This is a genomic window from Pseudomonas sp., assembly GCF_049653025.1.
GTDB lineage: Bacteria > Pseudomonadota > Gammaproteobacteria > Pseudomonadales > Pseudomonadaceae > Aquipseudomonas.
Window position 1 is genome coordinate 55,693 of the sequence record NZ_JBASFM010000025.1, and the last position, 107,383, is coordinate 163,075.

A 107,383-nucleotide genomic window follows, 5' to 3' on the forward strand; every position below is an offset into this window, starting at 1 on the left:
GCGTCTGGTCATGGAAGCCGGTAACGGCTCCACCGAAGACATCACCGGCCGCATTATCGACCTCTGCGCCCCGATCGGCAAAGGTCAGCGCGGCCTGATCGTGGCACCGCCGAAAGCCGGTAAGACGATCATGCTGCAGAACATCGCGGCCAACATCGCGCGTAACAACCCCGAGTGCCACCTGATCGTTCTGTTGATCGACGAGCGCCCGGAAGAAGTGACCGAAATGCAGCGCACCGTGCGCGGCGAAGTGGTCGCTTCCACCTTCGACGAGCCGCCAACCCGCCACGTGCAGGTTGCCGAAATGGTGATCGAGAAGGCCAAGCGCCTGGTCGAGCACAAGAAGGACGTGGTCATCCTGCTCGACTCCATCACCCGTCTGGCGCGCGCCTACAACACCGTGATCCCGAGTTCCGGCAAGGTCCTCACCGGTGGTGTCGACGCCCATGCCCTGGAGAAGCCGAAACGCTTCTTCGGTGCCGCGCGTAACATCGAAGAAGGCGGCTCGCTGACCATCATCGCCACCGCGCTGGTGGAAACCGGCTCGAAGATGGACGAAGTGATCTACGAAGAGTTCAAGGGTACCGGCAACATGGAGCTGCCCCTGGACCGTCGTATTGCCGAGAAGCGCGTTTTCCCTGCGATCAACATCAACCGTTCCGGCACCCGCCGCGAAGAGTTGCTGACCGCCGAAGACGAGCTGCAGCGCATGTGGATTCTGCGCAAGCTGCTGCACCCGATGGATGAGATTGCCGCCATCGAGTTCCTGATCGACAAGCTGAAAGCGACCAAGACCAACGACGAGTTCTTTATGTCGATGAAGCGTAAGTAAGAGGATCTACTGCGCTTCGGTGATGCTGCGTTAAAAACAGACTCAGAATGCTCATGTACAAAAGTACACTCCGCTTCTTCGCCTGTTTTTGCCTTGCCTGACCTTCGCTCGCTACGATCCTAAACTTATGTAATCAACGCAAAAGCCGGGGAAACCCGGCTTTTGTGCATCTGCGCGTTGTATCTACCTTCTGAAAGACCGACTTCGGCGCTAAACTTTGCGCCCCGATTGGCCCGGCTGAAACGAGGCTCGAACATGCAGTATCGCGACCTGCGCGACTTTATCCGCGGTCTGGAACAGCGCGGCGAACTCAAGCGCATCCAGACGCCGGTTTCCCCAGTGCTGGAAATGACCGAAATCTGCGACCGCACTCTGCGTAAGGGCGGTCCAGCGCTGCTGTTCGAGAACCCCACGGGTTTTGATATGCCGGTGCTTGGCAACCTGTTCGGCACGCCGCAGCGCGTGGCCCTGGGCATGGGCGCGGAGGCGGTCAGCGAGCTGCGCGAGATTGGCAAGCTGCTGGCCTTCCTCAAGGAACCTGAGCCGCCGAAAGGCCTGAAAGATGCCTGGTCGAAGCTGCCGATCTTCCGCAAGGTGCTGGCCATGGCACCCAAGGTGCTGAAAGACGCGCCGTGCCAGGAAGTGATCGAAGAAGGCGATGACGTCGACCTGAGCAAGCTGCCGGTGCAAACCTGCTGGCCGGGCGATGTTGGTCCGCTGATCACCTGGGGCCTGACCATCACCAAGGGGCCGAATAAAGAGCGGCAGAACCTCGGTATCTATCGTCAGCAGGTGATCGGTCGCAACAAGGTGATCATGCGCTGGCTCAGCCACCGTGGCGGCGCGCTGGATTTCCGTGACTGGTGCGAGAAGTTTCCCGGCAAGCCGTATCCGGTCTGTGTGGCCCTCGGTGCCGATCCGGCGACCATTCTCGGCGCGGTGACGCCGGTGCCGGACAGTCTGTCGGAATACGCCTTCGCCGGCCTGCTGCGCGGCCACCGTACTGAGCTGGTCAAGGCCCGTGGCAGTGATCTGCAGGTGCCAGCCAGCGCCGAAATCGTTCTCGAAGGAGTAATTCATCCGGGCGAGACCGCGCCGGAAGGCCCGTACGGCGATCACACCGGCTACTACAACGAGGTCGACACTTTCCCGGTGTTTACCGTCGAGCGCATTACCCGCCGGCAAAAGCCGATCTATCACAGCACCTACACCGGTCGTCCGCCGGATGAGCCGGCGATTCTCGGCGTGGCGCTGAATGAAGTGTTTGTGCCGATCCTGCAGAAGCAGTTTCCCGAGATCATCGACTTCTACCTGCCGCCGGAAGGCTGCTCGTATCGCATGGCGGTGGTCACCATCAAGAAGCAGTACCCAGGCCACGCCAAGCGCGTAATGCTCGGTGTGTGGTCGTTCCTGCGCCAGTTTATGTACACCAAGTTCGTTATCGTCACCGACGACGATATCAACGCCCGCGACTGGAACGACGTGATCTGGGCCATCACCACGCGCATGGACCCCAAGCGCGACACGGTGCTGATCGAGAACACGCCAATCGACTACCTCGACTTCGCCTCGCCGGTCTCCGGCCTGGGCTCGAAGATGGGCCTGGATGCGACTCACAAGTGGCCGGGCGAGACCACGCGCGAATGGGGGCGGGCTATCGTTCAGGATGAAGCGGTCAAGCAGCGCATCGATGCGCTCTGGTCTGAGTTGGGAATCGATTGATGAAAGTCACCCTGAATCCTTCAGGTGCAGTGCTTGAAGTACAGCCCCGTGAGCGCATTCTGGATGCCGCGCGGCGTCTGGGTTACGACTGCCCGCAGGCCTGTCGCAATGGCAATTGTCATATCTGTGCGGCGCTGCTGGTCGAGGGACGGGTGCAGCAAAGCGGCGTAGAACTGAGCCATGGCGAGCTGTTCACCTGCCTGGCCGAGCCGCTGGAAGACTGCGTGCTGCATTGGGATGGCGTGCTCGCGCCGGGTGAGTTGCCGGTACGCGAGCTGGCCTGCCAGGTGTTGGCGTGTGACGAGGTGGGCGGTGACGTGTATCGCCTGCGCCTGCGTACCCCGGCCGGCAAGGTGCCGCGTTACCACGCCGGGCAGTATCTGTTGCTGCGCCGCGACGATGATGACTATGCGGCGTTCTCCCTGGCTTCGGCTCCGCACGGCGGTCGTCAGCTGGAGTTGCATATTCTGGCGCGTGACGAGGTCACCATCGCCCTGGTCGCGCAACTGCAAGGCAATCCCATGGTGCGGGTGAAGCTGCCCTTCGGCGATACCCATCTGGCGGAGCTGCCGAATGGCCCGCTGGTGCTGATCGCCGCCGGCACCGGCATGGCGCAGATGCACAGCCTGATCGAGCATTGCCGCGCTGCCGGCTTTGCTCACCCGGTGCACCTGTACTGGGGGGCGCGTCGACCGGAAGATTTCTATGAACTGGAGCACTGGGCGCAGTGGCAGCAACTGCCCAACCTGTTCCTGCATAAGGTGGTCAGCGATCCATGCGCTTGGCAGGGCCGTTGCGGCTTGCTGCATGAAGCGGTGCGCGAGGACTTCCCCGACCTTAGCTCGCTGCATGTGTATGCCAGCGGTTCGCCGGCAATGGTCTATGCGACTCTGGATGCCCTGGTCGAGGCCGGCCTGGATGCGCATCAGATGCGCGCCGACGTGTTTGCCTACGCGCCGCGCGGCTGAATCCCGTGCATAAAAAAGGCCGCCTGATGGGCGGCCTTTTGCTGCGCGCTGGACTTAACGCACAGTGACGACGACTTTACCCACGGCTTTGCGCTGACCGAGGGTGTTGATTGCCTCTGCAGCCTGTTCCAGTGGGAAGGTCTGCGACACCAGCGGCTTGAGCTTGCCTTCGGCGTGCCAGGCGAACAGCTGCTGGAAGTTGGCGGCGTTGTCCTGCGGCTGGCGCTGGGCGAACGAGCCCCAGAACACCCCGACCACGGCTGCGCCCTTGAGCAGGGTGAGGTTGACCGGCAGCTCGGGGATGCGCCCGCTGGCGAAGCCCACTACCAGCAGGCGGCCGTTCCAGGCGATGCTGCGAATGGCCGCATCGAACAGGTCACCACCGACCGGGTCGTAGATCACGTCCGCGCCCTGGCCGCCGGTCAGGCGCTTCACTTCGTCCTTCAGATTGCTTTCGCTGTAGTTGATCAGCTCATCGGCACCGGCGGCCTTGGCCACTTCGAGCTTTTTCGCGCTGCTCGCCGCAGCGATCACCTTGGCACCCATGGCCTTGCCGATTTCCACCGCCGCCAGGCCGACGCCGCCGGAAGCGCCGAGCACCAGCAGGGTCTCGCCGGGTTGCAGGTTGGCGCGCTGCTTGAGGGCGTGCATCGAGGTGCCGTAGGTCATGCCGAAGGCGGCGGCGCTGGCAAAGTCCATGCTGGCTGGAATCGGCATCACGTTGTAGCCAGGCACCGCGACTTGCTCGGCGAAGCTGCCCCAGCCGGTCAGGGCCATCACCCGGTCGCCGACTTTCAGGTGGCTGACCTTCTCGCCCACCGCGCTGACCACACCAGCGGCTTCGCCACCTGGGGAGAACGGGAAGGGCGGTTTGAACTGGTATTTGCCTTCGATGATCAGGGTGTCGGGAAAGTTGACCCCGGCCGCATGCACGTCGAGCAGAATTTCGTTCTTCTTCGCTTCGGGGCTGGCGATTTCTTCCAGTACCAGGGTTTCGGCGGGGCCGAAGGCTTTGCACAGCACGGCTTTCATCGGGCTTTTCCTCTGCGGTTGATGGCCATGCAGTGTAGGTGCGGGCGGTGCTGGGTCAACGAGCATGCCTGTGCCTGATGGTCATGCATAAGCTTGGGGCTTGGGCCGTTGCGCGACTGTGGCTATGCTAGGGCCTGAACTCTTGAGGAATACCGCCTGTGAAAGTCTGGATCGCATTGCTGTTGGCCCTGTCCTTGCCTTTGATTGCGCAGGCTTCGAGCGACGAAGAAGCCGAGGAAGGTAAAGAAGGGGCCGCTCCGGTGGTGTCTTACGTCACCCTGGTACCGGCGCTGGTGGGTAATTTCGGCGAGGGGCCAAAACTCAAGTTCTTCAAGGCCGATCTGTCCCTGCGGGTGACTGGGGCGGACGTCGAAGCCAAGGTCAAACACCATGAGCCGCTGATCCGCAATCAGCTGGTGATGCTGTTCTCCCAGCAGACCGAGGAGGCTATGGCCGCTGCGGGTGCGCGGGAAACCTTGCGCGCCGAGGCGCTCAAGCAGGTGCAGGGCGTGCTGACCCAGGAAGAGGGCAAGCCGCTGGTGGAAGACCTGCTGTTCAACAACCTGATCATTCAGTAAGGGTGTCGCCTGGCGCTGCGCCATTTCAGCGCAGCGCGAGTATCGCCGCCCACTCCTCGGCACCGACCGGCATCACCGACAGGCGGCTGCCCTTCTGTACCAGGGGCAATTCCAGCAGCGCGCTCTGCGCTTTCAGCTGCGTCAGCGGAATAACCCGTTTGAAGGCTTCGACAAAGGCCACGTCGAGGGCGCTCCAGGGGTTCTTCTCGGTACTGGCCTTGGCATCGAAGTAGTGGCTGTCGGGCTCCAGCGCGGTGGGGTCGGGGTAGACCGCCGAGGCAATACGGCCGATCCCGGCGATGCCCGGTTCCGGGCAGCTGGAGTGATAAAAGAAGAAGAGGTCCCCCGGCTGCATGCTGCGCAGGAAGTTGCGCGCCTGGTAGTTGCGCACGCCATCCCAGCGCGCCTGCTCCAGGCGCTGCAGGTCGCGGATCGAGAGTTCGTCGGGTTCCGACTTCATTAGCCAATAAGGCATGAACTTTGCTCCTGTAATTAAGTCCGTTAGCGGGTAGGCGCTGTTTACCTGGTGGTGCCCGGCGTGTTGCAGTTTTGCAGCCGGTGCGTGTGGATGGCAGCCGCTGTCGGACCTATAAAAATAATCGCCGCGAATACAGCGTGCGCTATGCCTTTAAGGGGGAGGCATTCGATGAAACGTAAACCCGATGTGTTGTTGATTTTGGTAATACTGTTCAGCCTGGGTGTGGTAACTACCGGTTATACCCAGAGTTTGTGGGATCGCCAGGCTGATGCGCCGGTCAGTCAGTCGCAAGCGGCTGGTTGAACCTGGTATGTACCGCAGGGAGTGCGGTACAGCCTTTAACGACAGCCCGAATCAATACCACGCCTTATCCGTCACTGTGCCTTGCAGTGGCACATCCCAGCTGGCCATGGCCAGTCGATCCACCTGCTGACACTCGTGCGCCAGACCCAGCAATGTCGGTTTGTGCCAATTTTTGCGCATTGCCCGATACGCCAGGCTGCGATCATAAAAACCGCCGCCCATACCCAGGCGCGCGCCGTGGCGGTCGAAACCGACCAGCGGCAAGAGCAGCAGATCCAAAGTCCAGACCTTGCGTTGCTGAGCGCGGTTGCGCCGTGGCTCATAAATACCGAAACGATTCTTCAGTAGAGGTTCGCCGGCGCGAATGCGTTGAAACACCATCTTGCTGCGCGGCCAGGGGCTGAGCACCGGCAAATAAGTCGCTTTGCCTCGTTGCTGTGCGGCACGCAGCAGGGGGCGCGGGTCGATCTCGCCGTCATTGGGCAGGTACAGGGCAATCTGTTTGGCGCGGCGAAACAGCGGGTGCTGCGCCAACTGTTTATACAAACCGTGGGCGGCCTGGCGTTGGGCGTGACGACTGAGAGCGCGGCGCTGTAGGCGCAGATGGCGGCGCAGTTGCGCGCGGCTTAGTGCAGAGGTGTCGAGCATGGTGTGTGGCAGTAGCGGTCGTCGCGAAGGGGCAACCGGCTGGAAAGAGTGACTCCCCGACGTGCCGCTGTCGGCTTAGCCCTTGAACCCGAAAGTTCAAGGTGGAGGTTGCAGGAGGCGTTAAGGCTTTCCGTCAAGCGGACATGCACACCGGCTTCAACGTGCAACCTCCGGGGTTGTGCGAATCGGCTCAGGGACATCACCAACTGGCGCACACTCCAGGGAGCGGCGGTCAGTATACCCGAATCTGCCTGAGCGCAATCAGCTGCCTTGCTCATCGGCATCCCGAGCCAGAGCGCTGTCGACCCGGTTGAGCAGGCTGCGCACCTGATCGCGGTTGGCACCGGCCTGTTGGTCGAGGTGCTGCTGCTTGTGCAGCAGGTCGTGGGTGATGTTCAGCGCGGCCATCACGGCCACGCGGTCGGCACCGATGACTTTGCCGCTTGAGCGGATCTCCCGCATCTTGCCATCCAGGTAGCGCGCGGCGCTTTCCAGATTGCTGCGTTCATCGCTCGGGCAGGCGATGCAATATTCTTTGTCCAGAATCTGAACGGTCAAGGTATTCGACTGGGTCATTAATCCTGCTCCAGGGCTTTGAGGCGCGAAATCATGGATTCGACCTTATGCCGGGCCATTTCGTTCTTTTCAATTAGATGGGCGCGTTCCTCGCGCCAGGCTTTTTCGCTCGCCAGAAGCTGTCGGTTCTGCGACTTGAGCTGCTCGACGCGCTGGATCAGCAAGTCCAGCTTGGTCGTGAGGGCATGCAGATCGGCGTCTTCCATTGATTCTCTACTCGTGGCTATGGGAGCGGGGCTGACAGTCGAAAAATAGCGTCTTTCAGTCGTCTTCGACAGTATCAGATGCGCTGTTGAAGCGTTTTCGGGTTAACCATTCAAGCCGCAAGGCCTGTACGTGCAGGACCTTGCGCAAGCCTTTTTGCACGCGGCGCTGGCTGATGATCATCGCCAGCCGTGAAATCGTCTGGGTGCGGCGGGCGATGCGCATGTCCGGGTGCTCGCGAATCGCGCGCACGGCATCCGAGACGATGATGCCGCTGAAGCTTTCCGGCACCTCTACTGCGACTTTGGCTGCCGGCGGCTCTTTTTCGTTAAGGATTGCGCCGAACTTGGAGGTGGCGATGGCCTGGCTGTAGACCTGCTGCTCCAGCGCGTCGAGCAGCTCCTTGGCCTGGGCGTCATTGGCACTGCGGGTTTCCAGCTGCGGCAGCGGGTAGACCACGATGCGGTAGACCTCGAAGGGGTCGAGAACGCTCATCGCCACCGCGTCGGTGCGCTGGTTGGTCAGATGCCGACGAATACGCGTGCGCAGCGACTCTTTGGTCTGGCCGACATAAATCGGTTCGCCGTCGTAGTCATAGAAGGCGTAAACGCCCCAGCGGTAGTTACCGAGTTTGCCGAGGCTCTGGTCCAGCGGATTGCGCACTTCGCGGTTGAGAAAATCGTCGAGCAGGCGGCGCAGCTCGCGGGTTTCCAGCGGCAGCTCGGCGGTGGCGATGGCGCTGCCGGGCTCTTGCGGCAGGTCCAGGAGGCTTTGGCTGAGCAGGCTCATAGCGCCTGCGCCAGGGGTTGTTGCTGGGCACGTTGCAGCGGCAGCAGCAGGTGCTGGTTGAGGTGGGCGACCACTGCGACCACCACGCCGTCGCCGAGCAGGTGATAGGCCTCGTTGTAGCGTTCGGGCAGCCGATAGCTGTCGGCCAGGCCCATCAGGCGCGCGGCCTCGCGTGGAGAGATCAGCCGTGAGCGGATCGACTGGCCGTCGACGGTCATGATGGTCTGCCGGCTCGAACCGCCGGACGGTGTGCGCAGGCAGCCGGCAATGCCGTCGAAGCGCACTTCGGCGCGCTGCACGTTATTGCGGGTGCGTTTGTAGATGGTGCCGACCTGCAGTCGCCCGAGTTGCTGCGCGGCGATGACCTTCTGTCGGTTCAGTGGGCTCATCATTTCCAGCAGCGTCTGCGTCTGCGCGGCGCTGTGCCAGCTGACGCCGCTGGGTTCGGTTTCGATGATGTCATCCAGGGTGTGCATCGGCGTGGCCGGCTCGGCCAGTTTCCACCAGCGCCACTGCCGCTGAGTCTGCTTGGTCAAATTGTTATGGCAGGCAATCAGCTTTTCCGGGTGCCAGGCCGGCGACGGGCGCTGGCCTACCAGCTCGGCGGGAATCTGCCAGTTCTGGTCGACGCAGAGGATAAACAGCCGTGGGCGCGACTGCGGAACGAACTGCACGGCATCGATCACCAGTGCGCCGAATAGGTAGCCGGCGGCGGCCAGGGCGTTGGCGATGGCCTCGAAATCCTTGCCTTCATGGGAGGTGAGGGTGCCGTAGACGTTTTCGATTACCAGCATGCCCGGCTTGCGCCCGCTCTCGGCCAGCTCGCCGATCAGCTGCATAAAGCCCCAGAACGAGCCCGAGCGGCGGCCCTGCAAACCCGCGCCATTGCCTGCCAGCGACAGGTCCTGGCAGGGGAACGAGGCCCACGCCAGGTCGGCCTGCCCAGGCAGTTGCGTGCTGCTCAGGCTGTTGATGTCGGCCACGTGCAGGTGCTCGCCGCCCCAGTTGGCGATATAGGCTTCGGCCTTCTTCGCCGAGAAGTCATTGGCGAAGCTGCAGGTCCAGTCTTCGCCAAGGCCTGCGCGGGCCATGCCACCACCGGCAAAGAATTCGTAGAAAAACGGCATGTGACGCTTACCTTGTGCGCAGGCGGGTATCGGGATGCGGTGGGCTGGGGCTGATCCGTCGAGCACCTTGAATAGTCTTGGCGGGCTTGCCGGTGCTAGGATACAAGGCCTCTATTCTAGTCATTGCGCAGTCTTGCGCCTAGCTCATATGCCCACTCAGAATTCGCCGTACTCCGCTTTTGCCGCCCTGCTTGCCAGCAGTGGCTACACCATTTCCCCTGCCGAGCTGCATGGCCAGCTGCTCGGTCGCAGCTGCGCCGGTGCCGGCTTCGAGATCGACTCCTGGCTGGTCGATGCCGCCGAACTGCTCGGCGCAGCCCCGGAAGACAGCGTTCGTCAGGCGCTGATCGGCCTGCAGGAAATGGTCAAGAATGAACTGTCGAGCAACGACGTCACCGTGGTGCTGCTGTTGCCCAACGACGATGCCCCGCTGGGCGAGCGCGCCGTGGCGCTGGGCCAGTGGTGCCAGGGCTTCCTCGGCGGCTTCGGCCTGACCGCCCGCGACAGCGCACTGAGCGGCGAAGCGATGGAAGTGCTGCAGGACCTCTCGGCGATTTCCCAGGTGCAGAATGCTCTGGAAGAATCCGAGGACGGCGAAAGCGATTACATGGAAGTGATGGAGTACTTGCGCGTCGCGCCGCTGCTGCTGTTCAGCGAGTGCGCCAAGCCTGTCGCACCGGCGCTGAAGCCGTCGCTGCATTGATTTTCATGCAATAGAAGTGGACTCAATCTGCCCATGATCAGCATCCCCAAGTCGGAATATGCCCGTCGGCGCAAGGCGCTGATGGCGCAGATGGAACCCAACAGCATCGCGATTCTGCCGGCGGCGCCGGTGTATATCCGCAATCGCGATGTCGAGCACATCTACCGCCAGGACAGCGACTTTCAGTACCTCTCCGGCTTTCCCGAGCCGGAGGCGGTGATTGCGCTGATTCCCGGGCGTGAGCATGGCGAGTACGTGCTGTTCTGCCGCGAGCGCGATCCGCTGCGCGAGCTGTGGGACGGCCTGCGCGCCGGTCAGGATGGCGCGATCAGCCAGTACGGCGCGGATGACGCGTTCCCGATCGGCGACATCGACGACATCCTGCCGGGGCTGATCGAGGGCCGTGATCGGGTCTATTCCTCCATGGGCAGCAACCATGAGTTCGACCGCCAGTTGATGGAGTGGATCAACGTGATCCGCTCCAAGGCGCGCCAGGGTGCCTCGCCGCCCAACGAATTCATCACCCTCGAACACCTGCTGCACGACCTGCGCCTGTACAAGTCGGCTGCCGAAGTCAAAGTCATGAAAGAAGCTGCGGACATCTCCTGCCGCGCCCATGTGCGCGCCATGCAGGCCAGCCGCGCCGGGTTGTTCGAGTACCACCTGGAAGCCGAGCTGGATTACGAGTTCCGCAAGGGCGGGGCGAAGATGCCGGCCTATGGTTCAATCGTCGCGGCGGGCAAGAACGCCTGCATCCTGCATTACCGCGAGAACGACGCGCCGCTGAAAGACGGCGACTTGGTGCTGATCGACGCCGGCTGCGAGATCGACTGCTACGCCAGCGACATCACCCGCACCTTCCCGGTCAGCGGCAAGTTTTCGCCAGAACAGAAAGCCATCTACGAGCTAGTGCTGGCCTCCCAGGAAGCCGCGTTCAAGGAAATCGGCCCCGGCAAGCACTGGAATCAGGCCCACGAAGCCACGGTGCAGGTGATCACCGCCGGGCTGGTAGAGCTCGGCCTGCTGCAGGGCGATGTGGCCGAGCTGATCGCCACTGAGGCCTACAAACCCTTCTATATGCACCGCGCCGGCCACTGGCTGGGTATGGATGTGCACGACGTCGGCGAGTACAAGGTCGGCGGCGAATGGCGTGAGCTGGAGGTCGGCATGGCCATGACCGTCGAGCCGGGCATCTATATCGCTGTGGACAATCAGGACGTGGCGAAGAAGTGGCGCGGCATCGGTGTGCGTATCGAAGACGACGTGGTGGTGACCAAGAGCGGTTGCGAGATTCTTACCAACGGCGTGCCGAAAACCGTCGCCGAGATCGAAGCGCTGATGGCCGCCGCCCGCAGCGTGGCCGCCTAGAGCATGCCACGCGTCGACATTGCGATTATTGGCGGAGGCCTGGTCGGTGCCAGCCTGGCCGTGGCCTTGCAGGCCGAAGCCAAGCAGCGTGGCTGGAGCATTTGCCTGATCGAGCCGTTTACCCCGGGTAGTGGCTATCAGCCCAGCTACGACGCGCGCTCCACCGCCCTGTCGTTCGGTTCGCAGCAGATCTATCAGCGTCTCGGTTTGTGGCCGTCGATCGGTCAGCGTGCCGAGCCGATCAAGCAGATTCATGTCTCCGACCGTGGCCGTTTCGCCGCCGCGCGGCTGAGCGCCGAGGAAGAAGGTGTACCGGCGCTGGGTTATGTGGTGGAAAACGCCTGGCTCGGTGAATGCCTGTGGCAGGCGCTGGACCAGCAGGTAGTGAGTTGGCGCAGCCCTGCGCAGGTTACGCGGATGCAGGCCCTGGCCGACGGCTACCGCCTGACCCTGGACGATGGCAGTGAGCTTGAATGCAACCTGGCGATTCTCGCCGAGGGCGGCCGCTCCGGGTTGCGCGAGCAACTGGGCATCGCCGTCAGCAACACGCCTTACGGGCAGAGCGCGCTGATCGCCAACGTCAGCCCGCAGGACGCGCACAACGGCCTGGCCTTCGAGCGCTTCACCGAAGAAGGGCCGATGGCCTTGTTGCCGCTGGCAGATAACCGCTGCGCCCTGGTCTGGACCCGCGCCACCCTGGAAGCCGAGCGACTGTCTACTCTGGACGATGCGGCGTTTCTCGCCGAGCTGCAGCAGGCCTTCGGCTATCGCCTGGGCAGCCTGCGCCAGGTTGGCGCTCGGCATCTCTACCCGCTGGCCCTGAGCGCCGCCCAGGAGCAGGTGCGCCAGCATCTGGTGGTACTCGGCAATGCCGCGCACAGCCTGCATCCGATTGCCGGGCAGGGCTACAACCTGTCGCTGCGCGATACCCTGGTGCTGGCCGAAACCCTGCTGGAAAGTGCCGCGCCACTGGGCGATCTGGCCACCTTGCAGCTCTATCTGAGCCGCCAGCAGCTGGACCAGCAACTGACTGTAGGCTTTTCCGATCAGGTCACCCGCCTGTTCAGCACTGGCCAGCCGCTGCTGGCCGCCGGGCGCAACCTCGGCCTGCTCGGCCTCGATCTGTTACCCCCGGCGAAACGCTGGTTCGCCCGCCAGGCCATGGGCCTGGGCACCCGTACTTTATGAGACTGTTTGATGAGTGAGCGTAAACTGGCGCGCCGCGCCCGCCTGCTGCGCCTGGGCCTGAACCTCTACCCGCCGTACCTCGGGGCGGGCATCAAGGTGCAGCGCATTTCCCCCGATTGCCGCGAGGCGCGGGTGCGCATGGCGCTGCGCTGGTACAACCGCAACTTCGTCGGCACCCAGTTCGGCGGCTCGCTGTACAGCATGGTTGATCCGTTCTACATGCTGCTGTTGATGCCGCTGTTGGGCGACGACTACATCGTCTGGGACAAAGCCGCCAGCATCGATTTCGTCACGCCGGGCAAGGGCCCGGTGTATGCCGACTTCCGCATCGACGACGCCTTGCTGGCGGAGATTCGCACGAAGACCGCCGGCGGCGAGAAATACCTGCCCGAGTTGCAGGTAGACATCCGCGACGCGGCCGGAACCCTGGTGGCCGTCGCGCACAAGACCCTCTACGTACGCCTCAAGCCGCGCGCGCGGCAGGCTGGATAAGGAAGCCCATGCAAGCGGACCTGATCATCGTCGGTGCAGGAATGGTGGGCAGCGCCCTGGCGCTGGCCCTGCAGGACCAGGGCCTGGAGATTCTGCTGGTCGATGGCGGCCCGCTCAGCGTCAAGCCTTTCGACGCCCTCGCGCCTTTCGAGCCGCGGGTCAGCGCGCTGTCGGTGGCCAGCCAGCGCATTCTCGACCGTCTCGGCGTGTGGCACGGGATCGCCGCACGGCGCGCCAGCCCCTATGGCGAGATGCAGGTGTGGGACGGTTCCGGTACTGGGCAGATTCATTTCAGCGCCGCCAGCGTGCACGCCGAATCGCTGGGCCATATCGTCGAGAACCGCGTGGTCCAGGATGCCCTGCTCGAACGCCTGCACGACAGCCCGATCGGCCTGCTGGCCAATGCCCGCCTGGAACAGCTGCGCCGCTCCGGTGATGGCTGGTTGCTGAGCCTGAGCGATGGCCGTGAACTGCGTGCGCCGTTGCTGATTGCCGCCGACGGGGCCAACTCGGCGGTGCGCCGCCTGGCCGGGTGCGCCACCCGCGAATGGGATTACCTGCACCACGCCATCGTCACCAGCGTGCGTTGCGCCAAGCCGCACCAGGCCACCGCCTGGCAGCGCTTTACCGATGACGGCCCGCTGGCCTTTTTGCCGCTGGCTGGTCCCGAAGGTGAGCATTGGTGCTCGATCGTCTGGTCGGTTACGCCAACTGAAGCCGAGCGCCTGATGGCCCTGGATGATGCGGGCTTCCGTCGTGCGCTGGGCTTTGCCTTCGAGCATCGCCTGGGCGAGGTACTGCAGGCCGACCCGCGGGTCTGTATTCCGCTACGTCAGCGCCACGCCAAGCGTTATGTCGAAGAGGGTTTGGCGCTGATCGGCGATGCCGCGCACAGCATTCACCCGCTGGCCGGCCAGGGCGTCAACCTGGGCTTTCTCGATGTGGCGGTGTTGGCCGAGGTGCTGCTGCATGCCGCGCAGCGCGGCGAGCGCCTGAGTGATGTGAAGGTGCTCAGTCGTTACGAGCGTCGGCGCATGCCGCATAACCTGGCGATGATGGCGGCGATGGAAGGCTTTGAGCGGCTGTTCCAGGCCGACCCGCTGCCGCTGCGCTGGCTGCGCAACGCCGGGCTCGACTTCGTCGACGGCCAGGCCGAGGCCAAGGCGCTGTTTGTACGTCAGGCGTTGGGGTTGTCCGGTGATCTGCCAGAGCTGGCGCGCGGTTAGACCGAGCCCTTTGAGCGCTAACGATGAGATTTGGCGGTTTTCCGCCAGTTAGTCGAGGCCGTCTGGCGAGGTTGCGCCAGTGTCGGCGAAATTCAGCCCGTGTTTGCGCAGCTTGTCATGCAGGGTCTTGCGCGGCAGGCCGAGCGCTTCGGCCAGGCTGCGTAGCGAGTTGTGCGGGCGCGCCAGTTCGGCGCTGATCAGGCTGCGTTCGAAGGCTTCCACCTGGGCATTCAGCCCGTCGCTGGCGTTGTCACTGTCGGGCACAGTGACAATGGCCTGATCCTGCTCGAGGTCCAGCTCCAGGCCCAGGGCAAAGCGTTCGGCGGCGTTCTGCAATTCGCGCACATTGCCCGGCCAGGTATGCCGCAGCAGGGCGGCGCGCTGCTGGCCGGCCAGGTTGCGCGGCGGCAGGCCATGGCGGCTGCCGGCCGCTTCGGCGAAGTGCTGGAACAGCAGCAAGGCGTCTTCGCCGCGTTCGCGCAGGGCCGGAATACGCAGGGTGGCGACATTTAGGCGGTAATACAGGTCGGCGCGAAAGCGGCCCTGGTCGGCGGCCTGGCGCAGGTCTTCCTTGGTCGCGGCGATCACCCGGATATCCAGGGGGATCAACTGGTTGCCGCCGAGGCGCTCGACCACCCGCTCCTGCAGCAGGCGCAGCAGCTTGACCTGCACGTCGAGGCTCATGCTTTCGATTTCATCGAGGAACAGGGTGCCGCCATTGGCGAATTCGAACTTGCCGATGCGACGTTTCGAGGCCCCGGTGAACGCGCCCTGCTCATGGCCGAACAGCTCGCTTTCCACCACCGATTCGGCCAGCGCGCCGGCGTTGATCGCCACGAACGGCCCGGTACGGCGGCTGGACAGGTCGTGCAGCGCGCGCGCCACCACCTCCTTGCCCGCGCCGGTTTCGCCGAGGATCAGCACGTCGCTGTTGATCGCGGCCAGCGCGCCAATCTGTTCGCGCAGGCGGGCAATCGCTGGTGATTGGCCGATCAGGCGCGCGGCCAGGGTCTGCCGGTCAGCCAGGGCCAGGCGCAGGCTGCGGTTATCCAGCACCAGGCGGCGCAGGTCGAGGGCGCGGCGCACGCTGTCGAGCAGGTCGTCGCTGGCGAAGGGCTTTTCCAGAAAGTCATAGGCCCCGGCGCGCATGGCCTGCACCGCCAGGGGCACATCGCCGTGGCCGGTGATCAGCAGCACCGGCAGTTCCGCGTCCTGCGCCTGCAGTTGCTGCAGCAGTTGCAGGCCGTCGATACCGGGCATGCGGATATCGCTGACCACCACGCCGGGCCAGTCGTGTTCGATGCGCGCGGCCAGCCCGCGGGCATCGGCCAGGCTGCTGACCTTGAGCCCGGCCAGATCAAGGGTCTGGCTGAGCGCCTGGCGCAGGTGCGGGTCGTCGTCGATCAGCAGGACCTGGGTGCGGGAGTCGATCATGCTCATACAACAAAATCCTCTGGCGACTGGGTTTGGATGCCCTGATCGGCGCTGCGTAGGCGCAGGGTCAGCTGTGCGCCGCCGTCCGGGTGGTTGGCCAGCAGCAGTTCGCCGCCGAGGGCACGCATCAAGGTATCGCAAATGGCCAGGCCGAGGCCGAGGCCCTGGGCGCTGGTCTTGGTGGTGAAGAAGGGTTCGCGCGCCCGTTGCAGGGCGTCCTGGCTGAAGCCGGGGCCGTTGTCGCGCAGGTGCAGGTCGACGCCGTAGTCGCTGCGTTCGGCGCTCAGCCACAGGCGACGCGGCGGCGGCACTTCGCTTAAGGCATCGAGGGCATTCGCCAGCAGGTTGCCGAGCACCTGGCGCAGGCGGGTTTCGCCGGCCTGGACCCACAGGGTGGCGTCCGGCAGGTCGCGGGTCAGTTCCACCTGCATGGCTTGGCGGCGCTTGGCCAGCAGGGCCAGGGCGTCATCGATGGCCGGCTGCAGGGCCACGCTTTCCGGGGCGTGTCGATCACGGCGGGCGAAGGCGCGCAGGTGGGCGATGATCGAGGCCATGCGCTCGGTCATCTGGCTGATCAGCTTGAGGTTGCCGCGCGCCTCTTCTGCACGCTGCTGGTCGAGCAGCACGCCGGCGTTGTCGGCGTAGCTGCGGATCGCCGCGAGCGGCTGGTTGAGCTCGTGGCTGATGCTCGCGCTCATGGTGCCGAGGGCCGAGAGCTTGCTGGCCTGGACCAGTTCGTCCTGGGCCTGGACCAGCTCCTGCTGGGCTTGCTCACGCTCCAGCACCTCCTGTTTCAGGCGGCTGTTGAGGCGTTCCAGGTCCTGGGTGCGCTCCTGCACCCGCTGTTCGAGCTGTTGGCGCGCCTGGCTGTCGAAGGCAATGCGCTCCAGGTAATGGCGGCGGCGTTGCATCAGCAGGCCGAGCAGCAGGATCAGCACCAGCAACGCGCTGCCGCCGACCGCGACGGCGGTGCGCGCCGAGCGGTCGAGCTGGACCCGCGGGGTGAGAATGCTCACGGTCCAGTCGATGTCGGTGAGCGGGCGGTCCTGGCGCAGCCAGGCGTTCGCGTCGAGCTGCAGCGGCGGTGGCGATTGCACGCGGTACGGCTGGGTGTCGGCAATTGTCGCGCGCTCGGCGTTATCCAGTTCGCGGGTGGCGCGAAACCGCCACTCGGTCTGCGAGGTCAGGATCACCACGCCGTAGTTGTCGGTCACCAGCAGCTGTTCGGGGCGCTGGCCCCAGAGCGTTTCGGTGTGGTCGAGGTCGATCTTGACCACCATCACGCCGAGAATCTGCTGGCCCTCGCGGATTGGCGCGGCAAAGAAGTAGCCGCGCTTGCCCGAGGTGGTCCCCAGGCCGAAGAAGCGCCCCGGGCGGCCGTGCATGGCCTCGCGGAAATACGGGCGGTAGGAAAAGTTGCGTGCCACGAAGGAGTCGTCCTGCTGCCAGTTGGACGCGGCCAGGGTGTTGCCATCGGCGGCCATCAGGTAGATCACATCGGCCCCGGTCTGCTCGCGCACCTGGCTCAGCAACTGGTTGGCGGCGTGACGCGCGGCTGCATCCTGCGGCTGTTGCAGGGCCAGGCGCACGGCGGGCAGGTCGGCGAGAATCGGCGGTAGCACTTCGTAACGGCGCAGGGTGCCGAGCAGGTTGGCGACGTAGAGATCGAGGGTCTGGCTGTTCTGTTCGAGCAACTCGCCGCGGTAATAGCGCTCGGCCAGTTGTTGCAGCGGCCACAGCAGCGGAACCAGCAGTAATGCCAGGACTACCAGGCTGCGCCAGCGCGGGCGACGCGGGTGAGGATGCGGGGTGGGCATGCAGGCTACTCGAGTAGAAGTATCACTTTTCAGTGCCTATGCAATAAGCGGGCAAGCTCGCCAATATGGTCAATACTCAAGGTGTTCGACATCGCTCTGGAGTACGGATGTCGCCATTGGTTGCGCCCAGCATGGACAGCCTGCGCCTTGTCCTTGGAGATACCATCATGCTGGCTCAATTAACGGTGCGTGCGCGGCTGTTGTTGCTGGCCGTGGTGCCCTTGCTGGTGTTGATTGCGGTAATCGCCATGGCGTTGTCCAACGCCAGTCGCCTCAATAGCAGTTTTGCCGAATTATTTAACGATCGCATGCAGCCGATCAGTCAACTCAAGATCATTTCCGATGCCTATGCGGTGAGCATCGTCGATGCGACCCACAAGTACCGCGCCGGGGTGTTCGACGAGGCGACCTTCCGTCAGAATTTCAGCGATGCCAGTCAGCGCACCGACCAGGCTTGGCGTGCCTATACCTCGACCAAGCTGACCCGCGAGGAAGGCACGCGGGTGCAGCGCATCGAGTCGATGTTCGGTCAGGTCAAACGGTTGACCGACGAGCTGCTCAGCGAAGTCGATGGCGGCAAGCTGCGCGCCCAGGAAGCGAAGGGCTTCAACGAGCGCCTGTACGGTGCCATTGATCCGCTGGGTGGCGAGCTGGAGGCCTTGATCAAGCTGCAGCTGGACGAGGGGGTGAAACTCAATACCGAGGCGCAGGCGCAGTACAGCTCGATCCGCAACAGCTTTTTAGTGATAGGCGCAGTGGCCTTGGTGCTGTTGCTTGGCGCGGCGCTGCTGATCAGCCTGTCGATCATTCGGCCGCTGTCGGGTTTGCGCAGCCTGATCAGCGAGGTGCAGCAGTCGTCCAACCTGACCCTGCGTGCCGATGCCAGTGGCCGCGACGAGGTCTCCGAGACGGCGCGGGCCTTCAATACCATGCTCGAACACCAGCAGGCGCTGATCCGCCACCTGGCCGATACCGCTACCCAGCTGGCGGCGGCGTCTGAGGAAATGAGTGCGATCAGTGCTCAGGTCAGCCAGGCGGCCACGGCCCAGGGCGATCAGACCAGCATGGTGGCCACCGCCGTGCACCAGATGAGCGTGGCGGTGCAGGAAGTGGCGCGCAATGCCCAGTCCACCGCCAGCAATGCCGAGGACGCCAACAAGGAGGCGCGCCAGGGCAGCGAGCTGGTGCAATCCAATCTCAAGGCGATCCAGGGCTTGTCGGCTTCGGTGGAAAAGGCCGGGGAAGTGATCGATACCCTGCACAGCCAGAGCGATGAAATCAGCAAGGTGCTCGGGGTGATTCAGAGCATTGCCGAGCAGACCAACCTGCTGGCGCTGAACGCGGCCATCGAGGCGGCGCGCGCGGGTGATGCCGGGCGTGGCTTTGCCGTGGTGGCCGACGAGGTACGCAGCCTGGCGAGCAATACGCAGAAAGCCACCGAGTCGATCCGCAGCATGATCGATGCCCTGCAGGGTGGCGCGCGCAGCGCGGTGAGCGCCATGCAGCTGTCGCGTGAGCAGGCGCAAAGCAGCGTCAGCCATGCCCGCGAGGCCGGCGAGGTGCTCAACCATATCGCGCATGCCATCGAGGGCATTGCCGATGGCAATGTGCAGATTTCCGCCGCCACCGAGGAGCAGACGGCGGTGGCCAACGAGATCAGCCAGAACATCAGCAGCCTTAACGACAGCATTGGCGAGGTGGTCAATGGTGCGGAGCAGAGTTCGATTGCCAGCCGTGACCTGGCGCAGCTGGCGACTGGTTTGCAGCTGCAGATTCAGCGCTTCAGGGCTTAGTTGTTTAGTGATTGAGTCGCTAGGCAGTCAGACAGCGCCTGCTGCCAATTCGGCAGTTGAACCTGCCAGTCCTGTTGCAGGCGGCTGCAATCCAGGCGCGAATTAAGCGGGCGCTGCGCCGGGGTTGGGTAGGCGCTGCTGGGAATCGGCTGCAGTGTCGCGACGTTTTTACCCTGGCTGCGCAGGTGCGCGGCAATCGCGCTGGCAAAACCAAACCAGCTGGTTTCACCCTGTGCGGTCAGGTGATAAACGCCCCAGGGCCCGGCCTGGCCGCTGCGCCACTGCTTGATCAACTGCGCCGTGGCCTGCGCAATGGTGCCGGCCCAGGTCGGCGCGCCAATCTGATCGGCCACCACGGAAAGGCTTTCGCGCTCCTGCAGCAGGCGTTGCATGGTCAATAGAAAGTTGCGCCCGTGCAGCGAGTAGACCCAGCTGGTGCGCAGAATCAGATGCGCGCCGCCGACGGCTTGAATTGCCTGCTCTCCAGCCAGCTTGCTACGGCCGTAGACGCTCAGTGGGTTTGTGGCATCGCTCTCGCGGTAAGGCTCGGTCTGGCTGCCATCGAATACATAATCGGTGGAGTAATGAATCAGCGGAATGCCTAGCTCTGCGGCGTTTTCAGCCAGGATGCCGGGCGCTGTGGCGTTGATCGCGAAGGCCAGTTTCGGCTCGCTCTCGGCTTGATCGACAGCGGTATGCGCGGCGGCATTGATGATCAGCTCGGGGCGCAGGCGCTGCATGTGCTGGCGAATCAGCTCGGGCTGGGCCAGATCCAGCTGTTCGCGGCCCAGCACCGTCAGCTCGCCTGTGCCTTGCAGGGCGCGCTGCAGTTCCTGGCTGACCTGGCCGTGCTGGCCGAGCAGGAGCATCTTCATGGGAAAACCTGCGCATCGGCGAAGTTGAGACCGGCCTGATCCTTGGCGGATAGCTGCGGCGCGCCATCCAGCGGCCAGTCGATGGCCAGCGTCGGGTCATCCCAGCGAATGCAGCGCTCATGTTCTGGGGCGTAGTAGTCGGTGGTCTTGTAGAGAAATTCGGCGTAGTCGCTGAGCACCACAAAGCCATGGGCGAAACCTTCCGGCACCCAGAGCTGGCGCTTGTTTTCGGCAGACAGGTGCACGCCGACCCAGCGGCCGAAGGTCGGCGAGCTGCGGCGCAGGTCCACGGCCACGTCGTAGACCTCTCCGGCGGTGACCCGCACCAGCTTGCCCTGCGCCTGCTGCACTTGGTAATGCAGGCCACGCAGCACGCCGCGTTGCGAGCGCGAGTGGTTGTCCTGCACAAATTCGCGCTGCAGGCCGGTGGCTTCGGCAAAGCTGCGGGCATTGAAACTTTCGAAGAAAAACCCGCGTTGATCGCCGAACACCTTGGGTTCGAGAATGATCACGCCGGGGAGGTCAGTGCTAACAGCCTGCATGCTCACTCCTCGGCCAATTTGAACAGGTACTGGCCGTAGCCGGTTTTACCGAAGGCGTTGGCCTGTGCCAGTAGTTGCTGGCGATCGATCCAGCCCTGCTGGTAGGCAATTTCCTCCAGGCAGGCGATTTTCAAGCCCTGACGGTGTTCGATGGTCTGCACGTACTTTGCGGCGTCCAGCAGGCTGTCGGGCGTGCCGGTGTCGAGCCAGGCGAAACCGCGGCCAAAGCGCTCGACGCGCAAGTCGCCGCGTTGCAGGTAGGCGTTGTTGACGTCGGTGATCTCCAGCTCGCCGCGTGCCGAGGGTTTGACCGCCTTGGCGATGGCGATCACATCGTTGTCGTAGAAGTACAGGCCGGTGACCGCGTAGCTGGACTTCGGCACTGCCGGTTTTTCCTCGATGGAGATGGCCTTGCCATGCTCATCAAACTCGATAACACCGAAGCGCTGCGGGTCACTGACCCAATAACCGAAAACGGTGGCCCCCGAAGGTTCGGCGGCGGCGCGCAGCAGCTTCTCGGTGAAGTGCTGGCCATGAAAGATGTTGTCGCCGAGGATCAGGCACACCGAGCCGCCACCAATAAAGCGTTCGCCAATCACAAAGGCCTGGGCCAGGCCATCGGGCGAGGATTGTTCGGCATAGGCGAAATGCACGCCGAACTGGCTGCCATCGCCGAGCATCTTCTGGAAATTGGGCAGGTCTTGCGGGGTCGAGATAATCAGGATCTCGCGGATGCCGGCGAGCATCAGCACCGAGATCGGGTAATAGATCATCGGTTTGTCGTAGATCGGCAACAGCTGTTTGGAGACGCCGAGGGTCGTCGGGTGTAGGCGGGTGCTTGCGCCTCCGGCGAGGATGATGCCTTTCATGGGTGCGGTTCCTTAAAGTGCGCCGAGACGCTCGCCTTGGTAGCGACCATCCTGCACGCGGCGGCACCAGTCGAGGTTATCCAGGTACCAGCGCACGGTCTTGCGCAGGCCACTGGCGAAAGTTTCCTCGGGTTTCCAGCCCAGTTCGCGTTCGATCTTGCGGGCATCGATGGCGTAACGCAAATCGTGCCCTGGGCGGTCGCTGACGAAGCTGATCTGCGCCTTATACGAGCCGCTCTGGCGTGGGGCCAACTCATCCAATAGTGCGCAGATACTCTCCACCACATGCAGGTTCTGCTGCTCGTTGTGCCCGCCGATGTTGTACGTCTCGCCGACCTGGCCCTCGCTCACCACCGTTAACAGCGCGCGGGCATGGTCTTCCACATACAGCCAGTCACGTACTTGCTGGCCATTGCCGTATACCGGTAGCGGCTTGCCATCCAGGGCATTGAGGATCACCAGCGGGATCAGCTTTTCCGGGAAGTGATAGGGGCCGTAGTTGTTCGAGCAGTTGCTGACCAGCACTGGTAGGCCATAGGTGCGTTGCCAGGCGCGCACCAGATGATCCGAGGCCGCCTTGCTGGCCGAGTAGGGCGAGCTGGGGGCGTAGGGCGTGGACTCGCTAAACAGGTCGTCGACACCGTGCAGGTCGCCATACACCTCGTCGGTGGAAATATGGTGGAAGCGAAACGCCGCCTTGCGCGCCGGGTCCAGTTGCAGCCAGTAGGCGCGCGTGGCTTCGAGCAAGGTGTAGGTGCCGACGATATTGGTCTGGATAAAGGCCGCCGGCCCGTCAATCGAGCGGTCGACATGCGACTCCGCCGCCAGGTGCATGATGGCGTCGGGCTGAAATTCAGCCAGTGCCTGAGCGACTGCCGTGCTGTCGGCAATATCCGCCTGCAGAAAGCGATAGTGCGGGTGCGCCGCGACGCTGAGCAACGACTCGAGGTTGCCGGCATAGGTCAGTTTGTCGAGGTTGAACACCTGGTGTTCGGTGTTGGCCAGCAGATGACGAATCAGTGCCGAACCGATAAAGCCGGCTCCGCCGGTGATTAGGATGCGCACGGGTTCAAGGCCTTCCAATGCTGATCGCTGGGTGCGGTCACGGCAGTATTACAAGCGGCTATGACCCTGTGCAACGACGGCAACGGGTTGGCCCTGCTGTGGCTGAGGCGCAGGTTATAGGAAGGGGGCGGCTGGCGGTGTTTGTCATTAAATGAAAAGTGGCTGTCGTCTGATGTGAAGCGCTCAAACAACCTGCGCCCTACAGTCCAACCAACGCAAATCGACGCAGTTCGCCCAGATAGCTGATTGGAGATAACAGGCATGGCCAAAGCCGTACGCTTCCACGAAACCGGTGGTCCCGAAGTCCTTCGCTACGAGGACGTCGAGGTAGGCGACCCGGGCCCGGGTGAGGTGCGTCTGCGCCACGTCGCAGTGGGCCTGAACTACGCCGACACCTATTTCCGCAACGGCACCTACCCAATTCCAATGCCCAACGGCATGGGCGTGGAAGCCGCCGGAGTGGTGCAGGCCGTGGGCGAGGGTGTGAGCAACGTGGCGGTGGGCGACCGGGTGACCTACACCGGCTTTCTCAATACCCTCGGGGCCTACAGCACCGAGCGCCTGATTTCTGCCGCGCCACTGATCAAGCTGCCGGAAACCATCGCCTTCGAGACCGCCGCGGCCATGACCATGCGCGGCCTGACCTCGGCGTACCTGATGCGCCGTATCTATGACTTCAAGCCGGGTGACAGCATCCTGCTGCACGCTGCCGCCGGCGGTGTCGGCCTGATCGTGGCGCAGTGGGCCAAGCTGCTCGGCCTCACCGTGATCGGTACCGTGTCCAGCGATGCCAAGGCGGAAATCGCCCGGGCCCACGGTTGCGACCACTGCATCAACTACAGCCATGAAGACGTCGCCCAGCGCGTGCGTGAGATGACCGACGGCGTCGGCGTCAACGTGGTGTTCGACAGCGTCGGCAAGAACACCTTTATGGGTTCGCTGGATTCGCTCAAGCGTCGTGGCCTGCTGGTCTGCGTCGGCACCGCCTCCGGTCCGATCGAAGGCTTTAACCCGCAGCTGCTGGCGATGAAGGGCTCGCTGTATATGACCCGCCCGGCCCTGGCCGACTACATCGCCGATCCGGCCGAGAAGGCCGCCCTGGCCGGCGAGCTGTTCGACCACGTCGGCAGCGGCCGGATCAAGATCGAGATCAACCAGCACTACGCCCTGCAGGACGCGGTGCAGGCGCACCGCGACCTGGAGTCGCGCAAGACCACGGGTTCATCGATCTTCGTCATCTGAGGGGGGCAACTGTCATGCGAGTCGAACAACTGACCTGTGCCATCGGTGCCGAACTGAGTGGTGTGAACCTGGGTGATGCAGCGCGCGACGACGGCCTGTTCGCCGAGATCAAGCAACTGCTGCTGCAACACAAGGTGCTGTTCCTGCGCGACCAGGACTTCAGCCGGGCCGAACACGTGGCCTTTGCCCGCCGCTTCGGCGAGCTGGAGGACCACCCGGTGGCCGGCAGCGACCCGGAGTATCCGGGCCTGGTGCGCATCTACAAGTCGCCGGACGCGCCCAACGACCGTTACGAAAACGCCTGGCACACCGACGCCACCTGGCGCGAGGCACCGCCCATGGGCTGTGTGCTGCGCTGTGTGGAGTGCCCGCCGGTAGGTGGCGACACCATGTGGGCGAATATGGCCTTGGCCTACGAAAACCTGCCGGCCGAGATCAAGAGCAAGATCGAGGGCCTGCGTGCCCGCCACAGCATCGAGGCGAGCTTCGGTGCGGCCATGCCGATCGACAAGCGCCTGGCGCTCAAGGCGACCTATCCGGATGCCGAGCACCCGGTGGTGCGTACCCACCCGGAAACCGGCGAGAAGGTTCTGTTCGTCAACGCCTTCACCACCCACTTCAGCAACTACCACACCCCCGAGCGGGTGCGCTTCGGCCAGGACGCCAATCCAGGGGCTTCCGACCTGCTGCGCTACCTGATCAGCCAGGCGTACATCCCCGAGTACCAGGTGCGCTGGCGCTGGCAGCCGAACAGCGTGGCGATCTGGGACAACCGTTGTACCCAGCACTACGCCGTCATGGACTACCCGGCGTGCCATCGCAAGATGGAACGTGCCGGGATCATCGGCGACACGACCTACTGAGTCGAAACATCCAGTCGCGCCACTTACTAATAATTATTTGAGGCAACAGGCATGAACTTCCTTGACGGTTCTCTCTTTCCTGAAAATCAGGACAAACTCGTCATCACTGCGGCCCCCTATGGCCCCGAATGGTTCCCCTCCGACTACCCGGAAGACATTCCGGTGACCATGGAAGAACAGATTCAGAAGGCCGTCGACTGCTACGCAGCCGGTGCCTCGGTACTCCACCTGCATGTGCGCGAGCTGGACGGCAAGGGTTCCAAACGCCTGTCCAAGTTCAACGAGCTGATTGCCGGCGTACGCAAGGCCGTGCCGGACATGGTCATCCAGGTCGGTGGCTCCATCTCCTTCGCCCCTCCGGAAGACGGCGCGGCGGCGCAGTGGCTGCATGACGACACCCGTCACATGCTCGCCGAACTCGATCCCAAGCCCGACCAGGTCACGGTGACGGTCAACACCACGCAGATGAACGTCACCGAGCAGATGGATGTGCGCGACTACGCCGGCACCTCCATGGCTAGCGATACCTTTGAGGCCTACCGCGAGATGATCGTGCCCTCGGGCCCGAGCTTTATCGAGGAGCACGTCAAGCGCCTCAGCGCTGCGGGCATCCAGAGCGCCTTCCAGTTTTACAACATCAACAGCTACGAGTCGGTGGAGCGTCTGATCCGCCGCGGCGTCTACAAGGGACCGTTGGCGTGCAACTGGGTGGCGATCGGCGGTGGCATGGACCAGCCGCATATCTACAGCCTGGCCAACTTCCTGCGTGCCATCCCCGACGGCACCATGCTGACGGTGGAAAGCACCATGCTCAACACCCTGCCGGTCAACCTGATGGGCATGGCGATGGGCCTGCACGTGCGCTGCGGTATCGAGGACAACATCTGGACCCAGGACCGTTCGCGCAGGATGACCTCCGTCGAGCAGATCGAACAGCTGGTGCGCATCGCCAAAGAGATCGGTCGCCCGGTTGCCAACGGCCAGGAAGCCCGCGAAATCCTCAAGATCGGCGTGTTCTACGACACCGTCGAAGAAACCCTGGCCGCCAACGGCTTCGCCCCGAATCCCAAGGCCGGTCAGCAGGGCTTCCTGCGCAAGTGATTCACCCGCAGTTGCACGGTGGCGGCCTTCGGTCTAACCCACCCTGCAACTGCCCCAAAGCCACAATAAGTTCACGCAAGGCAACCGGAGGCACCATGGCCTTTCACCACAGCCCGGCGGATAGCGACGTCGACACGTCGTTCGGCATTCCGCGCACCTATGCCTGGATCGTCTTTGCCCTGACGTTCGGCCTGCTGATCTCCGACTACATGTCGCGGCAGGTGCTCAACGCGGTGTTCCCGCTGCTGAAGAGCGAATGGGTGCTGTCCGACAGCCAGCTCGGCCTGCTCAGCGGCATCGTCGCCCTGATGGTCGGCTTGCTGACTTTCCCCCTGTCGCTCATGGCCGACCGTTTCGGCCGGATCAAGAGCCTGACCATCATGGCCGTGCTGTGGAGCCTGGCGACCCTGGGCTGCGCTCTGGCCGAGAACTATCAGCAGATGTTCGTTGCGCGCTTTTTGGTCGGGGTCGGCGAGGCCGCCTACGGCAGCGTCGGCATCGCCGTGGTGGTCTCGGTGTTCCCCCGCGAGATGCGCGCGACCCTGTCCGGGGCCTTTATTTCCGGTGGCATGTTCGGTTCGGTGCTGGGGATGGCCGCCGGCGGCGTGCTGGCCCAGCATTTTGGTTGGCGCTGGGCGTTTGCCGGGATGGCGCTGTTCGGCCTGCTGCTGGCTGTGCTCTACCCGATCATCGTCAGGACCTCGCGGATCGCCCCGCAGACGGCAGCCTCTGCCGCGCGCAAGGTGGCGGACAAGGTCAGCCGGCCGCTGCGCACCCTGTACTCCAGCCGCTCGGTGCTCAGCGCCTATGTCGGCAGCGGTCTGCAGTTGTTCGTCGGCGGCACCGTGATCGTGTGGATGCCCAGCTACCTCAACCGTTTTTATGGCATGGCCACCGACAAGGCCGGCGCGATGTCGGCGATCATCGTGTTGTGCAGCGGCGTCGGCATGATCCTCTGCGGCATGCTCAGCGACCGCATGTGCCGTAACCGTCCGGATCGCAAGTTCGTGCTGTCCATCGCCTACTGTTTGGGCAGCTGCCTGCTGTTGTTGCTGGCTTTCGCCCTGCCGTTCGGGATGCCGCAGCTGGTGATGATCTGCCTGGGGATGGTGATCGCCGCTGGCACCTCGGGCCCGGCCGGTGCCATGGTCGCCAACCTGACCCACTACAGCGTGCACGCCACCGCCTTCGCCACCCTGACCCTGGCCAACAACCTGCTCGGCCTGGCCACCGGCCCGCTGCTGACGGGCAAGCTCTCCGACTTGATCGGCCTGGACAACGCCTTCCAGCTGGTGCCGCTGGTCAGTATCGCGGCAGCGGCGGTGTTCCTCTATGGCAAGCGCCATTACCACAAGGACATGGCCCGCCTACAAGGCGAGGGCGTCGAGGATAAACCTGTCGATGCCGCACTGGGGGCACAGGCATGAGTCGTGCGCTGCGTATCGATGTGTTCTTCGATTTCATCTGCCCCTGGTGCCTGATCGGCAAGCGCCAGCTGGAACGTGCCCTCGAGCTGCTGCACGTCAGCCGCCCGGAGGTCGAGGTCGACCTGGCCTGGCACGGCGTGCAGCTGTTGCCGCAGCTGTCGGCGCAGGGCGAGCCTTTCGCCGAGTTCTACCTCAACCGGCTGGGCAGCGCCGAGGCTGTGCGTCAGCGCCAGGCTCAGGTGCAGCAGGCCGCGGCGGTAGCCGGGCTGGAGATTTCCCTGGCCAGCATCGCCCGCATGCCCAATACCGCCGACGCTCATCGCCTGCTGCAGCGGGCCGACGCCGTGGCCACGCCGGCCCAGCGCGCGGCGCTGCTGGAGCGCCTGTTCGCCGCCTATTTCCTGCAGGGCGAAAACCTCGGCGATAGCGCGACCCTGCTGGCCATCGCCGAGTCCTGTGGCCTTGAGCAGTCGGCTGTGGCCGATTGCCTGCGCGGCGACGCCAGCCCCTTTGTCGGCCGGGTCAACGCGGCGGCGGGCGGGGTGCCGCACTTCATTCTCAACCGCCGCCAGGCGGTGTCCGGGGCGCAACCGGCCGAGGCGCTGCTGGCGGCCATGCATGAGGCACTGGCCTACAGCGCCGCCCAGGGGCAGTCGGCATGAGCAGTCTCGCGTTTGCCACCATCCACACGCGCGGGCGCGAATTGGCACCGGGCGTCGTGGTCAGCCTGATTGTCGCCGCCGCCGCGACCTTTCTCTCCGAGCATTACGGCGCGCCGGTGATGCTGTTCGCCCTGTTGCTCGGCATGGCGCTGAATTTTCTCTCCGCTGAAGGCCAGTGCAAGGCCGGCATCGAGTTCACCGCGCGCAGCGTGCTGCGCATCGGCGTGGCGCTGCTGGGTATGCGCATCACCCTGGAACAGATCGCCGCGCTGGGCTGGAAGCCGCCGGTGCTGGTGGTGACCCTGGTGGTGGTGACCATCCTGGTGTCGGTGGTGACGGCCAAGCTGATGGGTTTCCAGCGCCTGTTCGGCATGCTCACCGGCGGTGCCACGGCTATCTGCGGTGCCTCGGCGGCGCTGGCGTTGGCCGCCGCGCTGCCCAATCACCCGCAGAAGGAGCGCGCCGTTCTGTTTACCGTGATTGGCGTGTCGGCGCTGTCCACCGTGGCGATGATTCTCTACCCGATGATCGCCAATTGGGCCGGCCTGTCGCCGCAGGTGGCCGGGGTGTTTCTCGGTGCCACCATCCACGATGTGGCCCAGGTGGTCGGTGCCGGCTACAGCATGTCCACCGAGACCGGCGACACCGCCACCGTGGTCAAGCTGATGCGCGTGGCCATGCTGCTGCCGGTGATCGTCGCCGCGGCCATGATCACTCGTATGCAGGGTGCCGACCCGACCGGCAAGCGCCCGCCATTGCTGCCGATGTTCGCCGTCGGCTTCCTCGTGCTGGCCTGCGTCAACAGCACCGGCTGGGTGCCGCAGGTGGTACAGGACGGAGTCAACGAGCTGTCGCGCTGGTGCCTGGTGGTGGCCATCAGCGCCCTGGGCATGAAGACCCAGATCAAGGAACTGGCCGCGGTGGGGATCAAGCCGATCCTGCTGATGATCGGCGAGAGCGTCTTCCTCGTCGCCCTGGTGCTGCTGTTGCTGCACTGGGGGGCCTGAGCCGGCTCACACCACTACCCACCCCTGTGCGCTGCGCCCATTCAAGCAGAGGACTTTCATGAACAAGCTTTATCCCGATGCCCATGCCGCGCTGGCCGGCATCGTCCACGACGGCATCACCATCGCCTCCGGCGGCTTCGGCCTGTGCGGCATTCCCGAGCGGCTGATCGCGGCGCTGGGTGAAACCGGCAAGAGCGGCTTCACCATCATCAGCAACAACTGCGGGGTGGATGACTTCGGCCTCGGTCCGCTGCTGTACAGCCGGCAGATCAAGAAGATGATTTCCTCCTACGTCGGTGGCAACAAGGAGTTCGAGCGCCAGTACCTGGCCGGCGAGCTGGAGCTGGAATTCACTCCCCAGGGCACTCTGGCCGAGAAGCTGCGCGCCGGTGGTGCCGGCATCCCGGCCTTCTACACCCGTACCGGCTACGGCACGCTGATCGCCGAAGGCAAGGAAACCCGTCAGTTCGATGGCCACTGGTACGTCATGGAGCGGGCGCTGAGCGCCGACCTGGCACTGATCAAGGGCGCGGTGGCGGACAAGGCCGGCAACCTGATGTTCAACAAGACCGCGCGCAACTTCAATCCGCTGTGCGCCAAGGCCGGCCAGGTGTGCGTCGCCGAGGTCGAGGATATCGTCGAGGTCGGCGAACTGAGCCCGGACGAGATCCATCTGCCGGGCATCTATGTGCAGCGTCTGGTGCTCAACCGCAGCCCGGAAAAACGTATCGAAGTCCGTACGGTGAGGAACTGAGCATGGCCTGGACCCGTGAAGAAATGGCGCAGCGCGCCGCCCTTGAGCTGCAGGACGGCTTCTACGTCAACCTCGGCATCGGCCTGCCGACCCTGGTCGCCAACTACATTCCCGAGGGCATGGATGTGTGGCTGCAGAGCGAGAACGGCCTGCTCGGCATCGGCCCGTTCCCGGATGAGGCAGAGATCGACCCGGACCGGATCAACGCCGGCAAGCAGACCATTACCACCTTGCCCGGCAGCAGCTTCTTCGACAGTGCCGAGAGCTTCGCCATGATCCGTGGCGGCCACATCAACCTGGCGTTGCTGGGGGCCATGCAGGTGTCGGAGCAGGGCGACCTGGCCAACTGGATGATCCCCGGCAAGATGGTCAAGGGCATGGGCGGCGCGATGGACCTGGTGGCCGGGGTCAAGCGCGTGGTGGTGCTGATGGAGCACTGCGCCAAGGGCGGCACGCACAAGATTCTCGAGCGCTGTGACCTGCCGCTGACCGGCGTCGGCGTGGTCGATCGGATCATCAGCGACCTGGCCGTGTTGGACGTCACCGACGGCGGTCTGCGCCTGGTGGAAATGGCCCCCGATGTGAGTTTCGAGGACCTGCAGGCCGTGACGGGCTGCCAGATCCTGCGCTAAGCGTTGCGCGCCGTTTACTCCATGGCGGCGCGTGGCACTTTTCCGCGGGGTATTCCCGCGGAACCTTTACGGCGGCTGTTTCGGCAGCCGACCGGTTTTTATTTTGGCACGACGCCACGCCTGGCGCGGCATGCCGCCCACTGGGTTCACCACTGCGGGAGTAAACCGAAGCAATCGAACCGATTCGTCATAGCACCCGCCATAACAATAAAAAGCGAGGAGAGGGAAGATGCGAACGATAGTCGTGGTGTGTCTGTTGTGCCTGCACGTTTCACTGGTCTGGGGTGATGAGCGCAGTGCTCAGCAGCTGAGCGAGCTCGGCAGTCGCAGCCAGCTGCTGTGCGCCAGTGCCCTGCTGTATTTCAACCCGCTGGAACGCGAGCCCGATCCGCGCGGCCTGACGGCGGTGTTCCAGCATCTGCAGAGCCTGGATACGACCATCGTCCAGCTCGGCCAGCCGCCCGCATTGGTGCAGCCGCTGCGGGTCATGCAGCGGCTCTTCACCGAGCTGGACGCGCTGCCCAGGCGTCAGCGCCAGCGCTATCCGCAGCTGGTTCGGCAGTTGTTGCTGCAACAGCAGCAACTGCGCCAGGCCGCCGCCGCGCTGCAGGCACCGCTGAGCCCGGCCGAACTGGCGGCTCGCCTGCCCCTCAACGCGCAGAGCAATGCGCTGGCCAGCCTGTTGCTGGACTACCAGCTGCGCCACTACCCCTTGCCTGAGCAGACCCAGCAGCCCCTGTCGAGCGAAGCGTTGCAGGCGCTCGAACGGAGCATCGAGCAGGGCTTCGATAGCCTGTTGCAGCGCCACCCCGAGCATGTCGAGGTGCTGCGCAAGATCAACAGCAGTTACCAGTTCGTGCGCGCCGAGTTGCAGCAGAGCACCAGCCAGACCCATGGCGGTGCCGAGTTCTATCTCGGGCGTGCCGTGATCGATCTCGATGAGCTGGCGCAGGCCGTGCTGGTGGCGGGGGAGAGGTCAACGGTGGCGGTCCAGCCCCCGTCCAGCAACTGACCAGGCCAATCCGCATGCGGTCCGCGCTAGCTGTGCTTGCGCGGCACGATCTTGTGCTCGCTGCGCCAGGCCGCCGGCGGCATGCCGAACTGCGAGATAAACCAACGGGTGAATGAGCTCGGCAAGGAGTAGCCGAGCATGTCGGCGATACGCCCCAGGGTGTAACCGGGGTTTTCCATGTAGCGGATCACCAGCTCGCGGCGCACGCCGTTGATCAGATCGCTGAAGGTGGTTGCGCCTTCCTCTTCCAGGCGGCGCTGCAGGGTGCGCACGTTCATGCCCTGGGCCTGGGCAATCTGCTCGATGGTGGCGCGGCCCATGGGCAGCAGCAGGTAGATGGCCTTGCGCACGTCCTGCTCCAGCGAGTGTTCCTCGGCGCGGTTCAGCGAATCCAGGTAGCGCTGCGCATGCCGGGCCATGGCGGCATTGGCCAGCGGGTTGGCGGTGTCCAGGTTGGTCGAGGGGCAGACGATGCCGTTGAACTCGCTGCCGAACTCCAGCGGGCAGGCAAACATGCGCCGGTGCACCGAGAGGTCCGCCGGGGCTTCATGGCTGAAGTTGACGCTGATCGGGTGCCAGTGTGCGCCTAGCAGGGCGGCGCAGAAACGGTGCATCACGCCGATGGCCAGCTCGATGGCCTGGCGGCTGTGGCTCGGGTAGTCGGTGACCACTTCCTCGCGAATGATCACCGTCTTGCCGGCCTCCTCGATAAAGATCGCCAGCGAATCGTTGAGCAGGTGGCGGTATTGCACGATCACCTGCAGGGCATCGCGCAGGCTGTGCTGGTGGCTGAGCAGCAGGCTGACCTCGCCGAAGTCGGACAGCTGGCGCAGCTCGGCCATGCGCAGGCCGAGGGTCTCGCAGCCGCTGACGCGGGCGGACTCTTCCATCAGGCGGATGGCCGCCTCCACCGGTATGCGCTGCTCGGGGTCGTTGAGCACGGCTTGGCTGAGGCCCGCCTGGGACATCAGCGCATGAGTATTCAGGCCGTAGTGACGGGCAACCTCCAGGTAGTTGGTCAGCACGGCGGCACGGGCTTGGACGGTCATGGCGTGGCTCGCTTCCAGGCGGTTGCAGATCGGGGTGCCCGCAGTGGGCGGGCTTCTAGCTTATAGAGCCTTGGTCATGAAATGAAAAGTGCCTGACGGCTAAAGCGAAGCGGGTGGGGCAGGGGCGTTCCTACACTCCCGAGCAGCCTGCCGGGCCGACCTTGCGGCAGGCGTCGCGAGATTTGCCGGGTCCGCTGCCGTTCAGTGGCACCGGGCAGTGCTTCGAGAATGCCACCCAGAGGGCCGACCCACGGCCCCATGCCCAGGAAATCCACATGCGCGTCAACATGCCCCTCAGCGGTCGGGAATGCACGTACCCGGCCGATCAACGCCTGATTTCAGCCACCGACACTCACGGCAAGATCACCTATTGCAACGACGAGTTCGTCACCGTCAGCGGTTTCACCCGTGAGCAGCTGATCGGCAGCCCGCACAACCTGGTGCGTCACCCGGACATGCCGGCGCAGGTTTATGCGCAGATGTGGGAATACCTCAAGGCCGGCAAGAGCTGGATGGGCATCGTCAAGAACCGCAGCAGCAACGGCGATCACTACTGGGTCAACGCCTATGTCACGCCGATTCTGGACCACGGCCGAGTGGTGGGTTTCGAGTCGGTGCGGGTCAAGCCGGATGCCGATCAGGTGCGCCGCGCCACGGCCCTTTACGCCCGCCTGAATCAGGGACGCGCGGCGTCGTCGGTGGCTGAGCGTCTCGGCGTGGCGGCGCGCTTCCTGCTGCTGCCGCTGCTTGCTCTCCTGCTGGGGCCGGCGCTCTACGCCCTGGGCCAGGCCGGGCTTGGTATCGCGCTGTTGGTGCTGCTGGCGCTGGCGCAGACTGTGGCCACCCTGGGCTTCGTCAAACGGGCTCTGCAGCGGGTGGCTCTGGCCTCGCCCAAGGCCTTTGCCAGCGAGCTGGTGGCGCGGACCTATACCGACGATACCGGTGCCGTGTCGCGCCTGCAGTTGGCGCTGATCAGTGAGGGCGCGCGGATTCGCACGGCCCTCGGTCTGCTCGGCGACCAGGCCACGCGCACCGCCAGCCAGGCGTCGGAGAATGGGCTGTTGGTGCAGCAGGCCGAGCGTTCGCTGCAGGCGCAGCGGGTCGAGGCCGACATGGCGGCTACTGCCATGCACGAGATGGCCGCCTCGATCGGCCAGGTTGCCGTGCACGTGCAGCAGACAGCCGTGGAAGCGCGTCAGGTCAGCCAGCTGTCGCTCGATGGTGCCCGCCAGGCGCAGCAGAGCCGCACGGTGGTGGAGAAGCTGGCGCACACGGTGGAGAGCATCAGTGCCTCGGTGGCGGGGCTGGCCAATGAGGCGCAGTCGATCCAGCAGGCGGCCAACATGATCCGCGCCATTGCCGAACAGACCAACCTGCTGGCCCTCAATGCCGCCATCGAGGCCGCGCGGGCCGGCGAGCAGGGCCGCGGCTTTGCCGTGGTGGCGGACGAGGTGCGGGCGCTGGCGTCGAAGACCCAGGAGTCCACCGGGGCCATCCAGAACATCATCGCCAACCTGCAGGGTGTGGCGGGGCAGGCCGTGCAGATTGCCCGCCAGGGCAGCGAAGAGGCGCGCGCCGGCGTGGCGCGGGTGGTCGAGACCGAAACGGCGCTGGGCGGCATCACCGTCGCGGTCGAGCGCATTCACCAGATGGCCGAGCAGATGGCCGCCGCCGCCGAACAGCAGAACCTGGTGGCCGAGGATATCTCGCGGCAGATCGGCAATATCTCCCAGGCCGCTGAACAGAATGCCGAGGTCACCACACGCTCCGCCCAGCTGGGCGGCGAGCTGGAGGCCACCGCGCATTCGCTGCACGCGCTGGTCGCGCGTTTCAATGCCTGAGTTGGCGTCGATCGGCGATTGCTGCTGGGTTCCCGCAGGTGCCGCTGAGCGGGTCGGGGCCTGCCTGGTTGTTGGGCTGTGCGTTACCGCTAGTCGCCGAAGCGCGCTGTGGCTGGGGGTATTGAGCGCGTGTCACCAAATGAAAAGCAGCTGACGTTCAATGAAAAGCACACCTGCCGAGGGGGCTTTACTGTCAACGCTATGCAAGGTGCTGACGACCCAGTCAGTCGAGTCATCGAGAAGGCAAGGTGCTGAAGTGGATAAACATCAAACGGCCGCAACTGTTCTGATCGTGCCGGGCCTGCGTGAGCATGTCAGCGAGCACTGGCAGACCTTGCTGGCTGCCAAGCTGAGCAAGGTGCGCAGCGTGCCACCGCTGGAAGTCTGCAAGCTCAGCTGCGCGGCTCGGGTCGATGCCATCCAGCGTGAAGTGGCGCAGATCGACGGGCCGCTGATCATGGTCGCGCACAGTGCCGGCGTGTTGATGCTGGTGCACTGGGCGGCCCGTTACGGCTCCCAATACCCGCTCAAGGGTGCCTTGCTGGCCGCGCCGCCGGATCTCGACGCCAGCTGGCCGCCAGGTTATCCGGCCCCGGAAAGCCTGAGCGCCAATGGTTGGGGACCGTTGCCCAAGGGCCGTCTGCCGTTCCCCAGCATTGTCGCCGCCAGCAGCAACGATCACCTGGCCAGCCTGGAGGCGGTCACCCGCATGGCCCAGGACTGGGGCAGCGAGCTGGTCAACCTCGGTGAGGTCGGCCATCTCAACCCGGCCTCCGGCTATGGCGAATGGTCGCAGGCCGAGGCGTTTGTTCGCGAGCTGGATCGCTAGGTCAAACAGGCTGCGACAAGCCTGTCGTAGCGCTTATCAAGCATGACGCGCCAGCGTCTAAGGATGGATCGAATCAATAGCGCTCACACCTCACCCATAACCGGGTGTGAGTCATTGCTAGAACCCTATTCACCACAAGCGGAGAGAACCCGTGCACAACAATAATAAATCTCACAGCCCTATATCCTGGCGGCGCAGCCTGTTGGCGACGGCCATCGTGCTGGCGTCCTTGCCAACTGCCCACGCCTTTGAGGTCGACACCGGCAGTGAGGACTGGGCGGTGCGTTTCGACAACACCGTCAAGTACAACTACGGTGTGCGCACCGAAAGTGCCGACAAGCGCATGCTCGGCACGCCGAACAACAACGACGGCGACTACAACTTCCGCAAGGCCGGCACCAACATCAGCAATCGGGTCGATATCCTGACCGAGATGGACGTGGTCTATCAGGGCAGCATGGGCTTCCGTGTCAGTGCGGCCAGCTGGTACGACAAGGCGTACGACAACGCCGGCTCCAGCTCCAATCCGTTCGTCAACGGCAATGGTGAAACCTCGGGTATTGCGGGGTGGAATGGCCGTCCGACAGCGCCGGCCATGTTTGGCAGCCCGCATCTGAGCAATTACGCCCAGCGTTATTACAGCGGCCCGTCTGGCGAGATTCTCGATGCCTTCGTGTTCTACAGCACCGAAGTGGGTGAAGAGTCCCTGCTCGGCGTCAAGGCCGGCCAGCACAACGTGTTCTGGGGCGAGACCCTGCTCAACCCGGTGCACTCGATCAGCTACGGCCAGTCCGGCCTCGACCTGGCCAAGCTAGCGGCGTCGCCGGGTACCGAGGCCAAGGAGTTGTTCGTTCCGCGTAACCAGCTCTCCACCTCCTTCACCGTCAATCCCGAGCTGACCCTGGCCGCGCAATACTTCTTCAAGTGGGATGCCGCCCGTCTACCGGAAGCCGGCACCTATTACGGCGGTTCCGATCTGGTCGGCGAAGGCGCGCAGTCGTTCCTCCTGGGCCACACCGGTGGTCCTGGGCTGGCCGGGCCGAATGGCACGTTGAGCAATATCCGGCGTGGCGATGACATCACCCCGGACGAACGTGGCGACTGGGGCCTGATGGCCAAGTGGTCGCCGGAATGGCTGGACGGCACCCTGGGCGTCTACTACCGCAATACCTCGGATATCTTGCCGCAGGCGGTACTGGATGCCCGCGGCTTGAATACCGGTGGGCTGGGTGCGCCGGCGGGGGTTCCAACGCTGCGCAATACGATCGATACCACCAGCTACGCACTTGCCTACGGTGAGGACGTCGATATCTACGGCATCAGCCTGTCCAAGGATGTCGCCGGGATCAGCGTCGGCAGCGACCTGAACATTCGCCACAACATGCCGCTCTCCAGCATCCCGGCGATTCTCAGTGCACCGGGCCCCGATGGGCTGGCGCAGGGCACGCTGGCGTTGCCTGACCGCAAAGCCAGCACCGGGGTGATTGTGGATACCAGCGATGGCTACGGTGCCACCGGCGATACCCTGCACTGGACTCTCAATGGCCTGATGACCATCGCCGACACGCCGCTGTTCGATTCGGCCGTGCTGCTGAGCGAGCTGTACTACAGCAACCTGCTGGAACTCGATAGCCATAACGAGGCGCTGTACAAGGGCAAGGACACCTACCGCGGCCTCGACAAGCCGACCCGCGACAACTGGGGGCTGGCCGTCAACTTCACGCCGACCTGGTACCAGGTGTTCCCGGGTGTCGACATGAGCCTGCCGATGTCGGTCAACGTCGGGCTCGACGGGGTTTCCCCCGTGCAGGGCGGTGGTGCGGAAGATACCGGCACCTATGCGATCGGTGTGGGGGCGGCCATCTACAACCAGTACTTCGTCGACCTGAAGTATGTGGATTCCTTTGGTGAGTCCGAGAAGTGCGAAAACGGTGCGACCGACGGTTCCACGCCGAACGCGCTCGATGGCACCCAGCGCTACACCTGCTACGCCGGAGGCTACTCGTCCTTCTCCGGTGGTGGTGCCACTACCGAAGACCGTGGTGCCGTCTATCTGACCCTGAAAACCACCTTCTGATTTACGAATTGCTTAGTAAGTAAGCAGGAGATAAACACGATGAAATTTGTACAAACTCTGCTGGCCGCTTCACTGACTCTGGCCGTTTCCGGCCATGTGCTGGCGGCCGTATCGGTTGACGAAGCCGCTAAGCTGGGCAGCAACCTGACCCCGGTCGGTGCCGAGATGGCGGCCAACGCCGACGGCTCCATTCCGGCCTACACCGGTGGCCTGACCACTGCTCCGGCCGGTTTCAAGGCCGGTGACAGCATGCGCCCCGATCCCTATGCCGGCGAGAAGCCGCTGCTGGTGATCGACGGCAAGAACGTTGCCCAGTACAAGGACCAGCTGACCGCTACCGCCGTCGAGCTGGCGACCCGCTTCCCCAGCTTCCGCGTGGACGTCTACCCGACTCACCGCAGCGTGGCGCTGCCGCAGGCCGTGCTGGATAACACGCTGAAGAACGCCACCGTGGCCAAGTCGCTGGAAGGCGGCAATGCCATCGAGAATGCGCTGCCAGGTATTCCCTTCCCGATCCCGCAGTCGGGTGCCGAGGCCATGTGGAACTTCCTGCTGCGTTACCAGGGGGTGAACATCGCGAGCAAATATGACTCCTGGAACGTCGACTCGGCGGGCGTGGCGGCCTTGGCCGTGACTGGCCAGGCCTTTATCAACTACGCCATCTACGAAGACATGTCCAAGCCGATTACGGCCAAGGACACCTACTACCAGATGAAGCTGTACTACACCGGCCCGGCCCGTCGCGCCGGCGAGTCGATCATGCTGCGCGACGCCGCCAACCCGCTGGACCAACCGCGCCGCGCCTGGCAGTACCTGCCCGGTCAGCGTCGGGTCAAGCTGGCCCCGAACCTCGCCTACGACACGCCGAACCCGGGTACCGCTGGTGCCGGCACCTACGATGACGTGTTCGTCTTCAACGGTGCGCTGGACCGCTTCGACTGGAAGCTGGTGGGTAAGCGGGAAATGTTCGTGCCGTACAACACCTACGCACTGACCTACCAGCCGGATGCCAAGGCGCTGACTACGCCGAATCACCTGAACCCGCAGCACGTGCGCTGGGAGAAACACCGCGTGTGGGTCGTGGAGGGCACGCTGAAGGACGGCGCGCGGCACATCTACGCCAAGCGTCGCTTCTACCTGGACGAGGACAGCTGGATGGCTCTGGCCTCTGACCAGTACGACGCCCGTGGCCAGCTGTTCCGTGGTTCCTTCGCGTTCCTCAGCCAGAGCTACGACAAGCAGATCCCGGATACCACGCCCTTCATGATCTACGACCTAGTCGGCGGCACCTACAACATCAACGGTGTGGTAGGCCCGCACGGCGGCATCAAGTACGGCGAGTCGCTGTCGAAGGCACAGTGGTCGCCGGAGTCCCTGGCGGGTGCCGGTATCCGCTAAAGCAGTGTGACAGGTGTCCAGGCCGGTCATTGCAGCGATCCTGCAACGGCCGGCAGCGACTCGACCCTCGGGCCGCGCCGCGCGACGACCTGATTCGACGCCGGGCTGCACCCTGAGTGCCCCCGGCGCTGTTTTCTCAAGAGGACGCGTTATGTGTTCATTCAACAAGCGCGCGCTGCTGCTGGCGCTGGGCGTGCTACTGGTGCTGTGGCAAGGCGTGGCGCAGGCGGCGGGCTACATCGACGTGCTGGATCTGCCGGCCAAACCGAGTGCCCTGGCGTCGCGCAGTCCGTTGCTGGATCTGGCCCAGGCCGGCAAGCGCCTGGTTGCCGTCGGCCAACGTGGCCACATTGTCTATTCCGATGATGCCGGCAAGGCCTGGCAACAGGCTGCGGTGCCGGTCAGTTCCGACCTGAGCGCCGTGCATTTTCCGTCCGCCGAGCAGGGCTGGGCGGTGGGCAACGATGGCGTGGTGCTGCACAGCAGCGACGCCGGCATGACCTGGAACAAACAGCTCGATGGCCGCCAGGTCGGCGAGCTGGTGCTCAAGCATTATTCCGCCTTGGCCAGTGCCGAGCCGGCTAACGAACAGTGGGCCACGCTGGCCGCCGAAGGCCAGCGGCTGATCGAGGAAGGTGCCGACAAGCCGCTGCTGGATGTCTGGTTCGCCAACGACCAGCTCGGCTATGTGATCGGCGTGTTCAACCTGATCCTGCGCACCACCGACGGCGGCCAGAGCTGGACGCCGTTCCAGGACCGCACCGACAACCCGCAGGGTTTGCACCTGAATGCCATCGCCTTCACCGGTGATGCGCTGTACATCGCTGGCGAACAGGGCCTGCTGCGCAAGTGGGACGCCAGCCTCGAGCGCTTTATCGCCCTCGAAACCCCTTATGAAGGCAGCTATTTTGGCATCGTCGGCCAGCCCGGCGAAGTGCTTGCCTATGGCCTGCGCGGCCATGTATTTCGCAGCACCGATGGTGGCTACAGCTGGGCCCAGCTCGACAGCGGCCTGCAGGTCAGCATCAGCACCGCGCTGCTCGATGGCAGCGGGCGTTACCGGCTGTTCAGCCAGGCCGGGCACATGTTGCTGAGCGGCGCGGGCAACAGCCCGTTGCAGTTGGTGGCGCAAACCGCCCAGTCGCCAGTGGCGGGTGCCGCCTTGGGCAGCAACGGCGAATTGGCCCTGGTCGGTAGCCGTGGCGTACGCACGCTGCCCATCGAATAACCAGAAGAATTAGAGCGAGTACCCAGACATGGGCAATTTGAAGCAAGACAGCATGCCGGTGATCCGCGAACTGGTGGATTTCGATCGCAGCTCAGGCAACCGGCTGGAACGCCTGGTGTTCAACAACCGCATCCTGTTCATGCTGCTCATGACCCTGGCCACCCTGGTGCTGGGCTACATGGCGGCGACCCGCCTGGAGCTGCGCCCCAGCTTCGAGAAGATGATTCCGCAGAGCCAGCCGTACATCCAGAATTTCCTGGAGAACCGCAAGTCGCTGCGCGGCCTGGGCAACTCGGTGCGGGTGGTGGTGGAGAACACCCAGGGCGATATCTTCGACCCCGAGTACCTGGCCGTGCTCAAGCAGGTCAACGACGAGTTGTTCCTCAGCGAAGGCGTCGACCGCGCCTGGATGAAATCGCTGTGGAGCCCGGCAGTGCGCTGGACCGAAGTCACCGAGGAAGGTTTCCAGGGTGGCCCGGTGATGCCCGATGCCTACCAGGGCTCGCCCACGGATATCGAGCAGCTGCGGCAGAACATCAACCGCGCCGGCATCGTCGGCAGCCTGGTGGCCAGCGACTTCAAGTCGACCATGCTGATCGTGCCGTTGCTGGACAAGGCCTCGGCCACCGGCAAGCGCCTCAACTACTACGAATTCTCGCAGCTGCTCGAAGAGCAGTTGCGCAACAAGATCGAGTTCGCCGGTGACAGCGCTGCGCACGGTTCGGGCGAGGAAGGCAGCGGCAAGTACAAGATCCGCGTGATCGGCTTCGCCAAGCTGATCGGCGACCTGATCGACGGCCTGATCCAGGTGATGATGTTCTTCGGCCTGGCCGTGGCCACCTCGCTGCTGATCATCTACCTCTACACCCGCTGCGTGCGCAGCACTCTGCTGGTGGTCGGCTGCTCGCTGATCGCGGTGGTCTGGCAGCTGGGCATCGTCGCCTGGCTGGGCTACGCCATCGACCCCTACTCGGTGCTGGTGCCCTTCCTGATCTTCGCCATCGGCGTGTCCCACGCGGCGCAGAAGATGAACGGCATCATGCAGGACATCGCCCGCGGCACCCACAAGCTGATCGCCGCGCGCTACACCTTCCGCCGCCTGTTCGTGGCTGGGGTCACCGCGCTGCTGGCCGATGCCGTGGGCTTCGCCGTGCTGATGCTGATCGACATCCCGGTGATCCAGGACCTGGCCATCACCGCCAGCATCGGCGTGGCCGTGCTGATCTTCACCTCGCTGCTGCTGATGCCGGTGGCGCTGTCCTATGTTGGCGTCGGTGCCAAAGCCGCCGAGCGCGCGCTGAAGATCGACACCCGCGCGGCGCAGAATCGTGGCTTCGGCAAGCTGTGGGATCTGCTCGATCGCTTCACCACGCCGAAGTGGGCCACCGGTGCCGTTTTGGTGGCGGTGCTGCTGGGTGTCGGCGGCTTCGTGGTCAGCCTGCAGCTGAAGATCGGCGACCTCGATAGCGGTGCCCCGGAGCTGCGCGCCGACTCGCGTTACAACCGCGACAACGCCTACATCACCAGCCACTACGCGCTGTCCAGCGACCTGTTCGCGGTGATGATCAAGACCCCGGCCGAAGGCTGCCTGAACTACCAGACCCTGATCCTGGCCGACCGCCTGGCCTGGGAGCTGCAGCAGCATCCTGGGGTGCAGGCCACTGCGTCGCTGGTCAATGCGGTGCGCCAGATCACCGCCGGCACCTATGAGGGCAACCCCAAGCTGAACAGCATCCAGCGCAACCAGAACGTGCTGAACTATGCCGCCCAGCAGGCCTCGGTGAATGCCCCGGAACTGTTCAACACCGACTGCTCGCTGATGCCGGTGATCGCCTTCCTCAAGGACCACAAGGCCGAGACCCTGGATGGCGTGGTGGCCATCGCCGAGAAGTTCGCCCGCGACAACAGCACCGAGGATCGTCAGTTCCTGCTGGCCGCAGGCTCAGCCGGGATCGAGGCGGCGACCAATATCGTGGTGCGCGAAGCCAATCGCACCATGCTGCTGTACGTCTATCTGGCGGTGACCATCTTCTGCCTGATCACCTTCCGCAGCTGGCGCGCGACGTTGGTGGCACTGCTGCCACTGGTGCTCACCTCGATCCTCTGCGAGGCCCTGATGGTGGCCATGGGCATCGGCGTCAAGGTCGCAACCCTGCCGGTGATTGCCCTGGGCGTCGGCATCGGCGTGGACTACGCGCTGTACCTGCTCAGTGTGCAGCTGCACTACCAGCGCCAGGGCATGCCACTCACCGAGGCCTACCGCAACGCCGTGGCCTTCACCGGGCGTGTGGTTGGCCTGGTTGGGATTACCCTGGCGGCTGGCGTGGTGTGCTGGGCCTGGTCGCCGATCAAGTTCCAGGCCGACATGGGCATCCTGCTGACCTTTATGTTCCTGTGGAACATGCTCGGCGCGCTGATCCTGATTCCCGCGCTGTCACACTTTCTGCTGCGTAGCCCAGCGCCCCTCTCGAAGGAGGGGGCCGTGCCGAGCGAGAACGCGGTGGCTTCAGCATCTTCGGTGTCGGGTTCGAATCCGAGTAAGGCGGTCGCTCTGTCTACGCTTGGCTGAGCATCTGAATCGAAACTAGTTTAACCGGCGCATTCAGAGGCCGAGCTCCGTCAGCCCTGGGTGATCTTCGGGACGACGGCCCTGCGGCCAGCTGAACAGGCGCTGATCTTCACGAATTGGCAGATCGTTGATGCTGGCATGGCGCACTTGCATCAGGCCATGCTCGTCGAATTCCCAGTTTTCGTTACCGTAGGAACGGCACCACTGGCCCTCGGCGTTATGCCACTCGTAGGCGAAGCGCACGGCGATGCGGTTGCCTTCATAGGCCCAGAGTTCCTTGATCAGGCGGTATTGCTGTTCGCGCTGCCACTTGTCGGTGAGGAAGTCGCGGATCTGCTCGCGGCCCCGCAGGAACTCGCTGCGGTTGCGCCACTGGCTGTCGGCTGTATAGGCCAGCGCCACCCGCTCGGGGTCGCGGCTGTTCCAGCCATCCTCGGCCATACGCACTTTCTGCGCGGCGGTTTCTCGGGTGAAGGGCGGGAAGGGAGGGCGTGCTTCTAAAGACATGGATGGGACCTCGAGGTTGAGGGGAGGGTCGACTGGCGCTGCGCTGGGCAGTGCCAGTAACTAAAGATCGAGTATCAGTGGCTGTGTGCTGTCCTTGCCTGCGGCGGGCACGGAGCAGCAGATCAGCGCTTCGCCCTCGGCCGGCAGGTTGGCCGGTGGCTGCGGATAGGTCACCTGACCGCTGACGATGCGTGTGCGGCAGGTGCCGCAGGTTCCGCCTCGGCAGCTGAACTCCGGAGTCAGGCCGCGGCTTTCGGCCAGCTCCAGCAGGCTGCCGCTGCCGGGTAGCCAACGCGCCTCCTTGGCCGACTGCTCGAACAGCACGGGGACGGGATGGGTGGCTACTGGTGGCAACTCCTGGGATGGGCCGGCCAGGTCCGGGCGCCGCTGCAGACTGGAGGGACCAAAGGTCTCGGCATGCAACCGGCTGTCACTGATGTTCAGATCGCGCAGGCCGTTATATAGCGCCTGGGTGAAGCCAGCCGGGCCGCACAGGACAAAGTCATAGTCATCGAATGGCAGCACGGCTTTGAGCAGCGCCACTTCGATGCGCCCGTGCCGGTCGAAGTCCAGCCCTTCCTGCAGACCGGCTTCGGGCTGGCTAAGTACCCGCAGCCATTGCAGGGTGTCGTCGGTCTCCTGCTGCAGTGCCTGCAGCTCCCGGCTGAAGGCGAGTTCCGCCTGCTGGCGGGCGCTCTGAATCAGCCAGACCGCGCGGCGACGGCGCAGCCGGCGGTTCTGGTAAGCCACTTCGCGCAGCATGCTCAGCAACGGGGTAATGCCGACGCCGGCGGCGAGCAGCACCAATGGCCGGCGCTGCTCGGGGTCGAGCACGAACTGGCCCTGCGGTGCCTTGGCTTCTAGCAGGCTGCCGATGGTCAATTGATCATGCAGGTAGCCGGAGGCCAGCCCGTCGCGCTTCACGCTGATTCGCAGAAAGTCATCGGATGGCGCGCTGGACAGGCTGTAGGTGCGAATGACCGGATGCACTTGCCCGGGAATGGTCAGGCGCAGGGGCAGGTGCTGGCCGGCCGAGAACGCCGGCCAGCCACCGGAATCGGCCGGTTCCAGATAAAACGAGCGGATATTGGCGCTTTCCTCGATCACGCGGGTCACCCGCAAGGGCCGCCATTGATCGCGCTGGACCTGCGCCTGCAGCCGGGCCGCAGCCTGCACCCAGCTGCCGGTCATCAGGCTGTTGGGCGAGTAACTCTGGAAATCCCAGCGCAGCGCCAGCGCACCGCGCCGGCGAATCATCTGCTCGACCTCCACATGCCAGAGTCGCTCGGCACCCTGGAAGGCGCGGATTTCCTCGCCCTCCAGAGTCAGCTCGGTCCGCCCGCTGAGCTGCAGCAGATCACCCGTGGCGAAGTCGATAAACAACAGGCCGGCCTGCGGGTTGAGCAGCAGGTTGCCGAGGGTGTTGAAGTGCAGGTTGCCGGCGAAGTCGGGGATGCTCAGGCGATTGCCCTGCACGCGCACAAAGCCGGCTTGACCGCCCCGGTGGGAAACGTCCACCGCCAGCCGGCCATCGTCCAGGGTGACGTAGCTGGCGACGAAGAAGGTGTCGGCACCGGCAATCATTTGCTGCGCCGGCTCATCCAGATGGTCCAGTCGCTCGATCACTACCGCAGGCAGCTGCTGGCTGACGGGCAGCAGGTGCTGGCGCAGCTGGATGTACTGAGGACAGTTGCCGAACGCCTGATCCACGGCGATGCCCAGACCGAACTCATCACGCCCGACTATATGGCCATTGAGCCGGTTGCGTCGGCGGCTATGTAACTCAATGCCGAGCAGGCCCACGGCCGTGCCGTCCTGCAGCGCCAGCGCCGCCGGATCTCCGTCAGCCAGCTGCGTATCCAGTCGCAACAGGCGCGGTTGAGGCGAATGGGCAAAGCCCGACGGACCCTCGACGATGCTGGCCCAGGGCCGGCCAGCGGTGTCGACCGAGCCGAGCAGCACAAACGGCAGCTGCCGGTAGAAGTCGCGGTGCTGGTCGGGCATATGGTCGCGGATCACCCTCCGGCCGAATTCTTCCATGCGACCGGCCACGCCCACGCGTTCCTGCAACTGCTTTTCCCCGTAGTGCCAGGGCGATGGGGTGGGCGACAGTGGGCTGGTCATGGCAGGACTCCGCTGAATGAAGGAGACCGGCGCGGCTGTGACCCGCGCCGGTTTGGCTCAGGCGCTTTGCAGGCCGACTGCAGTTCGCTGCATCGGCACGAAGCCCGGCAGGGCTTCGATACGGGCCAGCCAGGCACGCACCTGCGGGTAGTCGGCCAGCGACACATTGCCCTCGGGAGCGTGGGCGATATAGGTATAGCTGGCGACATCGGCCAGGGTCGGCAGGTTGCCGGTCAGGTACGGACGGCTGGCCAGTTCCTGCTCGACTACCTTGAGTAAGGCGTGGGAGCGGGCGATGGTCGATTCGGCGTCGTAGGGAGCGCCGAACACCGTGATCAAACGTGCAGTAGCGGGCCCCGAGGCAATCTGCCCGGCGGCGACTGACAGCCAGCGCTGTACCTGGGCCGCTAGCAGCGAATCCTTGGGTAGCCATTGACCGCTGGTGTCGTACTGCTTGGCCAGGTAGACCAGGATGGCGTTGGAGTCAGTCAGTACCACGCCGTTGTCATCGATCACCGGCACCTGGCCGAAGGGGTTCATGGCCAGAAACTCGGCTGACTTGTGCGCGCCCTTGGCCAGATCGACGAAGACCAGTTCGGTCGGCAGATTCAGCAGCGAGAGGAACAGCTCGACACGGTGGGCGTGGCCGGAGAGCGGGTGACGGAAAAGTTTGATCGGCTTGGACATGGTGGACTCCGCAGTTAGCTAGGTGAAGCAGCGGCATCGGGTGTGCCGTGCTGTGGGAGCCATGCTGAGTCATCGAGCCAAATCGCAGAATCGCCAGAATCGGCAATCCATTGTTGCGTGAAATGAAATGAACCCGTCGTTCAGCGCAGCGCCTGGTGCTCGCGCAAACGACTCACCGCAAAATCGACAAAGCTGCGCACCCGCGCCGCGGCGCGTCGGCCTTCGCGGTAGACCACATGCACCGGCAGCTCCGGCAAGCCGAACGCCTGTAGCACCTCGACCAGCTCGCCGCGTTGCAGGCGCTCATGCACCTGGTAGCTCATACAGCGGGTCAGTCCGCCATCGGCGCAGGCCGCGCGAATCGCCGCCTGATTGGTGGTGCAGCTCAACCGGGGACGCAACGGGTAATGTCGTACGGCACCACCGACCTGAAAGCGCCACTCGGTCAGCCGCGCATCGGCACTGGAGTGGATGATGCGGTGCTGCGCCAGCTCATCGGGACGAGCGGGCGTGCCATGCCGTGCCAGATACGCCGGGCTGGCACAGACCACGCGGCGGATCTGCCCAGCCTTGAGGGCAAATAGCGAGGAGTCGGGCAGGGTGCCCGCGAGAATCGCCACATCCACTCCTTCCTCATGCAGGTTCGGCTGGCGGTCCAGATAGCGGACATACAGCTGCACCTCGGGATACTGCTGCAGGTAATCGAGCAGGATGGCCGGCATCAGCTCCTGCCCGAACAGCAGCGGCAGGCTCACCGTCAGATGCCCGCGTGGCTGGCTGTGCAGGCCGCTGGCCGAGGCTTCGGCCTCCTGTACCTGGGCGAGAATGCGCAGGCAGTCGGCGGCAAAGCGTTCACCCGCCTCGGTGAGCAGCACGCCACGGGTGCTGCGCTGCAGCAGCGCCAGGTTCAGCCGGGCCTCCAGCGCGTCGATGGCGCGGGTCACGGTCGGGGCCGATAGTTCCAGCTGACGCGCCGCGGCGGCCAGGCTCAGGGTCTGGCTGACCGCGAGGAACACCTGCATCTGCTGCTGGCGGTCCATGGCTCAGGCCTGCCGGACAGGGTTGAGCGCCGGGTCCTGGCCCAGGCGCTGTTCGCAGAAGTCGACGAAGGCGCGCACCTTGGCCGCCACCTTGCGCCCACCCTGATACACCACATGCACGGGCAGTGGCGGCTGCTCGAATTCCTGTAGGACGATTTCCAGCTCGCCGCTGGCGACCTTGGCCGCCACCTGATAGCTCAGTACCCGGGTCAGGCCCCAGCCCAATGCGGCCGCATTGATGGCTGCCTGATTGGCGGTGACCACCAGCCGCGGTTGCAGGCGCACGCTGAGCGGGCTGCCGTTGTCCTCGAACTGCCAGTCGCTGAGCAGCGGGCTGCTGGCCGAGGCCACCACCTGCATCTGCTGCAGCTGCTCAGGGTGAGTCGGCCGGCCATGTTCATCGAGAAAAACCGGGGAGGCGCAGATCACGCGGCGTACTTCACCGACCCGTAGCGCATTCAGGCCGCTGTCGGGCAGGTTGCCGATGCGTATCGCCACGTCGATACCTTCATCGACCATGCCCACCACCCGGTCTACTAATAGCGCGCGGATCTGCACGGCTGGATGCTGTTCCAGGAAGTCGACCATCAATGGGGTGACAAACAGTTCGCCAAACAACACGGGAGCCGTGAGCGTCAGTTGCCCGCGCGGCATGGCATGGCTGCCGGCGGCCGACTCCTCGGCTTCTTCCAGTTCGGCCAGGATGCGCCGGCAGTCCTCGGCGTAGCGCTGGCCGGCCTCGGTGATATGCACGCTGCGGGTGGTGCGGGTTAGCAGCAGGGTGCCGATACGTTCTTCCAGCGCCGCCACGGCGCGGGTCACGCTGGGTGGCGACATGTTCAGCCGGCGGGCGGCGGCGGCAAACCCCTGTTCCTCGGCGACGGCCAGAAACACCTGCATTTCCTGAAAGCGGTCCATATTGGGCTCCCAATGTGAGGCCACAGTCTGCGTGGTTAATTACAGATTCTGCAATAGAGCTTTGCTAGATCGGGTTGTTCTTGTTTTTTCCTTTGGTTTCTACAGTGCGCTCACGTCGGACTCAACGGGTTCTGACGTTCACCCGCTGTTCAACTGATCCAGTAAGGAAGACCACGATGAACCTGAAGAACTCCTTTATTGCTACCTCCCTCGCCGTTGCTCTGGCCAGCGGCGGTGCCGCTCTGCTGACCGCCACCAGCAGCTTCGCCTACGACGAAACCTCTACTGCGTCGATCAACGTCGAAGCCGGCCAGGTGATCCTCAAGGGTTACGACAGCGTGTCCTATTTCCAGGGCAAGCCGGCCATGGGCGACAAGCGTTTTGCCGTGAAGCATGACGGTGCCACCTACTACTTTGCCTCGGCCGAGAACATGAAGACCTTCCAGAGCGATGCCGCGCATTACGTGCCGCAGTTCGGCGGCTTCTGCGCCATGGGCGCGGCGTTGGGCAAGAAGCTCGATGTCGACCCGAGCCAGTACAAGGTGGTCGACGGCAAGCTGTACCTGAACGTTAACGCGGACGTGTTCAAGAAGTGGTCCGAGGACGTGCCGGGCAACATCGCCAAGGCCAACGCCAACTGGCCGTCCATCAAGGACAAGGCCCCCAGCAGCCTGTAAGCCTGCCGCCCCTTGCCTGCGATTGCCGCCGGCAGGGGCTTTCCGGAGAGATGACATGACCGTCCGAACTGTATCCGCACGCTGGCAGGCGCTGGGCCGTGATGCCCTGTTGCTGCTGGCCCGCATCACTCCCGGCGCGCTGTTCTGGCAGTCCGGCCGGACCAAGGTCGAGGGTTGGCAGCTCAAGGATTCGACGCTCTACCTGTTTCAGCAGGAGTACCGCCTGCCGCTGATCGATCCGGCGCTGGCCGCCGGGCTCGCCGCCTTTGCCGAGCATCTGTTGCCGATCTTGCTGCTGCTTGGGCTGGGCACACGTCTGGCGGCCGCCGGCCTGCTGGGGATGACGCTGGTGATTCAGCTGCTGGTCTACCCCGATGCCTGGCCCACCCACGGCACCTGGGCGGTGGCATTGCTGCTGTTGATCAGGCAGGGCGGCGGACGTCTGGCGCTTGATCACGGGCTGCAACGCCTGTGGCGGCGTCGCCACGGCGTCAGCCAGAACCCCTGCGCTGGTCATGCCGACCCGGAACAATGCCTGAGGGCACCGCAATGATAGAGCTCTACAGCGCCAACACCCCCAACGGCCTCAAGGTGCCTATTACCCTGGAAGAACTGGGTGTCGAGTACCGGCTGATCAAGGTAAACCTGAGCCAGGGCGAGCAGAAGCGCCCGGCTTTTCTGGCGCTCAATCCCAATGGGCGGATTCCTGTGCTGGTCGACCTCGACGGCCCCGGCGCTCAGCCGCTCAATCTCGCCGAGTCCGGTGCCATTTTGCTGTATCTGGCGCAGAAGCACGGTGCCTTGCTGCCGCAGGACCCGCGTGAGTACCAGCGCGCCATGGAATACCTGTTCCTGCAGGTGGCCAGCGTCGGGCCGATGTTCGGCCAGGCCGGCTGGTTCCTGCGCTCGGCTCCGGAGCCGGTGCCGCTGGCCATCGAGCGTTACCGCAACGAGTCGCTGCGCCTGACCGGGCTGCTGGACGAGCGTCTGGCCGAGACACCCTGGCTCGCCGGCAGTACCTACTCAATCGCCGACATCATGCACTACAGCTGGCTGCGCATTGCCGACTATGCCGGCGTCGACTTGGACAAATTCCCCCATGTGCGGGCCTGGGTTGATCGGATCGCTTCCCGGCCTGCCGTACAGCGGGCATTGGCCCGGCTGCAAAACTGAACTCCCACCACCTAGCTAACCCAGGAGCACCTTATGCAAACGCTTAGTACCTGTCTGGCCCTGTCGCTGGCCAGTGCCTTGCTCGCCGCCACCCAGTCAGCCAGTGCCGCCAATGCTCCGGTCAATGCCGGCAAGGAAAAGTGTTACGGCATCTCGCTGGCCGGGCAGAACGACTGCGCCGCCGGGCCCGGCACCTCCTGCGCGGGCACCTCGAAGATCGACTATCAGGGCAACGCCTGGAAGCTGGTCCCGGCAGGCACCTGCCTGCAGATAGAAACGCCGTTCGGCAAGGGCTCGCTCGAGCCCGTGCAGCGGCCCTGAACCATGAGCGGTTATGCGCTCCGTGGCGGTGCCGGTGTGGCGTTCAAACCGGTGCATTTTGAAGCCCTGCTGGCCAACCCCGGGCGCGTCGACTTCATCGAGGTTCATGCGGAGAACTATTTCGGAGAGGGCGGCTTGCTGCATGCACAGCTCGCTGAACTGCGCCGGCACCTGCCGCTGTCGGTGCATGGTGTGGGCCTTTCGCTGGGCGGCGTGGAACCCTTGGATGCTCCGCATCTGCAACGTCTGCGCCGGCTGTGCGAGCGTTACGAGCCCATGCTGCTGTCCGAGCATCTGGCCTGGTCTGGGCACGCTGGCCAGTACCTGGGGGATCTGCTGCCGCTGGCCTACAACGCCGCCACGCTGCAGCGGGTGAGCTCGCGGATACAGCAGGTGCAGGAGGCACTGGGCCGCACGATCCTGATCGAGAACCCGGCCGCTTACCTGCGCCTGGACGAGTCCGGCATGAGCGAGGTGGAGTTTCTCCGCCAGCTCTGCCGGGCCACCGACTGTGGCCTGCTGCTGGACCTCAACAATCTGCTGATCAGCTGCCACAACTGCGGCGGCAACCCTGACAGTTACCTGAAGGCATTGCCATCAGAACGGGTAGGGGAGTTGCACCTTGCAGGGCACACTCAGGTGCAGATCAACGGAGGCACGCTGCTGATCGACGATCACGCCAGTGCAGTGGCCGATGACACCTGGGCTTTATATGTGCAGTGGCTGCTGCTGGCCGGCCCACGCCCTAGTCTGATCGAATGGGACCGCGAGTTGCCCGCCTGGGGTACCCTGGCGGCCGAAGCCGATTGCGCTCGTGCTCTGCAGCAGAGTCCCTACATGCCGCCCTGTGCCTCCCGGGAGACACCCGCATGACGCCCATTGCACTGGAAGAATTTTCCCTGGCAGTGCATAACGCCGATGCCGTGCCACTGCATCTGGGCGAGTGTGGTGAAGGTGCCTTTGCCCAGCGTTTTGCCATTTACCGCAACAACGTCAGAGCGTCCCGCACGGAAGCCCTGCGTCAGGGGTTTCCGGTGCTGGCGCGGTTACTGGGGCCGGGCTATTTCACCGCACTGGCGGCGGTATTTATCCAACAGCATCCACCACGCTCGGCCGCACTGCATGAGTACGGGGCTGAGCTGGCCGACTATATCGCCCATTTCCAGCCCTTGAGTGCGCTCGGTTATCTGGCGGACATCGCCCGTTTGGAATGGGCTCGTCTGTGTGCTTTCCATGCTGCGGACACGCCCGTGATGAGCATTGCAGAGATGGACTTGGCGACCCTAAACGAGTGGCTCGTGCAGCCTCTTCGCTGGCATCCCTCGGTGACACTGCTGTGCTCGGATCATCCGCTGTACCGCTTGTGGGCCAGCCAGCACGGGGCAGTTGCAGCACCTTCAGCCCAGGACTGGCCGGCGGAAGATGTGCTGGTCTGGCGCCAGGGGTTGCTGTTGCGCACCGAGCCGCTCGATGCGGTGAGCAGTGAGCTACTGCAGATGGCTACCCAGCCAAACCGCTTGCCAACCGCGCTGGCTGAGCATCCGGAGTGGCTTAGCCGGCTAATACAGCTGTTGCACTGGCAGGTGTTCTTGGCCGAATGAGCTGATCACGGATTTTGCTGGGGAGCAGGTCCGGTCGCGCGCAGGCGAGCAGATCTTCTATGAGTGCTAGCGGGTCCGTGAGCCGGTGTATTTCTCCGCCGATTTCGAATCACTGCAGAGTCCAGGCGGGCGGTTGAAATGCGCACTGGCATTCACTGACTGATCGAGAGGCTGGGCATGTATGAAGGTTGCGTGGTCGGCTTTATGCGCGAGATCCTTTGGGTTCGAACTGCTAGTCCGGAGCTCAATGCCGCGAGAAGCTGTGACCAAAGCTGTGACTAGATAGCTTTGAATTCCCCGTATACGAAAAAGGCCCACCTTGCGGTGAGCCTTTTTCGTTATTTCGTATGGTGCCGGCACCAAGAATCGAACTCGGGACCTACTGATTACAAGTCGTAGCCTAATGCACCGAGGCCCGTCCAGTCTAGCCCCTACAAGACCCGGGTACAACAGCCTAAACCCCTGAATATACTGGGGTTTGACCTGTTTTTTGCCGGTTAGCCCCAACGAGCACTGTACCTCTGCTGTACCTTTTGAGAGCTAGGCTATAGCAGAGTCATCTAGCTCCTTGTTCGGGACCGATGCCGCCTCATTGTGAAATGGCACTGGTCTGACCAGGCAATGGCATTCTTGTTGACCACCCATTCGCGCTTGACGTGACATGGTCCGTCTCCAAGGGCGCAGGCAGAAACTGGACAGAGGCAACCATTAACAAGATGAAAGAAGGAGCCCGCTTCAGGGAGGGCTTTTTCAGATGTTTTTGGAGTCCGTTCTACCTCCATTCATTTCGAGTTTTAAGGACTAAACGTATTGGTCCAAACTATCTTTTATCGTAGTATGAGCATCAAACCCTAAAGCCCTGACGCTAATATAATTAAGTGGCGGCTCAACAGTAAGCAGTAACGCTTATTAAATTAAAGGAACCAATTTATGAGAATGGATGAAAGTCGATATTCCGTTGCCGAGATTATTGAAATGCTGGGGCGAAAAGACCTTGTCGCCAACAAAGAGTACCAGCGCGGATCAGGGATATGGCCAGCAGGCCCTAGAAGTTATTTCATTGATACTGTGTTAAGCGGCTTCCCTTTCCCGAAGATATATTTTTACGAGTATCTTGATAAAGCCTCCCGAAAAACCAAGCGCGAGTTGGTAGACGGCCAGCAGCGGATATCTTCGATAGTTTCTTTTGTAGAGGATAAGTTTGCGTTAACCAGTGTTTCAAAGAAGTACGCTGGCATGCGTTTCTCGGATTTGCAGCAAGATGTTCAGGATGAATTCTTGTCATATCCGGTCTCCGTGGACGTAATAAGAAATGCGACACGGCAAGATATTCTGGAAATGTTTAAAAGAATGAATGCCTATACCCTTCCATTAAACGATGCTGAAAAAAGACACTCTACCTATCAAGGTGAGTTCAAGTGGATGATAAATAACCTCTGTACGGATAATACGGAGTTTTTTGCAGGCTTCAATATTCTGGCAAGTAGAAGCCTTGTTCGAATGGCGGATGCGGAGCTACTTTCAGAAATGATTTTGGCTACCGAGGAGGGAATAACTTCCTCCAGTACCAAAAAACTGAATGAGCTTTATGAAAAGTATGATGAAAGGCTTGATAATGCAGGTTTCTTGGTAGGTCTCCTGCAAGAGTTTATCGATTTCTATGCAGAAATACTGATTGATAACAGAGAAACATTCCTTTCGAAGCCGTATGTCGTTCACTCGTTATTCTGTGCCGCATTCCATAATAAATATGGGCTTCCCGGCTTTGAGCAGGCCTCTGGTCTTGCGCCGATTGGGGAACTATGCGAATCGAAAGAACGCGCATTACCTAAACTCCTTGATATGGCTTATGCACATGAGACCAAGGACGAAACACGGTACGGGGAATATGTGCGTGCCTGCTCTGGAGGTACTAATCGGGCGCCAAATCGGCAAGTACGTACAATGCAGCTTGCCCTCGCACTCAGGACTTAATTATGAATTTGGCGAGGGCCTATCTTAACTTGGAGCGTAGGCTTTCGTGGGCGGACGAAAGCTTTCGAAGCCAGTATCGACTGGCCAATAAGGCTATGACAAATGAAGAAGTTTTTTTTCTGAATGGCCTTGTAGATTACGTTTGGCAAGCATGGAATAGATTTTCCCGCGAGTACTTCTTTAACTGCTGCATGGGATGCTACACAAAAAATGGCGTCCAGATAGCTGCCGCCAACAACTTACAACCTGTAAGCGAAGAGCGAATTTCCTATATCTCTACAATGCTATCTCGCCCGCACAAAATCACCGCGAGTGGCCTTAACTCAACCCTGAGGATCGAGCCAACTTGGGGGGATATTGATAAAATAATTTCATTGTCCGCCCTTTGCCAGTTATCAAACCATGCGAACGTGACGGCATCTTTTGGGGGTGGTCTATTAGGCCCTAAGCACTTGCAGAAAGTGCGTAACGCTATCGCTCACTTAAATAGAGAAACACATAGTGATGTTATGAGTCTGGCAAGCCTTTATAAGTCTAGCAAGTTCAGGCATCCGGTGAGTTCTGTTTTCTGGCGAACCACTGATACCGACTTGTACGCGCTTTCGGCCTGGATCGAAGATATGATTTTGATTGCTGATATCGCAACAGAGGCTTAAAGGAAAGAGACGCAGGCACATTCTGCCTCCCCTTTATTCAATCGCGACTCTGCGCATTCTCATCTACCGGTTGAGGTGAAGATCCCCAGCGAGCAGGCTTTCTAGGTAGTTTTTCCAGTTCGCTGTTCCACTGATCTTTCATCGGATGTTGATCGATTATGGTCCCGATGCTCTTTCCACAGTGCTTGCATACAACAGCTTGAAGCTGGATTTGCTCGGCGCAGTAGGGACACATCTTGAGAGTATGTGCTGGCTGAGCGGGTACTCGCCTCGGCGTCGCGGGCATGGCTGCTGCAAACAGCAGAGCTAGGGGGCCAAATAAGCATCCCAAGAGAAACCACCCGATAGCGCTGCGCCCCTTGGCCAGGGCGACAACTGCGCATATCACTCCCATAAGCAGCCAGAAAGCTACAAAACCCATAGCGGATGTCCTTATTCCGGTTTTTTGAGTGGTTGCCACGATTTCGGGAGGCCTGTGCCTAGGCCACAGTTCAGGCACTCTAAGCCTTTCTCGTCGACGGCCCGCACGAAGGCATAGGTTTTGCCCTTTGTGTTGGTGAGCAAGAGCTTCTCGGCCTTACTCTCGGCGCTCCAGACCTCTGCGCGTATGACGCGGTCCGTGATCATATCCACCTGTGCAACTGTTGCTTCGCTTCCTGCAACCTGTATCAAAACTAGCGGCCCCATGAACCCACTGACGGCTGAATAGCTACCGTCATAGTCATTCCCACAGCCGGCCAGGACGGCCATAGCTGCAGCAAGGGCGCAGGCTCTCAAGTGTTTTGCGGGCATATATCTACTCCATGTTGGCTACTACTTGGCGCATCCTCGCGCTAAATCGCTGTGACAGAAGCCCTGTCAGGTGAATATTCAATCCGCTAGCTGGACTTCGAATGCGCCCAGGCCGAGCTCTTCAATCAGAGCGGCGAGCTTGTCGAGGCTTTTGAATGTGCGGTTACCACCGCGTTGTCTCTGGAGGGCGTGTAGCTCGCCTCCGAGCTGGACTTGCAGCATCCAGCCATCATCGACCTTCTTAACCAAGGTGCGCTGGACAATATCAAAAGCCGCGTACTGGCGCAGATACGCTTCTTGTACTGGCATGAGCCACCTTTTTCACGGTGCTGAAAAAGCGAAGGGAGGAGCCCCGCAGGTCCTCCTCCCTCTCACTAACAGCATGAGCCTCTACATACTCTGTTGCGCTGTTGTGGCCAGTATATTGCTGCTGCACGTTGCGTCAATAGATGATTTTTTATAAATCAAAAATCATCTATTGATTTATCTCCAGCGCTACTCCGAGCTCGCTGGCCAGTCGCTTTCGCTCGAGCACCTTATCTGCAGTGGCCTGCGACCAGCAGCTTTCTGCAAGTTCCTTCCGTGCCTGTGCCTCGGCTTCGCCCAGGATCTGCAGCAGCACCGCCCGGCTCAGCGGCTCATCTGTCATAAGGGCGATAGCTCGGAGGCGGTATCGCTCTGGAGTGTCTGCTGGCAGTAGAGGGCTGCAGACCATCAGGTTTATCTCCAGCACCTGCAAGCCTGCATTCAGAGTTGACCTCCAAATTGAGTTGGCCAGTGCCTCCATTGCCATTTCTGCGTTTTCGCCAAGGGTCGCAAACAAGGCGGCCCTAGCTGCCGCATCACCGGTGAGCAAGGCGACGAGGCGCAGGGGATCTCGTGCTTTTCCGAGACTCATTAATTTCCTCCAGGCGCTAATGCGGAAAGTAACAGGGCCACCGAAAGGCCCAGGAAAATGCTGGTGAACTGTTGCTCCTGGTTGGCCTGGCTGCGCTTGTGAAGCGCAGCTATTGCAGTAGCCGTGGCCATCAATAGGAGTGCCAGGTAGATAGTGTGTGCGGGGAATGCCGTTAACCACGAGAGTGCACTGGCTACCGGAATTGAGAGCAGCACCGATGCGAACCAGCTACGGCGGATCTTCGAAGCAGTCATCAGGCTTTCCCCGTGTAGGGCACGGTTACGGCCGGCAGCGCGGCTAGGGCGTGCTCATAGCGTTCTTCGTGGATCTCTTCCTGGCGAGCATCGATCCCGCCTCGCTTATTCAGCTCGCTGACGATCAGGAACCAGCTCGTAGCATCTAGATTCGGAGATCTGATTGGCCGTATTTCAATGGGTGTGCCTTCCATCTCAACTAGGTCATGGACGATCGCACTTAGCTGCGGTTGTTGGTGATGGGTATCGCCCCTGAGTAGCCAGCACAAGCCTTTGTGCAGGGTCGCTTGATCCAGGATGTAGCGGACGTCGATGGGGGTGTCCCAGTGTGTTGCGAAATCGGCTGTTAGCCAGGCAGGGAAGCTGAGCATTGTGGACTCCAGGATGTGTTCGAGCCGCATGTGTACTTCGTTGCTATGTGTGCCAGAAGCCATTTTCCATTCCCGGGCTGGGGCACTGAATATCGGTGCCGCGGTCATGTCGGGTCTTCCTCTGATGGCCGGTTCTTCTGGCTTCGAGGTATGCGCCCTGTGGCGAATCGATCACTGTTGCTGGCTGGTTGGCTTAGTTGGGGAGGGCGGGCGAGCCCGGGGTTGGGCTTCCAGTTGCGGGTTCTTGCAGATGAGTAGGCATCCTGCATGACGGTTGACCTGCCTGAGTGCCGTTCTGTTTGATTTGCGCCACCGCCACCGCCACCGCCACCGCCACCGCCACCGCCACCGCCATTGTTGGTGCTCGGCCTAGGGCGCTTACCTTTACTTGCGTCAGACCCAAGTCCTATTGAGGACAGAGATCTAGTGAGTAGATTGAGAGACGCATTGACCGCCTCTGGGCCAGAAACCGCAGCGCTTCTTGCAGTTCTAGCTAAGGCTCCAATGGAGACGCGAGTCATTGAGGCGGCTACCCAGGTGCCAGCAGCCAGAAGTACGCCGAAGACCATCTGCAGAGCGCCATAAAGTAAATCGAGGTCAGATCCACCACCTTGCCAACCTGCCGATAGTGCTGCTTGCGCCAGCGCAACCGAGCTCATCGCTACGGAAGCGGAAACCGCAAGTAGGTGAGCGAAGATGATGCACAGCACAGGGAAGAACAGCCTACCAATCCACTGGGCGAGGCTCTCTACCCCCATTATTGGAGACATGGCTAGTGCAATGGGGCTAGTAAGAAAGACCAGCCAGAAAAAGCCTGCTTGGGCGGCAACATATACAGGTAGAAGAGTCTGAAGCTCTAACCAGCCCAGGTATGACTTGAGCATCTGCCAACTGGCGACGGTGCCTGCAAAAAGGGTATTCCAATGGCCGGGCTGCTGTTCTGGCCCTCCGGCAAAAACGGCTTGCTGGATCTTCATCCAGGAGCGACCAGCTGCAATGGCGCCCGTATCGGTATCTGTGTTCTGTCCGTTAGAGGCTCGTCTGTCTCCGATCTCGGTGAGGGCGCGATATGCCTGTTCAGCTGCAAATTGAGCAACCTTGTAGGCCTCAACGCATGACGTGGGTTTGTATCCGGTCCCTGCTTCTTTTCCTCCTTCAGGAGCCCAGACCATTGCGTGAGCTATCAAGCTTTCACGAATATCTTCTGGTGCTTCTGACAGGCTGAGATAGTCGAGGCTGGCCTTGGACTGACCGGAGGCTAGCGCAGCCCAATGCTCCTGTGTGGGTAGGGTGTATGGCTGGGAGCCAGAGGGTACAAATGCCTGATTGCTCTTCTCTAGCGCCGCTAGGCCCTCTGCACGCCGTGTTCTGACCGCATCTGCATCTCGGACACTGTTGATCGTGTCCACGCCGCCCGTATTGTTGGAAAAAGGGTTGAGGGCGTCTGCTATATCAGCGAACCCACTACCGACAATTTTAATTTGGGCCCATCTGCTGACTTGGTCGTCAGGTATACCCAGCCCCGAGCCGCCAAGGAGGCCTATTGCGTGATAGGCCTGCACCTCAGTACTACTCGCTGAGGCAGCATAAAGTGTTCTAGGAGGGGAGCACTGCTCGTTGTAGTCGCGGATCAGTCTGCCCAGATCGCTATTGGCGTACTGGGCAGCAGTGCGTTGTACGCTGTGGTCGACCACGGCAGCTGTTGGAATGAACTGCCCATCAACATTCATCGTCGCCATAGTTTTACTGATGGCGCTATTAAGTGTCTGATTGAAGCTCATGATCAGGTTGTAACTGATGCGCTGTGCGTGCGTAGTCTGGACAGTAGCGCCGCTGGTCAGTGTAAGCATGGTGGGCTGAAGCCCGTAGGTGATCACCAGGAAAATCAGCACACCGCTAAACAACGCGCGGAATGGGCCGTCGAATGGGAGGCGAAACATGATGATGGTCAAGGCTAGGTAGCCAACAGCGATTAGCCACCCACTGATTTCAGCGCCAATCATCGTCACGAATGGCTCTGTAGCCAGAATTAGGAAGTCGACTACCCCATCGAACAATCCGAACAGCCACGATAGACCTGCTAACGATTTGCTATCCATTACGCGCCTCCTCCTTAGCCATCTGCGTTGCCTCGGGTGTTGGCGTTAGCCGATAGAAGAGCAGAAAACTCAGCACCAGGCCCGGCGTATGGACGAAGGGGCCCAGCCAGGGAAAGAGCGAGGGGCCGTTGATTGCTATCGAGGAACCGACGGCATAGCTTGCCGCGAGCAAGACCAGGCGTAGGGGTGAGATGTCATTCCCGAATAGCCTCATACCTGATGCTCCTGATCGGTTTCCTTTTTCCTTTCTTCAATACGGCGCTGTTTCTTGGTTTTCTTGCGTTTTCTCGGCGCGCTGCCGCCTTCGAGACGATTAAGCATATTCAGCAAACTGCGGATGCCCATGGCATTTTTCCTTGTGTTGTCAGGCGTTAGGGGAGCCGAGATAGGTGTTAGTGATTGCGACCCGCTCATGGCCGAGCTCGTGCGAGATAAGCAGCCTGGCTTCACGGTCACTAAGAGGGGGGGTTACTGCTGCTTCCGCGCTGGGAATGGCGACCTTTCCGAGCCAGCCGGACTCCGCTCCTGCGAGTAGCTGGCCGCTGATTGAGGCTTTTACGGCGGGAGCCTGTTTGCCAGTCAGCTCTAAATAACGGCGCTGCGCGTACATGTGCCGAAGCCCGTGCATTTTGCTGAGGCCGGCTGCAGCTATCTGGTGTTCGTACCGTTTGAGCTGTTGTTTGTAGCTGAGGTCAGATGGGATGAGGCTCCCCATGCGGGTGTGCGCATGCACCTCGGCGAGCAGCTCTTCCTGGGCTCGTGTACGAATCGGGATCTCGCGGGCTTTGCCGCCCTTGGTCCAGCTCCCCTTGAGCTCGAGGTGTCCGCCTTTGTCGGCCTGCGCCGCAATGAATTTGATCGACTCCTCTCGCCGCAGGCCGAACTCGGCTTGCAAGCGCAGGCTGAGTCGAATGTACGGGTCGGTAATCGCATCGAGGTTTGCTTTCGGAAGCTCACGGGCGCGGCTCTCTTTCGCGACATATGAGCGGCGAGCGATACCCAGGTCGTCGTTACTAATCCGAGCAACGCCGGCGCGACCGGCCTTTTCGCACGACCAACGCAGATGGGCCATACGGTTTTTGATGGTTGCTGCAGATACGCCTGAAGTTTGCCAATGCTGCACCAGGGCCCGCATGTGACGTTGGCCTAGCGTGTTGGCCCTCAGGTTCCGGTAGCCCAGCTCTCGCAGCTGGCGGGCGCTGAGGCTCAAAGTTGCCGAGCGGGCTGCCTGCGTTGCATACGAGCCATCACGGTTGTGTTTCTGTTGCTGGACGAAATCCCAGCCGAGCTTGTCCATAGGCACGATCCAATAGCTGATGAACGAGGTTCGAAACGCCAATTTCGAGGTAAGTGTTTGTTCCTGTCCCGGTCGCAGTGCGGCGGGAGCTGAGCTTTCGCTCAGGAGCGGAACGGCGTTTCACACAGACGGCCAAACGTGGCTCGCAACGACCAGCCCGGCAGCGGGCGGTGATTACGACGACAGGCGCTCAATCAAATCGATTAGCTGCACCGTCGATGTCTGCGGGCATGCGAGGCATGCCATTTCTCGTCGAGCGTGGATCGACAAACTCAATCCGATCTCGAGGATCGGAAGGGAACCCGAACGCCACGCAGCGTCGGGAGGGGTGGCTCAAACTGAGCGTTCCCTGGTTCTGAAAAATGTCCCATCCATTCTTCAGGCCGTTTACGCGGGGCACGACTCAGTTTTTTAGGTCCGGAGCTGGACCTTTTGCTCATTGTGAAAACCCCGACAGACGCTGAGCGAGCGGCTATCGGAGGGCGTTGTAGCGAACGGGTCGGTTGCCAAATCGACTCGCTTTTGCCGCTCTGTATACGCGCAATAGCCACGTAAGCAGGGCGGGCTGACGATGCTGCAAGAATGCTTGCCACGCATCGCCCCTTCGCCAGCCGATCAAAAAGCCTGAACAGAAATAGCTGACAGATTTGTTGATCGTACGGCTGGCGAATGAGGGTTCATCACCTAGCTGTCACTGCAAAATATCTGAATCTACGATCACTGCAACTCAAAATCGCGCAGGAAATTCGCATGGCCTGAAAGCCCCGAAAGTGCTGCTCTTTCGTTCTCCCAAGGCGCTTTTTTGCGGCCCGCTACGCGGGCCGTTGGGGGCCGCTACGCGGCCCTACGCTGTGCGTCACTACCCCATGGTAGTGACGCACAGCGATGAATCAGTGTGGTAACTAGCTCATCAAACTTCTGCTGCCACCCTGCCTGAACACAACAACCGTTGGGCGATTCGGAGATGAAGACTTAAGAGAAGTTGAGTCAAAGAGCTTGCTCTGAAAATTTCTTATAGATCATATTGTTAGATCGTTTTCGGTATCCGATGTACGGGAAATAATCTTCAATGTACGTTGCCGATGTACGGGTGTTTGTATCCCATGTACGGGGCATGTACCCGATGTACGGGTGGATGTACCCAATGTACGGATCTATCGTCGAGGGTTAATCAGTAGCAAAGGGCCGGACTCACCTCTGATCTCACGCAAATGAAATTCTGGAATCGAGTCGGTCTTAATCAGCTCGCGCAGCCGGGCGGAGAACTGGCTTTTCCCCTCTGTACTGCCACTACGTAGGTAAAGGGTTTCGAACCTGTATCGTGCCCCCTCCTGTGCAGCGAACCTGGCCACGCGGTAGATATAGCGGGCCAGTGAAGAACGAATAGAGAAATATGCTGGGTCAATGCGAAGCACGTTCGGTGTTCGACCACCAACTACCTCTGAGTGAAGCCACATCGGTAATGACAGTTCGACTACTGTGACCCGTGCGTCTGTTTCGATGATTTTGAACCCGCATATAAGCCCCTCTACAGAGGTTTCTACGACGTTCTTGCCGGTCTTGCGTCGGATCTCAACAGTAGTGGTTCTGAGTCGCTCTAGTCGCGCATACAGGCGGTCATACTGGTTCTGCCCATCTCCCATGAGCAGCTCGGAGCGGGGTATAACGATTGTCCGCCCGCCAGTTAGCGGGCCAGGCTCTGACTGATCCATTAGTCGCACTAAGTACCCGGTCGCCTTGAGCACAATGTCGTAATCCCAGGCCGTTGCCATACCCGCACTACCTGAGCTGAGCTTAACGAAGTCGCCGCCATCAAGCCTGTAAATGCGTTCCGCGTAAGGTTGCGGTTTCTTAGCCAGCTGAAACAGAGCCACGTCCATCACGATTCGAAGATCACGAGCTGAGACATCCCTGAGGATTGGCGCGTCCCGAGGCGATGGGTCCTGTCGCTGTTGTTGATTGATGCCTCGCTGTAATGCCTCGCGAGCGCTCAAGCTGAGGCGATTCTCAATCAACTCGCCTTCTCCCCAGCCAGCAGGGCAGCAACATCGGCAGCTGGAAAGTAGATTGACCGACCGAACCGAATCTTGATTGAGTTGAGAGCCGTAGCCAGCTGGCAGCCGGACGGGTGATAGAGGGTGTGATCCAGGGCTTTCTCGCTACGGTGTAGGAGTTCTGCCAGTTGCTTGCGCGTGATCAGCAGGCCATAGCGTTCGATCAATTGCTGTTCGAGATGTGCGGTTTCAATACTCATGCTTGCATCCGTTTTATGGGTGGATGCCTGAATAGTGGAAACCGACTACCCCAAATCCGGGGTTTTGGGTTCTACAGACCGCTTTAACACTGGTAGAGCCCAACTCGGGAGGGCAAGCCCCGGGTAAGCCCGGCTCAAAAAGATTCTGCATGCAGAATCTTTTTGAGGGGCGTTAAGGCCCATTAGGCCCTTTTCTTTTTCTGAATCAGATCTAGTTGGTCAACCAGGTCCTCGGCCCTGAGATGCGTATATCGCCTGAGCATCTGCATCGACTTATGGCCGCTGATAGCCGAGACCTGCTGGTCGGATAGGCCCCCTTCAACCAATCGGCTGACTGCCTCATGGCGCAGATCGTGGAAGCGCAGATCGGGCATGCCGAGTTTCTTCTTCAGCAGCCCCCAGGTTTTGGTGAAGGCGTACGGGTGGCGTTTTTTGTCCTTGCCAGGCTCGCCAAAGAACACCAGGTTGCAATCCTTGGGGCGAGCGGGGTTGGCTAGGGCTGCCTTGAAAGTCTCGGTGGCCGTCTTCGTGAGTGGGACCGTTCGGGCGCTATCATTTTTGGTATCGGCAAGACGTACTACGCGCCTTTCCAGGTCGACCTGCTGGCAGCGTAGGCCGGTGATCTCTGACGAGCGCATGCCCGTTTCGAGAGCGATGCACACGATCCAGCCAAGCATTGGGTTGCTGTGTGCGTTCACCGCTTTCACCAGGCGGAGCTCCTCGTCATCAGAGAGGCGACGATCACGGCCTTGGCCGGGGCTAGGTTTACGAATATTGAGAACTGGGTTCGCTGGAAGCCCAATTCGCCATTCTTGGATGGCCACCGTAAAGAGGTGGCTCAGAAGTGCTAGCTCAAGCCGGACTGTATTTGGACTGACTAGGGTTTCGCGCCGGCTTCGCTCAGCCAGCCGAGAGTCTCGATAGTCGGCAAGGATGTCTGCAGATAGAGCTGCCAGCGAATATTTGCCAAGGCGCGGTATCAGCACCTTCGCGCTACCTGCTTCAGATTTAGCGGTCTTGGGGGCTTTGGTGGGGGAGACTTCCGCGAGATAACGATTGAGTGCTTTCTCGAGCGTCATGCGCTCCGAACTGCTGCGCTCGATATAGACGCCGCGCACCATTTCGTCCTCGGTGCGGCGTGCCCAATCTTCTGCGTCGCGCTTGATGCGGAAAGTTTTTGATGCGGTTGGCCAGCCAGTCTTGCGGATGACTGCTTTCCAAGTACCGGCTTTGAGGTTTTTTACGAGGGTCGCCATATGCTCTCCGAGGTGTGCTCGGTACGGGACTGTACCGAAACTGTACCTCGGGAACATCTGATTACGGGGTCACTAAATTCTAACGCCCGTAAAGGCTTGGTTTGTATGGTGCCGGCACCAGGAATCGAACCCGGGACCTACTGATTACAAGTCAGTTGCTCTACCAGCTGAGCTATACCGGCATTTGAGGGTCGCCATTATATCCATTCGCGTGCCCGAGTAAAGCCGTCTGAGCGCAGTTCTGCGCAAGCTCTGTTATCAGCAGCAATATGCTTATGCACATACGCAGTGCATCTGGCACGGACGTGCGCAAGCTTTGTGCGGTGGTTCGCGGTATTGGCTAAGTATCTGTTTTTAATGGTGATATTTTCAGGTTAAAAAATGAGCAGGCGCGCAATGCAGGGCTGTGGCGGGCGTTTGCGCGGTTTGCTCAGAATCTGTCAACAGAGTTATCCACAGAAGCTGTGGGCAATTGCTAGTAGCGTTCGGCCAGTAACAGCAGGTTGCGTGGGGTTTGCTGGCGGGGGCAGAAGTGCCCGAGGCGCACGCTAAAGCCCTGCTCTTGCAGGTACAGCGCACGGTCGAGCAGCAGCCAGAGTTCTAGCGGGCGGCGGAACAGGCCGCGCAGCAGTTCCAGATTGCGTACCTCGGCCAGGCGCTGCCAGCCCTGTTGCTCCAGATCTGCACAGTCCTGAGTGGTTGGGATGGGCAGTTGCTTGAGTGCGGCGAGGTCTTGGCAGTAGTCGCTAAAGGGTTTGTGCAGCCAGGCGGGCGGCAGGGACGGCGTGGGCAGGTACTCGTTGCTGCCACGCAGTTTGCGTTGCAGCAGGTCGAAGGCCAGGCGCCAGGCCATCGACTGATCACGTTGGCGGCGTACTCGGGCACCGGCGGTGACGGTTTCGCTCAGCGGCAGGCCGAGGTCGTCCAGTGACAGGTGCAGGGCTGAAGCCTGCGCAGCAGCCGAGAGCGGCTGATAGCTTGGGCCGCTGATGCGGTTGTAGCAGCACGGCGCGACCGCCAGTTGTCGGCAGCCGGCCTGGCTGGCCAGCTGCAGCAGGCGCACGTGCAGGTCGCCGCAGGCATGCAAGGCCACCGGTGTGTGCTGCGCCTGGAGTTGCAGCGAGGCGTCAGCGGCGAGCACGTCCTGTTCGATATGCTGCGCATTGATGTCCAGTTTCTGGCTGAGCTGGAGGCCGCTTTGCACCAGGTCTCGGTTGTATTCCAGGCAGGTCAGTGCGCCGCCCTGGTGAGCCAGACGGCGGCCGAGGTGGCCTTTACCAGCGCACCAGTCGAGCCAGTGTTGCGGCGCTTGCGTGAAGGTCAGGCTGCGGGCGAATGACTCGATCTGTTGCCATTTACGCCCCGGTACGTCGATGCTGAACCGCGCGGGTAGCGGTGTTGCGGGCTGCTGCGGCAAGGCGCTGGTCTGGCTCAGGGCGCGGGCTTGCGCGGCCAGCTGCGTGAAGGGCGCGGGTGCTTGCAGCAGGTGCGGCTGGTTATGCACGGCTTCGGCATGCTCCAGGCTTTGCGTCCTGAGCCAGGCGGCCAGTTGCGGGTGATCAACCTCCCAGGGTAAGGCTGGGTAGTGCACAAAAGGCCGAGGCCGCCACAGCGCTTGATGCTCGATAAGAAAGCTGTCGAGCGCCTTGAAGCGCTGCAGCAGGGCAGCGTCTTGCAGGATGTCGGGGACTAAGGTTGGCATGATTGATAGTGCCTGAGGGCGCGGGCCCTCAGGCAATCAGCGGCCCTGGCAGGCGTCGACGCGCAGCCAGCGTTCCAGCAGCTTGAAACCGCGGACCAGGAGGAAGGCGATCAGCAGGTAGAACATGCCTGCGGCGAAGAAGATCTCCACCGGCAGGTAGGTGCGGGCAATGATGGTGCGCGCCATGCCGGTCAGTTCCAGCAGGGTCACGGTGCTGGCCAGGGCGCTGGCCTTGAGCATCAGGATCACTTCGTTGCTGTAGGCCGGCAGGCCGATCCGCGCGGCGCGCGGCAGGATGATATAGAGCATGGCTTGCGCGCGGGACATGCCCAGTGCGCGAGCCGCCTCCACCTCACCCGGTGGCACGGCCTGAATCGCGCCGCGCAGAATTTCGGCGATATAGGCGGCGGTGTGCAGGGTCATGGTCAGGACAGCGCACCAGTAAGGCGAGCGCAGATAGGGCCAGAGCGGGCCTTCGCGTACCGCATCGAACTGCGCTAGACCGTAATAGACCAGAAACAGTTGCACCAGCAGCGGCGTGCCGCGGAAGAAGAAGATGTAGCCATAGGGCATGGCGCGCACGTACCAGTGCCGGGAGGCGCGGGCGATGCCCATCGGCAGTGCCAGGATCAGCCCGGCGATGACGGCGATCGCCACCAGTTCGAGGGTCAGCACCGCGCCCTCGGCCAGGCGTGGCAGCCACTTGATGATCACGTCCCAGTTCATGAGGCGCTCCTGACAAAGCCGCGGCTGGCGCGTTTTTCAAGGAAGTGCATGCCGATCATCGCGATTACGGTGAGGCCCAGGTAGATAAAGGCCGCTACCAGGAAGAAGGTGAAGGGTTCCTTGCTGGCGGTCACGGCGATTTGCGAGCGGCGCATGATTTCTTCCAGGCCGATTACCGAGACCAGTGCGGTGTCCTTCATCAGGATCATAAACAGGTTGCCCAGGCCGGGCAGGGCGATGCGCCACATCTGCGGCAATATCAGCCGCCAGAAGATTCGTGGTTTGGACATGCCCAAGGCCTGGCCCGCTTCGCGGTGGCCCTTGGGGATGGCCAGGATTGCGCCGCGAAACACCTCGGTGGCGTAGGCGCCGAAGCAGATGCCAAGGGCGATGGTGCCGGCAGCGAAGGCGTTCAGCTCGAGGCTTTCGATACCCAGCAGGTCGGCCAGGTTGCGCATCAGTTGCACGGTGCCGAAGTAGATCAGCAGCACCCAGAGCAGTTCAGGGATGCCGCGCACGATGGTCGAGTAGGTGCCGCCAAGCCATTGCAGCGGCTTGTAGGGCGAAGTCTTGGCTAATGCGCCGAGCAGGCCAAGCACCAGACCGAGGGCGAGCGCGCAGAGCGCAAGCTTGATGGTCATCAAGGTGCCGGCGGCCAGGGCAGGGCCGAATCCGTAGAGGTCGAAATTCATGAGGGGCTCAGAAGCCTGCGCCGCCCGTGAGGGCGGCGCAGTGCCGGCAGCTTAGTAGATGCTGAACGGGAAGTACTTGTCGTTGATCTTCTTGTAGGTGCCATCGGCAACGATTTCTTTCAGCGCCACGTTCAGCTTGTCGCGCAGGGCATCGCCCTTACGCACGGCAATGCCGATCTTGTCGTTGTCGAAAACCGGCTCGCCTTTGAATTCGAAGCCTTTGCCGGCGTCGCTCTTCAGCCATTCCCAGTTGACGAAGCTGTCAGCCAGCACGCCATCGAGACGGCCCGAGGCCAGGTCGAGGTAGGCGTTTTCCTGGGTGTCATACAGCTTGATGTCGACCACCTTGGCCAGGTTGTCTTCCAACCAGGTGCCGGCAATGGTGGCGCGCTGAGCACCGATCACTTTGCCTTTGAGGCTGGCTTTGTCGGTTTTGAAGTCGCCACCTTTTGGAGCGATAAACTGCAGCTTGTTGGTGTAGTAGGGCTCAGTGAAGTCGACTGCGGCCTGGCGCTCTTCGGTGATCGACATCGAGGCGATCAGGAAGTCGAATTTCTTCGCGTTCAGGGCAGGGATGATGCCGTCCCAGTCGGAGGTGACCACTTCGCACTCGACTTTCATCTTGGCGCACAGGGCCTGGCCGATTTCCACGTCGAAGCCGCCGACCTGGCCGCTGGCGTCGATCAGGTTGAACGGTGGGTAGGCACCCTCGGTACCGATTTTCAATTTGTCAGCAGCGACGGCGCTGGTGCCAAAAGCCAGAGTGGCGGCAGCGGCCAGCAGGATTTTCTTGTAGTTCTGCATGCGTAGTTGCTCCGTTTTAGTGATTGCTGGACATGAATTGTTTGCAACGCGCCGAGTTCGGGCTATCGAACACTTGCTCGGGCGAGCCTTGTTCTTCTACCAGGCCCTGATGCAGAAACACCACTTCGCTGGACACCTGACGGGCAAAGCCCATCTCGTGAGTCACCAGCAGCATGGTACGACCTTCTTCGGCGAGGGCGCGGATCACATTAAGCACTTCTTGTACCATTTCCGGATCGAGGGCCGAGGTCGGCTCATCGAACAGGATCACTTTCGGTTGCATGGCCAGCGTGCGGGCAATCGCCGCGCGCTGCTGTTGGCCGCCGGAAAGCTGATTGGGGTAGACGTGGCGCTTGTCGCCGATGCCGACCTTGGCCAGCAGCGCTTCGGCCCGCTCTATGGCCTCGGCCCTAGACAGGCCGAGCACACGGCGCGGTGCCTCGATGATGTTGTCGAGCACGCTCATGTGCGGCCACAGGTTGAAATTCTGAAAGACGAAACCGATCTCGCTGCGCAGGCGATTGATCTGCCGGCTGTCTGCGGCGACCAGATCACCATTCTTCGCGGCTTTGAGCTTGAGCTCCTCGCCGGCCAGGATGATCTGCCCCTGGTGCGGGTTTTCCAGCAGGTTGATGCAGCGCAGGAAGGTCGACTTGCCGGAGCCGGAGGAGCCGAGGATGGAAATCACATCGCCATCGCGAGCGGTGAGGGAGATGCCCTTGAGCACCTCAAGGTCGCCGTAGCGTTTGTGCAGATCGCGAATTTCCAGCGCGGGCGTGGCCTCGGCCATGGGGTTTCCTCTTATTCTTCGGGTGTGCTCAGGCGTTGCGTGGCCTTCCTGGCGAGGCGTCAAGCTAGCATAGCGTTTCGCTGACCGCCAAGCCGTTTGCAGGCCGCTCGTAGTCGCTCGGGGCGCGGGTGTCGCCTGACCGCAGTTGGCTGTCGCGCCGATGCAATATTGCCCCGGTGGCGCGGCATTTTCGGCGGGAAACCTGCCGTCGTGCGGTTGTCTCTACTTGCCGCCTTGATGATCGTGCTGGGGTGTTGCTACATGCCCCTAAAGATGCCCCTAAAAATCTGAGCTGGCAGGTGCGGTGGAAAGCAGCAGGCAACAAAAAACCCGCACTAGGCGGGCTTTTTGTGTGTTTTCGGGTGCTTTTGACACCACCTGAAAACGAAAGGTGGTGCCCAGGGACGGAATCGAACCGCCGACACGGGGATTTTCAATCCCCTGCTCTACCGACTGAGCTACCTGGGCAACGGGGCGCTATTAAACGGATTTGAAGGGGGGGTGTCAAGCATGAGGTTGGAAAATATTTAATTATTACGGGCGCTTAGGTTCGGACAGCAGGAAAACGGGTGATTCGCTGGGCTCGCCCGAAGGGATTCAGGCGAGCGCTTGCGGCTTATTCGCTGGGGGGTACATAGCCTTCGGCCTGGGCGTATTCCTCGCCGGAGAGGAACTTGTCCATCTCGGCCTGGAGGAACTTGCGATCTTCGGCGTTCATCATGTTCAGGCGGCGCTCGTTGATCAGCAGGGTCTGGTGCTTCTGCCATTCCTCCCAGGCTTGCTTGGAGACGTTGTTGAAGATGTCTTCACCCTTGGCCCCCGGATAGGGTGGGCGCTCCAAGGCGGGCAGTTGTTGTTTGTGCTTGCGGCACATGACGGTGCGGGTCATGACGGTTCTCCAGTGTTCTGTTCGGCAGCGAGTGCATCGGCCACGCGTTTCAGTAGTTTTTTCACGGGGGCGGCGAGGCCCAGGCGCGGCGGGGTGGCGAGGTTATACCAGAGCCAGTCAGCCTCGGCCACGGCGGCCGGCGCGGCGGTGACCTGAACCCGCCAGGGTTCGATGCTCAGCTGGAAGTGGCTAAAGGTGTGGGTCAGGCCGCTCAAGGCCTGGCTGTCGCCCAGTTGCAGGCCGTGGCGGCTGGCCAGTGTTTCGATGCCTTGCCGGTCGTCCAGTTCCGGCAGGCTCCACAAGCCGCCCCACAGACCGCTGGCAGGGCGGCGATAGAGCAGCACCTCGCCGGCACGGTTGGTGAAGATTGGCATCAGCGTGCGTTTCTGCGGCAGTGTCTTGCGCGGCTTGGGGATCGGGTAGCGAATCTCCAGGCCCAGCAGGTGCGCCTGGCAGCCGCTCTGCAGCGGGCAGAGCAGGCAGCTGGGCTTGCTGCGGGTGCAGAGCGTGGCCCCCAGGTCCATCATCGCCTGGGTGTAGTGGTTCACCCGGTCTGCCGGGGTGAAGCGCTCGGCCACATCCCATAGCTGTTTGGCCACTTTCGGCTCGCCCGGGTAGCCTTCCTGGGCGACGTAGCGCGCCAGTACGCGCTTGACGTTGCCGTCGAGAATCGGCGCACGCAGGCCCATGCTCAGGCTGGCGATGGCACCGGCGGTGGAGCGGCCGATGCCAGGCAGTTCGGTGAGCTGTTCGACGTCGCGGGGGAATTCGCCGGCATGCTCGGCCATGACGATCTGCGCGGTCTTCTGCAGGTTGCGCGCACGGGTGTAGTAGCCCAGCCCGGTCCACAGGTGCAGCACCTCATCGGCAGGCGCTTCGGCCAGGTCCTTGACCGTTGGCAGCGCGGCCATAAAGCGGTCGAAGTAGCCCAGCACGGTGCTGACCTGGGTCTGTTGCAGCATGATTTCCGAGACCCAGACGCGGTAAGGGTTGATGCCCTGTTGCCAGGGCAGGTCCTTGCGTCCGTGACGGTCATACCAGTCGAGTACCGCGGTGGAAAACTGCTCGGGACTCATCGGTTGAACAGGCCCTTGAGTGCGTCTTTCAGTTCGGGGCTGACCTTGTCGCCGAGCTTTTCTTCGATCTTTTCGTTGATCTTGTTGCCGGCCAGTTTGGCCGCGACCTTGCCCATGCCGTCCTGATCCAGGCGGCAGGCTTTGCCGCCCATTTCCAGTGGGCCGCGGCAGCGGATTGGCCATTCGATGCCGACATAGCGCTCATTGACTTGGCAGGCCGGGTCGGGCATCTCGCGTTGATCACCTTCGAGGGTCACGCCGATGCGGTAGTCGAGGCCGAGGATGCGCAGGTCGAGGTCACCATTACCGCTGACCGCCAGGCCCGGAATACGTGCCTTGAGGTCGGGGTTGTGGGCGATGCCATTACGCACGGTCAGGTTGCCTTGCAGGGTTTCGAACGGGGTGTCCTTGCCGCGCGGATCGCTGCTCAGGGATTTGCGATTGAGGGTGGCGATGCCGCGGCACAGTTGCTGTTCGAGGTTGGCATCGACCAGTACGCCGTCTTCCAGGGCGAAGCTGGCGCTGCCGTTGAGGCCATCGACCCAGGCCTGTTGGCTATTGCCGCTGGTGCTCAGGTCGGCCTTGAGGTCGAGCAGGCCCTTGATTGGCGAGGCCTGCTCAGGCTTCTTCAGGAACGGCTCGACGGGAATGCGGGTAAGGGTTTTCTGCACGCGCAGCAGCGGCACGGTGGGGCGTACGTCGATGCTTGCCGTGGCCTCGAAGCTGCCATTGTCGAGGCCGCCACGCAGTTCCTGCAGGGTCAGCAGGCCGTTCTGGCTGCTGGCCTTGAGGCTGACGTTGCTGGCGGCCTGCTGCTGCACGGTGAGTTGGGTGAGGCTGAGGTCGAGCTGCAGGTCGAGCTTGCGCAGCGCCTCGACCGGCAAGGCTTCGCGGCTGCTCCAGGCCTGCTGGGTTGGAGCGTTGGGCAGCGGGGTGCTGCCGCTTTGCCCGGCGCTGGCGACGCTGGCCTTGACCTCGGCCTTGCGCGCGGCTCCGACATCCTTGGCGTCCTTGGAGGGGGCTGGCAGGTAGCGGTCGAGGTTGAGCTGATCGCCCTTGAGCTGGACGCGCAGGGCCTGTTTGGCGAAGTCGGCGATGGCGATCTGGCCACTGAGGCTGCTGTCATCGAGTTTCAGTTGCAGCTCTTCAAATGCCAGGCTGCTGGGTGTGCCGTTCAGGCGGGTGACCAGTTCGAACTGGCTGAAGGCCTTCTCGTCGCTGCTTGGTGGCAGGGTCTGGCCAATGGTGGTGAGGAACTCGCGCAGGTTGAGCGGGGCAATCGACAAGCCGCCGCTGAGCTTGGGTTGGCTGCTCAGGTCGCGCACTTTCAGCTCGCCCAGAGCGCGCAACTGGTTGGCGGAAAGCTTCAGGCTGTTCCATTCCGCGACTTGGGCGGCCAGGTCGACCAGTAGCTGGCCCTGAGCGCCGAAGGTCAGGGTTTGCCCGGCAAAGGGTTCGCCGGACACTTCGCCGGAGAGCTTGGCGTCTTCCAGCTGGTAGCGCTTGAGTACGCGGTCGAAACGCAGCTCGCCCTGCAATTCGCTGCGCGCGCGCAGCACCGGCTTGTTGGTGCCGAAGAAGGCGCTGAGCTTGAGCGGAATGCTTGCACCTTCGCGAATGGCACCGGTGGTCAGCTGGATGCTTTCGGCGCTGAATTGCTGGCCTTTCTGCGCGTCGTGGTAGTCGATGCGTGCGCTGTTGACGATCAGGCTGTCGATATCCAGTTTCAGCGGCTGGCTGCTTTCGCTCGGTTCGGCGGCGCTATCGGCGCTTGCGCTGCTGGTCGCTGGGGCGTCGGCGCTGGTCGGGGCGGCCTGGGCTTTGGCCGGTTTGCCGACATCTTCCCAGTTGCTGTGACCCTTCTCGTCACGCTGCAGGTTGAGGTTGAGGCCGTCGATGCGGATATCGCTCATCTGCACTTCTTTGCGCAGCAGCGGCAGTACGCGCACCGAGAGGCCGAGCAGGCGCAGGTCGGCGAAGGGTTTTTCCGGGGTGCTGACGCTGGCCAGGGTGGCGTCGGTCAGCTCCAGGCCGAGCCAGGGAAACAGGCTCCAGCCGATATCACCCTTGAGGGTCAGCTCCAGGTTGGCCTTGTCGCGGGCAATCTGGCGAATTTCGTCTTTGTAGTCGTTGGGATCGAACAGATGGGTCAGGGCAAAGCCCAGCGCCACTATGATCAGCAACAGTCCGAGGAATAACAGACCCAGGATTTTGCCGAGCGCTTTCATGTGCGAGTCCTTGTTTCGGGTGAACAGAATTTAAGTCGGCGAGTATAGCGCCGGGCGTTGCTACAGGCCGTTGACAGTCGGGCCTGTGCGTCGATTTTGCAAGTCGCGGTTATAGCGCCTGCGCCACGCGCGCGGCAATCGCCAGCGGGTTAGCGCTGCATGGGCGCTGCGCGTTTGGATCAGCAAGTCGGCGGCCGGTTCCCTGTGATTGCGCAGGTCGCAGCGGCTTTGCGCTGGCCCGTACATCCAGCAAACGCACCTCTGATCGCCGCCGGTAGCCGCCCAGGCGGATGCCCGCCTATAATGCTCGCCTTTTTCCGTGGGCAATTTCTGGAGCTGGTGATGGCCGAACGTACGGCATCCGTCGAGCGCAATACCCTGGAGACCCAGATCAAGGTCTCGATCAACCTGGATGGCAGCGGCAAGGCCAAGTTCGATATTGGCGTGCCGTTCCTTGAACACATGCTCGACCAGATCGCCCGTCACGGCCTGATCGACCTGGATATCCAGTGCAAGGGCGACCTGCATATCGACGACCACCATACTGTGGAAGACGTCGGTATCACCCTCGGTCAGGCCTTCACCAAGGCCATCGGCGATAAGCGCGGTATGACCCGTTATGGCCATTCCTATGTCCCGCTGGACGAGGCGCTGTCGCGCGTGGTGATCGACTTCTCCGGTCGTCCGGGTCTGCAGATGCACGTGCCGTTCACCCGCGCAGTGGTTGGCGGCTTCGACGTGGACCTGTTCCAAGAGTTCTTCCAGGGCTTCGTCAACCACGCTCTGGTCAGCCTGCATATCGACAATCTGCGTGGCACCAACACCCACCACCAGATCGAAACGGTGTTCAAAGCGTTCGGTCGCGCCCTGCGCATGGCCACCGAGCTGGACCCGCGCATGGCTGGGCAGATGCCGTCGACCAAGGGCTGTCTGTAAATGCAGACAGTTGCAGTAATCGACTACGGCATGGGCAACCTGCACTCGGTGGCCAAGGCCCTCGAGCACGTGGGTGCCGGTAAGGTGCTGGTGACCAGTGACGCCCAGGTGATTCGCGAAGCCGACCGTGTGGTATTCCCCGGTGTCGGCGCGATTCGCGACTGCATGGCCGAGATCAAGCGCCTGGGCTTCGACAGCCTGGTGCGAGAAGTCAGTCAGGATCGGCCGTTTCTCGGCATCTGTGTGGGCATGCAGGCGCTGCTGGAGCGCAGCGAGGAGAACGACGGCGTCGATTGCATCGGCCTGTTCCCTGGCCAGGTGCGCTTCTTCGGCAAGGGTATGGTCGAAGATGGCGAGCCGCTGAAGGTGCCGCATATGGGTTGGAATGAAGTGGCGCAGTCGGTCAAGCACCCGCTGTGGCACAACATCCCGGATCTGGCGCGCTTCTACTTTGTGCATAGCTATTACATCGAGGCCGGCAACCCCAAGCAGGTGGTCGGTCGCGGCCACTACGGCAAGGATTTCGCCGCGGCGCTGGCTGAAGGCTCGCGCTTTGCCGTGCAGTTCCACCCGGAAAAGAGCCACACCCACGGCCTGCAGTTGCTGCAGAACTTCGCCGCCTGGGATGGCCGCTGGTAAATGAGCCGGGGCAAGGCGAAACCGCCGATCATGACCTTGAGTGCCGAGCAGGAGCGTGAAGCTTGCCAGGCGCTCAAGCGTTTTATGGCCGAACGCTTCGAGCTGGAGCTGGGCAGCTTCGAGGCCGCCGAAGTGCTCGAGCTGTTTGCCCGCGAGATTGCGCCGCACTACTACAACCGGGCGATTTTCGATGTACAGGCTCACCTGAAAGAACGGTTCGAGAGCATCGAAAGCGACCTCTGGGCACTCGAAAAGAGCTGACCCACCGAATTCACACGACTTGAGCAGGTTCCACCGATGCTGATTATCCCCGCTATCGATCTGAAGGACGGCGCCTGCGTGCGTCTGCGCCAGGGCCGCATGGAAGACTCCACGGTGTTTTCCGATGACCCGGTGAGCATGGCCGCCAAGTGGGTCGAGGGCGGCTGCCGCCGTCTGCACCTGGTCGACCTCAACGGTGCCTTCGAAGGCCAGCCGGTCAACGGCGAAGTGGTGACTGCCATCGCCAAGCGCTACCCGCACCTGCCGATCCAGATCGGCGGCGGCATCCGCTCGCTGGAAACCATCGAGCATTACGTCAAGGCCGGCGTCAGCTACGTGATTATCGGCACCAAGGCGGTGAAAGATCCGGCGTTCGTTGCTGAAGCCTGTCGTGCTTTCCCGGGCAAAATCATCGTCGGTCTGGATGCCAAAGATGGTTTTGTCGCCACTGATGGCTGGGCTGAAATCAGCACCGTGCAGGTGATCGACCTGGCCAAGCAGTTCGAAGCCGACGGCGTGTCTTCGATCGTTTATACCGACATCGCCAAAGACGGCATGATGCAGGGCTGCAACGTACCGTTCACTGCTGCTTTGGCTGCGGCGACCAAGATTCCGGTGATCGCCTCTGGCGGCATCCACAACCTGGGCGATATCAAGGCTCTGCTGGACGCCAAGGCACCGGGTATTATCGGAGCGATCACCGGCCGGGCGATCTACGAAGGCACCCTGGATGTTGCTGAGGCCCAGGCCTTCTGCGACTCCTACAAGGGCTGAGGACAGACTCATGGCGCTGGCTAAACGCATCATCCCCTGCCTCGACGTCGACAACGGCCGCGTGGTTAAGGGCGTGCAATTCGAGAACATCCGCGATGCCGGCGACCCGGTAGAGATCGCCCGGCGTTACGACGAGCAGGGCGCCGACGAGATTACTTTTCTCGACATCACCGCCAGCGTCGATGGCCGCGACACCACCCTGCATACCGTCGAGCGCATGGCCAGCCAGGTGTTTATCCCGCTGACCGTGGGTGGCGGCGTGCGCACCGTGCAGGATATCCGCAACCTGCTGAATGCTGGCGCGGACAAGGTCTCGATCAACACCGCTGCGGTGTTCACCCCGGAGTTCGTCGGCGAAGCCGCCTCGCGCTTCGGCTCGCAGTGCATCGTCGTCGCCATCGACGCGAAGAAGGTCTCCAAGCCGGGCGAACCCCCGCGTTGGGAAATCTTCACCCACGGCGGGCGCAAGCCGACCGGCCTGGATGCGGTGCTGTGGGCGAAGAAGATGGAAGACCTCGGTGCCGGCGAGATTCTCCTCACCAGCATGGATCAGGACGGCGTGAAGAGCGGCTATGACCTGGGCGTAACCCGCGCCATCAGCGAAATGGTCGGCATCCCGGTGATCGCCTCCGGCGGCGTCGGCAACCTCGAACACCTGGCCGCCGGCATTCTTGAAGGCAAGGCCGCCGCCGTACTGGCTGCGAGCATCTTCCACTTCGGCGAATACACCGTGCCGGAAGCCAAGGCGTATATGGCCAGCCGCGGCATCGTGATCCGCTAAACCATGCTGGCCGGCAGCCCTGCCGGCCACTGCTGCGGGCGAGTCGACAGCAATATGTCTGTTGCCCCGCTAAAATCCCCAAGGTCTGCGCCCGGGCTCGACAGCATCGCTGTCGCCGTCGGCCGCTCCCTCATACATCGATGGCCTTGCCCATCCTCGGAGTTATTATGTCCGCTATCCGGCTATTCACCGCGCTATGGCTGTTGTGTGCCGCCTGTTCGGTGCGCGCGGAGCCTCTGGTGCTGCTTACCGAAAACCTGCCACCGTTCAGCATGGCCGCCAGTGGCGGCAATTTCGCCAAGGATGCGGACGTCAAAGGCATCAGCAGCGACACGGTGCGTGCGCTGTGCAGCAAGGCGCAGCTGGAATGCCAGCTGATCCTGCGGTTTCCCTGGGATCGCCTGTACAACCAGGCGTTGAGCAGCCCGGGTTATGGCCTGTTCTCCACCATTCGCACGGCGGAGCGTGAGGCGCTGTTCAAGTGGGTCGGGCCGATTGCCGTGAGTGATTGGGTGTTGCTGGCCAAGGCGGACAGCAGCATCGCCCTGGACAGCCTGGAGCAGGCCTCGGCGTATCGCATTGGCGGTTACCGCAACGATGCGATTTCGCAGTTCCTGATCGACCGTGGGCTGAGTGTGCAAACCAGCCTGCAGGACAAGGAAAACCTCAGCAAGCTGGAGAAGGGCACGATCGACCTGTGGGCCACCGATGACGTCGGTGGTCGCTATATGGCCAAGCAGTCGACGCTGGGCGCGCTCAAGGTGGTGCATCGTTTCCACAGTGCCGACCTGTATCTGGCGCTGAACAAGGAAACGCCTGACGACGTGGTGCAGAAGTTGCAGAAAGCTCTGGATGGTATGCGCGCTCAAGGTGAGCTGGGCACCATCAAAGACGGCTATCTGTAAGCGCGTGCAGTCCGCCCGGCGGGCTGCTCCCAGGCTGGGCTAAGTCAGCTGTGCTGGGTATGCTTGCAGGCTCAGCCTCCACTACCGATGTGAGATCCCATGTTTAAACAACTGCTAATCGCCCTCACTGGCACCCTTATGGTGCTCTCGGGCAGTGCCCGGGCCGAAGTCGACCCGAACTACAGCCTGGTGCTGCTGACGGAGAATTTCCCGCCCTACAACATGGCGATCAACGGCAAGAACTTCGCCCAGGAAGACAATATCGACGGCATCGCCGTGGATATCATCCGCGAAATGTTCAAGCGCGCCGGGATCAAATACAGCATGACCCTGCGCTTTCCCTGGGATCGCATCTACAAGCTGGCGCTGGAAAAACCTGGTTACGGCGTGTTCGTGACGGCGCGTCTGCCGGAGCGTGAAACGCAGTTCAAATGGGTCGGCCCGATTGGTCCGGATGACTGGGTCTTGCTCGGCAAGGCCGACAGCGCCATCACCCTCAACAGCCTGGACGATGCCAAGCAGTACAAGGTCGGTGCCTACAAGGGCGACGCGATTGCCGAGCACCTGGTGGAGAAAGGCCTGGAGCCGATCACCGCGCTGCGCGATACGGAAAACGCCAAGAAGCTGATGGCCGGGCAGATCGACCTGTGGGCCACCGGTGATCCAGCCGGCCGTTACCTGGCCAAGCAGGAAGGCATCTCCGGCTTGAAGACCATCCTGCGTTTCGACAGCGCCGAGCTCTACCTGGCCCTTAACAAGGACGTGCCGGATGAAGTGGTGCAGAAGCTTCAGGCCGAGCTGGACAAGATGCGCAGCGAAGGTTTTGTCGACGACACGTTGAACAACTACCTGTAAGAGCAACGTCTAACACGAGAAACCAGCAGGCCGGTCACAAGCCGGTCTGCGGCCATGGAAGGTCGACGCCGAGCATCATACGTCACCGGGCATCCGCCCGAGCAAGGATGCCGCTAGCCATAATCACAATTCATGCGAGCGGAAAGACCTATGTTGAAAACCCTGAAAGCCAGCCTGCTGTTCGGGCTTGTACTGAGCGCCTGTGCGGCCCATGCCGAACTGCCGGCCGATTACAAAGTGGTGCTGCTGACCGAGAATTTCCCGCCGTTCAACATGGCGGTGGATGACAAGAACTTCGCCCGTGACGACGGTATCGACGGCATCAGTGCCGAGGTGGTGCGCGAGATGTTCAAGCGCGCCGATATCAAGTACAGCCTGACCCTGCGTTTCCCCTGGGACCGGCTGTACCGTCTGACCCTGGACAAGGCCAACTACGGCCTGTTCTCCACCACCTTCACCCCCGAGCGGCAGCCGCTGTTCAAGTGGGTCGGGCCGTTGGCCAAGACCGGCTGGGTGCTGTTGGCAGCGCCAGGCAATAACCTCAGCCTCGGCAGCCTCAAGGATGCCGGGCAATACCAGATCGGTGCCTACAAGAACGACGCGGTCAGTCAGCACCTGGAAAGCCAGGGCCTGACGCCGGTCAACGCACTGCGCGATCAGGAAAACATCAAGAAGCTGCTCAGTGGCAAGATTGACCTGTGGGCCACCACCGATCCGGTCGGTCGCTACCTGGCCAAACAGGAAGGCGTCAGCGGCCTGACAACCGTGCTGCGCTTCAATGATGCCGAGCTGTACCTGGCGCTGAACAAGGACACCCCGGACGAGGTGGTGCAGCGCTTGCAGAAGGCGCTGGATGAACTGCGCGCTGAAGGTTTTATTGATGAAATGACCAATAACTACCTGTGACAGGCTCTAAATAGCGGCCATTAAAAAGCCCGGCCCTGAGTGATCAGGGTCGGGCTTTTTTATTGCGTTGCCGTGGCTCAGTCGCCGCGGGTGACGCTCAGGCCCTTGAGCAGGTTGAGCGCCTGGCTCAGCTGGTAGTCGTCATCCTGCGGGCGTTTCGCGCTGCCGGCCTTGCCCTTGCTCGGCTTGTCGGCACCGCCGTTACCATTGCCCAGGTGACCTTGCAGGTCGGCTTCCTTGATGCCGCTTTCGTCCTGCTCGCGGGTCAGTTTGGCACGCGCTACTTCGATGTCCGGCACGATGCCCTGGGCCTGGATCGAGCGGCCGTTGGGGGTGAAGTACAGCGCGGTGGTGAGTTTCAGGGCGCGGTCATTGTTCAGCGGCAGCACGGTCTGCACCGAACCTTTGCCGAAGCTGTCGGTGCCCATCAGCACGCCGCGTTTGTGATCCTGCAGTGCGCCGGCAACGATTTCCGAGGCCGAGGCGCTGCCGCCGTTGATCAGCACCACCAGCGGTACGCCTTCGCTGGCGTCGGCCGGGTCGGCGGAGAAGCGCAGTTCGGAGTTGGCGATGCGCCCCTCGGTATAGACGATCAGGCCTTTCTTGAGGAAGTGGTCAGACACCTCGACCGCCGCCTGCAGCACGCCGCCGGGGTTGTTGCGCAGGTCGAGGATCAGGCCGCGCAGCTTCTTGCCGTTGTCCTTGCGCAGCTTGGCCAGCGCCTTGCCGACTTCTTCGCCGCTGTTGACCTGGAACTGGGTGATGCGCACGTAGCCGTAGCCGTCGTCGAGCAGCTGGCTCTTCACGCTCTTGACCTTGATCACCGCGCGAGTCAGCTCGACATCGAAGGGCTGGCCGCCTTCGCGCACCAGGGTCAGTTCGATGGTGCTGCCGGCCTTGCCGCGCATCTTGTCCACCGCTTCCATCAGCGACAGGCCCTTGGTCGGCTGGCCGTCGATCTTGACGATCAGGTCGCCTGGCTGGATGCCGGCGGCCGATGCCGGGGTGTCGTCGATCGGCGAGACCACCTTGATAAAGCCGTCTTCGACGCCGACTTCGATGCCCAGGCCGCCGAATTCGCCGCTGGTGCTTTCCTGCAGGTCGCGGAAATCTTCCGGTTCCAGGTACGAGGAGTGCGGGTCGAGGTTGCTGAGCATGCCCTTGATCGCATTTTCCAGCAGGGTCTTGTCGCTGACCGGCTCGACATAGGCGGACTTGATGCGGTCCATCACTTCGGCAAAGGTGCGCAGTTCATCCAGCGGCAAGGGCGCGCTGTCATTGGCGGTGACCGGCGCGGCGGCCGGAGCGGCCTGTACCAGCGCGGCGCTACCCAGCAAGGTGACGGCCAAGGCCAGAGTGGTGAGGCGGAACAGATGCGGCATGTCGAACTTACTCCTGTCCTGAATCGGTAAACGCGGCGCTTATCCTTGCGCGCGACACCATTGAGCCGGATCGCTGGGGCGACCCTGCTGGCGAATCGCGAAATACAGCGCCGGGGTATCTTGCCCGCCGCTAGTGCCGACTGTGGCGATGGCTTCGCCGGCTTTAACCACATCGCCGGCATCCTTGAGCAGGCTCTGGTTGTGCCCGTACAGGCTCAGGTAGCCATTGCCGTGATCGAGAATGACCAGAAGCCCGGCACCGCGCAACCAGTCGGCGAACACCACGCGCCCGCCATGCACGGCGTGTACCTGGCTGCCGGCGGAAGCGCCAATCAGTACGCCATCCCATTTTGTGCGGGCGTCGCCGCCGCGTGGCGTGCCGTAGCGCGCCACCAGGCGACCATCGACCGGCCACGGCAGCTTGCCGCGGGCTTTGTCGAATGGCCCGCCGAAGCTGGCACCGGAGCTGACCAGCGGGCCGCTGCTGGCTGGCTTGGCGCTGTTGCCCGCTGCTTGCTGCTCGCGTTCGGCCAGCAGCGCCTGCTGGCGCGCGGCTTCGGCTTCGCGGGCCTGGCGGGCGAGGGTTTCTTCGATGGTTTTCAGCACGCGGGCCAGGTTGGCTTGTTCCTGCTGACGGGCCTTGAGCTTCTGGTCGCGGGCGGAGAATTCTTTGCCGAGCTTGGCCAGCGCCAGTTGCCGCTCCTTGCGCACTCCGGCGAGTTGCTCGCGACGGCCGTCGAGGGCACTTTTCTGCTCCAGCAACTGGTTTTGCTGGGTGGCGATGTCCTGCTCGACATTGGCCAACTGGCGCAGGGTCTCGTTGAACGTGGCCAACTGCTCCATGCGCGCTTCGCTGAGGTAGTCGTAGTAGGTCAGGGTGCGCGAGAATTTTTCCGGGTTCTGCTGGTTGAGCAGCAGCTTGACGTACTCCTGGCGGCCGCTCTGGTAGGCGGCGCGGGCCTGGATGCCGATCAGGCGTTGTTGCTCAAGGCGTGCGCCTTCGAGTTTTTTTTTCTCAAGGTCGAGGCGCTGAATTTCCTCTTCGCTCTTCTTCAGGTCCTGTTGCAGGCCCTTGACCTGCTTTTCCAGCTGGCCCATCTCGCTTTCAGTCTTTTTCAGGTCTTTCTGCACGCCCGACTTCTCCTGCTGAAGCTTCTTCAGCAGTTGTTTCAGCTCGGTGATATCGGCGCTGGCGGCGTCCAGTTGCTTTTGGGCATCGCTCTTCTCGTCGGCCAAGGCCGGCGTCAGCAGAACAGTCAGGAAAATAACCAAGAGGGCGCGAAACATGGTGCTGGTAGTACCTGGGACAAGGACGCGCCTAGTATGCCTAAAAAACCGGCAGCAAGCTGCAAGTCATCGGTGCCGCCAGTGGGGGCGAATCGACAGCGTGAAGTGCCCGTCATTTTGCCCGCAGACCAGGCGTTGCGCCTGGCCTGCGGGCAGCGGCTTAGTTCAGCTCGACAATGCTGGTGCCAGTCATTTCCGCTGGCACCGGCAGGCCCATCAGGCTCAGCAGGGTCGGGGCCACATCGGCCAGTACACCGCCTGGGCGGATGGTCGCTGGGCGCTTGCCGACATAGATGAACGGCACCGGCTCGCAGGTGTGCGCGGTGTGTGCCTGGCCGGTGCTTTCGTCGGCCATCTGTTCGACGTTGCCGTGGTCGGCGGTGATCAGTGCTTCGCCGCCAACCTTGTCCAGCGCTGCGACGATACGGCCGACACAGCTGTCCAGGCATTCCACGGCCGCTACGGCGGCGGAGAACACGCCGGTGTGGCCGACCATGTCGCCGTTGGCGTAGTTGACGATGATCACGTCATAACGCTGGTTCTCGATGGCGTCGACGATGCGGTCGGTGACTTCCGGGGCGCTCATCTGTGGTTGCAGGTCGTAGGTGGCGACGTTCGGCGACGGAATCAGGATGCGTTCTTCACCGGCAAACGGCTCTTCACGGCCGCCGGAGAAGAAGAAGGTGACGTGGGCGTACTTCTCGGTTTCGGCGATGCGCAGCTGGGTCTTGCCGTGGTTGGCCAGGTACTCGCCGAGCACGTTGGTCAGCGCCTCCGGCTTGTAGGCGCTGGGCGTCGGGATGCTCGCGGCGTACTGGGTGAGCATGATGAAACCGGCCAGTTGCGGCACGCGCGGGCGCTCAAACTCCTTGAAACCGGGCTCGACAAAGGCGCGGGTCAGCTCGCGGGCGCGGTCGGCGCGGAAGTTCATAAACACTACGGCATCGCCGTCTTCCATCTGCACCGGTGCGCCGATGCTGGTGGTCTTGACGAATTCGTCGCTCTCGCCGCGTTCGTAGGCGGCGGCCAGGCCTGCGCTGGCAGTGGCGGCGCTGAACAGGCCGTTGCCGTCGACGATCAGCTTGTAGGCCTGCTCAACGCGGTCCCAGCGGTTGTCACGGTCCATGGCGAAGTAGCGGCCGCTGAGGCTGGCGATGCGGCCCTTGCCGAGCTTGGCGAAGGTGGCGTCGAGCAGCTCGATGGACGGTTGCGCGCTTTTCGGCGGGGTGTCGCGGCCATCGAGGAAGGCGTGCAGGTAGATCTTCTCTGCCCCGCGCTGGGCGGCCAGCTCGGCCATGGCGGCGAGGTGGTCCTGGTGGCTGTGCACGCCGCCATCCGAGAGCAGGCCGAGGATATGCACGGCCTTGCCGGCGCTGACGGCCTTATCGACTGCCGCGGTGATGGTCGGGTTATCGAAGAACTCGCCATCGCGGATTGCCTTGGTCACGCGGGTGAAGTCCTGGTACACCACGCGGCCGGCACCCAGATTCATATGGCCGACCTCGGAGTTGCCCATCTGTCCGTCCGGCAGGCCGACGTCCATGCCGCTGCCTGAGATCAGGCCATGCGCCTGGGTGGCGCGCAAATGGTCATAGACCGGCGTGTTGGCCGCCATGATGGCATTGGACTCGGGGCTGTCACTGTGGCCGAAGCCATCGAGAATGATCAGTACCAGGGGTTTGGGCGTGGCGCTCATAAAGCTGGCTCGCTCTGGGTCGATGGGCGGGGAACAAGGCTGGGCATTTTACGGCCAAGCGCGGCAATCGTCACTGCCGGGCGGGGCTTGGCCGACCTGTGTGGCTGTGTATACTGGCCGGCATTTTACCGTCCCGGAACCGCCCAATGCTTGCCAACTTGATTGAATTTGCCACTACCCACTATGTACTGAGCGGATCGTTCATCACTCTTCTTGCGCTGCTGGCCTTCACCGAAGCGCGTAAGGGCGGAAAAAGCCTGAGCAGCCGCGAGCTGACGGCATTGCTCAACAGCGAGCAGGGCGTGGTGCTGGATATTCGCGCCCAGAAGGATTTTTCCGCTGGGCATATCGTCGGCGCACTGAATATTCCTTATGAAAAGCTCACCAGCCGCATGGCCGAGCTGGACAAGCACAAGGCCAAGACCCTGATTCTGGTCGATGCCATGGGCCAGCACGCCGGCACCGTCTGCCGTGATCTGAAGAAAGCCGGTTTCACCGCGGCCAAGCTCGGCGGCGGGATTGCCAGCTGGCGTGGCGACAACCTGCCGCTGGTGAAGTGAGATGTCGGCCGTCGTCATCTATTCCAGCGACTGGTGCCCTTACTGCATCCGCGCCAAGCAACTGCTGGCGAAAAAGGGCGTGGCCTTTGAGGAAATCAAGGTCGACGGCCAGCCCGATGTGCGCGCGGAAATGACTCGCAAGGCGCGGCAGACCTCGGTCCCGCAAATCTGGATTGGCAGCACCCACGTGGGCGGCTGCGATGACCTGTATGCCCTGGAGCGCGCCGGCAAGCTCGACGCGCTGCTCAAGGTTTAACTCCACTGTTTAATTAGCACCTAACGATAAGAAGGCTTTGCCATGACAGAACAAGCTAGCAACGGCGCCGCTCAGGGCGAACAGAACCCGCAATTCTCCCTGCAGCGCATCTATGTGCGTGACCTGTCCTTCGAAGCGCCGAAGAGCCCGGAAATCTTCCGCCAGGAGTGGACGCCGAGCGTGGCCATGGACCTCAACACCCGTCAGAAGTCCCTCGATGGCGATTTCCACGAAGTGGTGCTGACCCTCTCGGTTACCGTGAAAAACGGCGAAGAAACCGCCTTTATCGCTGAAGTGCAGCAGGCCGGGATCTTCCTGATCAAGGGGCTGGACGCGGCTTCCATGAGCCACACCCTCGGTGCGTTCTGCCCGAACATCCTCTTCCCGTATGCCCGCGAGACCCTGGACAGCCTGGTGGTGCGTGGCTCGTTCCCGGCGCTGATGCTGGCCCCGGTGAACTTCGACGCCCTCTACGCGCAAGAGCTGCAGCGTATGCAGCAGGCTCAGGCCGGTGAAGCTGCTACCGCTCACTAAGGTTTGCGGCTGGAACAAAAAAACGCCCTACGGGGCGTTTTTTATTGGCCCGCCATCCCTGGCGGCCACCCTGCGGGCCGTCGCTGCGCGACGTTAAAAATTGCTCCCGGCAATTTTTTATGGGCGCTACTGGGCGTCGGCAAAACCCTGCTGGCGCCAGGCCTCGTAGACCGCCACGGCGACGGTATTGGACAGGTTCAGGCTGCGGCAGCCTTCGCGCATCGGCAGGCGCAGGCGTTGCTCGGGCGGCAGGCTGTCGCGAATCTCCTGTGGCAGGCCGCGGCTTTCCGGGCCGAATAGAAAGGCATCGCCGGGCTGGTAGCTGACCTGATGGAACGGCTGCGAACCCTTGGTGGTGAAAGCGAACACGCGCGGCTGGCCGAGGCTTTCCAGGCAGCTGGGCAGGTCGGCGTGGCGCTGCAGGGTGGCGTATTCGTGGTAATCCAGGCCGGCACGGCGCAGGCGTTTGTCATCCAGCTCGAAGCCCAGCGGCTCGATCAGGTGCAGGTGGCAGCCGCTGTTGGCGCAGAGCCTGATAATGTTGCCGGTATTCGGTGGAATTTCCGGTTGAAAAAGGATGACGTGAAACATGCGCGGCTCCGAGCTTGAAGGCGAGCAGTATTCTACAGACCCGCGCCCCCGTCCGTGGGTGCGGGTGATCGGTTCGTTGGCGCTGTTTGGCTTTTTGATCGGCTTGATGATCGGCCGCATGCTGCAACCCGATCCGCTCTGGCTGGATCGTGTTGAGGTGCTCGATGATGGGCTGGCGCTGTGGTTCAACGTCGAGCCGCTGCCGCGTGAAGAGCATGCGGGCGGCGTATTTATCCTGCGCCTGCAGAGTTTTGGTCGCGAACAGCAGGGCCAGTTGCAGGTGCAAGGGAAGTTGGCTAATTGGCGTTTGCAGCGTGAGCGAAGGGATTTGCTACTGAGGGTGGTGGCAGCCCGTCCACTGCGCGGCGAATGGCGCGCTGAGGAAGTAGACGGGCTGTGGCGGCTGACGATCAGCCTGGCGCAGCAATAAAAGAGGGGAATCCCCGGCCTGCCTGTACCAAGGTCCCCAAAACTGGGATTGCTAGAGTCTATGCAGGCTGTGTGCCAGTTTTATTACGTTGCCTGCAGGCCTTGTAAATACTGGGTTTCAGGGGTTTTGACGGGCGTTGGCAGTGGTGTGTAAGGGCCGGCTGGTGAACCGCTGCTGTGCACCAGGCTGATGCGGGTGCTTTGCTCTGGCGCATTTTCAGGGAGTTTGCCGCTGTAACAGAAAACGGGCCCAGCGGGCCCGTTTTCTATTCTGCGCAGAGCAAGTGGTCAGTCGTCGCCGTCCTCGTCGTCCGCGCCGTCGACATTCATGCCGAGCTCCTTGATCTTGCGGGTCAGGGTGTTGCGGCCCCAGCCCAGCAGCACGGCGGCGTCGCGGCGGCGGCCGGCGGTGTGCTTGAGCGCGGTTTCGATCATGATCCGCTCGAACGCCGGCACGGCGGTATCCAGCAGGCTCGACTGGCCACGCCCCAGCGCCTGATCGGCCCACTGGCGCAGCGCCTGCTCCCAGTTGCTCACCGGCGCACTTTCCTGCGGCTGGCTGAGCAGTTCCGGCGGCAGATCGTCGACATGCACTTCACGGCCCGAGGCCATCACGGTGATCCAGCGGCAGGTGTTCTCCAGCTGGCGCACGTTGCCCGGCCACGGCAGTTGCTGCAGGTAGTCCTCGGTTTCGCTTTTCAGCAACTTGGGCTCGACCGCCAGCTCCAGCGCGGCGCGGCTGAGGAAGTGGCGAGCCAGGGTGGGAATGTCTTCACGGCGGTCCGACAGCCGTGGGATATGGATGCGGATTACGTTGAGGCGGTGAAACAAGTCCTCACGGAATTTGCCGGCCTGCACCAGGTTTTCCAGGTTCTGGTGAGTGGCGGCGATAATGCGCACGTCGACCTTGACCGGCGTATGCCCGCCGACCCGGTAGAACTCGCCATCGGCCAGTACGCGCAGCAGGCGGGTCTGGGTGTCGGCCGGCATATCACCGATTTCATCGAGAAACAGGGTGCCGCCGTCGGCCTGTTCGAAGCGACCGCGGCGCTGGTTGGCCGCGCCAGTAAAGGCACCTTTTTCGTGGCCGAATAGCTCGGACTCCATCAGGTCTTTCGGAATCGCCGCCATGTTCAGTGCGATAAACGGCGAGGCCGCGCGCGGACTGTGACGGTGCAGGGCGTGGGCCACCAGTTCTTTACCGGTGCCCGATTCGCCGTTGATCAGCACGGTGATGTTGGAATGCGAGAGGCGGCCGATGGCGCGGAACACCTCCTGCATGGCCGGCGCTTCACCGATGATCTCCGGGGTGCGCGGCTGCTCGACCGGCACGCTCAGGCTCTGCTGCTCCTGGGCGTGCATGTTGGCGCGCTTGACCAGCGACACGGCTTCGTCGACGTCGAACGGCTTGGGCAGGTACTCGAACGCGCCGCCCTGGTAGGAGGCCACCGCGCTGTCCAGGTCGGAGTGCGCGGTCATGATGATCACGGGCAGGCGCGGATGCAGTTCGCGAATCCGCGCGAGCAGGTCGAGGCCACTGGCGCCCGGCATGCGGATGTCGGAGATGATCACGTCCGGCTGCTGACGGCTCAGGCGAGTGATCACGCCATCGGCACTGTCGAAGCTCTGGGTGGTCATGCCTTCCTGTTGCAGGGCCTTTTCCAGGACCCAGCGGATGGAGCGGTCGTCATCGACAATCCAGACGGTTTCACTGCGACTCATGACGGAGTTACTCCTTGTTCCAACGGCAGGAAGATCGAAAACACGGTGTGGCCGGGATGGCTCTCGCATTCGATCAGGCCCTGGTGCTGACTGATGATGTTCTGGGTAATGGCCAGGCCCAGGCCGGTGCCGTCGGCACGCCCGCTGACCATGGGGTAGAAGATGGTTTCTTGCAGTTCGCTGGGGATGCCCGGGCCGTTGTCGATGATCTCGATCTTGGTCACCAGGCGATGCCGGCTGTGGCCGATGGTGAACTGGCGCAGGGTGCGGGTGCGCAGGGTGATGCGGCCCAGGCGCAGCTCGTTCTGCCCGCCGATGGCCTGCATGGCGTTACGCACGATATTCAGCACCGCCTGGATCATCTGTTCACGGTCGATCAGTACATCCGGGATGCTCGGGTCGTAGTCGCGCACCAAGGTGATGCTGCCCTGGCTTTCCGCCTCGACCAGGCTGCCGACGCGCTCCAGCACCTCGTGCACGTTGGTCAGCGCCAGGGACGGCAGTTTGTTCGAGCCGAGCATGCGGTCGACCAGGTTCCGCAGGCGGTCGGCCTCCTCGATGATCACGTTGGTGTAATCCTTGAGGCTTTCTTCGGGCAGCTCGCGGGCCAGCAGCTGCGCCGCGCCGCGGATGCCTCCGAGTGGATTCTTGATCTCGTGAGCCAGGCCGCGCACCAGCATTTTGGTGGTTTCCTGCTTGGACAGCTGCGCCTCTTCCTTGGTAATGCGCAGCAGGCGGTCGCGCGGGTGCACTTCCAGCAGCAGCAGGGTTTCACCACGACTGAAGAGCGGGGTAACGGCGTAATCGACGGTCAGGGTCTGGCCGCTGACCGAGGTCAGCACCGCTTCACGCTTGTTGAACGGGTGGGCGTGCTCGACCGCCTGGCGCAGGGCGCTGAGGGCCTCGCTTGACTCGGTAAACAGCTCGCTGATGAACTGCCCGTGGCTGCGCTGGCCACTGACGGCCAGGAGCATCTCCGCTGCCGGGTTCATGTACTCAAGACGCAAGTCGTTATTGAGCAGCAAGGTGGCGGTGGTCAGGTTGTCCAGCAGCAGGCGGTGCAGTGCGTCGTTGATGATCATAGGTTGGCTTCCGGCAATGCAGCGGGAAAATGCAAGAAGCAAACCAAAGCCCCGAAAAGAAGCGTGTTTAGCTGTAGGAAGCAGGGAATTGGCTGCTTTTCAGCGCAGCAGGGTCGTGTGGCGCGACCCAAAACAGGGAGAGTATAGAAATGCCGGGCAATATGCGCACTGCTTTGGTGCGCTGTGCGGGATTAGATAAACGGCACGAAGGGAATGTCTTTCTTTTCCGGCGGTTTGTCCTTTATTGGACACTCCGGGCGGACGCCGTAATCGGCCTTTTTGCAGGGCGTGACCATGCGTTTCTGCGCCAGCGAGATGCGCAGCATATGAAACGGCTGATTAGGCGTGCGCTCGATGATGCGGCCCTGCTGGTCGATGATTTCCACCGCCAGCTGATGAGTGCCGCGGTCGATATTCTCCAGTGGGAACACCGGGCTGCTGCCTGCTTCACCCACCTGTACGCCATCCAGCAGCAGGCGATAGCTGTGTTGGGGGAATAGGCCTGGCTCGCTGTTGACGCTGACAATCAGGTTGCCGGCGCTGTCGCGGATGGTGGCGTCGGGTTGCGGCACCAGAATACGCAGCAGGTTGTAGCGCAGCCCGGGTTCGGGCGGTGTCTCGGCTTCAGCGGCAGGCTGTGAGCCTACGGTTGGCATCGAGTTACTGGGGGCCAGTTCGATGCGTTCGGCATCGCCGGATTTGGGTTTGTCGGTAAAGACGCGATTCCCTTCGCCATCTATATAGGTGTAGACCTGCGCCAGGGCGGGCAGGGCGAGCAGCATCAGGCTGCAGAACAACAGGTTGCGCATGGATCAAGGGACCTGTTTTGGCTTGGGTGGGGGTGGCCGCAAGGCGGGGCTGCTGGTGTTGACCCGTTGTACGGTAAAGGTCACGGTCGGGCTCTGCTGGATCGATTGATCACCGCTCAGCACCTCGACGGCCAGGCTGTGCTCGCCGCGGTCGGCATTGCTGACCTGCAGGCGCGGTACGTTGCTCGGCTGGCCATGGGGTTTGCCATCGAGAAGCAGGCGCAGGCGGTGATTGCTCGCCAGGCGTGGCTGCAGGTCAACGCCAACGCTGAAGGTGCCGTTGTTGGCGCGCATGGCTTCGTCGTCGGGAATGCCGGTCAATTGCAGGGTGGTGTAGGGCGCGGCGCTGCTCGCAGCCGGCGGCTCGGTAGGCGGCGCGCTGGGCGCTTGCATGCTCACGCTGTTGGTCTTCGGCAGCTCGACATTCTGTGCGGCCTGGCCTTCCGGCGGTTGGTCGGTGAAAACCGTATTGCCGCTGGCATCGGTGTACTTGTAGATCTGCGCGCTGGCGGGCAGTGCCAGGGCCAGTAACAGGCAGATGAGTAGAGGGCGCATGCCTGACTCTCCTGAGGGATGTGTGGCTAAGACTTGCACTGGCTGGCCGCTCTGGCAAGCGCGCTGATGGCGGGGCGTGTGCCAGCGCAGAAAACATCGGGTTAAAAGGCGCTGTTGGCTTGCCGCTAAACGCAAAAAGGCCACCCGAAGGTGGCCTCTTGTGTTGCGTACTGGTTTAGACGCTGTAGTACAGGTCGTATTCCAGAGGGTGTACGAAGGTGCGGACTTTGATTTCTTCTTCGCTTTTCAGCTCGAGGTAAGCGTCGATGAAGTCATCGGAGAACACGCCGCCCTTGGTCAGGAACGCGCGGCCCTTGTCCAGCTCTTCCAGGGCTTCTTTCAGGCTGCCGCACACTTGTGGGATCAGCTTGCCTTCTTCTGGCGGCAGGTCGTAGAGGTTCTTGTCGGCAGCATCGCCAGGGTGGATCTTGTTCTGGATGCCGTCCAGGCCAGCCATCAGCAGTGCAGCGAAGCACAGGTATGGGTTGGCAGCTGGATCCGGGAAGCGTGCTTCGATGCGGCGAGCTTTCGGGCTGGAAACGTATGGAATACGGATCGAAGCCGAACGGTTACGCGCCGAGTAGGCCAGCATGACTGGCGCTTCGAAACCTGGGACCAGACGCTTGTAGGAGTTGGTCGACGGGTTGGTGAAGCCGTTCAGGGCCTTACCGTGCTTGATGATGCCGCCGATGAAGTACAGGGCGGTGTCGGACAGCCCGGCATAGCCTTCGCCAGCGAAGGTGTTCTTGCCATCTTTGGAGATGGACATGTGTACGTGCATACCCGAACCGTTGTCACCGTACAGTGGCTTCGGCATAAAGGTCGCGGTTTTGCCGTAGGCATCGGCCACGTTGTGTACGCAGTACTTCAGGGTCTGAACTTCGTCAGCCTTGGCAACCAGGGTGTTGAACTTCACGCCGATTTCGTTCTGACCGGCAGTCGCCACTTCGTGGTGGTGAACTTCGATGACCAGGCCCATTTCTTCCATGGCATTACACATGGCAGTACGGATTTCGTGGTCGTGGTCGCACGGCGGAACTGGGAAGTAGCCACCTTTGACGGCTGGGCGGTGGCCCTTGTTACCGCCTTCGATGTCAGCGTCGGTGTTCCAGGACGCTTGCTCGGAGAAGATTTTGAACATCGAGCCGGAGATGTCGGACTTGAACTTCACTTCGTCGAAGATGAAGAACTCAGGCTCTGGGCCGACGAAAACGGTGTCACCGATACCGGTGGTTTTCAGGAACTCTTCAGCGCGCTTGGCGATCGAGCGCGGGTCACGATCGTAGCCTTGCATGGTGCTTGGCTCGATGATGTCGCAAACGATGATCAGGGTCGGCTCTTCGGTGAACGGATCCAGTACGGCGGTTTCGTCAACCGGCAGCAGGATCATGTCGGAGGCTTCGATGCCTTTCCAGCCATGGATGGAAGAGCCGTCGAACATTTTGCCGACTTCGAAGAACTCGTCGTCCAGCGCATCGCGTGCCGGCATGGTCACGTGGTGCTGTTTGCCCTTGGTGTCGGTGAAGCGCAGGTCAACCCACTTCACGTCGTGTTCTTTAATAAGTTGAATCGACTTCGACATGCTGTCCTCCAGGTGGATAAGGCTCGGAATGATAAGCCCTTAATAGTACGGTGCAGCCCGGCGGCATAGTCCGCCAGGGCATCCTGCCTCACAAGAGAGCAAATTGCATGCCAGTGCACAGGAATGGGTGCGCGCCCTGAAACTCAGGGCTGGCGGGGGCTGTGGCGTGATTTATATGGAATATTTGCACTATTGTGGGGCGCTTAAATTCGCGACTGCTCGTTAATGGTGCGTGAGTTGGGCGCTTGACGATTTTTGATCAAAGCGTGAGCAATTTCCGCTATAATCCGCGCCCCTGTTTTTTGGCGGCCTCGGCACGCACTGTTTTCATGAAACTGATCGTAAAAGTCTTTCCAGAAATCACCATCAAGAGTCGGCCGGTGCGTAAGCACTTTATCCGGCAGCTGGCGAAGAATATTCGCTCGGTTTTGCGTGAGTTCGATCCGCAGCTGCAGGTCAGCGGCGTGTGGGACAACCTGGAAGTCGAAACCCAGATCAGTGAGCCGAAAACCCTGCAGGCGATGATCGAGCGCTTGAGCTGCACGCCGGGCATCACCCATTTCCTGCAAGTCGATGAATACCCGCTGGGTGATTTCGACGACGTGGTGGGAAAGTGCAAGCTGCACTTCGCCGATCAGCTGCCGGGCAAGATCTTCGCCGTGCGCTGCAAGCGCGCCGGCAAGCATGCGTTCAGCTCCATGGATGTCGAGCGCTATGTCGGCAGCCAGTTGCGCCAGCAGTGCGGCGCCGCCGGGATCTCGCTGAAGGATCCCGAAGTGGTGGTGCGCATGGAGATCCGCGACCAGCGCCTGTTCGTCATCCATCGCCAGCATGAAGGCTTGGGCGGTTATCCGCTGGGTTCGCTGGAGCAGACCCTGGTGCTGATGAGCGGCGGTTTCGATTCCACCGTCGCCGCTTACCAGATGATGCGTCGCGGCCTGGTCACCCACTTCTGCTTCTTTAATCTCGGCGGCCGTGCCCACGAACTGGGCGTGATGGAAGTGGCGCATTACCTCTGGCAGAAGTTCGGCAGCTCGCAGCGCGTGCTGTTTATCAGCGTGCCGTTCGAGGAAGTGCTCGGCGAGATTCTCGGCAAGGTCGACAACAGCCAGATGGGCGTGATCCTCAAGCGCATGATGCTGCGCGCCTCCACGCGGATGGCCGAGCGCCTGCAGATCGATGCGCTGGTCACCGGTGAGGCGATTTCCCAGGTGTCCAGCCAGACCTTGCCGAATCTCGCGGTGATCGACTCGGCCACCGACATGCTGGTGCTGCGCCCGCTGCTCGCCAGCCATAAACAAGACATCATCGACACCGCCACACGCATCGGCACCGCCGAGTTCGCCAAGCACATGCCGGAATATTGCGGGGTGATTTCGGTCAACCCGACTACCAAGGCGAAGAAGCCGCGCATTGAGCACGAGGAAAGCCAGTTCGACATGGCCATCTTCGAGCGCGCTCTTGAGCGTGCGACCTTGCTGCCGATCGACAAAGTGATCGACGAGCTGGGCAAGGACGTGCAGGTCGAGGAAGTCAGCGAAGCCCTGGCCGGTCATGTGATCATCGACATCCGCCACCCGGATAATGCCGAAGAGCAGCCCCTTGAGCTGGCCGGCATCGACGTGCAAACGCTGCCGTTCTATGCCCTCAACAGCCGCTTCAAAGAGCTGGACCCTACGCGCCAATACCTCCTGTATTGCGACAAAGGCGTCATGAGCCGTTTGCATGCCCACCACCTGCTGAGCGAGGGGCATGCCAATGTGCGCGTTTATCGTCCGGCATAAAACGCCCGGGTTGAATGGCGGCAGTATTCGCCATCGCCCTCCCGACCCACAGGCGGCGTAACAGCCACAGCGCTGGTACGCCGCCTGGCAGAAATCGCAATTAGTTAATACTCGCCGCCTAGAATAAGCGGCACACCGAATCCTCTGATCGAGATACACACGTGATCGAAAATCTACGCAACATCGCCATCATTGCCCACGTTGACCATGGTAAGACCACCCTGGTAGACAAACTCCTGCGCCAGTCCGGCACCCTTGAGCGCAACGAGCTCAACGACGAGCGCGTGATGGACAGCAACGACCAGGAAAAAGAGCGCGGCATTACCATTCTCGCGAAGAACACCGCGATCAACTGGAACGGCTACCACATCAACATCGTCGACACCCCCGGCCACGCCGACTTCGGCGGTGAAGTTGAGCGCGTGATGTCGATGGTTGACTCCGTGCTGCTGCTGGTCGACGCCCAAGACGGCCCGATGCCGCAAACCCGTTTCGTGACCAAGAAGGCCTTCGAAGCCGGCCTGCGTCCAATCGTGGTGATCAACAAGGTCGACCGTCCAGGCGCGCGTCCGGACTGGGTTCTGGACCAGATCTTCGACCTGTTCGACAACCTCGGTGCTACCGAAGAGCAGCTGGACTTCAAAGTCGTCTACGCCTCGGCCCTGAACGGCATTGCCGGTCTGGATCACACCGACATGGCTGAAGACATGACCCCGCTGTACCAGTCCATCGTCGACAACGTGCCGTCCCCGCAGGTTGATATCGACGGTCCGTTCCAGATGCAAATCTCCGCACTGGACTACAACAGCTTCCTCGGCATTATCGGCGTTGGCCGTATCGCCCGTGGTCGCGTCAAGCCGAACACCCCGGTGATCGCCATCGACGCCGACGGCAAGAAGCGTAACGGTCGTATCCTCAAGCTGATGGGTCACCACGGCCTGCACCGCATCGACGTTGAAGAAGCCACCGCCGGTGACATCGTCTGCGTCAGCGGCATGGACTCGCTGTTCATCTCCGACACCCTGTGCGACATCAACCATGTCGAAGCGATGACTCCGCTGACCGTCGACGAGCCGACCGTATCCATGACCTTCCAGGTCAACGATTCGCCGTTCTGCGGTAAAGAAGGCAAGTTCGTCACCAGCCGTAACATCAAAGAGCGTCTGGACAAAGAGCTGCTGTACAACGTGGCCCTGCGTGTTGAAGAAGGCGACAGCGCTGACAAGTTCAAGGTTTCCGGCCGTGGTGAGCTGCACCTCTCGGTACTGATCGAAACCATGCGTCGCGAAGGCTTCGAAATGGGTGTGGGCCGTCCGGAAGTGATCATCCGCGTCGTCGACGGCGCCAAGCAAGAACCGTTCGAGAACGTCACCATCGACACCCCGGAAGAGTCCCAGGGCAAGGTCATGGAAGAGATGGGCCTGCGTAAGGGCGACCTGACCAACATGGTGCCGGATGGCAAAGGCCGTGTGCGTCTGGAATACAACATCCCTGCTCGCGGTCTGATCGGTTTCCGTAACCAGTTCCTGACCCTGACCAACGGTGCTGGCATCCTGACCTCGATCTTCGATCGTTACGACACCATGAAGTCCGGCGACATGTCCGGCCGTCAGAACGGCGTACTGGTTTCGGTTGAAACCGGCAAGGCACTGACCTACTCCCTGGAAACCCTGCAGGCGCGCGGCAAGCTGTTCGTCGAGCACGGCCAGGAAATCTACAACGGTCAGATCGTTGGTCTGAACAGCCGTGACAACGACATGGGCGTAAACCCAACCAAAGGCAAGAAGCTCGACAACATGCGCGCTTCCGGCAAGGACGAAACCATTGCCCTGGTTCCACCGGTGAAATTCACCCTGGAGCAGGCTCTGGAATTCATCCAGGACGACGAGCTGTGCGAAGTCACGCCGAAGTCGATCCGTCTGCGTAAGAAGATCCTCGACGAAGGCGAGCGCACCCGCGCTGCCAAGAAAGCCAAGAACTGATCCAGTTCTAGCTAACTAAAAAGCCCCCGCCGGCGAGAGCCTGCGGGGGCTTTTTATTTCTGGCGCATTGCGACTGCTTCTCAATTGATGGGCATTTCTGTAGGGTTCGCGGCGACAGCAACCGGTGGTCAGAAGTTCAGGATGAATAGCCGGTTCTGTGCGGTGGTTCACGCGTTATGTGGCTGATGGCAAGTCGCCATATGTTCTAATGCGCGCCGCATTTTGATTCTGTATATCCGCTATTCAAAGGACTGAAGGCATGGCTCTTCGTATTAGACCTTTATGGCCTGCCATCCGTGGCGGCCACCCTGCTGGCCGTCGCTGCGCGACGTTAAAAATGGCTCCCGGCCATTTTTTGGCCGTTTGGCTGATGTGTTCTGTTGTTCCCCTTGTATCGCTGGCGCAAACGCCAGGTGATCGTGACCTTATCCGTGAGCGCCAGGAGCGTCTGCTACAAGAGCAGGAGCGTCGCCTGGAGGATTTGCGCCAACTGCCAGGCAAGGCCGAGCAACTGCCGGCAGCGCCTGCCACAGAAGATGAGCGCTGCTTTGCCATCAAGCAAATCAACCTGGTCGGGGCAACGCTGCTCAGTCCCGCAGATCAGGCGGCCATTCTCAAACCCTACAATGGCCAGTGCCTGGGTGTCGGTCAGCTTAATCAGCTGCTCAAGGACATCACCAACCACTACCTGGGGCGTGGCTATGTCACCACGCGTGCCTACTTGCCACAGCAGGATCTGGCCAGCGGTACCCTGCAGGTCATGGTGGTCGAAGGGCAGCTCGAAGGCCTAGATAGTTCGGCGCTGGCATCTGATCGCGAATTAGCCATGAGCTTTCCCGGTACGACCGAGCGCGTGCTGAACCTACGTGAGCTTGAACAACTGGTCGAGCAACTCAACCGCCTGCCGTCACGCCAGGCGCAACTGGAGTTGGTGCCGGGTGAGCAGGTCGGTGGTAGCCGCGTGCAATTGCAAGGGCAACGCAGCAAGCCTTGGCGGGTCAGCTTGGCCAGGCACAACGACGGCCAGCTGAGTACCGGTGAGCAGCAATGGGGATTGGGCCTGGACTGGGACAGCCCGTTGGGTCTGGCGGATCAGCTGAGCCTGCGGGCTGGCCGCGATGCGGTCAGCGACAGCTATCGCCATTCACATAACCAGAGCCTCAACTACAGCCTGCCGTATGGCTGGTGGACCTTCAATTACAGCTACAGTCAGAGCTACTACCGCACCGAGAGCGAAGCCAATGGCTTTGCCTTCGACCAGGACGGCGACAGCGCGACCCATGCCCTGCGCGCCGAGCGCGTGCTGCATCGCGACAATGTGAGCAAGACGGCGGTCAATTTGGGTACCAGCCACCTGCGCAGCAATAATTTCATCCTGGGTAATTTGGTTGATGTCTCCAGCCAGCGGCTGTCCGAGGCGCAGCTGGGGTTCAACCATGGCCGGCGTATCGGCAGCGCCTTTATCAACGCTGATCTTGGCTGGCAGCGTGGCATCGGTGCCTTCGATGCGCAACGCAGCGGTGACCCACAAGGCGGCGAGCCGGTCGCCCGTTACAACAAATACAGCCTGACCCTGAGCTACTTGCAGCCTTTCCAGCTGTGGGGGGAGTCGTTCAGTTTCGACAGCCTGGCCAGCGGCCAGCGTAGCGAGGATGTGCTGTACAGCCCGCAGCGCATCAGCGTGGGCGGCTTGAGCTCGGTACGCGGGTTCAAGGAGCAGTCGCTGGCTGGTGATAGTGGCGGCTATTGGCGCAACCAGCTGCGCTGGCGCAAACCAGTGGCCTGGGAGCCACTACGGCCCGTTCTTCAGGAATATGGCGTGGCCTTCGCTTATGACGTCGGGGTGATCAGTGGTGGGCGCTACAACCCGGATCAACATGGCCGCCTCTCCGGCAACGCCATCGAGCTGAGTGCCCGCGGCCAGTATCTGGCCGCCTCGGTGACCCTAGCCCGCTCACTGGAACGCCCGGACGCCATCGAGCGTCAGGAGCATCCGGTGTATTTCCGGCTCGACCTGTTCTTCTGATTTTCTGCTGATTTCTGATTTGTAGCCCTAGGGTTGGAGTTATTACATGGACGTTCGCACGCCTTTTTTCCAAAACATTGCCTGTGTCCTGATCGGCGTATTGTTCCTTAATCCGATCGTCACCACGGCGGCCGAGCTGGCGCTGGATGCCCAGGCTGGCAGCAACGCCGCGGTAACCCAGGCCGCCAATGGCGTGCCCATGGTCAATATCGCCACGCCCAATGGCAGCGGTCTGTCGCACAACAAATTCACCGACTTCAACGTCAGCCAGCAAGGCCTGATTCTCAACAACAGCGCCCAGGCGTTGGTGCAGACGCAGTTGGGCGGCTACGTGGTGGGCAACCCCAACCTCAAGGGCGGGGCGGCCAACCTGATCCTCAATGAAGTCAACGGTGGTAGCCCCAGCCAGCTCAAGGGCTACACCGAGGTGGCGGGCAAGTCCGCCCATGTCATCGTGGCCAACCCGCATGGCATCAGCTGTGATGGCTGTGGCTTTATCAATACCCCGCGGGTGACTCTCAGCACCGGCAAGCCGGTTGTAGAGGGCGGGCGGCTGGATCGCTTTGATGTCGATGGCGGGCAGATCAGCATCGAAGGCGATGGTCTTAATGCGCGCAATGTCAGCCAGTTCGACCTGATCACTCGCAGTGCGCAGATCAACGCCGAGTTGCATGCCAATCAGTTGAATGTGATCGCCGGGCGTAACGAGGTGGATGCGACCACCTTGGCGACCACGGCTAAAACCGATGACGGCAGCGCCAAGCCGCAACTGGCCATCGACAGCTCGGCGCTGGGCGGCATGTATGCTGGGGCGATTCGTCTGGTCGGTACTGAAACGGGTGTCGGCGTCAAGCTGGCGGGTGATATGGCGGCCAGTGCCGGCGATATTCAGATCGACGCCAATGGTCAACTGAGCATGGCGCGCACCGCCGCCAGCCGCGACCTGCAGCTCAAGGCCGAGAACATCGAACTGAATGCCGATACCTTCGCTGGGCGCAATGCCGTGGTCGAGGCCAGTAGTCAGACTCAGGTCAAGCAAAGCCTGGCGGCGGCCCAGCAGCTGGCCGTCAAGGGTGGTGAGCTGCTCAACCAGGGCGTGGTGGAAGCGGGCGTACGCGCCGATGGCAGCCTGAACAGCTCGGCCACACTTAGCCTGCAAACCAGCACGGTCAAGAACCCTGGCACCATCACCTCCCACGGCAGCCTGAACAGCGATGTACAGACCCTAGATAACCGCGCGGGTAAGTTGCTCAGCGCCGGTGAGGCAACGCTCAACGCAGAAACGCTGGAAAACCAGGGCGGGCGTATCGTCGCGCAGCAAAGCCTCGAGGTGAATGGTACCCAGCTGAACAACCAAGGCGGCGAAGTCCTGGCCCAGCAAGGCATCAAGGTGACGGCGACCAACCTGGCTAACCAGAGCGGCACCTTGGCCGGTGGCGCACTTGATTTGCAACTCAGTGCGGTTCTGGACAACCAGGGCGGGCTGATTGAGTCCGCCAGTGATCTGCAACTGGCTGCCAATACCCTGAGTAACAGCGGCGGCAAACTGCGCGCCCTGGGTGGCGAAGGCGATAGCCGGTTTGTCCTGGGCGGGCTGTTCAATAACGATGCCGGCCTGGTCGAGATCGGCAGCGGCGCATTTGCCTTGAGCAGCGTTGGCTTGAGCAACCTGGGCGGTACGGTGCGTCACGTGGGCGATCAGGGCTTTGCCCTAGACCTGACGGCTCTTGGCCAGGCCGGCGGTCGCTTTATCACCAACGGTGCGGTCGATCTCAGCCTGGATGAATGGAGCAATATCAGCTCGTTGCAGGCCAAGACGCTTAACATCGCTATCAACCGCCTAACCCAAAGCGCTACCGGTGCATTGATTGCCGTTGATGACATCACCACCAGTGGCGAGCGCTGGGAAAACCACGGCAGCATCGAAACCGACGGCGCACTGAGCCTGACCCTGACCGGTGCTTACACCGGCAATGGCAAATTGCTTGCGCAAGGTGATCTCAGCCTGACTGCGGACAGTGCCGACCTTGGTAGCGGTTCCGAGTTGCGCAGCGCGGACAGTGCCCAAATTGATATCAGCACTGGCATGAACAACGCCGGCAAGATCACCTCGACAAATGATCTGAACATCAAGGCGGCCAGCCTCAACAACCAAGGCACTCTTGGCAGCGCAGCGGCATTGCATATTGAAGCGGCGCAGTTGATCAACCAGGGCGGCCTGCTATTTAGCGGCGCGGATATGCAGCTGCTGGCTGACAGCATCAGCAACCTGTATGCAGACATTTATAGCCTTGGCTCGCTGACCGTTGCCAAGAATGCTGCTGGCAACAAGTCGACGCTGCTGGAGAACCGCTCCGGCAGCATCGAGTCCAGTGGCGATATGAGCCTTCGAGCAGTCACCCTGACTAACCGCAAAGAGCTGTTTACTTCAAGCAAACAGCTCACCTCAGGCAGCATCAGCGTGGTCTGCTACGACTGCGGTGGCGATCACCACAACGTCGACTATGTGGCCACCGAACGATTTACTACCACGGTGGAGCAGGACTCCGACGCTTCCCGAATCCACAGCGGTGGCGACCTGAACATCCAGGGTGATGCCATTGCCAACCGTTACAGCAGCCTGAGCGCCAGCGGCAATATCAATATTACTGGTGTCACCCTGGAAAACATGGGGGCCGCCAGTGGCATTATCGAGCGGATTCGGCGCTTCAATACCGGACGTATTACCGATGGCTCTGATGAGCGTTTCCGCGACAGGCACATCGACCCTTACAACGCTCAGCCGCTGCCTAAAGAAGTACCGAGCGCAATGTATCGCTGGACCCTGACCAGCGATATTGAAACCAACACCCCAAGCGGTCCCGGAGCGCCGGCGATCATCCAGGCCGGTGGCAATGTCAGCATTCAGGCGACGCAAAGCCTGACCAATGCCTCGGTGCTAAATAATCAGGCCCCTCAGGTTGGTAGCGCCCCGAACGTCAACACCCAGGTGACGGGCAACGGCCAGCCACTGGTGGTGCAGCTTAATGCGCAGTTGCCGGCAGATAGCCAGCAACTGGTAGTAGACCCGCTGGCCCTGCCTAGTTTTAGCTTGCCGCAAGGGCAGAACGGCTTGTTCAAGCTAAACAACGACCCGGGTTATCCCTATCTAGTTGAGACCAATCCAGCCTTTGCCAGCCTGAAGAACTTCCTTAACTCGGGCTACCTGCTTGATGCGGTGGGCTACAACCCTGATCAAACCCAGCGCCGCTTGGGTGATGGCTTGTACGAGCAGAGGCTGATCCAGCAGGCCATCGCCGCCCGCACCGGCAAGCGCTTCCTGGCCGGCCTGAACTCGGATGAAGCGCAGTTCAAGTACCTGATGAACAACGCCATCGCCAGCAAGCAAGCGCTGAGTCTGGTGCCTGGGATTGCCCTGACTGCCGAGCAGATGGCTGCCCTGACCCATGACATCGTCTGGATGCAGGAGCAGGTAGTGAATGGCCAGAAAGTACTGGTTCCCGTGCTGTACCTGGCCCATGCCAACGACCGTTTGGCACCTGGCGGTGCCTTGATTCAGGGGCAAGATGTGGTGCTGATCAGTGGCAGCAGCCTGAATAACAGCGGCACCCTACGCGCCAGCCAAAACCTTAGCACTACCGCCAACAACATCGGCAATACCGGCCTTATGCAAGCGGGCGAGCGCCTTTCGCTGCTGGCCACTAACAGCATCCGCAATGCCCAGGGCGGCATCATCGCGGGCAAGGATGTCAGTGCTATTGCCCAGAAGGGTGATATCAGCAATGAACGCAGCATCACCCAGGAAGCGCGCAGCGGGCGTAACTTCAGTCAGCTCACCAGCGTGGTCGACAAGGCTGCCGGCATTGAAGCCAGTAACGACCTGACTCTCTCCGCAGGCCGTGATCTGCAGAATATCGGTGGCAGCCTCAAGGCCGGCGGCGATGCCAGCCTGAGTGCCGGGCAGGATCTGGTGATCGCCTCTGCCGAGGCCGAAAACGGCCAGATGCGCAAGGACAGGCGTCACTTCTGGAGCAAATCCAGCACCACCCAGTACGGCAGTGATATGCAGGTGGGCGGCGACCTCAGCGCTGAGGCGGGTAGAGATGTCGCAGTGATTGCCAGCAAGGTCAAGGCTGGCGGGGATATCGCCTTGGACGCGGATGGCGATGTTCGCATCGCCTCTGCTGCCAATGAGAGCAGCAGCGAATACCGTTACAAGAGCAGTAAGAAAAAGATCAACAAAGAGGCCGCCACGGTTCGTCAACAAGGTGCAGTGATTGAGGCCGGTGGCAACTTCATCAGCAGCTCCGGCGGTGACACCAACCTGACTGCCAGCCAGATAACGGCAGGTCAGGAGGCCTACCTGTACGCCAAAGGCGACCTCAACCTGGACACCGCGCAAAACCAGGATTACAGCTATTACTACAAAAAGAAAAAAAGCGAAGGCCTGTTTAGCAGCAAAACAAAAACCACGATGTCCGAGGCATCCAGCAGCCTGGCCGTGTCGTCGTCCATTCATTCAGGTTCCGACCTGACCCTGGTGGCCAACAACGACATCACCGCCCGCGGCGCACAGCTGAGCAGCGATGAAGCAATTTCCGTCTATGCCGGTCACGACATTGTATTGAACGCAGCGGAGAACGCCGCCAGCCAAGCCAGCGGTAAATCCAAAAGCAGCCTGTTTTCCAGCAAGTCCAGCACCAAAAGCAGCGACAGCAGCAGCCTGACCAGCAGCAGCCTGAATGGCAAAAGCGTAGAGCTGATGGCCGACAACGACATCACCCTGCGCGCCGCTGCGATACATGCCGAGGAAGGCATTGTTCTCGACGCCGGGCGTGATATCGCTATCAGCACTGCGCAACAGAGCCAGCAGTCCAGCCAGGCGAGCAAGTCCAACAAGCTCAACTGGCACCTGACCGACTCCCTCGCTACCAACGGTTCTTTCACCCTAGAGAACAAAGGCAAAGGCGCGAAGCAAAGCAGCACTCAGGAAGTGGGCAGCACCCTAAGTGGCGCTACCATCGATATCGACAGTGGTCGCGACACCAGTATTCGCGCTAGCACCCTGGTGGCCGACCACAATATTCGCATCGATGCTGGGCGCAATTTAAGCGTGGTTAGCGGCGAAACCAGCAACAAGTCCAGCGCCACGTCCAAGACCAAAAACACCGGTGAAATCGGCAACTGGTACCAGGGCGCCACCGGTGTTGCTAGCCTCAAGGAAACCAACCAGAACAGCAGTGTTACCCAAATTTCCAGTCAGATCGCCTCCCTGGGCGGCAATATCGACCTGAAGGCCGGTGAGCGTTACAACCAAGTCGCCAGCCAAGTGATTGCGCCAACCGGCGACGTCAACATCATCGGCAAACAAGTCGATATCGAAGCCGGCTACGACAAACTCAGCGAGAGCCAAAAGCAAAGCTCAAACCGCACTGCTATTGGCGGCTCGGTCAGTGTTCCGCTGGTGGATGCGGTGCGCAATATTCAGCAGATGGGTGAGGCGGCGGGGAACACGGGGGATACGCGGCTGAAAGCGTTGGCTGCGGTGAACGCCGGTATGTATGCCACTACGGCCTACAACAGTGCGCAAGCGCTGGCGAACGGCAATGTGGGCGGCATAAAAGTCAGCGTTAATCTCAGTAATGACAAAGGTAATAGCAAAAGTACCCAGTCTGGTCAGAACGTTGTAAGCAGCACGGTAGCTGCAGGTAACAACGTCAACATCACTGCAACCGGTGCGGGCACAGACAGCAATCTTAACGTTGTTGGTAGCCAAGTAAGTGCGGGCGGTGACGCTAAGCTAAAAGCAGATGGCGATATCAATTTACTGGCTGCCAAGAACACAGCCGAACAGCATGGAAAGAATGCAGGTTCAGGCTGGAAAGTTGGCGTTGGCTTTGCCTTCGGTGGAAGCCAGAACGGTATCACATTGGATCTCGCGGCCAATAAGTCGCGGGGAAATGCTGATGGTTCCGATGTGTCCTGGACCCATACCACCATTGAGGCCGGTAATGCTTTGGGTTTCTGGTCGGGGCAAGACACCAATATCAAAGGTGCCATTATTAGTGGTGAGCAGGTTGTTGGAGACGTCGGGGGCAATCTCAACATCGAAAGTTTGCAAGACACCAGCACCTACAAATCCAAACAAAGTAGTGCAAGCGCTGGTGTCAGCTTGTGTATTCCACCGATTTGCGCTGGAGCCAGCAGTGTTTCAGCTAGCGCTAGCCAACAAAAAATTAACAGTGAATACGCCAGCGTCATACAGCAGTCGGGGGTGAAGGCCGGCGACAAAGGCTTCAACATTACTGTAGGTGGTAATACCGACCTTAAAGGCGCGGTAATTGCCAGTACCGAACAAGCAATTCAGGCAGGTAAGAACCAACTTGTTACAGGCACATTGACTTCGTCAGACATTAAGAACGAGGCGGAGTACAAAGCCAGCAGTATCAACTTAAGTGGCGGTTACTCCTGGGGCGGGGATGGCAAGGGCAGCGTAGGCAAAGATAAAGATGGCAATGCTTCTGCTGGGGCTGCGGGTGACCCTCTTCCTAGTGAAGGCGGCTTTAGTGCCACAGCACCAATTGCGTTAAGCGCTAGTGATGACGCCAGCAGCACCACAAAAAGTGGGATAAGCGGCGGCACCATTCTGATCACCGACCCAGAAAAGCAAAAGCTACTGACCGGCAAAGACGCCAACACCACCGTTGCTCAGCTAGAACGTGATGTGTCTTCCGAGAAGGACGGCGCAAATGCATTGAAGTCGATCTTCGATGAAGAAGAGATTCTTGCCGGCTTCGAAATCACCACCGCATTTGTCCAGAACGTAGGTGCATTTCTAGAAACAAAGGCACGTGAGGCTGATAAAAAAAATGCTGATGCCAAGAAGATCGAGGCAGAAGCAAACAACTATGAAAACAGCTTAACGACAGCAGAGCGACTGGCCATGATAGCCCACGCCCAGGCCCTTAAGGACGAAGCCAAGATTATCAACGGTAATTGGGGCGCTGGTGGCACCTATCGGCAGATTGCGACTGTGCTGACTGCAGCGGCAGGGGGCCAGGTCAACGCGGGAACCAGCCAGTTCGCGCAGAACATGGTGGTCAACTACCTCCAACAACAGGGTTCCGGTTACATCGGCAAGCTGGTGGAAAAGGGCGCTTTGATTGAAGGTAGCCCGCTGCATGCCGCACTGCACGCCATTGTCGGTTGCGGCGCGGCCGCCGCCAGCCAGCAATCTTGCTCGGCAGGGGCAATGGGGGCTGCGTCGAGTAGCGTGCTGACGGGGCTATTCAGTGAAACCAGCCCGGACGAAACCAGCGAACAGCGTGAAGCCAAGCGCAACCTGATACTGAGCATCGTCACCGGTATTGCGACAGTTGCGGACCCGGATAGCGCAGCCACTGCCAATAACGCAGCTACCGCGAATGTCGACAATAACTGGTTGGCCACGCAGCAGAAGGTTCAGCGCAACAAAGAGCTGGCCGAAGCGAAAACAGTGGGCGAGCAGCTCAAGATATCCGCCAAATGGATGGGGGTTTCGGTCGAGCAGGACTTCGCTACAGGCAAAGGTATCGCCAAAGGCTTGAAGGATGGTTTGGCCGGCTCCGGGCTCGATACCCTCGACACCATGGCGCGCTTTGCCGCGTTCCCAGGTGAAAGCCTTGATGAAATCTCCGAGATGATCAATTCCCCAGCAATGAAACAACTGCTGGGGGCGAAGTACGACGAGATGCAGCAGGCCATCGCAAAAGCCAAGGTTTCGTTGGACACTGGGGGTTTGGATCAAGCTGAACAGCTTGGCATGCAGATTGGGCACATCCTTTCTGTCGCGTTAACCTTGGTGGTGGCTGTTGAGGCCGATGCGGTGAAAGCCGCAGGGCAGGCAGCCAAATTTGGTGTTGCGGTAACCAAGGAGAAGGCCGGCGCACTTATGGCTGGCTCGAGTGGGAAACTGGCTGCTCAGTTGGCGACTATCGAGAAATATGGGTTTGATGGGGATGTTCCGTCGATACCTAAAAATGTGGATGGTGCAAATTCGGGTACATTAGCCGGTGCTATTGATAATGAGTTCGGTATAGCTCCTACTCAGCAGTTAGCCGGGTTCAAAACATTTGGAATAAACATAAATCCTAAAAATATTTCAGAAGGCAGGGCGCTCATACAGGAATATCAAGATGCGGGGCTGAGTCCTGTTCAAGCTGAGAAGTATGCGAAAGGCTTGATCGAGTCAGGTTCCACTCTTCCCGTTAAAAAGACTATTAATGAACCGCTTTATAAGGTTGTATCTGTCGGTGGTAGTCCGTCTGATGTAACCCCTTATTGGTTTACCAAGCAGGAGTTGGACCGCCTTAAAATTGATCCAGTCAACGCTTTAAGTAAATTGGGTATTCCTCTTCAAAGTCACGGGGTTAAATTCGATGTTTTTGAAATTAAACCTAAAGGTAGTGCGGTTGTGTTTGAAAGTACGGTTGCGCCGACACAGCAAGGTGCATTTAGGCAGATAGGTGGGGCAACACAAACTCTTGTGCCTAATCGGAGTCAGTTCAATAATGCAGTAAGGCTGGAAACTATAAGTTTAGATACGGCAGGGAGGTAGGTGTGCAAATTGATTTAAATGCTCTAGATGGCTGTGCTGTAATCGATCCTGATATCACAGAGATAACAGTGCCTGGGGATTTGTCAAAGGAAAATTATCTAGAGGATATTTTTCTTTTTTTAAAAAAAAATAGATCGGTCAGGGTGATTTCAATCTGCGATGACTATCTTGATCCTCTAGACAGTAGTACAAGATATTTTTGCAGAAGGGTTTATGAAGATTTGCCTGAAATTAGGATAGTTTGGGTACGAGAGTTCAAGATAGACGGTAGGCATGGTAGGTGATGTATAACAGTTGGAAAGGGGGCAGATTTTTTTTTGTTAGTTTTGCTAGGCTGAAAGCCATCCATGGACGGTGGCTATCGAATATGCCCAGAGAGAGCAATAGGTACAGACCACGGTTAATGTCGCTGATCTCGTCTAGTCTTCTGGAGTCATGTTATGGAAAAGGAGTTTCTATATGCCGCGTCGAGCGCGTGTGCTGCTGCCGGGAGCCACACTGCACCTGATTCAACGAGGGAATAATCGTTCGGCTTGTTTCTACGCCAAGGAAGATTACCTGTTCTATCTAGAGCACCTTGCGGACCAAGCAAGAAAGCATGGCTGCGCGATCCATGCGTGGTGCCTGATGACCAACCACGTTCATTTGTTGCTGACGCCGACCAAGCCGGAAAGCGTTTCACTGCTGATGAAGGGGCTTGGTCAGCGCTATGTGCAATACATCAATCGTACTTATCGTCGCAGTGGCACGTTGTGGGAAGGTCGCTTCCGCTCCTGCTTGATGCAGGAGGAGAGCTATGTACTGGCCTGCTATCGATACATCGAGTTGAACCCGGTCAGGGCTGGGATGGTCGAGCACCCAGCCGAATATCGGTGGTCGAGTTATCGGGTAAATGCTCAAGCAGAGTGGTCTGATCTGATTGAGCCCCACCCGCTGTACATGGCGTTGAGCGGGGAAGATCAATCGCGTGCCGATAGCTATCGAGAGTTTTTCCGGTATCAACTTGATCCCGGCTTGGTGGATCAGATCCGCACGGCCACTAATGGCAATTATGCACTTGGTAGTTCAAGGTTTACGGCCGAGGTAGAAAGTGCACTAGGGCGAAGAGTGACACGCGGAAAGTCTGGGCGGCCGAGACAAGCGTCAGAGTCTGGTTTGTTGCTATAGAAACCGTGGTCTGTCCCCTAATAATGCCCCTAATAATGCCTCTGAAGCAGGTTTAAATACACCATTAATCTCATCAAATTCACCCTTTAATACAAAAGGCGTTAATCCAAATTTGCCTTCAGTTCAATCAATTAGAACTGATTTGTACAGTGAGTATAAAGCTGCAGACTTGTCTGATGATTTGGCAATAAATTTAGCCGACGGAAATATTAGATCTGGCTCAACTGTTCCTATCAAACGTAATGTTGATCAGGGCGAAACTCTCTATAAGTTTGTGCCATCAAATAATGCTCCAGGTCGTTCTTCATACTACTTCACGAAGTCGGAAGTTGAGTATTTCAAAAGTAACCCGGAAAAGTTGGCTCAAGAAGCAGGGTTGCCCTATAAGAATTTTGTAGGTAGTTACGATGTTTATGCTATTAATCCAAGGCCAGGCGCAAGGCCTGCTGTATTTGAAAGTAAAGTTGCTGGGATTAAAGAAGGTGGTTACACAGCTAAAGGTGGCGCACGCCAAACTATTGTTCCCAATCTTAAAAACTGGAGCGTCCCTGAAAAGGTAGATGTTCTTAGGGTGTACGGAAGTGAGTAAGTCTGAGAGCGTGTTCACGCAAGAGCAAGTTAGGTTGTTAAAAAATAGCGCAGAAAAACTGCGGTTGGCTCTTTGTGGTTCAAAAGATCCGGTGGCCGCTGAATTTCTGAATGGTGAACTAGGGAGGATTATTGAGAAAGTTCTAGCTAGTGACTCAATCTCACCCTTTGATGATGTTCCGCATTTCGATAAAATGACTAGGGACTACCTTCCTGATGTGGAGGAAGAGTATTTTGATTTTTATAGTTTTGCTAAGTATGGAAAGCCAGCTTATGAAAGTTAAATTGGCGGGAGGGCAGTAGGAGGCGGGCCAAGGTTAATGTCGCTGGCCTCGTCTAGCTTTCTTGTGTTATGTCGTGGGGAAATGATTTTCCATATGCCGCGTCGAGCACTTGTACTACTGCTGGGAACAACGTTGAATTAAATGATGGCTGAGTTATTTTTCACTGCTTTGCTTTGCTTTGCTTTGCTTTGCTTTGCTTTGCTTTGCTTTGCTTTGCTTTGCTTTGCTTTGCTTTGCTTTGCTTTGCTTTGCTTTGCTTTGCTTTGCTTTGCTTTGCTTTGCTTTGCT

General features: G+C 61.3%; 101 protein-coding genes, 2 tRNA genes and 1 other RNA gene (1 of these 104 cut by a window edge). 54 read left to right on the forward strand and 50 right to left on the reverse strand.

Annotated elements, in window-relative coordinates; all coding sequences use genetic code 11:
* From rho to WBK23_RS19705, 3 genes are all read left to right on the forward strand, one after another.
* Window positions 1-832, forward strand: the 3' portion of a protein-coding gene (rho, locus tag WBK23_RS19695) for a transcription termination factor Rho (RefSeq protein ID WP_424485622.1). The gene continues 428 nt to the left of window position 1, outside the view; the window shows 832 of its 1,260 coding nt (coding positions 429-1,260); its start codon lies off the left edge, out of view; the stop codon is at window positions 830-832.
* Window positions 833-1,087: 255 nt separating this feature from the next.
* On the forward strand, window positions 1,088-2,554 hold the full coding sequence (gene ubiD / locus WBK23_RS19700; protein ID WP_424485623.1) for a 4-hydroxy-3-polyprenylbenzoate decarboxylase: 1,467 nt from the start codon (window positions 1,088-1,090) through the stop codon (window positions 2,552-2,554).
* Window positions 2,554-3,522, forward strand: a complete 969-nt coding sequence (locus tag WBK23_RS19705; RefSeq protein WP_424485624.1) for a CDP-6-deoxy-delta-3,4-glucoseen reductase — start codon at window positions 2,554-2,556, stop codon at window positions 3,520-3,522. The genes ubiD and WBK23_RS19705 overlap by 1 nt, the downstream gene beginning before the upstream one ends.
* Window positions 3,523-3,576: 54 nt before the next feature.
* Here WBK23_RS19705 and WBK23_RS19710 read toward each other — a convergent pair whose 3' ends face one another.
* Window positions 3,577-4,554 carry an NADPH:quinone oxidoreductase family protein gene (locus WBK23_RS19710; RefSeq protein WP_424485625.1) on the reverse strand — a complete coding sequence of 326 codons (978 nt, stop codon included), beginning with the start codon at window positions 4,552-4,554 and terminating at the stop codon, window positions 3,577-3,579.
* A 158-nt stretch (window positions 4,555-4,712) separates the two neighbouring features.
* On the opposite strand from WBK23_RS19710, the gene WBK23_RS19715 reads away from it, so the two are divergent.
* The gene (locus tag WBK23_RS19715) at window positions 4,713-5,132 is read left to right on the forward strand and encodes a flagellar basal body-associated FliL family protein (RefSeq protein WP_424485626.1); all 420 of its coding nucleotides are present in this window, start codon (window positions 4,713-4,715) and stop codon (window positions 5,130-5,132) included.
* A gap of 25 nt (window positions 5,133-5,157) precedes the next feature.
* Here WBK23_RS19715 and WBK23_RS19720 read toward each other — a convergent pair whose 3' ends face one another.
* Window positions 5,158-5,607 carry an EVE domain-containing protein gene (locus tag WBK23_RS19720; protein WP_424485627.1) on the reverse strand — a complete coding sequence of 150 codons (450 nt, stop codon included), beginning with the start codon at window positions 5,605-5,607 and terminating at the stop codon, window positions 5,158-5,160.
* A 171-nt stretch (window positions 5,608-5,778) separates the two neighbouring features.
* Between WBK23_RS19720 and WBK23_RS19725 the strand changes: the two genes are divergently transcribed.
* A complete protein-coding gene (locus WBK23_RS19725) occupies window positions 5,779-5,913 on the forward strand; it encodes a hypothetical protein (RefSeq protein ID WP_424485628.1) in 135 nt (44 codons plus the stop codon).
* Between the two features lie 51 nt (window positions 5,914-5,964).
* Here WBK23_RS19725 and WBK23_RS19730 read toward each other — a convergent pair whose 3' ends face one another.
* From WBK23_RS19730 to WBK23_RS19755, 6 genes are all read right to left on the reverse strand, one after another.
* Window positions 5,965-6,561: a 5-formyltetrahydrofolate cyclo-ligase gene (locus WBK23_RS19730; RefSeq protein WP_424485629.1), complete on the reverse strand. Its 597-nt coding sequence runs from the start codon at window positions 6,559-6,561 to the stop codon at window positions 5,965-5,967.
* Window positions 6,562-6,610: 49 nt separating this feature from the next.
* A non-coding RNA gene (ssrS, locus tag WBK23_RS19735) (6S RNA) lies at window positions 6,611-6,789 on the reverse strand.
* A 33-nt stretch (window positions 6,790-6,822) separates the two neighbouring features.
* Complete coding sequence (locus WBK23_RS19740; RefSeq protein ID WP_090254691.1) at window positions 6,823-7,137, reverse strand: cell division protein ZapA; 315 nt, start codon at window positions 7,135-7,137, stop codon at window positions 6,823-6,825.
* Complete coding sequence (locus tag WBK23_RS19745) at window positions 7,137-7,343, reverse strand: TIGR02449 family protein (RefSeq protein WP_424485630.1); 207 nt, start codon at window positions 7,341-7,343, stop codon at window positions 7,137-7,139. Before WBK23_RS19745 ends, WBK23_RS19740 begins: the two co-directional genes overlap by 1 nt.
* A gap of 55 nt (window positions 7,344-7,398) precedes the next feature.
* Window positions 7,399-8,130 (reverse strand): GIY-YIG nuclease family protein, encoded by a 732-nt coding sequence (locus tag WBK23_RS19750; protein ID WP_424485631.1) that lies wholly within the window; start codon window positions 8,128-8,130, stop codon window positions 7,399-7,401.
* Entirely contained in the window at window positions 8,127-9,257 is a 1,131-nt protein-coding gene (locus WBK23_RS19755; RefSeq protein WP_424485632.1) for a DNA cytosine methyltransferase, read from the reverse strand. Before WBK23_RS19755 ends, WBK23_RS19750 begins: the two co-directional genes overlap by 4 nt.
* Before the next feature lie 148 nt (window positions 9,258-9,405).
* Between WBK23_RS19755 and WBK23_RS19760 the strand changes: the two genes are divergently transcribed.
* The 5 genes from WBK23_RS19760 to WBK23_RS19780 are packed head-to-tail and all read left to right on the forward strand — an operon-like array spanning window position 9,406 to window position 14,234.
* Window positions 9,406-9,960 carry a YecA family protein gene (locus tag WBK23_RS19760; RefSeq protein ID WP_424485633.1) on the forward strand — a complete coding sequence of 185 codons (555 nt, stop codon included), beginning with the start codon at window positions 9,406-9,408 and terminating at the stop codon, window positions 9,958-9,960.
* Between the two features lie 33 nt (window positions 9,961-9,993).
* Complete coding sequence (pepP, locus tag WBK23_RS19765) at window positions 9,994-11,328, forward strand: Xaa-Pro aminopeptidase (RefSeq protein ID WP_424485634.1); 1,335 nt, start codon at window positions 9,994-9,996, stop codon at window positions 11,326-11,328.
* A 3-nt stretch (window positions 11,329-11,331) separates the two neighbouring features.
* Window positions 11,332-12,516 carry a 2-octaprenyl-6-methoxyphenyl hydroxylase gene (gene ubiH, locus WBK23_RS19770; protein ID WP_424485635.1) on the forward strand — a complete coding sequence of 395 codons (1,185 nt, stop codon included), beginning with the start codon at window positions 11,332-11,334 and terminating at the stop codon, window positions 12,514-12,516.
* A gap of 6 nt (window positions 12,517-12,522) precedes the next feature.
* Window positions 12,523-13,008, forward strand: coding sequence for a DUF4442 domain-containing protein (locus WBK23_RS19775; RefSeq protein WP_424485636.1), 486 nt, complete (start codon window positions 12,523-12,525; stop codon window positions 13,006-13,008).
* Between the two features lie 8 nt (window positions 13,009-13,016).
* The gene (locus tag WBK23_RS19780) at window positions 13,017-14,234 is read left to right on the forward strand and encodes a 2-octaprenyl-3-methyl-6-methoxy-1,4-benzoquinol hydroxylase (RefSeq protein WP_424485637.1); all 1,218 of its coding nucleotides are present in this window, start codon (window positions 13,017-13,019) and stop codon (window positions 14,232-14,234) included.
* A 48-nt stretch (window positions 14,235-14,282) separates the two neighbouring features.
* Here the strand turns inward: WBK23_RS19780 and WBK23_RS19785 are convergent, their stop codons facing one another.
* Window positions 14,283-15,674 (reverse strand): sigma-54-dependent transcriptional regulator, encoded by a 1,392-nt coding sequence (locus tag WBK23_RS19785; RefSeq protein WP_424485638.1) that lies wholly within the window; start codon window positions 15,672-15,674, stop codon window positions 14,283-14,285.
* A complete protein-coding gene (locus tag WBK23_RS19790) occupies window positions 15,671-17,485 on the reverse strand; it encodes a sensor histidine kinase (protein ID WP_424485639.1) in 1,815 nt (604 codons plus the stop codon). Before WBK23_RS19790 ends, WBK23_RS19785 begins: the two co-directional genes overlap by 4 nt.
* 167 nt (window positions 17,486-17,652) lie before the next feature.
* On the opposite strand from WBK23_RS19790, the gene WBK23_RS19795 reads away from it, so the two are divergent.
* The gene (locus tag WBK23_RS19795) at window positions 17,653-19,278 is read left to right on the forward strand and encodes a methyl-accepting chemotaxis protein (protein ID WP_424485640.1); all 1,626 of its coding nucleotides are present in this window, start codon (window positions 17,653-17,655) and stop codon (window positions 19,276-19,278) included.
* Here the strand turns inward: WBK23_RS19795 and rfbD are convergent.
* From rfbD to rfbB, 4 genes are read right to left on the reverse strand one after another with little or no spacing between them, the layout of a single operon-like run.
* The gene (gene rfbD, locus WBK23_RS19800) at window positions 19,275-20,153 is read right to left on the reverse strand and encodes a dTDP-4-dehydrorhamnose reductase (RefSeq protein ID WP_424485641.1); all 879 of its coding nucleotides are present in this window, start codon (window positions 20,151-20,153) and stop codon (window positions 19,275-19,277) included. The two genes, WBK23_RS19795 and rfbD, sit on opposite strands and share 4 nt — an antisense overlap.
* Window positions 20,150-20,695, reverse strand: coding sequence for a dTDP-4-dehydrorhamnose 3,5-epimerase (gene rfbC, locus WBK23_RS19805; protein ID WP_424485642.1), 546 nt, complete (start codon window positions 20,693-20,695; stop codon window positions 20,150-20,152). Before rfbC ends, rfbD begins: the two co-directional genes overlap by 4 nt.
* Window positions 20,696-20,697: 2 nt before the next feature.
* Complete coding sequence (rfbA, locus tag WBK23_RS19810) at window positions 20,698-21,564, reverse strand: glucose-1-phosphate thymidylyltransferase RfbA (RefSeq protein WP_424485643.1); 867 nt, start codon at window positions 21,562-21,564, stop codon at window positions 20,698-20,700.
* A gap of 12 nt (window positions 21,565-21,576) precedes the next feature.
* Window positions 21,577-22,629: a dTDP-glucose 4,6-dehydratase gene (gene rfbB, locus WBK23_RS19815; protein ID WP_424485644.1), complete on the reverse strand. Its 1,053-nt coding sequence runs from the start codon at window positions 22,627-22,629 to the stop codon at window positions 21,577-21,579.
* 261 nt (window positions 22,630-22,890) lie between these two features.
* On the opposite strand from rfbB, the gene WBK23_RS19820 reads away from it, so the two are divergent.
* From WBK23_RS19820 to WBK23_RS19860, 9 genes are all read left to right on the forward strand, one after another.
* Window positions 22,891-23,871, forward strand: a complete 981-nt coding sequence (locus WBK23_RS19820) for a quinone oxidoreductase family protein (RefSeq protein WP_424485645.1) — start codon at window positions 22,891-22,893, stop codon at window positions 23,869-23,871.
* A 14-nt stretch (window positions 23,872-23,885) separates the two neighbouring features.
* On the forward strand, window positions 23,886-24,734 hold the full coding sequence (locus WBK23_RS19825) for a TauD/TfdA dioxygenase family protein (protein WP_424485646.1): 849 nt from the start codon (window positions 23,886-23,888) through the stop codon (window positions 24,732-24,734).
* Window positions 24,735-24,785: 51 nt separating this feature from the next.
* Entirely contained in the window at window positions 24,786-25,835 is a 1,050-nt protein-coding gene (locus tag WBK23_RS19830) for a 3-keto-5-aminohexanoate cleavage protein (protein ID WP_424485647.1), read from the forward strand.
* Window positions 25,836-25,930: 95 nt separating this feature from the next.
* Window positions 25,931-27,262 (forward strand): MFS transporter, encoded by a 1,332-nt coding sequence (locus WBK23_RS19835; RefSeq protein WP_424485648.1) that lies wholly within the window; start codon window positions 25,931-25,933, stop codon window positions 27,260-27,262.
* Window positions 27,259-27,924, forward strand: coding sequence for a DsbA family oxidoreductase (locus WBK23_RS19840; RefSeq protein WP_424485649.1), 666 nt, complete (start codon window positions 27,259-27,261; stop codon window positions 27,922-27,924). Before WBK23_RS19835 ends, WBK23_RS19840 begins: the two co-directional genes overlap by 4 nt.
* Entirely contained in the window at window positions 27,921-28,931 is a 1,011-nt protein-coding gene (locus WBK23_RS19845; protein WP_424485650.1) for a YeiH family protein, read from the forward strand. Before WBK23_RS19840 ends, WBK23_RS19845 begins: the two co-directional genes overlap by 4 nt.
* A gap of 58 nt (window positions 28,932-28,989) precedes the next feature.
* Window positions 28,990-29,685: a CoA transferase subunit A gene (locus tag WBK23_RS19850; RefSeq protein ID WP_424485651.1), complete on the forward strand. Its 696-nt coding sequence runs from the start codon at window positions 28,990-28,992 to the stop codon at window positions 29,683-29,685.
* 2 nt (window positions 29,686-29,687) lie between these two features.
* Window positions 29,688-30,317, forward strand: coding sequence for a CoA transferase subunit B (locus tag WBK23_RS19855; protein ID WP_424485652.1), 630 nt, complete (start codon window positions 29,688-29,690; stop codon window positions 30,315-30,317).
* A gap of 229 nt (window positions 30,318-30,546) precedes the next feature.
* The gene (locus tag WBK23_RS19860) at window positions 30,547-31,329 is read left to right on the forward strand and encodes a hypothetical protein (protein ID WP_424485653.1); all 783 of its coding nucleotides are present in this window, start codon (window positions 30,547-30,549) and stop codon (window positions 31,327-31,329) included.
* A gap of 26 nt (window positions 31,330-31,355) precedes the next feature.
* Here WBK23_RS19860 and WBK23_RS19865 read toward each other — a convergent pair whose 3' ends face one another.
* Window positions 31,356-32,378: an AraC family transcriptional regulator gene (locus WBK23_RS19865; RefSeq protein WP_424485654.1), complete on the reverse strand. Its 1,023-nt coding sequence runs from the start codon at window positions 32,376-32,378 to the stop codon at window positions 31,356-31,358.
* A gap of 275 nt (window positions 32,379-32,653) precedes the next feature.
* On the opposite strand from WBK23_RS19865, the gene WBK23_RS19870 reads away from it, so the two are divergent.
* The 6 genes from WBK23_RS19870 (at window position 32,654) to WBK23_RS19895 (ending at window position 42,320) form a co-directional block, all read left to right on the forward strand.
* Entirely contained in the window at window positions 32,654-34,219 is a 1,566-nt protein-coding gene (locus WBK23_RS19870) for a methyl-accepting chemotaxis protein (RefSeq protein ID WP_424485655.1), read from the forward strand.
* 256 nt (window positions 34,220-34,475) lie between these two features.
* Complete coding sequence (locus WBK23_RS19875; RefSeq protein WP_424485656.1) at window positions 34,476-35,048, forward strand: RBBP9/YdeN family alpha/beta hydrolase; 573 nt, start codon at window positions 34,476-34,478, stop codon at window positions 35,046-35,048.
* Window positions 35,049-35,199: 151 nt separating this feature from the next.
* The gene (locus WBK23_RS19880; RefSeq protein ID WP_424485657.1) at window positions 35,200-37,125 is read left to right on the forward strand and encodes a DUF1302 domain-containing protein; all 1,926 of its coding nucleotides are present in this window, start codon (window positions 35,200-35,202) and stop codon (window positions 37,123-37,125) included.
* 39 nt (window positions 37,126-37,164) lie between these two features.
* Window positions 37,165-38,523 (forward strand): DUF1329 domain-containing protein, encoded by a 1,359-nt coding sequence (locus tag WBK23_RS19885; protein ID WP_424485658.1) that lies wholly within the window; start codon window positions 37,165-37,167, stop codon window positions 38,521-38,523.
* 151 nt (window positions 38,524-38,674) lie between these two features.
* Window positions 38,675-39,751: a WD40/YVTN/BNR-like repeat-containing protein gene (locus WBK23_RS19890; RefSeq protein WP_424485659.1), complete on the forward strand. Its 1,077-nt coding sequence runs from the start codon at window positions 38,675-38,677 to the stop codon at window positions 39,749-39,751.
* Window positions 39,752-39,779: 28 nt separating this feature from the next.
* The gene (locus tag WBK23_RS19895) at window positions 39,780-42,320 is read left to right on the forward strand and encodes an efflux RND transporter permease subunit (protein ID WP_424485660.1); all 2,541 of its coding nucleotides are present in this window, start codon (window positions 39,780-39,782) and stop codon (window positions 42,318-42,320) included.
* A 33-nt stretch (window positions 42,321-42,353) separates the two neighbouring features.
* On the opposite strand, the gene WBK23_RS19900 is transcribed toward WBK23_RS19895, so the two are convergent.
* The 5 genes from WBK23_RS19900 to WBK23_RS19920 form a co-directional block, all read right to left on the reverse strand.
* A complete protein-coding gene (locus WBK23_RS19900; RefSeq protein ID WP_424485661.1) occupies window positions 42,354-42,827 on the reverse strand; it encodes a DUF1348 family protein in 474 nt (157 codons plus the stop codon).
* Between the two features lie 60 nt (window positions 42,828-42,887).
* A complete protein-coding gene (locus WBK23_RS19905) occupies window positions 42,888-44,951 on the reverse strand; it encodes a pyridoxamine 5'-phosphate oxidase family protein (protein WP_424485662.1) in 2,064 nt (687 codons plus the stop codon).
* A 57-nt stretch (window positions 44,952-45,008) separates the two neighbouring features.
* The gene (locus WBK23_RS19910) at window positions 45,009-45,638 is read right to left on the reverse strand and encodes a glutathione S-transferase family protein (RefSeq protein WP_424485663.1); all 630 of its coding nucleotides are present in this window, start codon (window positions 45,636-45,638) and stop codon (window positions 45,009-45,011) included.
* Window positions 45,639-45,778: 140 nt separating this feature from the next.
* On the reverse strand, window positions 45,779-46,678 hold the full coding sequence (locus WBK23_RS19915; protein ID WP_424485664.1) for a LysR family transcriptional regulator: 900 nt from the start codon (window positions 46,676-46,678) through the stop codon (window positions 45,779-45,781).
* 3 nt (window positions 46,679-46,681) lie between these two features.
* Window positions 46,682-47,596: a LysR family transcriptional regulator gene (locus WBK23_RS19920; protein ID WP_424485665.1), complete on the reverse strand. Its 915-nt coding sequence runs from the start codon at window positions 47,594-47,596 to the stop codon at window positions 46,682-46,684.
* Window positions 47,597-47,772: 176 nt separating this feature from the next.
* Between WBK23_RS19920 and WBK23_RS19925 the strand changes: the two genes are divergently transcribed.
* From WBK23_RS19925 to WBK23_RS19960, 8 genes are all read left to right on the forward strand, one after another.
* Window positions 47,773-48,273: a YHS domain-containing (seleno)protein gene (locus tag WBK23_RS19925; protein WP_424485666.1), complete on the forward strand. Its 501-nt coding sequence runs from the start codon at window positions 47,773-47,775 to the stop codon at window positions 48,271-48,273.
* 55 nt (window positions 48,274-48,328) lie between these two features.
* On the forward strand, window positions 48,329-48,826 hold the full coding sequence (locus tag WBK23_RS19930) for a DoxX family protein (RefSeq protein ID WP_424485667.1): 498 nt from the start codon (window positions 48,329-48,331) through the stop codon (window positions 48,824-48,826).
* Complete coding sequence (locus WBK23_RS19935) at window positions 48,823-49,446, forward strand: glutathione S-transferase family protein (RefSeq protein ID WP_424485668.1); 624 nt, start codon at window positions 48,823-48,825, stop codon at window positions 49,444-49,446. The genes WBK23_RS19930 and WBK23_RS19935 overlap by 4 nt, the downstream gene beginning before the upstream one ends.
* Window positions 49,447-49,479: 33 nt before the next feature.
* Window positions 49,480-49,767 (forward strand): DUF2282 domain-containing protein, encoded by a 288-nt coding sequence (locus WBK23_RS19940; RefSeq protein ID WP_424485669.1) that lies wholly within the window; start codon window positions 49,480-49,482, stop codon window positions 49,765-49,767.
* 3 nt (window positions 49,768-49,770) lie between these two features.
* Window positions 49,771-50,640, forward strand: a complete 870-nt coding sequence (locus WBK23_RS19945; RefSeq protein WP_424485670.1) for a DUF692 domain-containing protein — start codon at window positions 49,771-49,773, stop codon at window positions 50,638-50,640.
* Window positions 50,637-51,368 carry a putative DNA-binding domain-containing protein gene (locus WBK23_RS19950; RefSeq protein WP_424485671.1) on the forward strand — a complete coding sequence of 244 codons (732 nt, stop codon included), beginning with the start codon at window positions 50,637-50,639 and terminating at the stop codon, window positions 51,366-51,368. Before WBK23_RS19945 ends, WBK23_RS19950 begins: the two co-directional genes overlap by 4 nt.
* A gap of 930 nt (window positions 51,369-52,298) precedes the next feature.
* Complete coding sequence (locus WBK23_RS19955) at window positions 52,299-53,342, forward strand: DUF262 domain-containing protein (RefSeq protein WP_424485672.1); 1,044 nt, start codon at window positions 52,299-52,301, stop codon at window positions 53,340-53,342.
* 95 nt (window positions 53,343-53,437) lie between these two features.
* A complete protein-coding gene (locus tag WBK23_RS19960) occupies window positions 53,438-53,998 on the forward strand; it encodes a hypothetical protein (protein WP_424485673.1) in 561 nt (186 codons plus the stop codon).
* A gap of 432 nt (window positions 53,999-54,430) precedes the next feature.
* Here WBK23_RS19960 and WBK23_RS19965 read toward each other — a convergent pair whose 3' ends face one another.
* The 21 genes from WBK23_RS19965 to WBK23_RS20065 all read right to left on the reverse strand — a co-directional run bounded on the left by WBK23_RS19965 (window position 54,431) and on the right by WBK23_RS20065 (window position 72,126).
* Window positions 54,431-54,790 (reverse strand): hypothetical protein, encoded by a 360-nt coding sequence (locus WBK23_RS19965; protein WP_424485674.1) that lies wholly within the window; start codon window positions 54,788-54,790, stop codon window positions 54,431-54,433.
* Between the two features lie 78 nt (window positions 54,791-54,868).
* Window positions 54,869-55,099 (reverse strand): hypothetical protein, encoded by a 231-nt coding sequence (locus WBK23_RS19970; RefSeq protein WP_424485675.1) that lies wholly within the window; start codon window positions 55,097-55,099, stop codon window positions 54,869-54,871.
* A gap of 166 nt (window positions 55,100-55,265) precedes the next feature.
* Window positions 55,266-55,688: a hypothetical protein gene (locus tag WBK23_RS19975; RefSeq protein ID WP_424485676.1), complete on the reverse strand. Its 423-nt coding sequence runs from the start codon at window positions 55,686-55,688 to the stop codon at window positions 55,266-55,268.
* Window positions 55,688-55,942: a hypothetical protein gene (locus WBK23_RS19980; RefSeq protein ID WP_424485677.1), complete on the reverse strand. Its 255-nt coding sequence runs from the start codon at window positions 55,940-55,942 to the stop codon at window positions 55,688-55,690. Before WBK23_RS19980 ends, WBK23_RS19975 begins: the two co-directional genes overlap by 1 nt.
* Complete coding sequence (locus WBK23_RS19985; protein WP_424485678.1) at window positions 55,942-56,421, reverse strand: hypothetical protein; 480 nt, start codon at window positions 56,419-56,421, stop codon at window positions 55,942-55,944. The genes WBK23_RS19980 and WBK23_RS19985 overlap by 1 nt, the downstream gene beginning before the upstream one ends.
* The gene (locus WBK23_RS19990; RefSeq protein WP_424485679.1) at window positions 56,418-58,412 is read right to left on the reverse strand and encodes a hypothetical protein; all 1,995 of its coding nucleotides are present in this window, start codon (window positions 58,410-58,412) and stop codon (window positions 56,418-56,420) included. Before WBK23_RS19990 ends, WBK23_RS19985 begins: the two co-directional genes overlap by 4 nt.
* Window positions 58,413-58,622: 210 nt before the next feature.
* Window positions 58,623-58,757: a hypothetical protein gene (locus tag WBK23_RS19995; RefSeq protein WP_424485680.1), complete on the reverse strand. Its 135-nt coding sequence runs from the start codon at window positions 58,755-58,757 to the stop codon at window positions 58,623-58,625.
* Window positions 58,758-58,776: 19 nt separating this feature from the next.
* Entirely contained in the window at window positions 58,777-59,709 is a 933-nt protein-coding gene (locus tag WBK23_RS20000; protein ID WP_424485681.1) for a phage integrase N-terminal domain-containing protein, read from the reverse strand.
* A 1,154-nt stretch (window positions 59,710-60,863) separates the two neighbouring features.
* Window positions 60,864-61,592 carry a replication initiator protein A gene (locus WBK23_RS20005; RefSeq protein ID WP_424485720.1) on the reverse strand — a complete coding sequence of 243 codons (729 nt, stop codon included), beginning with the start codon at window positions 61,590-61,592 and terminating at the stop codon, window positions 60,864-60,866.
* Window positions 61,593-61,720: 128 nt separating this feature from the next.
* Entirely contained in the window at window positions 61,721-61,963 is a 243-nt protein-coding gene (locus WBK23_RS20010; protein ID WP_424485682.1) for a hypothetical protein, read from the reverse strand.
* 182 nt (window positions 61,964-62,145) lie between these two features.
* Window positions 62,146-63,219: a site-specific integrase gene (locus WBK23_RS20015; RefSeq protein WP_424485683.1), complete on the reverse strand. Its 1,074-nt coding sequence runs from the start codon at window positions 63,217-63,219 to the stop codon at window positions 62,146-62,148.
* 106 nt (window positions 63,220-63,325) lie between these two features.
* A tRNA-Thr gene (locus WBK23_RS20020) sits at window positions 63,326-63,401 on the reverse strand.
* A 293-nt stretch (window positions 63,402-63,694) separates the two neighbouring features.
* Window positions 63,695-64,921 (reverse strand): methyltransferase, encoded by a 1,227-nt coding sequence (locus WBK23_RS20025; RefSeq protein ID WP_424485684.1) that lies wholly within the window; start codon window positions 64,919-64,921, stop codon window positions 63,695-63,697.
* Window positions 64,922-64,957: 36 nt separating this feature from the next.
* Window positions 64,958-65,647 carry an ABC transporter permease gene (locus WBK23_RS20030; RefSeq protein WP_424485685.1) on the reverse strand — a complete coding sequence of 230 codons (690 nt, stop codon included), beginning with the start codon at window positions 65,645-65,647 and terminating at the stop codon, window positions 64,958-64,960.
* A complete protein-coding gene (locus WBK23_RS20035) occupies window positions 65,644-66,339 on the reverse strand; it encodes an ABC transporter permease (protein ID WP_424485686.1) in 696 nt (231 codons plus the stop codon). The genes WBK23_RS20030 and WBK23_RS20035 overlap by 4 nt, the downstream gene beginning before the upstream one ends.
* Before the next feature lie 51 nt (window positions 66,340-66,390).
* The gene (locus tag WBK23_RS20040) at window positions 66,391-67,143 is read right to left on the reverse strand and encodes an ABC transporter substrate-binding protein (protein ID WP_424485687.1); all 753 of its coding nucleotides are present in this window, start codon (window positions 67,141-67,143) and stop codon (window positions 66,391-66,393) included.
* A gap of 16 nt (window positions 67,144-67,159) precedes the next feature.
* Complete coding sequence (locus tag WBK23_RS20045; protein ID WP_424485688.1) at window positions 67,160-67,933, reverse strand: ABC transporter ATP-binding protein; 774 nt, start codon at window positions 67,931-67,933, stop codon at window positions 67,160-67,162.
* 392 nt (window positions 67,934-68,325) lie between these two features.
* Window positions 68,326-68,401, reverse strand: a tRNA-Phe gene (locus WBK23_RS20050).
* A 148-nt stretch (window positions 68,402-68,549) separates the two neighbouring features.
* A complete protein-coding gene (locus WBK23_RS20055) occupies window positions 68,550-68,822 on the reverse strand; it encodes an oxidative damage protection protein (protein ID WP_424485689.1) in 273 nt (90 codons plus the stop codon).
* Window positions 68,819-69,898, reverse strand: a complete 1,080-nt coding sequence (mutY, locus tag WBK23_RS20060; protein WP_424485690.1) for an A/G-specific adenine glycosylase — start codon at window positions 69,896-69,898, stop codon at window positions 68,819-68,821. Before mutY ends, WBK23_RS20055 begins: the two co-directional genes overlap by 4 nt.
* Window positions 69,895-72,126, reverse strand: a complete 2,232-nt coding sequence (locus tag WBK23_RS20065) for an AsmA family protein (protein ID WP_424485691.1) — start codon at window positions 72,124-72,126, stop codon at window positions 69,895-69,897. Before WBK23_RS20065 ends, mutY begins: the two co-directional genes overlap by 4 nt.
* A gap of 342 nt (window positions 72,127-72,468) precedes the next feature.
* Here WBK23_RS20065 and hisB point away from each other — a divergent pair, with 342 nt between their 5' ends.
* From hisB to WBK23_RS20105, 8 genes are all read left to right on the forward strand, one after another.
* Window positions 72,469-73,062 carry an imidazoleglycerol-phosphate dehydratase HisB gene (hisB, locus tag WBK23_RS20070; protein WP_424485692.1) on the forward strand — a complete coding sequence of 198 codons (594 nt, stop codon included), beginning with the start codon at window positions 72,469-72,471 and terminating at the stop codon, window positions 73,060-73,062.
* Complete coding sequence (gene hisH, locus WBK23_RS20075) at window positions 73,063-73,701, forward strand: imidazole glycerol phosphate synthase subunit HisH (protein WP_424485693.1); 639 nt, start codon at window positions 73,063-73,065, stop codon at window positions 73,699-73,701.
* Window positions 73,702-73,962, forward strand: coding sequence for a DUF2164 domain-containing protein (locus WBK23_RS20080; protein WP_424485694.1), 261 nt, complete (start codon window positions 73,702-73,704; stop codon window positions 73,960-73,962). It begins immediately after the preceding gene.
* Between the two features lie 36 nt (window positions 73,963-73,998).
* A complete protein-coding gene (gene hisA, locus WBK23_RS20085; RefSeq protein WP_424485695.1) occupies window positions 73,999-74,736 on the forward strand; it encodes a 1-(5-phosphoribosyl)-5-[(5-phosphoribosylamino)methylideneamino]imidazole-4-carboxamide isomerase in 738 nt (245 codons plus the stop codon).
* 10 nt (window positions 74,737-74,746) lie between these two features.
* Entirely contained in the window at window positions 74,747-75,517 is a 771-nt protein-coding gene (gene hisF / locus WBK23_RS20090; RefSeq protein WP_424485696.1) for an imidazole glycerol phosphate synthase subunit HisF, read from the forward strand.
* 167 nt (window positions 75,518-75,684) lie between these two features.
* On the forward strand, window positions 75,685-76,422 hold the full coding sequence (locus WBK23_RS20095; RefSeq protein ID WP_424485697.1) for a substrate-binding periplasmic protein: 738 nt from the start codon (window positions 75,685-75,687) through the stop codon (window positions 76,420-76,422).
* Window positions 76,423-76,521: 99 nt separating this feature from the next.
* Entirely contained in the window at window positions 76,522-77,277 is a 756-nt protein-coding gene (locus WBK23_RS20100; protein ID WP_424485698.1) for a substrate-binding periplasmic protein, read from the forward strand.
* A 150-nt stretch (window positions 77,278-77,427) separates the two neighbouring features.
* Entirely contained in the window at window positions 77,428-78,183 is a 756-nt protein-coding gene (locus tag WBK23_RS20105; RefSeq protein ID WP_424485699.1) for a substrate-binding periplasmic protein, read from the forward strand.
* Between the two features lie 77 nt (window positions 78,184-78,260).
* Here WBK23_RS20105 and WBK23_RS20110 read toward each other — a convergent pair whose 3' ends face one another.
* From WBK23_RS20110 to gpmI, 3 genes are all read right to left on the reverse strand, one after another.
* Window positions 78,261-79,565 (reverse strand): S41 family peptidase, encoded by a 1,305-nt coding sequence (locus WBK23_RS20110; protein WP_424485700.1) that lies wholly within the window; start codon window positions 79,563-79,565, stop codon window positions 78,261-78,263.
* 39 nt (window positions 79,566-79,604) lie between these two features.
* The gene (locus WBK23_RS20115) at window positions 79,605-80,852 is read right to left on the reverse strand and encodes a murein hydrolase activator EnvC family protein (RefSeq protein WP_424485701.1); all 1,248 of its coding nucleotides are present in this window, start codon (window positions 80,850-80,852) and stop codon (window positions 79,605-79,607) included.
* 160 nt (window positions 80,853-81,012) lie between these two features.
* Entirely contained in the window at window positions 81,013-82,548 is a 1,536-nt protein-coding gene (gene gpmI, locus WBK23_RS20120; RefSeq protein WP_424485702.1) for a 2,3-bisphosphoglycerate-independent phosphoglycerate mutase, read from the reverse strand.
* Window positions 82,549-82,694: 146 nt separating this feature from the next.
* Here gpmI and WBK23_RS20125 point away from each other — a divergent pair, with 146 nt between their 5' ends.
* The 3 genes from WBK23_RS20125 to secB are packed head-to-tail and all read left to right on the forward strand — an operon-like array spanning window position 82,695 to window position 83,898.
* Complete coding sequence (locus WBK23_RS20125; RefSeq protein WP_424485703.1) at window positions 82,695-83,108, forward strand: rhodanese-like domain-containing protein; 414 nt, start codon at window positions 82,695-82,697, stop codon at window positions 83,106-83,108.
* Window position 83,109: 1 nt separating this feature from the next.
* Entirely contained in the window at window positions 83,110-83,364 is a 255-nt protein-coding gene (gene grxC / locus WBK23_RS20130; protein WP_424485704.1) for a glutaredoxin 3, read from the forward strand.
* Between the two features lie 42 nt (window positions 83,365-83,406).
* Window positions 83,407-83,898, forward strand: coding sequence for a protein-export chaperone SecB (secB, locus tag WBK23_RS20135; RefSeq protein WP_424485705.1), 492 nt, complete (start codon window positions 83,407-83,409; stop codon window positions 83,896-83,898).
* Between the two features lie 126 nt (window positions 83,899-84,024).
* Here the strand turns inward: secB and trmL are convergent, their stop codons facing one another.
* A complete protein-coding gene (trmL, locus tag WBK23_RS20140) occupies window positions 84,025-84,489 on the reverse strand; it encodes a tRNA (uridine(34)/cytosine(34)/5-carboxymethylaminomethyluridine(34)-2'-O)-methyltransferase TrmL (RefSeq protein ID WP_424485706.1) in 465 nt (154 codons plus the stop codon).
* Between trmL and WBK23_RS20145 the strand changes: the two genes are divergently transcribed.
* Window positions 84,488-84,919, forward strand: coding sequence for a hypothetical protein (locus WBK23_RS20145; protein WP_424485707.1), 432 nt, complete (start codon window positions 84,488-84,490; stop codon window positions 84,917-84,919). The genes trmL and WBK23_RS20145 overlap by 2 nt on opposite strands.
* 287 nt (window positions 84,920-85,206) lie before the next feature.
* Here WBK23_RS20145 and ntrC read toward each other — a convergent pair whose 3' ends face one another.
* The 5 genes from ntrC to glnA form a co-directional block, all read right to left on the reverse strand.
* Window positions 85,207-86,640, reverse strand: a complete 1,434-nt coding sequence (ntrC, locus tag WBK23_RS20150) for a nitrogen regulation protein NR(I) (protein ID WP_424485708.1) — start codon at window positions 86,638-86,640, stop codon at window positions 85,207-85,209.
* Window positions 86,637-87,722 (reverse strand): nitrogen regulation protein NR(II), encoded by a 1,086-nt coding sequence (gene glnL / locus WBK23_RS20155; protein WP_424485709.1) that lies wholly within the window; start codon window positions 87,720-87,722, stop codon window positions 86,637-86,639. Before glnL ends, ntrC begins: the two co-directional genes overlap by 4 nt.
* 191 nt (window positions 87,723-87,913) lie before the next feature.
* On the reverse strand, window positions 87,914-88,531 hold the full coding sequence (locus WBK23_RS20160; protein ID WP_424485710.1) for a DUF4124 domain-containing protein: 618 nt from the start codon (window positions 88,529-88,531) through the stop codon (window positions 87,914-87,916).
* Window positions 88,532-88,534: 3 nt separating this feature from the next.
* Window positions 88,535-89,086, reverse strand: a complete 552-nt coding sequence (locus WBK23_RS20165; RefSeq protein WP_424485711.1) for a DUF4124 domain-containing protein — start codon at window positions 89,084-89,086, stop codon at window positions 88,535-88,537.
* 175 nt (window positions 89,087-89,261) lie between these two features.
* The gene (gene glnA, locus WBK23_RS20170) at window positions 89,262-90,668 is read right to left on the reverse strand and encodes a glutamate--ammonia ligase (protein WP_296216738.1); all 1,407 of its coding nucleotides are present in this window, start codon (window positions 90,666-90,668) and stop codon (window positions 89,262-89,264) included.
* 329 nt (window positions 90,669-90,997) lie between these two features.
* On the opposite strand from glnA, the gene thiI reads away from it, so the two are divergent.
* The 8 genes from thiI to WBK23_RS20210 all read left to right on the forward strand — a co-directional run bounded on the left by thiI (window position 90,998) and on the right by WBK23_RS20210 (window position 107,095).
* Window positions 90,998-92,452 carry a tRNA uracil 4-sulfurtransferase ThiI gene (gene thiI, locus WBK23_RS20175; RefSeq protein WP_424485712.1) on the forward strand — a complete coding sequence of 485 codons (1,455 nt, stop codon included), beginning with the start codon at window positions 90,998-91,000 and terminating at the stop codon, window positions 92,450-92,452.
* A 161-nt stretch (window positions 92,453-92,613) separates the two neighbouring features.
* Window positions 92,614-94,434, forward strand: coding sequence for a translational GTPase TypA (gene typA / locus WBK23_RS20180; RefSeq protein ID WP_424485713.1), 1,821 nt, complete (start codon window positions 92,614-92,616; stop codon window positions 94,432-94,434).
* A 370-nt stretch (window positions 94,435-94,804) separates the two neighbouring features.
* On the forward strand, window positions 94,805-96,460 hold the full coding sequence (locus WBK23_RS20185; protein ID WP_424485714.1) for a ShlB/FhaC/HecB family hemolysin secretion/activation protein: 1,656 nt from the start codon (window positions 94,805-94,807) through the stop codon (window positions 96,458-96,460).
* Window positions 96,461-96,506: 46 nt separating this feature from the next.
* Window positions 96,507-105,056, forward strand: a complete 8,550-nt coding sequence (locus tag WBK23_RS20190; protein WP_424485715.1) for a hemagglutinin repeat-containing protein — start codon at window positions 96,507-96,509, stop codon at window positions 105,054-105,056.
* 2 nt (window positions 105,057-105,058) lie between these two features.
* Entirely contained in the window at window positions 105,059-105,340 is a 282-nt protein-coding gene (locus WBK23_RS20195) for a hypothetical protein (RefSeq protein WP_424485716.1), read from the forward strand.
* Window positions 105,341-105,515: 175 nt separating this feature from the next.
* Window positions 105,516-106,223 (forward strand): transposase, encoded by a 708-nt coding sequence (locus WBK23_RS20200; RefSeq protein ID WP_424485717.1) that lies wholly within the window; start codon window positions 105,516-105,518, stop codon window positions 106,221-106,223.
* A 112-nt stretch (window positions 106,224-106,335) separates the two neighbouring features.
* Complete coding sequence (locus tag WBK23_RS20205; RefSeq protein ID WP_424485718.1) at window positions 106,336-106,812, forward strand: hypothetical protein; 477 nt, start codon at window positions 106,336-106,338, stop codon at window positions 106,810-106,812.
* Window positions 106,805-107,095, forward strand: a complete 291-nt coding sequence (locus WBK23_RS20210) for a hypothetical protein (RefSeq protein ID WP_424485719.1) — start codon at window positions 106,805-106,807, stop codon at window positions 107,093-107,095. Before WBK23_RS20205 ends, WBK23_RS20210 begins: the two co-directional genes overlap by 8 nt.
* Window positions 107,096-107,383 lie beyond the last annotated feature (288 nt).

Excerpts from the sequence above, each read along its gene's own strand:
- secB (WP_424485705.1), top strand. The coding sequence starts at position 83,407 with ATGACAGAACAAGCTAGCAACGGCGCCGCTCAGGGCGAACAGAACCCG.
- WBK23_RS20165 (WP_424485711.1), bottom strand. The coding sequence starts at position 89,086 with ATGCGCCCTCTACTCATCTGCCTGTTACTGGCCCTGGCACTGCCCGCC.
- WBK23_RS20185 (WP_424485714.1), top strand. The coding sequence starts at position 94,805 with ATGTGTTCTGTTGTTCCCCTTGTATCGCTGGCGCAAACGCCAGGTGAT.
- WBK23_RS19915 (WP_424485664.1), bottom strand. The coding sequence starts at position 46,678 with ATGGACCGCCAGCAGCAGATGCAGGTGTTCCTCGCGGTCAGCCAGACC.
- WBK23_RS19835 (WP_424485648.1), top strand. The coding sequence starts at position 25,931 with ATGGCCTTTCACCACAGCCCGGCGGATAGCGACGTCGACACGTCGTTC.
- WBK23_RS20145 (WP_424485707.1), top strand. The coding sequence starts at position 84,488 with ATGCGCGGCTCCGAGCTTGAAGGCGAGCAGTATTCTACAGACCCGCGC.
- WBK23_RS19985 (WP_424485678.1), bottom strand. The coding sequence starts at position 56,421 with ATGACCGCGGCACCGATATTCAGTGCCCCAGCCCGGGAATGGAAAATG.
- WBK23_RS20035 (WP_424485686.1), bottom strand. The coding sequence starts at position 66,339 with ATGAATTTCGACCTCTACGGATTCGGCCCTGCCCTGGCCGCCGGCACC.
- ubiH (WP_424485635.1), top strand. The coding sequence starts at position 11,332 with ATGCCACGCGTCGACATTGCGATTATTGGCGGAGGCCTGGTCGGTGCC.
- glnL (WP_424485709.1), bottom strand. The coding sequence starts at position 87,722 with ATGATCATCAACGACGCACTGCACCGCCTGCTGCTGGACAACCTGACC.
- WBK23_RS20055 (WP_424485689.1), bottom strand. The coding sequence starts at position 68,822 with ATGACCCGCACCGTCATGTGCCGCAAGCACAAACAACAACTGCCCGCC.
- WBK23_RS20095 (WP_424485697.1), top strand. The coding sequence starts at position 75,685 with ATGTCCGCTATCCGGCTATTCACCGCGCTATGGCTGTTGTGTGCCGCC.
- hisF (WP_424485696.1), top strand. The coding sequence starts at position 74,747 with ATGGCGCTGGCTAAACGCATCATCCCCTGCCTCGACGTCGACAACGGC.
- hisH (WP_424485693.1), top strand. The coding sequence starts at position 73,063 with ATGCAGACAGTTGCAGTAATCGACTACGGCATGGGCAACCTGCACTCG.
- ubiD (WP_424485623.1), top strand. The coding sequence starts at position 1,088 with ATGCAGTATCGCGACCTGCGCGACTTTATCCGCGGTCTGGAACAGCGC.
- WBK23_RS20010 (WP_424485682.1), bottom strand. The coding sequence starts at position 61,963 with ATGAGTATTGAAACCGCACATCTCGAACAGCAATTGATCGAACGCTAT.
- WBK23_RS19930 (WP_424485667.1), top strand. The coding sequence starts at position 48,329 with ATGACCGTCCGAACTGTATCCGCACGCTGGCAGGCGCTGGGCCGTGAT.
- WBK23_RS19885 (WP_424485658.1), top strand. The coding sequence starts at position 37,165 with ATGAAATTTGTACAAACTCTGCTGGCCGCTTCACTGACTCTGGCCGTT.
- WBK23_RS20110 (WP_424485700.1), bottom strand. The coding sequence starts at position 79,565 with ATGCCGCATCTGTTCCGCCTCACCACTCTGGCCTTGGCCGTCACCTTG.
- glnA (WP_296216738.1), bottom strand. The coding sequence starts at position 90,668 with ATGTCGAAGTCGATTCAACTTATTAAAGAACACGACGTGAAGTGGGTT.
- hisA (WP_424485695.1), top strand. The coding sequence starts at position 73,999 with ATGCTGATTATCCCCGCTATCGATCTGAAGGACGGCGCCTGCGTGCGT.
- WBK23_RS19730 (WP_424485629.1), bottom strand. The coding sequence starts at position 6,561 with ATGCTCGACACCTCTGCACTAAGCCGCGCGCAACTGCGCCGCCATCTG.
- WBK23_RS19740 (WP_090254691.1), bottom strand. The coding sequence starts at position 7,137 with ATGACCCAGTCGAATACCTTGACCGTTCAGATTCTGGACAAAGAATAT.
- WBK23_RS20065 (WP_424485691.1), bottom strand. The coding sequence starts at position 72,126 with ATGAAAGCGCTCGGCAAAATCCTGGGTCTGTTATTCCTCGGACTGTTG.
- WBK23_RS19755 (WP_424485632.1), bottom strand. The coding sequence starts at position 9,257 with ATGCCGTTTTTCTACGAATTCTTTGCCGGTGGTGGCATGGCCCGCGCA.
- WBK23_RS20040 (WP_424485687.1), bottom strand. The coding sequence starts at position 67,143 with ATGCAGAACTACAAGAAAATCCTGCTGGCCGCTGCCGCCACTCTGGCT.
- thiI (WP_424485712.1), top strand. The coding sequence starts at position 90,998 with ATGAAACTGATCGTAAAAGTCTTTCCAGAAATCACCATCAAGAGTCGG.
- WBK23_RS19850 (WP_424485651.1), top strand. The coding sequence starts at position 28,990 with ATGAACAAGCTTTATCCCGATGCCCATGCCGCGCTGGCCGGCATCGTC.
- WBK23_RS20200 (WP_424485717.1), top strand. The coding sequence starts at position 105,516 with ATGCCGCGTCGAGCGCGTGTGCTGCTGCCGGGAGCCACACTGCACCTG.
- WBK23_RS19870 (WP_424485655.1), top strand. The coding sequence starts at position 32,654 with ATGCGCGTCAACATGCCCCTCAGCGGTCGGGAATGCACGTACCCGGCC.
- WBK23_RS19760 (WP_424485633.1), top strand. The coding sequence starts at position 9,406 with ATGCCCACTCAGAATTCGCCGTACTCCGCTTTTGCCGCCCTGCTTGCC.
- trmL (WP_424485706.1), bottom strand. The coding sequence starts at position 84,489 with ATGTTTCACGTCATCCTTTTTCAACCGGAAATTCCACCGAATACCGGC.
- rfbD (WP_424485641.1), bottom strand. The coding sequence starts at position 20,153 with ATGAAGATGCTCCTGCTCGGCCAGCACGGCCAGGTCAGCCAGGAACTG.
- WBK23_RS20125 (WP_424485703.1), top strand. The coding sequence starts at position 82,695 with ATGCTTGCCAACTTGATTGAATTTGCCACTACCCACTATGTACTGAGC.
- WBK23_RS19845 (WP_424485650.1), top strand. The coding sequence starts at position 27,921 with ATGAGCAGTCTCGCGTTTGCCACCATCCACACGCGCGGGCGCGAATTG.
- WBK23_RS19920 (WP_424485665.1), bottom strand. The coding sequence starts at position 47,596 with ATGGACCGCTTTCAGGAAATGCAGGTGTTTCTGGCCGTCGCCGAGGAA.
- WBK23_RS19940 (WP_424485669.1), top strand. The coding sequence starts at position 49,480 with ATGCAAACGCTTAGTACCTGTCTGGCCCTGTCGCTGGCCAGTGCCTTG.
- WBK23_RS20190 (WP_424485715.1), top strand. The coding sequence starts at position 96,507 with ATGGACGTTCGCACGCCTTTTTTCCAAAACATTGCCTGTGTCCTGATC.
- WBK23_RS19990 (WP_424485679.1), bottom strand. The coding sequence starts at position 58,412 with ATGGATAGCAAATCGTTAGCAGGTCTATCGTGGCTGTTCGGATTGTTC.
- WBK23_RS19935 (WP_424485668.1), top strand. The coding sequence starts at position 48,823 with ATGATAGAGCTCTACAGCGCCAACACCCCCAACGGCCTCAAGGTGCCT.
- WBK23_RS19825 (WP_424485646.1), top strand. The coding sequence starts at position 23,886 with ATGCGAGTCGAACAACTGACCTGTGCCATCGGTGCCGAACTGAGTGGT.
- rfbA (WP_424485643.1), bottom strand. The coding sequence starts at position 21,564 with ATGAAAGGCATCATCCTCGCCGGAGGCGCAAGCACCCGCCTACACCCG.
- WBK23_RS19945 (WP_424485670.1), top strand. The coding sequence starts at position 49,771 with ATGAGCGGTTATGCGCTCCGTGGCGGTGCCGGTGTGGCGTTCAAACCG.
- WBK23_RS19855 (WP_424485652.1), top strand. The coding sequence starts at position 29,688 with ATGGCCTGGACCCGTGAAGAAATGGCGCAGCGCGCCGCCCTTGAGCTG.
- WBK23_RS20160 (WP_424485710.1), bottom strand. The coding sequence starts at position 88,531 with ATGCGCAACCTGTTGTTCTGCAGCCTGATGCTGCTCGCCCTGCCCGCC.
- WBK23_RS19785 (WP_424485638.1), bottom strand. The coding sequence starts at position 15,674 with ATGAGCATGATCGACTCCCGCACCCAGGTCCTGCTGATCGACGACGAC.
- WBK23_RS19955 (WP_424485672.1), top strand. The coding sequence starts at position 52,299 with ATGAGAATGGATGAAAGTCGATATTCCGTTGCCGAGATTATTGAAATG.
- WBK23_RS20025 (WP_424485684.1), bottom strand. The coding sequence starts at position 64,921 with ATGCCAACCTTAGTCCCCGACATCCTGCAAGACGCTGCCCTGCTGCAG.
- gpmI (WP_424485702.1), bottom strand. The coding sequence starts at position 82,548 with ATGAGCGCCACGCCCAAACCCCTGGTACTGATCATTCTCGATGGCTTC.
- WBK23_RS19950 (WP_424485671.1), top strand. The coding sequence starts at position 50,637 with ATGACGCCCATTGCACTGGAAGAATTTTCCCTGGCAGTGCATAACGCC.
- WBK23_RS19795 (WP_424485640.1), top strand. The coding sequence starts at position 17,653 with ATGCTGGCTCAATTAACGGTGCGTGCGCGGCTGTTGTTGCTGGCCGTG.
- WBK23_RS19745 (WP_424485630.1), bottom strand. The coding sequence starts at position 7,343 with ATGGAAGACGCCGATCTGCATGCCCTCACGACCAAGCTGGACTTGCTG.
- WBK23_RS19865 (WP_424485654.1), bottom strand. The coding sequence starts at position 32,378 with ATGACCGTCCAAGCCCGTGCCGCCGTGCTGACCAACTACCTGGAGGTT.
- WBK23_RS19910 (WP_424485663.1), bottom strand. The coding sequence starts at position 45,638 with ATGTCCAAGCCGATCAAACTTTTCCGTCACCCGCTCTCCGGCCACGCC.
- WBK23_RS20030 (WP_424485685.1), bottom strand. The coding sequence starts at position 65,647 with ATGAACTGGGACGTGATCATCAAGTGGCTGCCACGCCTGGCCGAGGGC.
- WBK23_RS19820 (WP_424485645.1), top strand. The coding sequence starts at position 22,891 with ATGGCCAAAGCCGTACGCTTCCACGAAACCGGTGGTCCCGAAGTCCTT.
- WBK23_RS20045 (WP_424485688.1), bottom strand. The coding sequence starts at position 67,933 with ATGGCCGAGGCCACGCCCGCGCTGGAAATTCGCGATCTGCACAAACGC.
- pepP (WP_424485634.1), top strand. The coding sequence starts at position 9,994 with ATGATCAGCATCCCCAAGTCGGAATATGCCCGTCGGCGCAAGGCGCTG.
- WBK23_RS19980 (WP_424485677.1), bottom strand. The coding sequence starts at position 55,942 with ATGACTGCTTCGAAGATCCGCCGTAGCTGGTTCGCATCGGTGCTGCTC.
- mutY (WP_424485690.1), bottom strand. The coding sequence starts at position 69,898 with ATGAGTCCCGAGCAGTTTTCCACCGCGGTACTCGACTGGTATGACCGT.
- grxC (WP_424485704.1), top strand. The coding sequence starts at position 83,110 with ATGTCGGCCGTCGTCATCTATTCCAGCGACTGGTGCCCTTACTGCATC.
- WBK23_RS20015 (WP_424485683.1), bottom strand. The coding sequence starts at position 63,219 with ATGGCGACCCTCGTAAAAAACCTCAAAGCCGGTACTTGGAAAGCAGTC.
- WBK23_RS19710 (WP_424485625.1), bottom strand. The coding sequence starts at position 4,554 with ATGAAAGCCGTGCTGTGCAAAGCCTTCGGCCCCGCCGAAACCCTGGTA.
- rfbC (WP_424485642.1), bottom strand. The coding sequence starts at position 20,695 with ATGCAGGCTGTTAGCACTGACCTCCCCGGCGTGATCATTCTCGAACCC.
- WBK23_RS19890 (WP_424485659.1), top strand. The coding sequence starts at position 38,675 with ATGTGTTCATTCAACAAGCGCGCGCTGCTGCTGGCGCTGGGCGTGCTA.
- ntrC (WP_424485708.1), bottom strand. The coding sequence starts at position 86,640 with ATGAGTCGCAGTGAAACCGTCTGGATTGTCGATGACGACCGCTCCATC.
- WBK23_RS19900 (WP_424485661.1), bottom strand. The coding sequence starts at position 42,827 with ATGTCTTTAGAAGCACGCCCTCCCTTCCCGCCCTTCACCCGAGAAACC.
- WBK23_RS19975 (WP_424485676.1), bottom strand. The coding sequence starts at position 55,688 with ATGAGTCTCGGAAAAGCACGAGATCCCCTGCGCCTCGTCGCCTTGCTC.
- WBK23_RS19960 (WP_424485673.1), top strand. The coding sequence starts at position 53,438 with ATGACAAATGAAGAAGTTTTTTTTCTGAATGGCCTTGTAGATTACGTT.
- WBK23_RS19895 (WP_424485660.1), top strand. The coding sequence starts at position 39,780 with ATGGGCAATTTGAAGCAAGACAGCATGCCGGTGATCCGCGAACTGGTG.
- WBK23_RS19830 (WP_424485647.1), top strand. The coding sequence starts at position 24,786 with ATGAACTTCCTTGACGGTTCTCTCTTTCCTGAAAATCAGGACAAACTC.
- WBK23_RS19725 (WP_424485628.1), top strand. The coding sequence starts at position 5,779 with ATGAAACGTAAACCCGATGTGTTGTTGATTTTGGTAATACTGTTCAGC.
- WBK23_RS19705 (WP_424485624.1), top strand. The coding sequence starts at position 2,554 with ATGAAAGTCACCCTGAATCCTTCAGGTGCAGTGCTTGAAGTACAGCCC.
- WBK23_RS20100 (WP_424485698.1), top strand. The coding sequence starts at position 76,522 with ATGTTTAAACAACTGCTAATCGCCCTCACTGGCACCCTTATGGTGCTC.
- WBK23_RS19780 (WP_424485637.1), top strand. The coding sequence starts at position 13,017 with ATGCAAGCGGACCTGATCATCGTCGGTGCAGGAATGGTGGGCAGCGCC.
- WBK23_RS19970 (WP_424485675.1), bottom strand. The coding sequence starts at position 55,099 with ATGCCAGTACAAGAAGCGTATCTGCGCCAGTACGCGGCTTTTGATATT.
- WBK23_RS20105 (WP_424485699.1), top strand. The coding sequence starts at position 77,428 with ATGTTGAAAACCCTGAAAGCCAGCCTGCTGTTCGGGCTTGTACTGAGC.
- WBK23_RS19905 (WP_424485662.1), bottom strand. The coding sequence starts at position 44,951 with ATGACCAGCCCACTGTCGCCCACCCCATCGCCCTGGCACTACGGGGAA.
- WBK23_RS19925 (WP_424485666.1), top strand. The coding sequence starts at position 47,773 with ATGAACCTGAAGAACTCCTTTATTGCTACCTCCCTCGCCGTTGCTCTG.
- WBK23_RS20000 (WP_424485681.1), bottom strand. The coding sequence starts at position 59,709 with ATGGACAAGCTCGGCTGGGATTTCGTCCAGCAACAGAAACACAACCGT.
- WBK23_RS19995 (WP_424485680.1), bottom strand. The coding sequence starts at position 58,757 with ATGGGCATCCGCAGTTTGCTGAATATGCTTAATCGTCTCGAAGGCGGC.
- WBK23_RS19965 (WP_424485674.1), bottom strand. The coding sequence starts at position 54,790 with ATGCCCGCAAAACACTTGAGAGCCTGCGCCCTTGCTGCAGCTATGGCC.
- hisB (WP_424485692.1), top strand. The coding sequence starts at position 72,469 with ATGGCCGAACGTACGGCATCCGTCGAGCGCAATACCCTGGAGACCCAG.
- WBK23_RS20115 (WP_424485701.1), bottom strand. The coding sequence starts at position 80,852 with ATGTTTCGCGCCCTCTTGGTTATTTTCCTGACTGTTCTGCTGACGCCG.
- WBK23_RS20080 (WP_424485694.1), top strand. The coding sequence starts at position 73,702 with ATGAGCCGGGGCAAGGCGAAACCGCCGATCATGACCTTGAGTGCCGAG.
- WBK23_RS19750 (WP_424485631.1), bottom strand. The coding sequence starts at position 8,130 with ATGAGCCTGCTCAGCCAAAGCCTCCTGGACCTGCCGCAAGAGCCCGGC.
- WBK23_RS19720 (WP_424485627.1), bottom strand. The coding sequence starts at position 5,607 with ATGCCTTATTGGCTAATGAAGTCGGAACCCGACGAACTCTCGATCCGC.
- WBK23_RS19840 (WP_424485649.1), top strand. The coding sequence starts at position 27,259 with ATGAGTCGTGCGCTGCGTATCGATGTGTTCTTCGATTTCATCTGCCCC.
- WBK23_RS19790 (WP_424485639.1), bottom strand. The coding sequence starts at position 17,485 with ATGCCCACCCCGCATCCTCACCCGCGTCGCCCGCGCTGGCGCAGCCTG.
- WBK23_RS19860 (WP_424485653.1), top strand. The coding sequence starts at position 30,547 with ATGCGAACGATAGTCGTGGTGTGTCTGTTGTGCCTGCACGTTTCACTG.